90 protein-coding genes and 1 tRNA gene (1 of these 91 running past the window's edge) are annotated in these 115,343 nt (G+C 29.7%); 56 read left to right on the top strand and 35 right to left on the bottom strand.

Features of this window, described 5'->3' with window-relative positions:
- Nucleotides 1-291 carry the 5' portion of an exosortase F system-associated membrane protein gene (locus ACY2RW_RS09975; RefSeq protein ID WP_490122579.1) on the bottom strand. The gene continues 141 nt to the left of window position 1, outside the view, so 291 of the gene's 432 nt are visible here — the first part of the coding sequence; the start codon lies at nucleotides 289-291; its stop codon lies off the left edge, out of view.
- Complete coding sequence (xrtF, locus tag ACY2RW_RS09970; RefSeq protein WP_490122578.1) at nucleotides 288-824, bottom strand: exosortase family protein XrtF; 537 nt, start codon at nucleotides 822-824, stop codon at nucleotides 288-290. The genes ACY2RW_RS09975 and xrtF overlap by 4 nt, the downstream gene beginning before the upstream one ends.
- A 51-nt stretch (nucleotides 825-875) precedes the next feature.
- Here xrtF and ACY2RW_RS09965 point away from each other — a divergent pair, with 51 nt between their 5' ends.
- The 8 genes from ACY2RW_RS09965 to rodA all read left to right on the top strand — a co-directional run bounded on the left by ACY2RW_RS09965 (nucleotide 876) and on the right by rodA (nucleotide 8,927).
- Nucleotides 876-1,331, top strand: coding sequence for a GAF domain-containing protein (locus ACY2RW_RS09965; RefSeq protein ID WP_490122577.1), 456 nt, complete (start codon nucleotides 876-878; stop codon nucleotides 1,329-1,331).
- Nucleotides 1,332-1,418: 87 nt separating this feature from the next.
- Nucleotides 1,419-1,547 carry a hypothetical protein gene (locus tag ACY2RW_RS09960; protein ID WP_490122576.1) on the top strand — a complete coding sequence of 43 codons (129 nt, stop codon included), beginning with the start codon at nucleotides 1,419-1,421 and terminating at the stop codon, nucleotides 1,545-1,547.
- Nucleotides 1,548-1,802: 255 nt separating this feature from the next.
- Nucleotides 1,803-3,329: a bifunctional phosphoribosylaminoimidazolecarboxamide formyltransferase/IMP cyclohydrolase gene (gene purH, locus ACY2RW_RS09955; protein WP_490122575.1), complete on the top strand. Its 1,527-nt coding sequence runs from the start codon at nucleotides 1,803-1,805 to the stop codon at nucleotides 3,327-3,329.
- Between the two features lie 78 nt (nucleotides 3,330-3,407).
- Nucleotides 3,408-4,436, top strand: a complete 1,029-nt coding sequence (locus ACY2RW_RS09950; RefSeq protein ID WP_490122574.1) for a rod shape-determining protein — start codon at nucleotides 3,408-3,410, stop codon at nucleotides 4,434-4,436.
- Nucleotides 4,437-4,456: 20 nt separating this feature from the next.
- The gene (gene mreC / locus ACY2RW_RS09945) at nucleotides 4,457-5,284 is read left to right on the top strand and encodes a rod shape-determining protein MreC (RefSeq protein WP_490122573.1); all 828 of its coding nucleotides are present in this window, start codon (nucleotides 4,457-4,459) and stop codon (nucleotides 5,282-5,284) included.
- Nucleotides 5,277-5,780 carry a rod shape-determining protein MreD gene (gene mreD, locus ACY2RW_RS09940; RefSeq protein WP_490122572.1) on the top strand — a complete coding sequence of 168 codons (504 nt, stop codon included), beginning with the start codon at nucleotides 5,277-5,279 and terminating at the stop codon, nucleotides 5,778-5,780. Before mreC ends, mreD begins: the two co-directional genes overlap by 8 nt.
- The gene (gene mrdA / locus ACY2RW_RS09935) at nucleotides 5,780-7,666 is read left to right on the top strand and encodes a penicillin-binding protein 2 (protein WP_490122571.1); all 1,887 of its coding nucleotides are present in this window, start codon (nucleotides 5,780-5,782) and stop codon (nucleotides 7,664-7,666) included. Before mreD ends, mrdA begins: the two co-directional genes overlap by 1 nt.
- Nucleotides 7,647-8,927, top strand: a complete 1,281-nt coding sequence (gene rodA / locus ACY2RW_RS09930) for a rod shape-determining protein RodA (protein ID WP_490122570.1) — start codon at nucleotides 7,647-7,649, stop codon at nucleotides 8,925-8,927. The genes mrdA and rodA overlap by 20 nt, the downstream gene beginning before the upstream one ends.
- Before the next feature lie 101 nt (nucleotides 8,928-9,028).
- On the opposite strand, the gene rpsT is transcribed toward rodA, so the two are convergent.
- From rpsT to proS, 3 genes are all read right to left on the bottom strand, one after another.
- Nucleotides 9,029-9,280, bottom strand: a complete 252-nt coding sequence (gene rpsT, locus ACY2RW_RS09925) for a 30S ribosomal protein S20 (RefSeq protein ID WP_490122569.1) — start codon at nucleotides 9,278-9,280, stop codon at nucleotides 9,029-9,031.
- A gap of 36 nt (nucleotides 9,281-9,316) precedes the next feature.
- A tRNA-Glu gene (locus ACY2RW_RS09920) sits at nucleotides 9,317-9,388 on the bottom strand.
- A gap of 95 nt (nucleotides 9,389-9,483) precedes the next feature.
- Nucleotides 9,484-10,962, bottom strand: coding sequence for a proline--tRNA ligase (gene proS / locus ACY2RW_RS09915; protein WP_490122568.1), 1,479 nt, complete (start codon nucleotides 10,960-10,962; stop codon nucleotides 9,484-9,486).
- Between the two features lie 146 nt (nucleotides 10,963-11,108).
- On the opposite strand from proS, the gene ACY2RW_RS09910 reads away from it, so the two are divergent.
- The 5 genes from ACY2RW_RS09910 to porT all read left to right on the top strand — a co-directional run bounded on the left by ACY2RW_RS09910 (nucleotide 11,109) and on the right by porT (nucleotide 16,248).
- A complete protein-coding gene (locus tag ACY2RW_RS09910) occupies nucleotides 11,109-12,359 on the top strand; it encodes a hypothetical protein (RefSeq protein WP_490122567.1) in 1,251 nt (416 codons plus the stop codon).
- 23 nt (nucleotides 12,360-12,382) lie between these two features.
- Nucleotides 12,383-13,765, top strand: a complete 1,383-nt coding sequence (locus tag ACY2RW_RS09905) for an OmpP1/FadL family transporter (RefSeq protein WP_490122566.1) — start codon at nucleotides 12,383-12,385, stop codon at nucleotides 13,763-13,765.
- A 135-nt stretch (nucleotides 13,766-13,900) separates the two neighbouring features.
- On the top strand, nucleotides 13,901-14,806 hold the full coding sequence (locus tag ACY2RW_RS09900) for a NifU family protein (RefSeq protein WP_490122637.1): 906 nt from the start codon (nucleotides 13,901-13,903) through the stop codon (nucleotides 14,804-14,806).
- 6 nt (nucleotides 14,807-14,812) lie between these two features.
- Nucleotides 14,813-15,544: a bifunctional demethylmenaquinone methyltransferase/2-methoxy-6-polyprenyl-1,4-benzoquinol methylase UbiE gene (ubiE, locus tag ACY2RW_RS09895; RefSeq protein ID WP_490122565.1), complete on the top strand. Its 732-nt coding sequence runs from the start codon at nucleotides 14,813-14,815 to the stop codon at nucleotides 15,542-15,544.
- 2 nt (nucleotides 15,545-15,546) lie between these two features.
- Entirely contained in the window at nucleotides 15,547-16,248 is a 702-nt protein-coding gene (gene porT, locus ACY2RW_RS09890) for a type IX secretion/gliding motility protein PorT/SprT (RefSeq protein ID WP_490122636.1), read from the top strand.
- Between the two features lie 55 nt (nucleotides 16,249-16,303).
- On the opposite strand, the gene ACY2RW_RS09885 is transcribed toward porT, so the two are convergent.
- Nucleotides 16,304-17,035, bottom strand: coding sequence for a TrmH family RNA methyltransferase (locus ACY2RW_RS09885; protein WP_490122564.1), 732 nt, complete (start codon nucleotides 17,033-17,035; stop codon nucleotides 16,304-16,306).
- A 69-nt stretch (nucleotides 17,036-17,104) separates the two neighbouring features.
- Here ACY2RW_RS09885 and tamL point away from each other — a divergent pair, with 69 nt between their 5' ends.
- The 7 genes from tamL (at nucleotide 17,105) to ACY2RW_RS09850 (ending at nucleotide 27,547) form a co-directional block, all read left to right on the top strand.
- Nucleotides 17,105-19,606 carry a translocation and assembly module lipoprotein TamL gene (gene tamL, locus ACY2RW_RS09880; RefSeq protein ID WP_490122563.1) on the top strand — a complete coding sequence of 834 codons (2,502 nt, stop codon included), beginning with the start codon at nucleotides 17,105-17,107 and terminating at the stop codon, nucleotides 19,604-19,606.
- A 96-nt stretch (nucleotides 19,607-19,702) separates the two neighbouring features.
- Nucleotides 19,703-20,770: a class II fructose-bisphosphate aldolase gene (fbaA, locus tag ACY2RW_RS09875; RefSeq protein WP_490122562.1), complete on the top strand. Its 1,068-nt coding sequence runs from the start codon at nucleotides 19,703-19,705 to the stop codon at nucleotides 20,768-20,770.
- A gap of 155 nt (nucleotides 20,771-20,925) precedes the next feature.
- On the top strand, nucleotides 20,926-21,798 hold the full coding sequence (gene accD / locus ACY2RW_RS09870; protein WP_490122561.1) for an acetyl-CoA carboxylase, carboxyltransferase subunit beta: 873 nt from the start codon (nucleotides 20,926-20,928) through the stop codon (nucleotides 21,796-21,798).
- A 149-nt stretch (nucleotides 21,799-21,947) separates the two neighbouring features.
- Nucleotides 21,948-22,217 (top strand): 30S ribosomal protein S15, encoded by a 270-nt coding sequence (gene rpsO / locus ACY2RW_RS09865; RefSeq protein WP_490122560.1) that lies wholly within the window; start codon nucleotides 21,948-21,950, stop codon nucleotides 22,215-22,217.
- A gap of 282 nt (nucleotides 22,218-22,499) precedes the next feature.
- Nucleotides 22,500-24,746 (top strand): polyribonucleotide nucleotidyltransferase, encoded by a 2,247-nt coding sequence (locus tag ACY2RW_RS09860; protein WP_490122559.1) that lies wholly within the window; start codon nucleotides 22,500-22,502, stop codon nucleotides 24,744-24,746.
- Nucleotides 24,747-24,871: 125 nt separating this feature from the next.
- A complete protein-coding gene (gene folK, locus ACY2RW_RS09855; protein WP_490122558.1) occupies nucleotides 24,872-25,996 on the top strand; it encodes a 2-amino-4-hydroxy-6-hydroxymethyldihydropteridine diphosphokinase in 1,125 nt (374 codons plus the stop codon).
- A 69-nt stretch (nucleotides 25,997-26,065) separates the two neighbouring features.
- Nucleotides 26,066-27,547: an OmpA family protein gene (locus ACY2RW_RS09850; protein ID WP_490122557.1), complete on the top strand. Its 1,482-nt coding sequence runs from the start codon at nucleotides 26,066-26,068 to the stop codon at nucleotides 27,545-27,547.
- A 148-nt stretch (nucleotides 27,548-27,695) separates the two neighbouring features.
- Here ACY2RW_RS09850 and gldC read toward each other — a convergent pair whose 3' ends face one another.
- Together gldC and gldB are read right to left on the bottom strand one after the other, a co-directional pair.
- Nucleotides 27,696-28,031 (bottom strand): gliding motility protein GldC, encoded by a 336-nt coding sequence (gene gldC, locus ACY2RW_RS09845; protein ID WP_490122556.1) that lies wholly within the window; start codon nucleotides 28,029-28,031, stop codon nucleotides 27,696-27,698.
- On the bottom strand, nucleotides 28,031-28,984 hold the full coding sequence (gene gldB, locus ACY2RW_RS09840) for a gliding motility lipoprotein GldB (RefSeq protein ID WP_490122555.1): 954 nt from the start codon (nucleotides 28,982-28,984) through the stop codon (nucleotides 28,031-28,033). The genes gldC and gldB overlap by 1 nt, the downstream gene beginning before the upstream one ends.
- A 59-nt stretch (nucleotides 28,985-29,043) precedes the next feature.
- Here gldB and nadE point away from each other — a divergent pair, with 59 nt between their 5' ends.
- Entirely contained in the window at nucleotides 29,044-29,832 is a 789-nt protein-coding gene (gene nadE, locus ACY2RW_RS09835) for an NAD(+) synthase (protein WP_490122554.1), read from the top strand.
- A 59-nt stretch (nucleotides 29,833-29,891) separates the two neighbouring features.
- Here the strand turns inward: nadE and ACY2RW_RS09830 are convergent, their stop codons facing one another.
- The 6 genes from ACY2RW_RS09830 to ACY2RW_RS09805 all read right to left on the bottom strand — a co-directional run bounded on the left by ACY2RW_RS09830 (nucleotide 29,892) and on the right by ACY2RW_RS09805 (nucleotide 36,321).
- The gene (locus ACY2RW_RS09830; protein WP_490122553.1) at nucleotides 29,892-30,023 is read right to left on the bottom strand and encodes a hypothetical protein; all 132 of its coding nucleotides are present in this window, start codon (nucleotides 30,021-30,023) and stop codon (nucleotides 29,892-29,894) included.
- A 103-nt stretch (nucleotides 30,024-30,126) separates the two neighbouring features.
- Nucleotides 30,127-32,139: a DNA primase gene (dnaG, locus tag ACY2RW_RS09825; protein ID WP_490122552.1), complete on the bottom strand. Its 2,013-nt coding sequence runs from the start codon at nucleotides 32,137-32,139 to the stop codon at nucleotides 30,127-30,129.
- A 278-nt stretch (nucleotides 32,140-32,417) separates the two neighbouring features.
- Nucleotides 32,418-33,656 (bottom strand): ATP-dependent Clp protease ATP-binding subunit ClpX, encoded by a 1,239-nt coding sequence (gene clpX, locus ACY2RW_RS09820; RefSeq protein ID WP_490122551.1) that lies wholly within the window; start codon nucleotides 33,654-33,656, stop codon nucleotides 32,418-32,420.
- Nucleotides 33,657-33,734: 78 nt separating this feature from the next.
- Nucleotides 33,735-34,394 (bottom strand): ATP-dependent Clp endopeptidase proteolytic subunit ClpP, encoded by a 660-nt coding sequence (gene clpP / locus ACY2RW_RS09815; protein ID WP_109405454.1) that lies wholly within the window; start codon nucleotides 34,392-34,394, stop codon nucleotides 33,735-33,737.
- Between the two features lie 169 nt (nucleotides 34,395-34,563).
- A complete protein-coding gene (gene tig, locus ACY2RW_RS09810; RefSeq protein WP_490122550.1) occupies nucleotides 34,564-35,886 on the bottom strand; it encodes a trigger factor in 1,323 nt (440 codons plus the stop codon).
- 78 nt (nucleotides 35,887-35,964) lie between these two features.
- Nucleotides 35,965-36,321, bottom strand: coding sequence for a phage holin family protein (locus ACY2RW_RS09805; protein ID WP_490122549.1), 357 nt, complete (start codon nucleotides 36,319-36,321; stop codon nucleotides 35,965-35,967).
- A 178-nt stretch (nucleotides 36,322-36,499) separates the two neighbouring features.
- On the opposite strand from ACY2RW_RS09805, the gene ACY2RW_RS09800 reads away from it, so the two are divergent.
- Nucleotides 36,500-37,393: a DUF6882 domain-containing protein gene (locus ACY2RW_RS09800; protein WP_490122548.1), complete on the top strand. Its 894-nt coding sequence runs from the start codon at nucleotides 36,500-36,502 to the stop codon at nucleotides 37,391-37,393.
- Nucleotides 37,394-37,535: 142 nt separating this feature from the next.
- Here ACY2RW_RS09800 and ACY2RW_RS09795 read toward each other — a convergent pair whose 3' ends face one another.
- The 5 genes from ACY2RW_RS09795 to ACY2RW_RS09775 all read right to left on the bottom strand — a co-directional run bounded on the left by ACY2RW_RS09795 (nucleotide 37,536) and on the right by ACY2RW_RS09775 (nucleotide 42,418).
- The gene (locus tag ACY2RW_RS09795) at nucleotides 37,536-38,054 is read right to left on the bottom strand and encodes a hypothetical protein (RefSeq protein ID WP_490122547.1); all 519 of its coding nucleotides are present in this window, start codon (nucleotides 38,052-38,054) and stop codon (nucleotides 37,536-37,538) included.
- Nucleotides 38,055-38,189: 135 nt separating this feature from the next.
- Complete coding sequence (locus ACY2RW_RS09790; RefSeq protein WP_490122546.1) at nucleotides 38,190-38,483, bottom strand: hypothetical protein; 294 nt, start codon at nucleotides 38,481-38,483, stop codon at nucleotides 38,190-38,192.
- 258 nt (nucleotides 38,484-38,741) lie between these two features.
- Nucleotides 38,742-40,550: a GNAT family N-acyltransferase gene (locus ACY2RW_RS09785; protein WP_490122545.1), complete on the bottom strand. Its 1,809-nt coding sequence runs from the start codon at nucleotides 40,548-40,550 to the stop codon at nucleotides 38,742-38,744.
- Nucleotides 40,551-40,603: 53 nt separating this feature from the next.
- Nucleotides 40,604-41,857, bottom strand: a complete 1,254-nt coding sequence (locus ACY2RW_RS09780; RefSeq protein WP_490122544.1) for an aspartate kinase — start codon at nucleotides 41,855-41,857, stop codon at nucleotides 40,604-40,606.
- Nucleotides 41,858-41,938: 81 nt separating this feature from the next.
- Nucleotides 41,939-42,418 (bottom strand): GNAT family N-acetyltransferase, encoded by a 480-nt coding sequence (locus ACY2RW_RS09775; RefSeq protein ID WP_490122543.1) that lies wholly within the window; start codon nucleotides 42,416-42,418, stop codon nucleotides 41,939-41,941.
- A 191-nt stretch (nucleotides 42,419-42,609) separates the two neighbouring features.
- Between ACY2RW_RS09775 and fbp the strand changes: the two genes are divergently transcribed.
- Together fbp and ACY2RW_RS09765 are read left to right on the top strand one after the other, a co-directional pair.
- Entirely contained in the window at nucleotides 42,610-43,620 is a 1,011-nt protein-coding gene (gene fbp, locus ACY2RW_RS09770; RefSeq protein WP_490122542.1) for a class 1 fructose-bisphosphatase, read from the top strand.
- 111 nt (nucleotides 43,621-43,731) lie between these two features.
- Nucleotides 43,732-44,340, top strand: coding sequence for a superoxide dismutase (locus tag ACY2RW_RS09765; RefSeq protein ID WP_490122541.1), 609 nt, complete (start codon nucleotides 43,732-43,734; stop codon nucleotides 44,338-44,340).
- 207 nt (nucleotides 44,341-44,547) lie between these two features.
- Here the strand turns inward: ACY2RW_RS09765 and ACY2RW_RS09760 are convergent, their stop codons facing one another.
- The 7 genes from ACY2RW_RS09760 to ACY2RW_RS09730 all read right to left on the bottom strand — a co-directional run bounded on the left by ACY2RW_RS09760 (nucleotide 44,548) and on the right by ACY2RW_RS09730 (nucleotide 57,342).
- Entirely contained in the window at nucleotides 44,548-47,508 is a 2,961-nt protein-coding gene (locus tag ACY2RW_RS09760; protein ID WP_490122540.1) for a DUF8693 domain-containing protein, read from the bottom strand.
- 190 nt (nucleotides 47,509-47,698) lie between these two features.
- On the bottom strand, nucleotides 47,699-49,477 hold the full coding sequence (locus ACY2RW_RS09755; protein ID WP_490122539.1) for a hypothetical protein: 1,779 nt from the start codon (nucleotides 49,475-49,477) through the stop codon (nucleotides 47,699-47,701).
- Nucleotides 49,478-49,549: 72 nt separating this feature from the next.
- On the bottom strand, nucleotides 49,550-51,712 hold the full coding sequence (locus ACY2RW_RS09750; RefSeq protein ID WP_490122538.1) for a T9SS type A sorting domain-containing protein: 2,163 nt from the start codon (nucleotides 51,710-51,712) through the stop codon (nucleotides 49,550-49,552).
- A 193-nt stretch (nucleotides 51,713-51,905) separates the two neighbouring features.
- On the bottom strand, nucleotides 51,906-52,556 hold the full coding sequence (locus tag ACY2RW_RS09745) for a response regulator (RefSeq protein WP_490122537.1): 651 nt from the start codon (nucleotides 52,554-52,556) through the stop codon (nucleotides 51,906-51,908).
- The gene (locus tag ACY2RW_RS09740; RefSeq protein WP_490122536.1) at nucleotides 52,556-54,421 is read right to left on the bottom strand and encodes a sensor histidine kinase; all 1,866 of its coding nucleotides are present in this window, start codon (nucleotides 54,419-54,421) and stop codon (nucleotides 52,556-52,558) included. Before ACY2RW_RS09740 ends, ACY2RW_RS09745 begins: the two co-directional genes overlap by 1 nt.
- Before the next feature lie 26 nt (nucleotides 54,422-54,447).
- Entirely contained in the window at nucleotides 54,448-56,346 is a 1,899-nt protein-coding gene (locus ACY2RW_RS09735; protein ID WP_490122535.1) for an amidophosphoribosyltransferase, read from the bottom strand.
- Between the two features lie 69 nt (nucleotides 56,347-56,415).
- Entirely contained in the window at nucleotides 56,416-57,342 is a 927-nt protein-coding gene (locus ACY2RW_RS09730; protein WP_490122534.1) for a PfkB family carbohydrate kinase, read from the bottom strand.
- A gap of 75 nt (nucleotides 57,343-57,417) precedes the next feature.
- Here ACY2RW_RS09730 and ACY2RW_RS09725 point away from each other — a divergent pair, with 75 nt between their 5' ends.
- From ACY2RW_RS09725 to ACY2RW_RS09695, 7 genes are all read left to right on the top strand, one after another.
- Nucleotides 57,418-57,843, top strand: a complete 426-nt coding sequence (locus ACY2RW_RS09725) for a SufE family protein (protein ID WP_490122533.1) — start codon at nucleotides 57,418-57,420, stop codon at nucleotides 57,841-57,843.
- A gap of 10 nt (nucleotides 57,844-57,853) precedes the next feature.
- Complete coding sequence (locus ACY2RW_RS09720) at nucleotides 57,854-58,174, top strand: SUF system Fe-S cluster assembly protein (protein ID WP_490122532.1); 321 nt, start codon at nucleotides 57,854-57,856, stop codon at nucleotides 58,172-58,174.
- Between the two features lie 105 nt (nucleotides 58,175-58,279).
- Entirely contained in the window at nucleotides 58,280-58,789 is a 510-nt protein-coding gene (locus ACY2RW_RS09715; protein WP_490122531.1) for a DUF2480 family protein, read from the top strand.
- 47 nt (nucleotides 58,790-58,836) lie between these two features.
- The gene (locus ACY2RW_RS09710) at nucleotides 58,837-59,700 is read left to right on the top strand and encodes a DUF3078 domain-containing protein (protein WP_490122530.1); all 864 of its coding nucleotides are present in this window, start codon (nucleotides 58,837-58,839) and stop codon (nucleotides 59,698-59,700) included.
- A 62-nt stretch (nucleotides 59,701-59,762) separates the two neighbouring features.
- Nucleotides 59,763-60,665: a DUF3078 domain-containing protein gene (locus ACY2RW_RS09705; RefSeq protein WP_490122529.1), complete on the top strand. Its 903-nt coding sequence runs from the start codon at nucleotides 59,763-59,765 to the stop codon at nucleotides 60,663-60,665.
- A gap of 285 nt (nucleotides 60,666-60,950) precedes the next feature.
- On the top strand, nucleotides 60,951-63,323 hold the full coding sequence (locus ACY2RW_RS09700; protein ID WP_490122528.1) for a polysaccharide lyase 6 family protein: 2,373 nt from the start codon (nucleotides 60,951-60,953) through the stop codon (nucleotides 63,321-63,323).
- Nucleotides 63,324-63,691: 368 nt separating this feature from the next.
- Nucleotides 63,692-64,027, top strand: a complete 336-nt coding sequence (locus tag ACY2RW_RS09695) for a hypothetical protein (RefSeq protein ID WP_490122527.1) — start codon at nucleotides 63,692-63,694, stop codon at nucleotides 64,025-64,027.
- Between the two features lie 131 nt (nucleotides 64,028-64,158).
- Here the strand turns inward: ACY2RW_RS09695 and ACY2RW_RS09690 are convergent, their stop codons facing one another.
- The 6 genes from ACY2RW_RS09690 to ACY2RW_RS09665 all read right to left on the bottom strand — a co-directional run bounded on the left by ACY2RW_RS09690 (nucleotide 64,159) and on the right by ACY2RW_RS09665 (nucleotide 76,300).
- Nucleotides 64,159-65,052 (bottom strand): polysaccharide lyase family 7 protein, encoded by an 894-nt coding sequence (locus ACY2RW_RS09690; RefSeq protein WP_490122526.1) that lies wholly within the window; start codon nucleotides 65,050-65,052, stop codon nucleotides 64,159-64,161.
- 271 nt (nucleotides 65,053-65,323) lie between these two features.
- Nucleotides 65,324-66,481 carry an alginate lyase family protein gene (locus ACY2RW_RS09685; protein ID WP_490122525.1) on the bottom strand — a complete coding sequence of 386 codons (1,158 nt, stop codon included), beginning with the start codon at nucleotides 66,479-66,481 and terminating at the stop codon, nucleotides 65,324-65,326.
- Between the two features lie 121 nt (nucleotides 66,482-66,602).
- Complete coding sequence (locus ACY2RW_RS09680) at nucleotides 66,603-69,038, bottom strand: glycoside hydrolase family 2 protein (protein WP_490122524.1); 2,436 nt, start codon at nucleotides 69,036-69,038, stop codon at nucleotides 66,603-66,605.
- Between the two features lie 121 nt (nucleotides 69,039-69,159).
- Nucleotides 69,160-70,335 (bottom strand): glycoside hydrolase family 88 protein, encoded by a 1,176-nt coding sequence (locus ACY2RW_RS09675; protein ID WP_490122523.1) that lies wholly within the window; start codon nucleotides 70,333-70,335, stop codon nucleotides 69,160-69,162.
- Between the two features lie 206 nt (nucleotides 70,336-70,541).
- A complete protein-coding gene (locus ACY2RW_RS09670; RefSeq protein WP_490122522.1) occupies nucleotides 70,542-74,612 on the bottom strand; it encodes a hybrid sensor histidine kinase/response regulator in 4,071 nt (1,356 codons plus the stop codon).
- 29 nt (nucleotides 74,613-74,641) lie between these two features.
- Nucleotides 74,642-76,300 carry a hypothetical protein gene (locus ACY2RW_RS09665; protein ID WP_490122521.1) on the bottom strand — a complete coding sequence of 553 codons (1,659 nt, stop codon included), beginning with the start codon at nucleotides 76,298-76,300 and terminating at the stop codon, nucleotides 74,642-74,644.
- Between the two features lie 248 nt (nucleotides 76,301-76,548).
- Here ACY2RW_RS09665 and ACY2RW_RS09660 point away from each other — a divergent pair, with 248 nt between their 5' ends.
- From ACY2RW_RS09660 to ACY2RW_RS09635, 6 genes are all read left to right on the top strand, one after another.
- A complete protein-coding gene (locus tag ACY2RW_RS09660; protein ID WP_490122520.1) occupies nucleotides 76,549-77,376 on the top strand; it encodes an SDR family oxidoreductase in 828 nt (275 codons plus the stop codon).
- A 136-nt stretch (nucleotides 77,377-77,512) separates the two neighbouring features.
- Complete coding sequence (gene uxuA, locus ACY2RW_RS09655; RefSeq protein WP_490122519.1) at nucleotides 77,513-78,700, top strand: mannonate dehydratase; 1,188 nt, start codon at nucleotides 77,513-77,515, stop codon at nucleotides 78,698-78,700.
- Between the two features lie 48 nt (nucleotides 78,701-78,748).
- Nucleotides 78,749-79,735, top strand: coding sequence for a TRAP transporter substrate-binding protein (locus tag ACY2RW_RS09650; RefSeq protein ID WP_490122518.1), 987 nt, complete (start codon nucleotides 78,749-78,751; stop codon nucleotides 79,733-79,735).
- Nucleotides 79,735-80,205, top strand: coding sequence for a TRAP transporter small permease (locus tag ACY2RW_RS09645; RefSeq protein ID WP_490122517.1), 471 nt, complete (start codon nucleotides 79,735-79,737; stop codon nucleotides 80,203-80,205). Before ACY2RW_RS09650 ends, ACY2RW_RS09645 begins: the two co-directional genes overlap by 1 nt.
- A gap of 4 nt (nucleotides 80,206-80,209) precedes the next feature.
- A complete protein-coding gene (locus ACY2RW_RS09640) occupies nucleotides 80,210-81,508 on the top strand; it encodes a TRAP transporter large permease (protein ID WP_490122516.1) in 1,299 nt (432 codons plus the stop codon).
- Between the two features lie 64 nt (nucleotides 81,509-81,572).
- Entirely contained in the window at nucleotides 81,573-82,664 is a 1,092-nt protein-coding gene (locus ACY2RW_RS09635; RefSeq protein WP_490122515.1) for a T9SS type A sorting domain-containing protein, read from the top strand.
- A 108-nt stretch (nucleotides 82,665-82,772) separates the two neighbouring features.
- Here ACY2RW_RS09635 and uxaC read toward each other — a convergent pair whose 3' ends face one another.
- Nucleotides 82,773-84,176, bottom strand: coding sequence for a glucuronate isomerase (uxaC, locus tag ACY2RW_RS09630; RefSeq protein WP_490122514.1), 1,404 nt, complete (start codon nucleotides 84,174-84,176; stop codon nucleotides 82,773-82,775).
- A gap of 228 nt (nucleotides 84,177-84,404) precedes the next feature.
- On the opposite strand from uxaC, the gene ACY2RW_RS09625 reads away from it, so the two are divergent.
- The 12 genes from ACY2RW_RS09625 (at nucleotide 84,405) to ACY2RW_RS09570 (ending at nucleotide 101,722) form a co-directional block, all read left to right on the top strand.
- Nucleotides 84,405-86,714 (top strand): chondroitinase-B domain-containing protein, encoded by a 2,310-nt coding sequence (locus ACY2RW_RS09625; protein ID WP_490122513.1) that lies wholly within the window; start codon nucleotides 84,405-84,407, stop codon nucleotides 86,712-86,714.
- Nucleotide 86,715: 1 nt separating this feature from the next.
- Nucleotides 86,716-87,735, top strand: a complete 1,020-nt coding sequence (locus ACY2RW_RS09620; RefSeq protein WP_490122512.1) for a polysaccharide lyase family 7 protein — start codon at nucleotides 86,716-86,718, stop codon at nucleotides 87,733-87,735.
- A gap of 199 nt (nucleotides 87,736-87,934) precedes the next feature.
- Entirely contained in the window at nucleotides 87,935-89,170 is a 1,236-nt protein-coding gene (locus ACY2RW_RS09615) for a T9SS type A sorting domain-containing protein (RefSeq protein ID WP_490122511.1), read from the top strand.
- Between the two features lie 68 nt (nucleotides 89,171-89,238).
- Nucleotides 89,239-91,500, top strand: a complete 2,262-nt coding sequence (locus ACY2RW_RS09610; RefSeq protein WP_490122510.1) for an alginate lyase family protein — start codon at nucleotides 89,239-89,241, stop codon at nucleotides 91,498-91,500.
- 24 nt (nucleotides 91,501-91,524) lie between these two features.
- Entirely contained in the window at nucleotides 91,525-91,899 is a 375-nt protein-coding gene (locus tag ACY2RW_RS09605) for a cupin domain-containing protein (protein ID WP_490122509.1), read from the top strand.
- 260 nt (nucleotides 91,900-92,159) lie between these two features.
- Nucleotides 92,160-95,270: a SusC/RagA family TonB-linked outer membrane protein gene (locus tag ACY2RW_RS09600; RefSeq protein WP_490122508.1), complete on the top strand. Its 3,111-nt coding sequence runs from the start codon at nucleotides 92,160-92,162 to the stop codon at nucleotides 95,268-95,270.
- A 15-nt stretch (nucleotides 95,271-95,285) separates the two neighbouring features.
- Complete coding sequence (locus ACY2RW_RS09595; RefSeq protein ID WP_490122507.1) at nucleotides 95,286-96,734, top strand: RagB/SusD family nutrient uptake outer membrane protein; 1,449 nt, start codon at nucleotides 95,286-95,288, stop codon at nucleotides 96,732-96,734.
- Between the two features lie 34 nt (nucleotides 96,735-96,768).
- On the top strand, nucleotides 96,769-97,755 hold the full coding sequence (locus ACY2RW_RS09590) for a PKD domain-containing protein (RefSeq protein ID WP_490122506.1): 987 nt from the start codon (nucleotides 96,769-96,771) through the stop codon (nucleotides 97,753-97,755).
- A 139-nt stretch (nucleotides 97,756-97,894) separates the two neighbouring features.
- Nucleotides 97,895-98,593, top strand: a complete 699-nt coding sequence (locus tag ACY2RW_RS09585; protein ID WP_490122505.1) for a FadR/GntR family transcriptional regulator — start codon at nucleotides 97,895-97,897, stop codon at nucleotides 98,591-98,593.
- Between the two features lie 139 nt (nucleotides 98,594-98,732).
- Nucleotides 98,733-100,007 (top strand): MFS transporter, encoded by a 1,275-nt coding sequence (locus ACY2RW_RS09580; protein ID WP_490122504.1) that lies wholly within the window; start codon nucleotides 98,733-98,735, stop codon nucleotides 100,005-100,007.
- Between the two features lie 25 nt (nucleotides 100,008-100,032).
- Nucleotides 100,033-100,797: an SDR family NAD(P)-dependent oxidoreductase gene (locus ACY2RW_RS09575; protein ID WP_490122503.1), complete on the top strand. Its 765-nt coding sequence runs from the start codon at nucleotides 100,033-100,035 to the stop codon at nucleotides 100,795-100,797.
- 46 nt (nucleotides 100,798-100,843) lie between these two features.
- On the top strand, nucleotides 100,844-101,722 hold the full coding sequence (locus tag ACY2RW_RS09570; RefSeq protein WP_490122502.1) for a DMT family transporter: 879 nt from the start codon (nucleotides 100,844-100,846) through the stop codon (nucleotides 101,720-101,722).
- Between the two features lie 28 nt (nucleotides 101,723-101,750).
- Here the strand turns inward: ACY2RW_RS09570 and acs are convergent, their stop codons facing one another.
- Nucleotides 101,751-103,658 carry an acetate--CoA ligase gene (acs, locus tag ACY2RW_RS09565; protein WP_490122501.1) on the bottom strand — a complete coding sequence of 636 codons (1,908 nt, stop codon included), beginning with the start codon at nucleotides 103,656-103,658 and terminating at the stop codon, nucleotides 101,751-101,753.
- A gap of 555 nt (nucleotides 103,659-104,213) precedes the next feature.
- A complete protein-coding gene (locus tag ACY2RW_RS09560) occupies nucleotides 104,214-105,242 on the bottom strand; it encodes a LacI family DNA-binding transcriptional regulator (RefSeq protein WP_490122500.1) in 1,029 nt (342 codons plus the stop codon).
- 181 nt (nucleotides 105,243-105,423) lie between these two features.
- Between ACY2RW_RS09560 and kduI the strand changes: the two genes are divergently transcribed.
- The 7 genes from kduI to ACY2RW_RS09525 form a co-directional block, all read left to right on the top strand.
- Entirely contained in the window at nucleotides 105,424-106,266 is an 843-nt protein-coding gene (gene kduI, locus ACY2RW_RS09555) for a 5-dehydro-4-deoxy-D-glucuronate isomerase (protein WP_490122499.1), read from the top strand.
- 18 nt (nucleotides 106,267-106,284) lie between these two features.
- Nucleotides 106,285-107,079, top strand: coding sequence for a gluconate 5-dehydrogenase (locus tag ACY2RW_RS09550; RefSeq protein WP_490122498.1), 795 nt, complete (start codon nucleotides 106,285-106,287; stop codon nucleotides 107,077-107,079).
- Nucleotides 107,080-107,248: 169 nt separating this feature from the next.
- Complete coding sequence (locus ACY2RW_RS09545; RefSeq protein ID WP_490122497.1) at nucleotides 107,249-108,421, top strand: BT3233 family polysaccharide utilization protein; 1,173 nt, start codon at nucleotides 107,249-107,251, stop codon at nucleotides 108,419-108,421.
- 258 nt (nucleotides 108,422-108,679) lie between these two features.
- Complete coding sequence (locus ACY2RW_RS09540) at nucleotides 108,680-109,594, top strand: nucleotidyltransferase family protein (protein WP_490122496.1); 915 nt, start codon at nucleotides 108,680-108,682, stop codon at nucleotides 109,592-109,594.
- Nucleotide 109,595: 1 nt separating this feature from the next.
- Nucleotides 109,596-110,663, top strand: a complete 1,068-nt coding sequence (locus tag ACY2RW_RS09535) for a phosphotransferase (RefSeq protein ID WP_490122495.1) — start codon at nucleotides 109,596-109,598, stop codon at nucleotides 110,661-110,663.
- 11 nt (nucleotides 110,664-110,674) lie between these two features.
- The gene (locus ACY2RW_RS09530; protein WP_490122494.1) at nucleotides 110,675-111,979 is read left to right on the top strand and encodes a sugar MFS transporter; all 1,305 of its coding nucleotides are present in this window, start codon (nucleotides 110,675-110,677) and stop codon (nucleotides 111,977-111,979) included.
- Between the two features lie 801 nt (nucleotides 111,980-112,780).
- Nucleotides 112,781-115,343 (top strand): hypothetical protein (locus ACY2RW_RS09525; RefSeq protein WP_490122493.1); only part of this gene is annotated, 2,563 nt, incomplete at its 3' end.

The raw sequence follows: 115,343 nt of genomic DNA, 5'->3' as shown, positions 1-115,343 counted from the left end.
TATTAAAATAATAAACGCTATCAAATAAAATATTGCAGAAAATTTTAAATACTCCTTTTTTTGGAAAAACAACCAAATAATTGCCAAAGAAATTATTGAGTTTAGAGCATATCTATAAAATAAATTGATAATTAGCTTCCAAAAATTAGTTTCTGGTATTTGAGAATATAAATAATCATTTTGAAAATAAAGAACTAAAGGGTCGTAAAATAAATCTTTAGAAAACCCTCTAATTAAAATTAGTGCTACAAAAAGACATAAAATTAATATTATTTTTAGGTAGATTTTCATTTTTTAAAGTAAGAAAATTTATTAACCCATACAATCCATAATAACAATACACAGCCATAAATTATAGCTGGAAATAATAAATTGTGTAAAAACTCTTGTTTTTCAGGATACTTAAACATCAAAACTGTTAAAATTGCAATTCTTATAATATTTATAAGATAAATAAATAGACTGCCAAAAAAAGCATAAAGTATAGTGGCTTTTAAAGAACCAGAAAAAGCAACTATAAATGCAATAAACAAAATAATAACACTTATAGAATTACAGCCTTCTATAACACGAGCCATATAATTGTTTTCTACTAAAATTTTAACTGATAGTTCTTTTTTATGTTGTACTATATCTATTGGATAATCAAAAAAACTTAATAATTCTTGTGTTTGTTCTGCAACCAATTGGGTTATAGTAGCAACTTTAAAAGTTGGTTCTTTTTGTTGCGATTTTTGTAAGTAACTATCATAAATAGTAACTAATATAAAATAGGTAGCAAAAAACTTAACCAAAAAAATGATAATATTTTTATGTTTTTTCACAACTATTTTTAAATTAATTTTGCAAACTACTTATTTAACGAAGATACAAAAATGAATATAGAAACTTTAAAAAATCAGATAGATAAGATTATTTCTAATAATACTTCTTTAGAAGATAAATTACAAACAATTTGCGATTATCTAGAAAATGAAATTTCCTATTATGATTGGGTAGGATTTTATTTTAAAAATGGTGATAAAAACGAATTGAAACTAGCCCAATACACAGGAGAAGAAACAGAACATACAATAATACCTTTTGGAAAAGGAATTTGTGGGCAAGTTGCTGTTAGTAATAAAAACTTTGTAGTACAAGACGTTTCTGAACAAGACAATTATATTTCATGTGGTTGGAAGGTTAAATCGGAAATTGTAATACCTATTTTTGTTGATAACCAAAACATTGGGCAAATAGATATAGACTCTCATACTGCAAACATTTTTTCTCAAAAAGATGAAGACCTTTTAGAGTATGTATGTAAAAAAGTAGCAGAAATTTTAAAATAAAAATTGCGTTTTATTTATTTTTTACCTATGTTTGTTTCCATATTATAATAATTTTATTAATTCTATTAATCATTAACCCCCTAAATAATGAGAAAAGAACAACTTACTTCAACAATTGCTTCAAGCAATTTATCCAATAATTATAACGTAAATAACAAATCATTTTTTAGCCAACTTACAGATTGGTTTAGAGATTTTTTAGAAAACGCAGAGTAATTATTTTTTTTAGTTTTTAATTTTTAACCCCCTAATTATGAGAAAACAATCCCAAAGCATTTTGCTTAGAGTGTTGCCATTTCTTCGAAAAAATGAAGAAAAAAAAACACATCGAGATTACACTACTTTAGTAGAAAGTTTTAAAACCAGAATACAAGTAGAGTAATTGTTAATTTTTTACCGTTTTTGTTATTATCTTTTATTGTCTTACAAGATTGCTTTTACTAAATTTGCAAGCTTAACAAGACACACTAAATGAGCACTTCAAAAACAATTAAATCCGCATTAATTTCGGTATTTCACAAAGATGGTTTAGAGCCATTGGTAAAAAAATTAAACGACTTAAATGTAACAATCTACTCTACAGGAGGAACAGAAAAATTCATAAAAGCACTTGGAATTGATGTTGTTCCTGTAGAAGATGTTACTTCTTATCCTTCTATTTTAGGAGGACGAGTTAAAACGCTACACCCTAAAGTTTTTGGAGGTATTTTAAACAGACAAGATCATGAAGGAGATGTTGCTGAAATGGCAGAATATAATATCCCTCAATTAGACTTAGTTATTGTAGATTTATATCCGTTTGAAAAAACAGTTGCTTCTGGTGCATCTGAACAAGATATTGTTGAAAAAATTGATATTGGAGGAATTTCTTTAATTAGAGCTGCTGCAAAAAACTTTAAAGACACTTTTATTGTTTCATCTATGGATCAATATGAAGATTTTTTAAACATAATTTCTGAAAATAATGGTGCAACTACCATTTCTGATAGAAAGAAATTCGCAGCAAAAGCATTTAATATTTCTTCTCATTATGATACTGCAATCTTTAATTACTTTAATACAGATGAAGTAGTATTTAAAGCTAGCGAACAAAATTCTAAAGTTTTACGTTATGGAGAAAATCCGCATCAAAAAGGATATTTCTTTGGAGATTTAGAAGCAATGTTTGATAAAATTCATGGTAAAGAATTAAGTTATAACAACTTACTAGATGTAGATGCTGCTGTAAATTTAATTGAAGAGTTTAAAGGTGAAGCACCAACTTTTGCTATTTTAAAACACAACAATGCATGTGGTTTTGCACAAAGAGAAACTATTAAACAAGCTTATGTAGATGCTTTAGCTGGAGATCCAGTTTCTGCTTTTGGGGGTATTTTAATTGCAAATACAGAAATTGATGCAGAAACTGCTACAGAAATTCATTCTCTATTTTGTGAAGTAGTCATTGCACCTTCTTTTTCTGATGAAGCTTTATCAATTTTAAAAGGAAAGAAAAATAGAATTATCTTAATTCAAAAAGAAGTTGAGCTACCAAAAACAACAGTTAGAACCTGTTTAAACGGTTCTTTAGTTCAAGATAAAGATAATATTACAGACAAATTAGAAGATTTAAAATACGTTACCAACAATAAACCCTCTAAAAGTGAGTTAGATGATTTATTGTTTGCTTCTAAATTGTGTAAAAACACAAAATCTAACACCATTATTTTAGTAAAAAACAAACAATTATTAGCAGGTGGTACTGGACAAACAAGTAGAGTTGACGCTTTAAACCAAGCCATTGAAAAAGCAAATTCTTTTGGATTTGATTTAAATGGTGCTGTTATGGCAAGTGATGCTTTTTTTCCTTTTCCAGACTGTGTAGAAATTGCTGATAAGGCTGGTATAAAAAGTGTGATTCAACCAGGTGGTTCTATCAAAGATCAACTAAGTATTGATTATTGTAATGAGAACAATTTATCTATGGTTATGACTGGAACAAGACATTTTAAACATTAAAAATTTATAGGTTATTTACAATCAGAATTTTAGTAGATTTGTAATCCTATAGTTAAAACATTACAACAAAGATATTTTATGGGTTTTTTTGATTTTATGACGGAAGATATTGCGATTGATTTAGGAACCGCAAATACATTGATAATACACAATGGAAAAGTGGTTATTGATAGCCCTTCTATTGTTGCTAGAAATAGAATTTCTGGACAAATTATTGCTATTGGCAAGGAAGCCAATTTAATGCAAGGAAAAACCCATGAAAACATCAAAACAATTCGTCCTTTAAAAGACGGTGTTATTGCAGATTTTGAAGCTTCAGAACAAATGATTAAAGAATTTGTAAAGCAAATTCCATCTATCAAAAAGAAATTGTTTCCACCAGCTTTAAGAATGGTTATATGTATTCCTTCTGGAATTACAGAAGTAGAAAAACGAGCAGTTCGTGATTCTGCAAAACACATGAATGCCAAAGAAATCTATTTGATTTACGAGCCTATGGCTGCTGCAATTGGGGTTGGTATTGATATTATGGAGCCAAAAGGAAACATGATTATAGACATTGGAGGTGGTACTACAGAAATTGCTGTTATAGCTTTGGGTGGTATTGTTTGCGACCAGTCTGTAAAAGTTGCAGGAGATTTATTTACCAACGATATTATGTACTATATGCGAACTCAGCATAACTTACATGTTGGAGAAACTACAGCAGAGAAAATAAAAATACAAATTGGTGCAGCCACAGAAGATTTAGAAACTCCACCAGATGAAATGTTAGTTCAAGGTAGAGATTTACTAAGTGGTAAACCAAAGCAAGTGCAAGTTTCTTTTAGAGAAATTGCAAAAGCGTTAGATAAATCTATTTTAAGAATAGAAGACGCAGTTATGGAAACATTATCTAAAACTCCACCAGAATTAGCTGCAGACATTTATAATACAGGTATATATTTAGCTGGTGGTGGCTCTATGCTAAGAGGCTTAGACAAACGTTTGTCTAGAAAAACAGATTTACCAGTTTATGTTGCAGAAGACCCTTTAAGAGCGGTAGTTAGAGGAACAGGAATTGCTTTAAAAGAATTAAACAAATACAAAAATGTTTTAATGAAATAAGCAATTAATAAACTCTAAAAATGCAACAGATTGTCTATTTTTTTCAGAAGTTTAAATACTTTCTGTTCTTTTTACTTTTAGAGATTATTGCTCTCTTCTTTACATTTAATAATCTTAATTTTCATAAAAGCAAGTTTGTAAACTCTGCAAACACAATAACTGGTGGTTTATATGCAACATTTTCAAATGCATCTGAATACTTAGATTTAAAAGAACAAAATAAAATTTTAGCAGAAGAAAACAATCGATTAAGAAATTCTTTATATTATCAAAAATCGTTTGTTAAAAACTTAGATTCTACTGTAATAGATACCTTAAAATATAATCAGGAATTTACATTTACATCAGCAAAAATCATCAATAACAATTACTCAAAGGCTTTTAACTTTTTAACAATAAATAAAGGCAAAAAGCACGGATTAGGTAAAGAAATGGCTGTAATAAATAGTAAAGGAATTATTGGAATTATTGATAATCCTTTAACCAACTATGCTAGAATACAATCAATTTTAAACAAAAACAGCAGAATAAATGCGCGCTTAAAAAACAACTTTTATTTTGGTACTTTACGTTGGGATGGTAAAAACTATAATGTTGTTCAACTACATGACATACCAAGACAAGCACCTCTAAAAATTGGAGACACCATAGAAACTGGAGGGAAATCTACCATTTTTCCAGAAGGAATTCCCATTGGTACAATTTCTAAAATAAACCAAGGAAACACTGCAGATAATAAAGTAGATGTAACTTTATTTAATGATATGAGTAACCTTGGTTATGTTTACATTGTTAAAAATTTAAACAAAAAAGAACTCAAAAATTTAGAACTTTCAAAAGATGAATAAGACACTAAATAAAGGATTTCTGTTTGTTTTACTTCTATTAATTCAAGTTTTTGTCTTAAATAATATCAATTTTTTAGGCTTTATAAATCCTTATTTATATATTTCTTTCGTATTCTTATACCCTCTTAAAGAAAAAAGAATTCCTTTTTTGTTTCTTAGTTTTTTATTAGGTCTTTGTGTTGATTTTTTTTCAGATACAGGAGGCATTCACGCATTTTCTATCTTATTTATAGCTTACCTAAGACTCTTTTTTATAAAAGTTTATTTTAGAAAATTACCTGCAGATTTTCCTTTTTTCAACTTAAGAAGCGAAGCTTTTGGTAAAGTTTTTAATTATGTGGTAACTTTAACACTTATTCATCATCTTATCTATTTTTCTTTTATTAATTTTAGTTTTCAAAATCTAACAGCAGTTTTACTAAACACCTTATATTCAAGTGTTTTTACATTGATTTTATTTTTTACAGGAACATATATATTTACTAAAAATCAATAATGCAAAGAAGTTATTTACTCTATATTTTAATCACACTTATTGGAGTTATTTTTATTGGAAGGCTATTTCAGCTTCAAATTATAAGAGGTGCAAATTATGACCCAATTCATAACTCTGCAGTAAAAATTGAATATGACTACCCAGAAAGAGGGTATGTATATGATAGAAATGGAAAATTATTGGTAGCCAATGAGCTTTCTTATGATGTAATGGTGCAACCCAATCAAGTAAAACCATTAGATACTTTAGAGTTTTGTAATCTTTTAAAAATAACAAAAGAAGACTTTTTAAAAAGATATCAAAAAGCAAAAAATTACGCTCCTTATTTACCATCTGTTTTTTTAAAACAACTAGCTAAAGAAGATTTTGCGTTTTTACAAGAAAAACTGCACAAATATCAGGGTTTTTTCATCCAAAAAAGAATTATTAGAGAATACCCAATTAATGCTGCTGCCAATGTTTTAGGTTATATTGGAGAAGTTAATGAAGCTTTAGCAAAAAAAAGCGATTATTATCAGCCAGGAGAATTAATTGGTAAAGATGGTATTGAAAGACAATATGAAAATTATTTAAGAGGTAAAAAAGGAAAAAAATATTTACAAAGAAACAATCTAAACAAAGTAACTGGTTCTTATTTAGAGGGGAAATATGATACACTTCCAGAAAACGGAAAAGACCTAACCCTAACTTTAGATATTGATTTACAAGTATATGCACAAAAATTAATGACTGGCAAAAGAGGTGGTATTGTAGCTATAGAACCTTCATCTGGAGAAATTTTAGCTTTAGTAACTGCACCCACTTACAACCCAAATATGCTTGTAGGTAGAAAAAGATCTAAAAATTCTACATTATTATTTAATGACACTATTAGCAGACCTTCTTATGATAGAGGTTTGCTGGCTGCATATCCTCCTGGTTCTCCATTTAAAATGATGAATGCCTTAGTTGGCTTACAAGAACAAGTTATTAATGAGCAAACTTCTTTTAAATGCTATCATGGCTTTAGATATGGAAAAAGGAAAAACGAATTTATGGGTTGTCATTGTGGTATTGTTGGAAGGCCAATTAAACTAAAAACTGCGATTGCAAAATCTTGTAATAGTTATTTTTCTAATACTTATAAGAGAATCGTAGAAAAAAACAACAAACCCTCAGAAGGTTTAGATAATTGGCACAATCATGTTGCTAGTTTTGGTTTAGGAAACTACTTAGGTTATGACTTACCTGCTGGAAGTCCAGGTCTAATTCCTGATGGTAAATACTATGATAGTAGATATAAATATTCTTGGAATGGATCAACTATTATTTCCAACGCCATTGGTCAAGGAGAAATTTTAACTACACCAATTCAATTGGCAAATTTTACAGCAGCAATTGCAAATAGAGGCTATTTTTATACTCCACATATTTTAAAACAAATTGATAAAAAAGCTATAGAAGAACCAAAATACACAACACCAAAACAAACTACTATAGACAAACAATATTTTACTCCAGTTATAGAAGCTATGCACGAAGTTTTTAAGACAGGAACAGGAAAATGGAGTCAAGTTAAAGGAATTGAAATTTGTGGAAAAACAGGAACTGCAGAAAATTTTATTAGAATTGATGGCCAGAAAATTCAGCTTCCAGATCATTCTATTTTAGTAGCATTCGCTCCAAAAGAAAATCCAAAAATTGCTTTGGCTATTTTTGTTGAAAATGGTGGTTATGGCTCTACAATTGCAGCTCCAGTTACAAGTTTATTGATTGAAAAATACTTAAATGGAGAAATATCTAAAGCAAATAAATATAGAGAACAAAGCATGCTAAATTTAAGTCTGCAAGATATTTATGATAAGCTAAACCAAAAACCAGAAGAAATTGCGTCAGGAACGAAATAACATTTTTGCTGGGATAGACTGGATTCTAGTTTTTCTATTTATCACCTTAATAGGTTTTGGTTGGATGAATATTTATGCAGCATCAAAAGCAGATGAATCATTTGAATTACTGAGTTTTTCTACCAAATATGGAAAACAGTTTATTTTTATCTGCTTAACCATTCCATTAATTATTGTAGTCCTTTTTTTTAATGCAAAGTTTTACGAACAGTTTGCTGGTGTGTTTTATATCATTTCACTACTATCATTAGTAGGACTTTTTGTTTTTGGCAATGAAATTAATGGTGCTAAATCCTGGTATAATTTTGGCTTTTTAGGCTTGCAGCCTTCAGAGTTTGCAAAAGCATTTACTGCTTTAGCTGTAGCCAAGCTTTTAAGTGATAGACAATATAATTTTAAGTTGATAAAAAATCAAGTTAAGGCATTTATCATTATTTTTACTCCCGCATTTTTAATTACACTTCAACCAGATGCAGGTTCTGCTTTAATTTATTTGGCATTCTTTTTTGTTTTAAATAGAGAGGGATTAACACTTAACTATATTATATTAGGCGCTTTGGCAATCCTAATTTTTATATTGACAATTTTTTTTGGTGCAACTTGGGTAATAGTCATCTTACTAAGCATACTTACTCTTGGTGTAATATTTGCTATCAAAAAAGGAGGAAAAAGATTTATTCGTTTTAATTGGCACAAAATAACAGGAATTTATTTAATTGTAATTTTATTCGTTTTTGGAGTCAATTTTACTTACAACAAAGTTTTTAAACAACATCATAGAGATCGTTTTGAAGTTCTATTAGGCTTAAAAACGGATACTAAAAATATTGGATATAACTCTTATCAATCAGAATTAACAATTAGCTCTGGAGGTTGGAATGGTAAAGGTTTTTTAAAAGGAGATATAACCAAAGGAGATTTTGTTCCAGAACAACACACAGATTATATTTTTAGTACGGTTGGAGAAGAATGGGGTTTTTTAGGAAGCTCTTTGGTCATTATCCTATTTATGTTAATGTTATTCAGAATTATCTATTTAGCAGATACACATACTAATAAATTTGGTAGAATATATGGTTATGGTGTGGCTTCTATATTACTCTTTCATATCATTGTAAATATTGGAATGGTAATAGGTCTTTTACCAACAGTAGGAATTCCACTTCCTTTTTTTAGCTATGGAGGCTCTTCTTTGTGGGGCTTTACAATCTTACTTTTTATTTTTATTAGACTAGATGCTCATAAAAACTATGATTGGTAAGTTTACCAATTTTATCTTTTAAATTTCATTATCTAAATTAGGCGCATAAAAAAACTCTGAAAATTAATTCAGAGTTTTTAATACTTTAGTAAAATAAAATCTTACAATGCAGCAACGTGCTTTGTTAATTTAGATTTTAAATTAGCAGCTTTATTTTTATGAATAATATTATTCTTTGCTAACTTATCTAACATAGAAATAACTTTGCTTAACTTACCTTCTGCATCTTTCTTATCCTCTACAGCACGTAAATCTCTTACAGCATTACGTGTTGTTTTATGCTGATATTTATTACGCAGCCTTTTAGCTTCGTTACTTCTAATTCTTTTTAATGCTGACTTATGATTTGCCATAATTTCTTTACTTCTTGTTTTTTATTAAAACTTTTGTAGTCCGTACGGGAATCGAACCCGTGTTACATGGATGAAAACCATGCGTCCTAACCCCTAGACGAACGGACCATAACAATTAAACATTGCTAATTGCGGGTGCAAATATACGAGCTTTTTTAAATTCTGCAATAATTTTTATAAAAAAAATCATTTTTTTTATAAAATTAATATGCCTTTGCAAAAAGCACCCTTTTAGAAGAAGGTTTTCCTGTTAAAACACACACACCTTCTTCTTCAATTGCATCATTAGGAATACACCTAATAGTTGCTTTTGTATATTCTTTTATCCTATCCTCAGTTTCTTCTGTACCATCCCAATGCGCAGAAACAAAGCCTCCTTTATTTTTAATTGCTTTTTTAAATTCTTTAAAATCATCTACAACAGTAGTGTGTTCTTTTCTATAACTTATGGCTTTTGCAAATAAGTTTTCTTGAATTTCTTCTAAAAGATTTTCTACAAAAGAAACTACATCATCTTGATTAATAGTTTGCTTCTCAAATGTATCTCTTCTTGCTACTTCTAAAGTTCCGTTTTCTAAATCACGATTACCCATTGCAATTCTTACAGGAACTCCTTTTAACTCATATTCTGCAAATTTTGCTCCAGGTCTAAACGTATCTCTATTATCAAATTTTACAGAAATCCCTTTTTTACGCAATTCTGTTACAATACTTTTTACTTTTTCTGATATTGCTTCCAATTGCTCTTCTCCTTTATATATAGGTACAATTACAACTTGTATTGGAGCCAATTTTGGAGGAAGCACTAACCCTTTATCATCTGAGTGTGTCATTATAAGACCACCTATTAAACGAGTAGAAACTCCCCAAGAAGTTGCCCAAACATATTCTTGTTTCCCTTCTTTAGAGGTAAATTTTACATCAAAAGCTTCTGCGAAATTTTGTCCTAAAAAATGACTTGTTCCTGCTTGTAATGCTTTTCCATCTTGCATTAAAGCTTCAATTGTATAAGTATCTTCAGCACCTGCAAATCGTTCGCTATCAGATTTTATACCTTTTACAACTGGCATTGCCATAAAATTTTCAGCAAACTCTGCATAGACATCTTGCATTTGTTTAGCTTCAGCTATTGCTTCACTTTTAGTTGCATGGGCTGTATGACCCTCTTGCCATAAAAATTCTGCGGTTCTCAGAAAAAGACGAGTTCTCATTTCCCATCGTACAACATTTGCCCATTGGTTTATTAATAATGGTAAATCTCTGTAAGATTGAATCCATCCTTTATAAGTATTCCAAATAATAGCTTCTGATGTTGGTCTTACAACCAATTCTTCTTCTAATTTTGCTTCTGGATCTACTCTTAGTTTCCCTTCATTATCAGGGTCATTTTGCAGTCTGTAATGTGTTACTACTGCGCATTCTTTAGCAAAACCTTCTGCATTTTTTTCTTCGGCTTCGAACAGACTTTTAGGAACAAAAAGTGGAAAATAAGCATTTTCATGCCCAGTTTCTTTAAACATTCTATCTAATTCTGCCTGCATTTTCTCCCAAATTGCAAAACCATAAGGCTTGATAACCATACAACCTCTAACTGCAGAATTTTCTGCTAAATCAGCTTTTACCACTAATTCATTATACCATTTAGAATAATCGTCTGCTCTTTTTGTTAAATGTTTACTCATAGTCAAAAGTTTGGCACAAATATTGTTACCTTTAAAGTGAAATTTTTGTTAAAACACTATTTTTCTAAAAATCAGTACAAAACTACTATAATTTAAGGTTTTTAAGCAAAAATTATTTAATAAATAAGAATTTAAATTACAATAATATGAAAGCATACTATAGCAAACTAAATCCAAATAAATTCTCTCTACTAATAGTAACTGCTTTATTATTAGTTTCTTGTGGTACATATCAGAGCGTATATAATGATGATGGTATTTATGGTGATGATACTCCAAGAAGAGAAAAAAGAAACTCTGTCGTAATTCAAGACAGAGATAACAGTGATTATGAAGATAATTATTTTACAAAAAGATTAGAGGATTTACAAAATATAGATAATAATCAGATTTTTACAGATGTAGACAATTACAATTCTGTAGATACTTTATATGTTGATGACGAATCTTTAAATTACAATCCTAATCAACCTTGGGGTTATAATGATAATAATGATGTAGTTGTTAATTTAAACTTAGGTGTTAACCCTTATTGGAACAATTTCTATTGGAATGATCCATTTTGGAATGGTGGATTCTATAATAATTGGGGCTGGGGTTATAACAACTGGGCTTGGGTTAACAGATGGGGCTTTAGAGGAAGATTTTGGGGAACAAATCCTTACTGGCATCCTTATCATAATTTTTATGCATGGAATGGTTTTTACAACCCTTATTATGGAAATAATGTTTGGGGCTCTAGATACAACAACTTTAGATATGGAAACAGAAATGTAACTTATGGTAGAAGAACTTTTAACAATTCTACCTACAGCAGAAGAGCAAATACAAGTAGCAGAAGAGCAACTAACAATAGAAGAAGCACTAATAGACAATCTACAACTAGAAGAAGTAGCTCTACGTACCCTAATAGAAGTACAAATACACGAAGAAGTTCTTCATCTACAAGAAGAAGTGGTACTTCTACACGAAGAAGTAGTTCATCTACTAGAAGAAGTGGTTCATCTACTAGAAGAAGTTCTGGAAGCTCATCTACAAGACGTAGTTCTGGTTCTCGAAGAAATAATAGTGCAAGTATAAATAATAGGAATACTAATAACAGACAAGTTGTAGTAGTTAGAAGAAACAATAATAACAATACAACTACTAGAAGGTCTAATACATCCTCTAGAAACACAAACACAACAACTAGAAGATCTGCTAACAGTTATAGAAATAATAGCAGTAGTAGAACTTACAGAAACACTACACCAAGAACAACAAATAGAAGCTCTTCTTCAAGAAATTCATCTACTAGGTCTTCATCAAGAAGCTCATCAACAAGGAGTACTCCTAGTAGAAGCAGTTCTAGAAGTTCATCAACAAGAAGTTCTACTTCTTCAAGAAGAAGAAATTAATAACATTCAGAAAATACTTTAAAATGAAAAGATTTTTAACAATAGCGATACTTTTCGCAGCCACAATTACGTCCTATTCACAATCTTTAGGATACCAAGACTTAGGTGTTTTATTTTCTCAAAATGACGGAAATGGTTCTGCTCGTTTTACAGCAATGAGTGGTGCTTTTGGAGCCTTAGGAGGAGATGTATCTGTCATAAACGTGAACCCTGCAGGTTTAGCTGTATTTAATAACAGTTCTTTTTCTGGTACTTTTAATTCTAGAAATTCTTCAATCATGTCAAATTATTATGCAAATTCTATAACTACAGAAAACGAATTTGTAAACTTATCTCATGCTGGAGCTGTGTTAGTGTTTGATACTGCTTACAATTCTGATTGGAATAAATTTGCAATTGGTTTTAACTATAGAATTACTAAAGATTTTAACGATAGTTTTACAGCAAGAGGAAATAGCGGAGTTGCAACTTTTACGGAATTTCCTTTAGATAATAACACTCCTAAAATAAATTATAATGTTGCAGATGAACAGGTATTTAATACAAATTATGCAGGAGAACTTAGTGAGTTAAATTTTGCATTTTCTTCTGTTCATTTAAACAAACTATATGTTGGTTTAGCTTTAAATTTTTATGACTTAAATTTTAGTCAAAGATCTACATTAACAGAGTTTAATAACGATGGAAATGGAAATACATTAGATGCTAATTTTTACCAAGAAAATATTACAACAGGAACTGGATTTTCTGCAAATGCAGGTTTCATTTACAAAGCCCACCCTAATTTTAGATTTGGAGCTTCTTACCAAACACCAACTTGGTTTACAGAAATATTTGAAAAAACAAATATAGTAGATAATGATGGTTTTAATGGTGATACAAGAATAGTTGTTAGCAATGACAATAGAATTTACGCAAATACTTCTGGAGGTAATTTCCCTTCTAACGAATTTATATATCGATTAAAAACACCAAGTAAATTAACTTCTAGTGCAGCATTTATATTTGGTAAAAATGGACTTTTAAGTTTTGATTATATAATCAAAAATTATAAAAACATGAATTTGTCTAATGGTAATTTTAATCTAGAAAACCAATACTTTCAAAATAATTTAAGAAACACACATTCTTATAATGTAGGAACAGAATGGCGTTTAGATAGATTTAGTGTACGTGGAGGGTATAAATTTGAACAAAATCCAATTGCAGTTGCAGAAGACGCAGAAAATATAAAAGGCTATTCTTTAGGAGCTGGATACAACTTTGGAAGTTTTAAGTTAGACCTTTCTTATAGTGATAATAGTAGAACTAATTTGTATAATTTTTATTCAGGTTTTAATGTAAACGCTGCATCACTAATTACAGATAACAAAATATTTACAGCTACAGTAACTTTAAATCTGTAACTTTAAAAAACAAATATAGAATTCCGCTTAAATAGGTTAAAAATTTTAGTCTTTAAGCGGAATTTTTATTTAAGCCCTTAAAATGAATCCTGTTTCCCTTTTTTGCCTTAATTTTGCAATTCAATTTTTTTTATGATGCAAGACGTAAAAATTACCATTCAAGAAACAACAAACAACACTATTATTAAATTTAATACCAATAAAGTATTAATTAATGGTGGTAGCTATGAATATAGCAATATAGACGAAGCAAAAAACGCTCCATTAGCACAACAATTATTCTATTTACCATTTGTAAAAAAAGTATTTATTACAGCTAATTTTATTGCTGTACAACGTTTTGATATTTTAGAATGGAAAGACGTACAAGAAGAAGTAAGAGACCAAATAGAAAGCTTTTTAAATGATGGTGGTATTGTTGTAAACGAACAACCAACATCAAAAAAAGAAGCCATTGAAGTGTATGCAGAAGTTACTCCAAATCCATCAGTAATGAAATTTGGAACTAATAAATCTTTAACGCAGACAGATGTTGAGTATAAAAATATTGATGAAGCCAGCAAATCATCTCCTTTAGCACAAGCCATTTTTAATTTTCCTTTTGTAAAAGAAGTATTTATTTCAGACAATTACATTTCTATTACCAAATATGATATGGTAGATTGGAATGATGTTTATGGTGAAGTAAGAACATTTGTAAGAGAATATTTAGCAGATGGCAAAACCATTATCAAAGAATTACCGAAAGAAAATATTGAAACAGGTGATGCAAAAAAAGTAATTCCAAAAGTACAATTAGAAGGAATTGCTGCACAAATTGTAGATATTTTAGATGAATATATAAAACCTGCTGTTGCTGGAGATGGAGGTAATATTGCTTTTCGTTCTTATGATGAGCAGAACAAAGTAGTAAGTGTAATTTTGCAAGGTGCTTGTAGTGGTTGCCCATCTTCTACAGCAACTTTAAAAAACGGAATCGAAAATCTATTAAAAGAAATGCTACCTAACCAAATTAATGAAGTTGTAGCCATAAACGGATAGCAGAAAATGTCAGCAGAAAAAATAAATCCATACAAAGATTCTAAATTGGGCAAAAAAGAACAAGTTGCTCAGATGTTTGACAATATTTCTGAAAATTACGATGGCTTAAACAGAGTTATTTCTTTGGGAATTGATGTAAAATGGCGAAAAAAAGTAGTCGAAATTGTTGGACAAAATAATCCAAAACAAATTTTAGACATTGCAACAGGTACAGGAGATTTAGCATTAATGATGGCAAAATTAAACCCTGATAGAATTGTAGGATTAGACATTTCTGAAGGTATGTTAGAGGTTGGTAAACAAAAAATTGCCAAAGTAAATTTATCTGATAAAATAGAGATGATGGTTGGTGACTCTGAAGATATGCCTTTTAAAGACAATACTTTTGATGCAATTACAGTGTCTTTTGGCGTAAGAAACTTTGCCAACTTAAATAAAGGAATTCAAGAAATAGCAAGAGTTTTAAAACCTACAGGAGTTTTGGTTATTTTAGAAACCTCTAACCCAACAAAATTTCCTTTTAAACAAGGCTATAAATTATACACTAATTTATTTTTACCTGTTGTTGGTAAACTATTTTCTAAAGATAAAGTTGCCTATTCCTATCTATCAGAATCTGCAAATTCTTTTCCTTTTGGAGAAGCTTTCAACAATATTTTACAAAAAAATGGGTTTACACATACAGAAGATAAACCTGTAACTTTTGGAGTTGCTACAATTTATACTGCACGTAAATAATGATGAGTAAAAGATTAACAATATTCGGTTTTTTCCTATGCACAACTATAGCATTTTATGCTCAAAAAGAAAGAGTTGATTACTTACCAAGTTTTGACAAAAGAATACTACATTATGGTTTTTATTTAGGTTTAAATCAAAATGATTTTAAAGTAAGTTTAAGAGACAACCCTAATGTACCAAATGCAAACATAACTGTGGCTCCTTCTGCTGGTTTTAATGTAGGTTTGATTGCAGATTTACGTTTGCATAAAAATTTAAATTTACGTTTTGAGCCTGGTTTAATGACCAATTCTAAAAAAATATATTTTAATCATTTACCATTACCAAAAGATAGTGTTAGAGAGGTAAGCTCTACATACTTGCACCTTCCTTTATTATTTAAATTTAGCACAGATAGATATAAAAATATAAGACCTTATGTTTTAGGGGGTGTTTCTTTTAACTATAATTTATCTAGTAATGAAAAAAATCAAGATGATAATTCTGCTGGACAATTTAGAATGAAAACCAACAATTTTATGTACGAAGTTGGTGTTGGAATCGATATTTATTTATATTTCTTTAAATTTTCTCCTTCTATTCGTGGAGTTTTTGCAATAAATAATGAAATAAAATACGATGACGATCCAAATAGCAAATGGACAGCTCCCATAAATTACATGGGCACTCGTGGAGTTTTTCTTTCTTTAGCTTTTGAGTAAAAAAGTACAAAAGTATCAAAACTAAAAGGTTAGAAAGACCGTCAAAAGTTGTTTACTAAACACCTCTCTTAAACTCACTCAACAAAATAGCTGTTGCAGTTGCAACATTTAAACTTTCTGTTTCTTGAGTTTCCCCAAATCTTGGAATGGAAATCTTATTAGAAACTAGCTTTTTAATTTCTTTAGAAACACCATTTGCCTCATTTCCCAAAATTAAAACACCTTCCTTTGGTAATTTTTTTTTATAAACGTTTTCACCATCCATATCAGCAATAAATGTTGCTAAATTTGTTTCAGATAAATATGCTTGTAAATCTAAATAATGAACAGAAACCCTTGTTAAAGAACCCATACTAGCCTGTACAACTTTCTGGTTATAAATATCTACAGTATCTTTAGAACAAACCAACTCATCAATACCAAACCAATCACACAAACGTATAATGGTTCCTAAATTTCCTGGATCATTTATCGTATCTAAAGCAAGAATCAACCCTTTATTTGCTAATTTTTTTTCATCAGGAATTTTAAAAATACCCAACACTTTATTAGGTGTTTTTAGATGGCTTATTTTCTTTAAATCAGTTTCAGAAATCTGAGTAATTTTTTCATCAGGAACAGCATTAAAAAAAGCTTCTGTACAAAAAAGCATTTCAACTTCAAAAGAAGAATTTAGCAATTCATTTACAACTTTTACACCTTCAGCAATAAATAATTTATGCTTTTGTCTATACTTTTTTTGAGATAAACTTGTTATTAATTTAAGTTGATTTTTAGAGATAGTCATTAATTGATTGTAAATAGAAATAAACCGTCTAAAAATACTATTTTTGATTTTGATAGCATTGCTAAATTAATGAAAAAACTTTCTTTTTATTTATTTGCCTTAATTATATTGTCTTCCTGTAACTCTACAAAGCGTGTTGCAGAAGACCAGCACATGTTAACTCAAAATTACATATTTGTAGATAGTGTAAGAAACAAAAGTGCAGATATACAGAAATACATTCTTCAAAAACCCAATCCAAGATTTTTAGATTTACCTTTTGCATTGTATTTTCATAACATAGGCAACCCAAATAAACCAAAAACACCAAGTGAATGGGGTAAAAAAAATCCGAGGTCATATAATTTAATAAAAAAGATATTTTCAGAAAAACAAAGTATTGCTTATGCAAACACCTTTATTGGTATAAATAACTGGTTTTTAAAATATGAAGGCCCAGTAATTTTAAATAAAAGAAAGGTAAAAAGAACTGCAGATAATTTATGGGCTTATTACAAAACACAAGGTTATTTTAAATCTAAAGTAGATACTATTGTAAATGAATATAATGATAAAAAAGCCACAGTAGAATATCACATCACCAAAGGAAACCCTACATTATTAGATACCATCAAATTAAAAATAGAATCTCCTGTTTTAGACTCTATATATAAAGCTTCAAATTCTAAAACTTTGCTACAAACTGGCAATCAATACAATGATAAAACGTTTAGAAATGAAGCTAGCAGAGTACTAAAACTCTATAGAAACAACGGAATTTACCATTTTAACGAATCTGCTTTGGGCTTTTATGTAGATTCTACAAGAACGGATTATAAAACAAATGTAGATTTTATAATCTCTGGAAATCGTTTAAAAGAAGTTAATGGTAGATATGTTAGTAAACCATACCAAGTTCATAGAGTTAAAGAAATTAATGTATATACAGATTACTCATTTTCTAAATCTGATGATATTATTAAAGATTCTATAAAATACAATGGCATTAATTTTTTAGCTCATGATAAAAATAAATACAATCCTAAGTATTTATCTCAATCTATATTTATAAAAAAAGATGGGATTTATAAAGATACTTTAAGAAATCTAACTAGAAGCCACTTAAAATCTTTAAAAAACTTTAAATCTACCAACATTTCTTTTACAACTTTACCTAATTCTGATAATGAATTAAAAATGGATGTGTATTTAGCTCCCATAGAAAAATACACTTTAGGCTTAGAAACAGAGTTAACACACTCTAATATTAGAAGTGTTGGAACATCTGCAAAATTTTCTATTTCTAACAGAAATACATTTAGAGGTGCAGAGCTTTTAAAACTCTCTTTTTTAGGTTCTTATTTTAATTCTATAAATGGCCCAGGTTGGGAAGTAGGTGCAGATACCTCTTTAGAAATACCTAGATTCATGGCTCCTTTTGGTTTAGACAAATTTGTTCCCAAAAGAATGTCTCCAAGAACCTTATTTTCTTTGGGGGCAAGTTTTCAGAAAAACATTGGTTTAGATAGAAAAACATTTACAGTTTTGGCAGATTATAAATGGAATTATAATACTAAAAAAACGATTCAAATTGAAGCTTTAAACGTACAATACATTCAAAACTTAAATGTAAATCGTTATTTTGATATTTATCGTTCAGAATTTAGCACTTTAAACAACATCGCAAAAACGTATGACAATATAAACAATACAAACATTAATCCATTATCAAACGATATTGAAAACCAAGTAACAGAATCGCTCCAATTTATAAATTTAGTTTCTAGTGATAATAATTTTAGAAACTCAAATCCAGAAGAATACAATACTGCTGTTAATATTTTAGATAGATATAAAATTATTACCTCAGATTTCTTAATACCAACTTTGGCTTACACTTATAATTACAATAGCCAATCAGATTTTAAAGACAATAACTTCTCCTTTTTTAGGGTAAGATTTGCAAATTCAGGAAATATTTTAGGTCTATTATCAAAAAAGACAAATAGTAATAATAAAAAAACTTTTTTAGATATTCCTCTGGCTCAATATTTTAAAACAGATATAGAATACAAACAATTTTGGGATGTAGGCTTAAATTCTGTTTTTGGTTTTAGAACTTTTTTAGGTGCCATTATTCCTTATGACAATTCAGACATCCCTTTTACAAAAAGTTATTTTGCAGGTGGTTCTAACGATATTAGAGCTTGGCAAACTTATGAGTTAGGCCCAGGAAGCAGAAATACAGGATTAGAATTTAATGTAGGGAGCTTAAAATTTTTAACAAGTGCAGAATATAGGTTTCCTGTTTTTAGTAAATTAAAAGGCGCTTTATTTATTGATGCTGGAAACATTTGGGACATTACAAATTCTGACTTTGTAGACAATGATGCTAAATTTAACAGTTTAAAATCTTTACAAAACATTGCTATTGGTTCTGGTTTTGGAGCTAGGTTAGATTTTAGCTTTCTTATTCTTCGTTTTGATGTTGGTTTTAAAACTTACGAACCTTATCTGTCTGATAAAAAATGGTTTAAAAACTATAATTTTGCAAGTGCTGTTTACAATATTGGTATCAACTACCCTTTTTAAACTTTCTAAAACCTATAACGTTTTCGTTATTTTATGAGCTAATGCAATCTAATTTTTAGTATTTTTGATATCAAATTTAATGATAAAAATAAAAAAATGAGTCATAATATAAAATCAGGAGTAGCAACAGGTAAAGAAGTACAAAATATCTTTAATTTTGCTAAAGAAAAAGGATTCGCATTACCAGCAGTAAACGTTGTTGGTTCTAACACAATTAACGGAGTTTTAGAAACTGCAAGAGATTTAAATGCTCCTGTTATTATCCAATTTTCTAATGGTGGAGCTCAATTTAATGCTGGTAAAGGCTTGTCTAACGAAGGTCAAAGAGCAGCTATTGCTGGAGGTATTGCTGGCGCAAAACACATTCATGAATTAGCAGAAGCTTATGGTGTTCCAGTAATTTTACATACAGACCACTGTGCAAAAAAATTATTACCTTGGATAGATGGTTTATTAGATGCATCAGAAAAACATTTTGCAGAAACTGGCAAACCTTTATATAGCTCTCACATGATAGATTTATCTGAAGAGCCATTAGAAGAAAATATCGAAATTTGTAAAGAATACCTAGCTAGAATGAGCAAAATGGGTATGACTTTAGAAATTGAATTAGGTATTACTGGTGGAGAAGAAGATGGTGTAGATAATTCTGATGTAGATGTATCTAAATTATACACACAACCAGAAGAAGTTGCTTACGCTTATGAAGAGTTATTAAAAGTATCTCCTCAATTTACAATTGCAGCTGCATTTGGTAATGTTCACGGAGTTTATAAACCTGGTAATGTAAAATTAACACCAAAAATCTTAAAAAATTCTCAAGAATTTATCACTAAAAAATATGGTGTAGAAGAAAATCATATCGATTTTGTATTTCATGGAGGATCTGGTTCTACTTTAGAAGAAATTAGAGAATCTATAGGTTATGGAGTTGTAAAAATGAATATTGATACCGATTTACAATTTGCTTTTACAGAAGGAATTAGAGATTACATGCAAGATAATGCAGATTATTTAGCTACACAAATTGGAAATCCTGATGGAGCAGACCAACCAAACAAAAAATACTATGACCCAAGAAAATGGTTACGTTTAGGAGAAGAAACTTTTAAAGAACGTTTAAAGAAAGCTTTTGCAGATTTAAATAATATAGATACTTTATAACAAACAACTATTATATATAAAGCACTTTGATTGTATCAAAGTGCTTTTTTTATGATATTAATTTATCTAAAAGAACACTTTAAAGAAAAAACTTTTACATTTGTATTACATTTATTCTTAATAAATAAGACAACCTAAAAAACATAACAACAACTATGGCTTGGTTTAAAAGAACAGACAAAGGTATTCAAACCTCTACAGAGGATAAAAAAGACACTCCAAAAGGCTTATGGTATAAAACACCAAGTGGAAAAATAATAGATACAGAAGAGTTAAAAAGAAACCTATATGTTAGTCCTGAAGATGGTTACCATGTAAGAATTGGTAGTAAACATTATTTCGAATTATTTTTTGATGATAATAAATTTACAGAATTAGATAAAAATCTTACTTCTAAAGATCCATTAAAATTCGAAGACACAAAAAAATACACAGATCGTGTAAAAGCTGCACAAGAAAAAACCAAATTAAAAGACGCTGTAAGAACTGCAGTTGGTAAATCTTTAGGCAAAGATTTAGTTATTGCTGCTATGGATTTTGCTTTTATTGGAGGTTCTATGGGATCTGTAGTTGGTGAAAAAATTGCAAGAGCAATTAACTATGCTATAGAAAATAAATTACCTTTTTTAATGATTTCAAAATCAGGTGGAGCAAGAATGATGGAAGCATCACTCTCTTTAATGCAATTGGTAAAAACATCTGCAAAATTAGCACAATTGGCAGAAGCTAAATTACCTTATATTTCTTTATGTACAGACCCAACAACTGGTGGTACTACAGCTTCTTATGCAATGTTAGGAGATATTAATATTGCAGAACCTAACGCATTAATAGCTTTTGCAGGACCTAGAGTTGTAAAAGACACCACAGGTAAAGACTTACCAGAAGGATTTCAAAAATCTGAATTTGTTTTAGAACACGGTTTTTTAGATGCTATTTACGAACGTAAAGACTTAAAAAAACAGGTAAATCTGTATATAGATTTAATCCAGAATTTACCAATTAGAAAACCAGAGACAGTATCATAAAATAAAGCCAGCAATTGCTGGCTTTATCATTTATATAAGTTTCTAAAAAGATTTTTTTTGCAGGAGTTTATTACAAAAAATAATTCTATATTTGCAGCTTCAATGAAAACATCATTGATATACATAAAAATCATTTAAATAATATTGGCATGTACTTAACAAAAGAAGTAAAAGAAAGCATTTTCGAAAAACACGGTAAAGGTAAAAACGATACTGGTTCTTCAGAAGGTCAAATTGCATTATTTACGCACAGAATCAACCATTTAACTGAACACTTAAAAAACAATCGTAAAGATTATAATACAGAGCGTTCTTTAGTAATGATGGTAGGTAAGCGTAGAAGTTTATTAGATTACCTAAAGAAAACAGATATTACTAGATATCGTGCAATAATCAAAGAATTAGGAATTAGAAAATAATTCTCACAAAAAGAGGTGCTATAAACGCGCCTCTTTTATGTTTAAATACATTCCTTGTCATTTCGAGTGTAATGAAATGAAACCGAGAAATCTAAATTTAATTATTAGAGATTTCTCCACAAGGTCGAAATGACAATAAATATTCAATTCTGCTTAACAAACAGAATCTTAATAAAAAAATCAAGAATAGTAACAGCATTCTTGTATTTCCATTGCAACAACAAACAACAACACAACAACAACACAACAACAAACAAATTAAAAATTTAGAATTAAAATTTTATGATTCCAAAAGTATTTAGAGAGGTTATAGACCTTGGAGATGGAAGAACCATCTCATTAGAAACCGGTAAATTAGCGAAACAAGCGCACGGTTCTGTAGTTGTTCAAATGGGAAAAGCAATGTTGTTATGTACAGTAGTTTCTAACTACAAACAATCTGACGTAGATTTCTTACCACTTACAGTAGATTACAGAGAAAAATTTGCTGCTGCAGGACGTTATCCTGGAGGCTTCTTTAAAAGAGAAGCAAGACCAAGTGATGGAGAAGTATTAACAATGCGTTTAGTAGACCGTGTTTTACGTCCATTATTTCCAAAAGATTACCATGCAGAAACACAAGTTATGATACAATTAATGTCTCATGATGATGATGTTATGCCAGATGCATTAGCTGGTTTAGCAGCTTCTACAGTAATACAATTATCAGATATTCCTTTCGAGACTCCTATTTCTGAAGTACGTGTTGCACGTGTTAATGGAGAGTTTGTAATCAACCCAACAAGAACACAACTAGCAGAGTCTGACATTGATATGATGATTGGTGCTTCTGCAGATTCTGTAATGATGGTAGAAGGTGAAATGGATGAGATTTCTGAAGAAGAAATGGCAGATGCCATTAAGTTTGCTCACGAAGCTATTAAAGTACAATGTGCTGCACAAGTTCGTTTAGCAGAAGCTTTTGGTAAAAAAGAAACACGCGAATATGAGCCAGAAAGAGAAGATGAAGAATTGGCTAAAAAAATAAACGATTTAGCTTACGACAAATGTTATGCAATTGCAAAACAAGGAACTTCTAAAGCAGAACGTTCTACTGCTTTCGCAGAAGTAAAAGAAGAAATTACTGCTACTTTTACAGAAGAAGAATTGGCAGATTTTGGTGGGTTAATTGGAAAATATTTTAATAAAGCTCAAAAAAATGCTGTTAGAGAATTAACCTTGGCAGAAGGTTTGCGTTTAGATGGACGTAAAACTACAGATATTAGACCAATTTGGTGTGAAGTAGATTACTTACCATCAACACATGGTTCTTCAATTTTTACTCGTGGAGAAACACAAGCACTAGCTACAGTAACTTTAGGAACTTCTAGAGAAGCAAACCAAATAGATATGCCATCTTATGAAGGTGAAGAAACGTTCTATTTACACTATAACTTCCCTCCTTTTTGTACAGGAGAAGCACGCCCATTAAGAGGAACTTCTCGTAGAGAAGTTGGTCATGGTAATTTAGCTCAAAGAGCTTTAAAAGGAATGATTCCTGCAGATTGTCCTTATACAGTTAGAGTTGTAAGTGAAGTTTTAGAATCTAATGGTTCTTCTTCTATGGCAACAGTTTGTTCTGGTACAATGGCTTTAATGGATGCTGGAGTTCAATTAAAGAAACCCGTTTCTGGTATTGCTATGGGATTAATTTCTGATGGAGATAGATATGCAGTATTATCTGATATTTTAGGTGATGAAGATCATTTAGGAGATATGGACTTTAAAGTAACAGGTACAGAAGATGGTATTACTGCCTGCCAAATGGACATTAAAGTAAAAGGACTTTCTTACGAAATTTTAGTAAATGCTTTAAAACAAGCAAGAGATGGTCGTTTACACATTTTAGAAAAGCTAACAGATACAATTGCAGCACCTAACAGTGATGTAAAAGCTCACGCACCAAAAATGATAACTAGACGTATTCCTAATGATATGATTGGTGCATTTATTGGTCCTGGAGGTAAACATATTCAAGAATTACAAAAAGAAACAGAAACTACAATTGTAATTACAGAAGATCCTGTTACAGAAGAAGGTATCATAGAAATTTTAGGAACAAAACCAGAAGGTATAGAGCAAGTTATTGCAAAAATAGAATCTATGTTATTCAAACCTCAAGTTGGTAGCGTTTATGAAGTTAAAGTAATTAAAATGCTAGATTTTGGTGCAGTTGTAGAGTATACAGAAGCTCCAGGAAATGAGGTTTTATTACATGTTAGTGAATTGGCTTGGGAACGTACAGACAACGTTTCTGATGTTGTTAAACTTGGTGATGTTTTAGATGTAAAATACTTTGGTATAGACCCAAGAACTCGTAAGGAAAAAGTTTCTAGAAAGGCTATTTTACCTAAACCAGAAGGCTATGTAGCTAGACCACCAAGAGATAATAATCGTTCAGGTGGACGTGATAACAGAGGTAGAGATAATCGTGGACGTGACAACAGACGTGATGATAGAAAACCTAGAGAACCAAGAAAAGAAGAGTAATTATTTATGCTGAACTTATTTCAGTATCTTATAATAATGAGATTGAAAATCGCTAATTAATTTTAGCGATTTTTTTTGTTTATAGGGTATTTATAAAATGCTTTTATTTTCTTTGTAAACATTTTATGAAAATTCAAAGAATTACATATTTATCTTTAGGAACTAATCAAGGAAATAAACTTGAAAACTTACAAAACGCAATTTATCTAATTGATGCTAAAGTTGGTGATATTCAAAAAATATCATCTATCTACAAAACCGAAGCATGGGGTTTTGAAGGAGATGATTTTTATAATATATGTCTTCAAGTATCTACAAGTCAAAATCCAGAAACATTAATTGGCTCTCTTTTACAAATTGAAAAAGATTTAGGTAGGCAAAGAAATGATACAGCAGTATATCAAAATAGGAATATAGATATCGATATTTTATTGTTTGATACCGAAATTATCTTATCTAAAAACTTAACTATACCTCATCCAAAAATGCTATTGCGTAAGTTTGTAATGATTCCTTTAGCAGAAATTGCTCCAAACGCGATTCATCCAATAGAAAAAAAACAAATTGGTATTTGCTTACAAAAAATTGATGATAGTTTAGAAATAATCAAGATTGATAAAAAACTTGAAAGGCCCATTCCTATTTCAGAAAAATACAATTACATAGCAATAGAAGGTAATATTGGCGCAGGTAAAACATCATTAGCAAAAATGATTTCTAATGAATTTAACGCGAAAACAGTTTTAGAGCGTTTTGCAGACAATCCATTTCTTCCAAAATTTTATCAAGACAAAGAAAGGTATGCCTTTCCTCTAGAAATGAGTTTTCTAGCAGATAGATACCAACAATTAACCGATGATTTAGCGCAGTTCGACTTATTTAAGAACTTTATTGTTTCTGATTACTATATCTTTAAATCGCTAATATTTGCACAAGTAACCCTACAAAAAGAAGAATATTTATTATACCGAAAAATGTTTAACTTAATGTATAAAGAAATTACAAAACCAGATTTATACATTTATTTATATCAAAACACAGAAAGGTTACTAAAAAATATAAAAAAAAGAGGAAGAGCTTATGAGCAAAGCATACAAGCCTCTTATTTAGAAGAAATACAGAATGGTTATAAAAACTTTATCAATACAGAAACAAATTTAAATATATTAATTATTGATGTTTCTAAAATAGATTTTGTAAATAATATTAAAGATTACAATTACATTATCAATAAAATAAAGCGTTTTTAAAAAAAAAATTATACTTTTGCGAGAATGAATAATTCCCCCAATTGTTTAAACAGAAAATCATATTAAAAAATGAGGAGAATTTTTTTATTTGTTCTATTTAGCACTTTTATAGTTGCTGAATCTTTCAGTCAATTTACCACAGACGAAATTACCTACGGAAATAGAATCGATTTAGAAAACAGTAACAGTTGGGCAGTTGGTGCAGGTTTGAGTAACTTTATCATGCATGGAGATATGCGTTCTATTGGCACAAGTGATGATACAAATTATTATAATTTTGGTGCTTATGCTTACGTAAATAAAATGTTTAATCCATTATTAGGATTAGAATTTAAAGCTTCATTTTCAAAAATATCTGGAGGTGCTCAATATTTTTCTACTGTTTACGAGCTCTTATACGTTAATAACGCTGTTATTAGGGATGATATGAAGTTTGAAGGTAGAGCCTATGGTGCAGAATTAAACTTAATTTTTAGTTTTACAAATTTATATAAAACTACAGCTACTAAATGGCATGCTGCAGGTTATTTTGGTGTTGGTTATCACTTATATAATTCAGCATTATTTGAAAGGTTAGCAGATGGTTCTTTTAAAAAAATTCCAGGAGCAGATTTTGGTAATAATCCAGCAAGAAACAGTGTAAATCAAGCGAGTTCTATTTATTTATCTGGTCAATTTGGCTTAAAAAGAAGAATTAGTAAACGTGTTGACTTGGAGTTTAGAACAGGTATGTATTTTAATTATGAAGACCATTTAGATGCTGCAATTTCTAATAAACAAGATTGGGAAACCTTCTTTGTTTCTAGTATTGGTGTTGCTGTTAAATTGGGTAAGAAAAAAATATTTACTATTTGGGGTGATGAAGGTAGAGATGGTACAAATGGTAGTGATTTTAAAATTGTAGATACAGATAATGATGGTGTTATGGATCAATTAGATATTGAACCAAATACTCCAGCAGGTGTTATGGTTTATGGTAATGGTAAAGCTGTAGATTCTGACAAAGATGGTTTACCTGATTACAAAGATAAATGTCCTCTTAAATATGGACCTATTTCTAACCAAGGTTGCCCATTAAACAAAGATACAGATGGAGATGGTATTATGGATGCAGAAGATTTATGTCCTAACACTCCTGGTGTTGCAGAAAACAGAGGTTGTCCAGTTCAAGACAAAGAACAACCTCAAAATGTTACACAACAAATTGGGTTACTTGCTGCAAGTATTTATTTTGACACAAATAGCGATAAAATAAAGAGTATTTCTTTTGCTACGATTGATAAAATCATCAACTTAATGAAAAAAGTACCAGATGTTAAATTCGTAATTGAAGGGCATACAGATGATAGAAATAGCGATAGATATAATTTATATTTATCTCAAAGAAGAGCAAATTCTGTTAGAAAGTATATGATCCAACAAGGTATACCAAATACCAGCTTAGAAGCAAAAGGATATGGAGAATCTAGACCTAAATTCTCTAACGACAATGCAGGTGGTAGACAATTAAATAGAAGGGTAGAGATAAAACCAGTAGGTTCTATCGATTAAAAATATAACACACCATAAACTAAAAAAGAGACTATTTAAAAAAATAGTCTCTTTTTTTATAGATTAATTTCTTTTACATAAATAAAAAAAGCCTTTTTAAAGGCTTTTATAAATTCTATGAATTATTTATTGTAAAAAGAAATTCAATTTACTTTTTCAGCTCAAGCTTTTCAGCAAAATAATCACAGAAATCACGCATGGTTGCACTCATTTTTTGATCATCTGTAGCTCTTTCAAAAGTATCTGCCATAGAAACTAAAGTTTGATGATAAAACTGCTTCATTTCGTCTACTGGCATATCTTTAGTCCACAAATCCATTCTTAAAGTATCTTTCTGTTTATGATCCCACACAGAAATCATAATTGCTTTAGATGATTCGTTATTTATCCCTCCATCTTTAGCTGTCCAAGAAATTTCTTCTGGAACTTTATTTTCGTCTAAACCAACTTTAAATTTTATTTCTGAATTGTGCTTTATTGACATTATTTTCTAGGTTTGTATTTGGATTTTTTTAATAATTCTTCTGATCCAATTTTTAATAATTCCTGCAAAGATACATCATTATGTTTCATATAAGACTTTACAATTTGCCAACCTACCCAAACCCCAATTTTTCCAGGAGATAGGTTGTCTTGCTCTAAATAAAATTTTGAAAAAGGTGCATTTTCTAAAAATCTTTTATTCAGCTTAGTATCTGTACTAAAAAGTAGTTTTTTTTCTATAAAATACTTCCAAATTTGTTCTTCATTTTCAATTGCCCAATCCAATTTCTGTTGTTCATATCCCATTTTATATTTGTCATAAACATCTGGTAAATACAGGTCTAGCAAATACATTTTTTTTCCTTCAAAAATCATTTTACCAATAAAAGTTCTATCAGTAAAATTTGTTATTTGCTTTTCTATAATTGATTTTGCAACATCTACAACAATATTTTCTTTGGTGTTGTTTTCTTTAATATACTTAGGGTAGTCTGCGTAAAATGGATGTTTTTTACCCAAATAAACATCTAAAGAAATTAACAATAGGCTATCTGCATAAATTACTCTTCTATCATAATCTATATTACTAATAATTGTTGTTACATTAGGCTCCTTAAATTTTGGATTGTAATATTTTATATGGGCAAATAAGTTTTTAAGCTGTAGATTAACATCAGAAAAATCTTTATAAATTTTTTGAGTTTCTAAAAACAATTCTTGTTCATCTTTATCTTTCATTTTAACAAAAGCCAAACTGTCTGTAAATTGCTTTGGAAACAAATAAGGATATTTTTTTTTTATTTGTGGGAGTTTTTGAGGAGATGTTGTATAAAAATCTACTTCATATCTATTTAAGTTATAATCTATTTTTAAATTAGATACATCTATTTTCTTGCTATTTTTACAAGAAAAAAATGATATTAAAACAATAAAAACCTTTAGAAAAAACCTCATAAACTTTGTATCTTGCTATTAGAAATTTAAAACGATAAAAATACTAAAATAGTTTATCTATGAACACCAAAAAAGTTTCAGAATATATTATTAATTGGTTAAAAGAATATGCAGAAAACGCAAAAGTTAAAGGTTTTGTTGTTGGGGTTTCTGGAGGTATTGATTCTGCCTTGACTTCTACTTTATGCGCAAAAACGGGTTTCCCTACACTATGTGTAGAAATGCCAATTCATCAAGCACAAAGTCAAGTTACTAGAGCAGAAGAGCATATAAAACAATTAAAAAACAAATTTCCGAACGTTTCTGAAGTAAGAGTTAATTTAACCTCTACTTTTGAAGATTTTAAAAATGTAGTTCCTGATATAGATGACTCTGCAAAAGTAGCTTTGTCATTAGCCAATACAAGAGCAAGGTTAAGAATGACAACCTTATATTATTTTGCAGGTTTGCATGGTTATTTAGTTGCAGGAACTGGAAATAAAGTAGAAGATTTTGGAGTTGGATTTTACACAAAATATGGTGATGGAGGTGTAGACTTAAGTCCGATTGCAGATTTGATGAAATCTGAAGTTTATAAATTAGCTGCATATTTAGATGTACCAAACTCTATACAAAAAGCAGCACCTACAGATGGATTGTTTGGAGATAGTAGAACAGACGAAGATCAAATTGGTGCGTCTTATGATGAGTTAGAATGGGCCATGAAAATGCAAGAAAACGGTAAATCTGAAAATGATTTTTCTGGAAGAAAAAAAGAAGTATATAAGATTTATGAAAGATTAAATAGAATTAACCAACACAAAATGCTACCCATACCAATTTGTGAGATTCCAATAGCATTGAAATAATAAAAAAAGCCAAAATCATAGATTTTGGCTTTTTATAAGTTTTTAGTTTGGGGAGCAAATTACAACAAATTAGCTGCAATCATCATTTTTTTAATTCTCATATAAGCTCTTTTTTTAGATCCTTTAGATATTTCGAAAGGTAAAAAAATAAGAAGCTGAAGAATTTTTAATAATTGTAAAAATCTTTTCATAGTTATATATGTTTTTCTTTTAGCGAGGGCAATATACAAAAAATGTATTAAATCTATAATTATTTCTATAGGTGAAAACACCTGTTTTTTAAATTTAACAGTATTACACTACTCTATTTAATTTATCAAACAGTCTAATTCTTAAAGAATTATAATTCATAATCTCTTCTTTCTCTTCATTTGTGTATTCTTTTTTTGCCACCATTTGGTCTTTTACAAGTAGGTCTATCAAAGTTCTTCTAAGGTTATAAATGGCATCATTTACTGCTTTTTCTAAAACTTCTAAATCGCTAGTAACAAATATATTTTGTCCTTCCCAATTACTTAATTGTCTATTTGGGTTTTCTTTGTCCATTAGTATAGAAGTAATTATGTTGGCAATTTCTACATTTTCATGATTGATAAAATCATTTATATTTAATGTCTCAATTTGATTTAATTGATGAATCATCTCTTCATAAATTTCTTGAAATATTTTATTAGAAAATTCTATTTCATCATCTTGTAAATGCACATATATTTCTGCAGAGACAGTATTTTTATATTTTCTTGTTGTAATTGTTTCCTTTCCATCTTCATCTACATTGGTAATTTCTTCAGTAAAATCTACTTCTTCATTACCATAAAGCACCAAAAGTCTAATAATTTCTTTTTCTAAAATTGATAGCTGATCTATTTTTTGAGTAGCTGTGTTACCTCCTTTTACCAAACCCATTTGAGCTTGCTCTTGCTCCATAAAATATTCTGGAGGAGGTTGATTTGGGTCTTGCTGAGGTTGGTTTTGTTTCTTAGCTGCTCTACTTTTTTCTTGAACACCTTTTTTTAACAACTGAGCTAACTCACTAAATAAAACACGTTCAGAAATATCCATAATCCTAGCACATTCTTGTACATAAACTTCACGTTGAATGCCATCAGGAATTTTAGAAATACTCGTTACAATATCTCTAATCACCCCTGCTTTTTTTATAGGGTCGTTATCAGAATCTTTTAATAAAAGTGACACTTTAAAGTTGATAAAATCTTGTGCAGAATTTTCTAAATATGCTTTTAACTCAGTATCTGAATGTGATTTTGCAAAACTATCTGGATCTTCTCCATCAGGAAACTGAACCACTTTTACATTCATTCCTTGTTCTAGAATTAAATCTATTCCACGAATGGAAGCTCTTATTCCTGCTGCATCTCCATCAAATAAAACTGTAATGTTTTTTGTTAACCTATTTACCAATCTAATTTGATCAGAAGTCAATGCTGTTCCTGAAGAAGCCACCACATTCTCAACTCCAGATTGATTGAAAGAAATAACATCTGTATAACCCTCTACCAAAAAACAATTGTCTTGTTTGGCAATTTCTTTTTTTGCTTGGTAAATTCCGTAGAGAATTTTACTTTTATGATAAATATCGCTTTCTGGCGAATTTAAGTACTTGGCTGCTTTTTTATCTGCAGTTAAAATTCTGCCTCCAAAACCTAAAATACGACCAGACATGGAATGAATAGGAAACATTACACGACCTTTAAAACGATCGAATTGTTTGTTTTCTTTTACAATTGTGAGTCCTGTTGCTGCTAAATATTTTAAATCGTAACCTTTTGCTAAAGCTGCTTTTGTAAAATTATCCCACTCATCTATACAATATCCTAACTCGAACTTTTTAATGGTTTCTTCTCTAAAACCACGCTCTTTAAAGTAACTTAAACCTATTGCTTTTCCTTTATTAGAGTTTAGCATGATATCATGAAAGTAATCTTTGGCAAATTTAGATACCAAAAACATACTTTCTCGCTCATTCATCTGCGCTTTTTCTTCATTGGTTTGCTCAGTTTCTTCAATTTCTATATTGTATTTTTTAGCCAACCATCTTAAGGCTTCTGGATATGAATAATGCTCGTGTTCCATTAAAAAAGAAACCGCATTTCCTCCTTTTCCTGTAGAGAAATCTTTCCAGATTTGTTTTACTGGAGATACCATAAAAGAGGGTGACTTTTCATCTGTAAACGGACTTAAACCTTTAAAGTTACTTCCTGCTTTTTTCAATTGTACAAATTCACCAATAACCTCTTCTACTCTCGCAGATTCGAAAACTCGGTCTATGGTACTTCTTGAAATCATTTGTTATTTGTTTGGAAAAGTGATGACAAATATAAGAATTAGAAGTTTCATTTTTTTAAATTTCTAAAATGAAAAACCTCAAAGGTTTTAAAAACCTTTGAGGTTTGTATTAATTCTAAAAGCTGTTTTCACAAACTTCCTCTTTTTAGTTTGCAATACGCGTTAAGGATTGAGCAATTGTTTGAGCTCTTTTTTGTTTTTCACAAAAAAAGCGAGTGCCTTTCGACTACGCTCAAGATAAACTTCAGCCTGACCTGAAAGGGAACGTCCAAAAAATATTAAGAAGCTGCTCTTAATTTCTTTAAAGTTGTATTTGTTAATTTAGATTCTGCATATTCTTTGGTTACGTTAAATTCTTTTTGATCTGAACTTGGTAAATCGAACATGGCATCTGTAAAAATAGCTTCGCATAAAGAACGTAAACCTCTTGCACCCAACTTGTATTCTACAGCTTTTTCTACGATATAATTTAACGCTTCTTCTTCTATAGTAAAAGCAACGTCATCCATTACAAATAACTTTGCATATTGCTTAATAATAGAGTTTTTAGGCTCTGTTAAAATAGCACGTAAGGTTTTCGCATCTAAAGGATTCATATAACTTAACACTGGCAAACGTCCAATAATTTCTGGAATTAGTCCAAATGCTTTTAAATCTGAAGGGATAATGTATTGCAACAGGTTTTCTTCATCTACTTTGTCTTCATCTAAAGAAGCACTAAAACCTACAGCTTGCATGTTTAAACGCTTACTGATGATTCTTTCGATTCCAGAAAAAGCACCACCTGCAATAAATAAAATTTCTTTGGTATTTACTTCAACAAATTTTTGCTCAGGGTGTTTTCTACCTCCTTTTGGTGCCACATTTACAACTGTACCTTCTAATAATTTTAACAAGGCTTGCTGAACTCCTTCTCCTGAAACATCTCTTGTAATGGATGGATTGTCTCCTTTTCTGGCAATTTTATCGATTTCATCTATAAAAACAATACCTCTTTCTGCTTTTTCTACATCATAATCTGCTGCTTGTAATAGCCTACTTAAAATACTTTCTACATCTTCACCTACATAACCTGCTTGTGTTAAAACAGTAGCATCTACAATAGAAAAAGGAACATTTAACATTTTTGCAATTGTTTTTGCAACTAAGGTTTTTCCTGTTCCTGTTTCTCCAACCAAAACAATGTTAGATTTTTCTATTTCTACATCGTCTTCATCATTTTTATCTTGTAACAAACGTTTGTAATGATTGTAAACAGCCACAGACATAGAACGTTTTGTTTCATCTTGCCCAATAATGTATTGGTCTAAAAATTCTTTGATTTCGAGCGGTTTTTTTAGTGTTAAATCTTTAGACAAACTGCTTGATTTTGCATCAGAAATTTCTTCTTCTACAATACCATGTGCTTGTTCTATACATTTATCACATATATGGGCATCCATACCTGCAATTAGCAAATCTGTTTCCGCTTTTTTTCGTCCGCAAAACGAACATTCTAAGTTTTCTTCTTTCGACATTTTCTTTGGTTTTTGGTTGGTAGTTTATGGTTATTGGTAAAAAGTAACCAACAACTAAAAGCCAGCAACTAACAACTACTACTTTCTTGCTAAAACTTCATCAATCATTCCATAGGCTTTTGCCTCTTCTGCTTTCATCCAATAATCTCTATCAGAATCATTGTGTACTTTCTCTATTGTTTGACCTGAGTGATTTGCAATAATTGCATACAATTCATCTTTTAACTTTAAGATTTCTCTTGCAGTAATCTCAATATCTGAAGCTTGACCTTGAGCACCACCTAAAGGTTGATGAATCATAATTCTAGAATGTGGTAATGCAGAACGTTTTCCTTTTTCTCCTGCACACATTAAAACGGCTCCCATAGAAGCTGCCATTCCTGTACAAATTGTTGCTACATCTGGTTTTATAAACTGCATAGTATCGTAAATACCCAAACCTGCATACACACCTCCTCCTGGAGAATTGATGTAAATTGAAATGTCTTTATTCGCATCTACACTTTCTAAAAACAACAATTGTGCTTGTATAATATTTGCTACTTGATCGTTAATCCCTGTTCCAAGAAAGATAATTCTGTCCATCATTAAACGTGAGAAAACATCCATTTGTGTGATGTTCATCTGACGCTCTTCCATAATATATGGTGTTAAACTACTTGTTATTTTAGTATAACTAGTACTGCTAATTCCATGATGTTTGGTTGCGTATTTTTCGAACTCTTTTCCGTAATCCATTTCTGTGATTCTTTTTGTGTTTAATATTGTAAAGATAAGAACTATTTCTTACTATTTTGTTAGTGTTTGTCGCTAAAAAAACCTGAATTTTACAATTCAGGTTTTATTTATATTATTTTAGAAAGCAACTTCTCGACTGCGCTCGAAGTGACATTTCTAAATAAAACTTTTATTTGTATACTTCCTTAATAAAGTCTTCGTAAGAAACTTCTTTCGTTTTAAATTTCATATTCTCTTTAAAGAAAGTCAATAATTTTTGACTAATTAATTGAGATTGTAATTTTTGAGCTTCTTCTTGGTTTTGTAAGATTCTACCAGCAATATCATCCAATTCTTTTTCTTCTGGATTCATGTTACCAAATTGCGCCATTTGCGTGCGGATAAAGCCTTTTGCATAATCTACCAATTCTTGATACTCTAATTTGATATCGTTATCTTTCATAATCTTACCTTCGATTAATTGATAACGTAAACCTTTTTCTGATTTTTTATACTCTGCAGCAGCTTCATCTGCAGATAATTCTTTTTCTCCTGCAGTTGCTAACCATTTTTGTAAAAATTCTGCTGGTAAATCAAACTTTGTATTTTCTATTAAATGCTCTGTAATTGCGTTTAATAATTGTTGATCTCCTTGTTGTTGGAATTGCTTTTCTGCATCTTCCTTAATTTTTTCTCTTAATTCTGTTACAGTAGAAACGCTACCATCAGCAAATAATTTATCGAACAATTCTTTGTCTAAATCTGCTGGTTCTGTTTTTGTAATTTCTTCTACTGTTAAAGTAACTGTAATGTCTAAATCGTGAATTACATCATGAGAAACCCCTAAAATGTGTTGTAATTTATGGTCGTCTTCAAATAATTTCTTAGTCTCTAACTCAATTACATCACCTACTTTAGCACCAATTACTTTTTTCTCGTTTTTCTTTCCTTTTAAGTCGTTTACTAAGAAAGTAGATTTTTTGTTGATGCCATTTTCTTCGTTTACAAAAGTACCTGTAACATTAGAGTGCTCAGTAGCTTCCTCTAAAGAAGACATTTTTCCATAACGAGTTTGAATATTCTTTACTTCTTCATCAATCAACTCATCAGTAGCAACAATGTTATATTGTTTTACTTTGTTTTTTGCGTTTAAATCAACCTCAAATTCTGGTACTAAACCCAATTCGAATTCAAAAGAAAATGTTTCTGCATCCCAATTAAATTCATCTTGAACTCTTGGAATAGGATTTCCTAAAATATCTAATTTTTCTTCTGTGATAAATTTATTTAAAGAATCTTGTAAAAGCTTGTTAACCTCATCTATCATTATAGATTTACCATATTGCTTTTTTACCATTCCCATTGGCACATGTCCTTTTCTAAAACCAGGAATGTCTGCTTTTTTACGATAATCTGTTAATACTTTTGTTACTTTTTCTTGATAGTCATCTGCAACAATATCTACTTTTACAACTGCGTTTAACGCATCTATGTTTTCTTTTGTAATATTCATTTCTTATTCTTTAAAAAATCGAGTGCAAAATTAAGCTTTTTAATTGATTGCACAAATGTTTAAGTACTTCTATTTCAGTTATTTTAACGATTTCTTATCTTCTTTTAATAAAGAAAATAGTGCTAATCTAAAAATGGACAGTAATATACTGAATAACAATGCCCACCAAAAATTAGAAACTGCAAAGCCATCTACTAATTTATCTGCCAACATTATAATAATTGCATTAATTACAAAAATAAATAAGCCAAAAGTAACTAGAGTTGCTGGAAGTGTAAAAAAGATTAATAAGGGTCTTACAATCATATTAAGTATAGCAATTACTGCTGCAACAATTATCGCAGACAAATAACCAGACACTGCTACTCCATTTAAAATATTAGCTAAAACAATAACTGCTAAAGCCGTTAATAAGATTTTTAAAAATGTTTTCATAAGTTTAATTTATATCTTTTTAAAAGCGAAAACTATACCAAATGAAAAAGACTGAAGTTTTGGCAGGTTAATAAATATTTAAGTTTGTTTCTAAACTTTAAAAAATATAAATTAGCTACCTCATCACATACTGAATTAAAATTTACCTCATATTTAAATTTGTAGTTAATTAAACCAAATGAATAGATTAACTTTTACAATAATATTGATCATGTTTTCATTGATTTCTAAAGGTCAATCCGAATTGGAAAATAAATTTCTAGAAGCAAACTCTGAAATGAGCTTAAGAAATATGTATCAAAGAATCGTTTGGAATATGCAACCTACAAATGAATATTTGTTTGACCAAACAGCAGGAAAAATTAAATACACTGTTAAGGAAAATGGTTATGACGTAATTGTGACACCCCAAATTTTAGGAACATTTAATCTTAATGACGAGACATTTTTATGGGCAGACAAAAATCCTTCAATTAACAAAAACCTGAATGACAAAGTAGATTCTTTTAAAAAAACTCTACCAAAAAAATATCAAAAGAATAAGTTTAAGTCTTCAACTAAATTTAATACAAATTTGTTATCTCTTTTTAGTTATCAATTAAATTCAAATGGTTTTGACTCGAAGCGTCAAGAAAATACAATTATATATTATTCTCTTTTAGAAATAAAAATATTTGAAAATGGAAATGAAATTTTAATGATTGAACCTAAACAACACACTGTTGAATTAGAAACTCTAGAAAATATAAATCTTATAAAAAAATTCCACAAAGAAAAACTAAAAATCAATAAACAGTATAAAGAAAAAAAGATTAACAGTAAGAAGGCTTTTAATAAAATAAAAAGAATTCATTTAAAATACTGGCTAAACGAAGATGACTATTTTTCTTCTTCATTATGCTGGCCTTGTAATTTTGATGAAAAATTAATACTTGAATGGAAAGAATTTAAAATCGATGGCAACAGACTTTTTGTAATGTACACAACTGATTTAGGGTGGACAACTGAATCATACGCATACGAAATTGATTTAAATGCTAATGGTAATAAAAAAATATTAAAAGAATATTAAAACATCGTTTTTGTGTATGTTTCAGTTGCGTGGAATAAGCACTAAAATTACCAAATAATTACTGAATGGAAAATCCTCGCGGATTTTTTCGTAAGTAGTTTAGAACCAAATAATTAATTATAGACGTTGTTGGCTGTAGTTTTTAGGAGTTCTTTTTATCATATAAATCAGCATAACCGTTATAATTCAAAACTCTTTTAGCATGAATAGCAACCAAGTCATATTTGTGGTGAACAAATTTTTCAATCCGTTTATTTATTCTTTGGCTGTTGAACTTTATTAAGTCCATAAAAATACAACCTTGTACAGAATAAATGAATTCCAATTTTTCAAATTCTTCAAAAGCTATTTTTTCCATTTCGGAATCTCCTTTTTTAAAGTCATTTATTAGTGCAGCCCATTTGATTTTTTCAAAATGAGAATCTTTTACCTTAAGTTGCTTTAAAAGAACTGGCAGAGCATTTTCGGATTTCATTTCGACTAATGTTTGTGCAATTATAAGGTCTTCATTTTCTTCAAGCTCCTGAATTAGTCTTTTTTCAACTGCCAAAAACTCTTTTTTATTAAGTCCTGCAATGATTTTATCATTAGTAAACCATTCACGTTCTTTGCCAGTTGATGGCGGAATAATTTCCTTTATTAAGTCTTCAATATTTCTCATTAGTGAAATTGGGCACAACGTTTTTGTGAATGTTTCAGTTACGTGGAATAAGTACTAAAATTAGCAAATAATTACTGAATAGAAAATCTTCGCGGATTTACCCAAGTAAGCTATAAGAGAAATTTAGCATACACGTTATTGTAGTACGTAGTTTTTTATTTTCTTTTTGATTTTAAATTCATAAATTGTATCAATCCCAAAGTTATAAGGCATTCTTCCACTCTGTGAACCAACATTTCTCAAATTATAAAGTATCTCATTTTCCACACATATAAAAACTATTTTATGTGTTTTTCCAAAAATAGTTTTCAACCAACCTGAATGATAATTTTCACTACTATAAGTCAACTCAATAAGTTCTTTAGAATTCAATTTTTCAATGAATTTAATATTCTGTCTAATTCCTTTCTTTGTGTTGATTTTTTTCAATATTTTCTCATTCTTTTTACTGAAAAAAGTAAAAACAAGAATATAAATTCCAAATAAAAACAGCATTATTTGAGAAGATTCTAATTTTCCTATTGAACTACTTTTATAAATTCCATAAGTAGTTATAATAAAGAATAAAATCAGTAAAAAGAAATAAATAAAATTACTCCAAAATTCGTCTAATTCATCTTTTGGTAATTCCCCTTTTTTGATAATATTTTCCAGTTCTTTTTTTTGTCATTCAGTAATTACGCACAACTACTTACTATGCTGTAACTCTGTTGCTCTTTTTTCTAACTCTGCTTGAAATTCTTCCATCACAGGTTTTACAGTACTGTCTGGTATATCTGCTACTTTTATATACATTAATCCATCAACAGCATTGTTAAATTTAGGATCTACATTAAATGCTACCAAACGTGCATTCTGCTTCACATATTTCTTGATTAAAACTGGAATTCTTAGTGCTCCAGGTTCAATTTCGTCAATAATTTTGTCAAACTTTTGCATATCTGCTTTTGTTGCATCAAAAACAAAATCTTTATCTCCGTCTTTTAATTTTACCTTGTATTCTTTTTTAGGATAAATGTATTGTGCAATGTAAGGGTCGTAATAATGAGACTTCATAAACTCAATCATTAACGATTTTGAAAACTCAGAAAATTGGTTGCTAATAGAAACACCTCCCATTAAATATTTGTATTCTGGATAACGCAAAGTAACATGTACAATTCCTTTCCACAATAAGAATAAAGGCATTGGTTTTTGTTGATATTCATTAATAATGAAAGCTCTACCCATTTCTATAGTATTTTCCATCATTTGATGCAACTCTGGCTCAATTCTAAACAAGGTTTGAATGTAAAAACCATTGATTCCATATTTTTTATAGATTTCTTTACCCAACCCCATTCTATAAGCTCCAACTAAACTATTGGCTTCTCTATCCCATAAAATAAGATGGTAATAGTACTTGTCATATTTATCTAAATCTATGGCTTTGTTTGTGCCTTCTCCAACATCTCTAAATGTTATTTCTCTTAGCCTCCCAATTTCATGCAATAAATTGGGGATATCTTTTGCATTCGCAAAAAAAACTTCATAATTTTTGCTTTCTAATAGCCTACCTTCTGCCTCTCTTAAAGCATTAATTTCTTTAATAAAAGTATCTACATTTTTTTGTGAAGTAATTTTTTTTGCTGGCTTTTTTATTTTAATATTTTTAGCAGAAATTAATTTATGTGCCTTCTCAAAAGGATTTGCCAACATGTATGTTTTCTTTCTAATAAACTCGTAAAATTCAGGGATTTTTTTAAACTCGTTTTGATCTTTTACAGAAATTGGTTTTCCTATTCTAACTTTAACTACTCTACCTCCTTGAGAAATAACTTCTGATGGTAATTTTGCAGTTCTTAACGTATCTGAAATCTTAGATAAAAAGTAAAAAAGACGACTGTTTTTAGCATGAAAGTAAATAGGTATTATAGGTACATTTGCTTTCTTTATCAATCTAACTGCTCCTTCTTCCCAAGGTTTGTCTACATTTAGTGTTCCGTCTTTATAGGTAGATACTTCTCCTGCTGGAAAAATACCCAAAGGTTTCCCCTCTTTTAAATGTAATAATGCACTTTTAATTCCAGCCACACTCGATTTAGCATCCTTTCTGTTTTCAAAAGGATTTACAGGCATCACATAAGGTTTTAAAGGTTCTATTCTGTGAAGTAAAAAGTTAGCAATTATTTTATAATCTGCTCTTTTTTCTATCAATAATTTTAGCAATAAAACGCCATCAATACCTCCTAAAGGATGATTAGAAATAGTTATAAAAGCACCGTCTTTTGGAATTCTTTTTAAGTCTTCTTCTGGAATTTCGAACTTAATCTCACAATCGTCTAAAACACCGTTTAAAAAATCTAGATCTTTTTTATTTTTATTGTGTTCGTAAATTTTATTGATTGCAGAAATGCGTAAAATTCTTAACAGAACCCATCCAACGAAAGTTCCTAAAAAACCAAGTTTTTGTAAACCAATTACTTGTGCAATTTCTTTAGATGTTACTAATGCCATAAAATTAAGTTAGCGCGAATTGCAAAAATACTAAAAAAAGAAATATACAATTATTAATTTGTTGCCAAAACTAGCTGAATTGTTTCTTTGTTTACTTGTGTTAGTAAAGCCTCTCCTTTTGCTTCGATTTCTGCGACAGCCTGATCGTTAAAATGACGCACAGTATATAAATCTACTGCTTTCTGTACATCTATTTTAAACTCTTTTTTTAACTCATCATAAAAAGCATCGAACTTATTAAACTTATTATCAATACAAACTGAAAAACTAATAGCCGAATTTTGAATTAAGTTTACTTTTAATTGATAGTCATGCAGTTTTTGAAAGATATAACTAATGTTATTTTCTACCATAAAAGAAAAATCTAACGCAGAAATTGAAACCAAAATCTGATTTTTCTTTACAATAAAACAAGGTATATAAGGAACTAATCTTGTACCTTTTGTAACTTTAGTTCCTGTTTCTGTAGGATTTATAAAAGAACGAACTAACAAAGGAATTTCTTTTCGTTCTATAGGCTGTAATGTTTTTGGATGAATTACAGAAGCACCGTAAAAAGCCATCTCAATAGCCTCTTCATAAGAAATTTGTTCTAACAAAGTTGTCTTAGAAAATACTCTTGGATCTGCATTTAAAACTCCAGGAACATCTTTCCAAATAGTTACACTTTCTGCATCTAAGCAATAGGCAAAAATACCTGCAGTGTAATCTGAACCTTCTCTACCAAGAGTAGTTGTGTTTTCTGTATCATTTGCTGCAATAAAACCTTGCGTAATGTTTAATTTTGATGCATCTAATTTTTCTGAAATGATAGCTTGTGTAAGCTCCCAATCTACTTTTGCATCTCTATAATTACTATCTGTTTTTATGTAGTTTCTTACATCAAACCAATTATTTTCTAAACCAATTTTAGTTAAATAAGCACTTACAATTTTTGTTGATAGCAATTCTCCAAAACAAATAATTTGATCGTAGACATAATTATATCTTTGTGATGTGTTTCTTGCTAAAAACCAGCTTAATTCTCCTAAAAGAATATCTATTTCTTTATAAATTTCATCGTTTTTATCAAACAAATCATTAATAATTGCTTTATGAAAATCTTCTATAACTCCTAATTTTTCTGATAACTTATCGGTTTTATTATAATAAGCGTCTATAACCTCTTCAAAAGCATTGGTTATTTTACCCATTGCAGAAATTACCACTACTGTATTTTCTGTACCCTCTTTTTGTAAAATATGCGTTACATTTTTCACACTTGCTGCATCTTTTACAGATGCTCCTCCAAACTTAAAAATTTTCATTTCTAATAGTTATTTATTGTAATAAGACTTCTCGATACAATTTTCTTCTAACTTAGAAAATCAATCGAAGTAACAATACTTTTAATTATTTTTAATAAATTTTGCTAAATTTTCTTTGTTCATTTGCACCACAGACCAATCATTTAAATAGGTTGCTCCTGTGCTTTTATAAAAATCGATTGCATTGGTGTTCCAATCTATTACTTCCCAAGCGACTCTATTGTAATTATTATCGTAAGCATATTTTAAAACTGCTGTATACAATGCTTTTCCTGCACCAATTTTTTGTTTGCTTTTGGTAACAATTAAATCTTCTAAATGAATAGTTCTTCCTTTCCATGTAGAAAAACGCTCGTAAAATAAAGCAATACCTATAATGGTATTTTCTTGTTCTGCTACAAAGACTTTAAATTTTGGATTCTTAGAAAAACCATCTCTTACCAAATCATCTACAGTAATTTCTACTGCATTGGGTTCTTTCTCAAAAATTGCCAATTCTGTAATTAAATTAAATACAGATTGCATATCTTTTTCTTGCCCTAAACGTATTGAAAAATTCATATCACTCAAATTTTAGTCAAAGATAGTTTTTTTGATAGTGTCCAAAAATATTTGAGGATTTTACACACTTATTAACGATTTGTTTAAAAATTTTACATATTATACAATTGATTACATAAAAATGGACAGTAAAGGGTAGTAAATAAGTAAAAAAAATAGATATTTGTTAAAAAATACAACATCAGGCAATTATGACAGGTAAAAAACAAACTTTAGGTGAATTTATTATTGAAAATCAACATTCTTTTAAATACAGTTCTGGAGAACTTTCGAGTCTTTTAAACTCTATAAGGTTGGCTGCAAAAGTGGTAAATCATGAAGTAAATAAAGCTGGATTAGTAGATATTATTGGGGCTTTTGGAGACACTAATATTCAAGGTGAAGACCAACAAAAATTAGATGTGTATGCCAATGATAAATTTATTCAAACTTTAACTCGAAGAAATATTGTTTGTGGTATTGCTAGTGAAGAAGAAGATAGTTTTATTTCTATAAATAGTATTGATGAAAATCATCAGAATAAATATGTTGTTTTAATAGACCCTTTAGATGGTTCTTCTAATATTGATGTAAATGTTTCTGTGGGAACTATTTTTTCTATTTACAGACGTGTTACTCCTGTAGGAACGCCTGTACAATTAAAAGATTTTTTACAAAAAGGTGTAGAACAAGTTGCTGCTGGTTATGTGGTTTATGGTACATCTACAATGCTAGTATACACTACTGGTGATGGTGTAAATGGGTTTACTTTAAATCCTGCTATTGGTTCTTTCTACTTATCTCATCCAAATATGCAATTTCCTGAAGATGGTAATATTTACTCTGTAAATGAAGGAAATTATTTCGATTTTCCTGAAGGTGTAAAAAAGTACATAAAATATTGTCAAGAAGAAGAAGGTGAAAGACCTTACACAAGTAGGTATATTGGTTCTTTAGTTTCTGATTTTCATAGAAATATGATAAAAGGTGGTATTTATATGTATCCAAAAGGCTCTAGAAACCCGAATGGAAAATTACGTTTATTGTATGAATGTAATCCTATGGCTTTTTTAGCAGAACAAGCTAATGGAAAATCTTCTGATGGTTATACAAGAACTATGGAAGTTGAACCTACAGAATTACACCAAAGAGTACCTTTTATTTGCGGTAGTAAAAATATGGTAAACAAGTTAGAAGAGTTTATGCAGAAATACGGAGAATAAATCTTCTTTATACTATTATAAGTTAACAAATCCTTAATATTTTGGGAAACTGTTTTATAATAAGTAAATTTACATCAACAAAAATTATACTAACATTTTAAAAAATAAAAAATGGCTTTTCAATTACCAGAATTAGGATACGCTTATGATGCGTTAGAACCAAATATAGATGCAAGAACTATGGAAATTCACCATAGCAAACATCACAATGGATATACAACAAAATTAAACGGAGCAATTGCAGGAACAGATTTAGAAGGAAAATCTATTGAAGATATTCTTACAAATTTAGATATGAGCAATAGCGCTGTTAGAAATAATGGTGGTGGTTTTTACAATCATTCATTATTCTGGACAGTTATGAATCCTGAAGATAGAGGCTATTTATCTGGAGATTTAAAAGATGCTATAGAAGCTGAATTTGGTTCTAAAGATGCTTTTATAGAAGCTTTCTCTAAAGCTGCTGCAACTCAATTTGGTTCAGGTTGGGCATGGTTATGTGTTCATAAAGGAGGAAAAGTAGAAGTTTGTTCTACTCCAAACCAAGACAACCCATTAATGCCAGGCGTTTCTTGTGGTGGAACTCCTATTTTAGGATTAGACGTTTGGGAACATGCATACTACTTAAATTACCAAAATAGAAGACCAGATTATATTGATGCATTTTTTAATGTAATTAACTGGAATGAAGTTGAAAGACGTTATGCTGCTGCAAAATAAGCAACGTAATTGCATTTAGTATCTCTTTCTGAGATAACAATTATTTAAAAAAGACTGTCTGAAAAGTTAATTTAACTGTCATTTTGAGCCTTTCGTCTTCGCTCAAGACAGGCTATGTCGAAAAATCTATTAATTGATTTTGAATTATTAAGATTTCTCCATTACAGTCGAAATGACAAATTTTAATACTTTTCAGACAGTCTCTTTTTATATCCCTATTTTTTTTGTGATGATTCCTTTATCAGATTCTAATTTTAAGATATAAACTCCTGTCGAAAATTCTCTTGGAAGCTGAAACTCAATTTTATTACTTTTACTATTGTTAATTTCTTTAAAAACTTCTCTACCATTTATATCAAAAATTCGAAGTTCACCTATTTCTATTGGATTCGATTTTCTTATAATAATACTATTCTCTTTTTTAGAGTGATACATTTTTACAAAATCGTAATTACTGTCTTCTAACAACTCATATTTAAAAGATAGAAAGAATCTATCTGAATAAACTCCTTGAACCAAATCAATTGTTGCGTCGTTTTTTATCAGGTTGTATTTATTTCCTGTTATTTTATCATTTAAATAAATAGTTGCATCATCAAAGTTTTCTAAAGCATCTATTTTTAATCTAACTTCTCTGTTTTTATCCAACTCTAAAACAACAGGAATTTTGATATTCTCATTAAACTCTTGAATTGTAGAAATAACATAAGCATTCTCTTTTCCTTCGACCTTCAAACTTAAATCACTTGGTTTTTTATCAAACATTTCTCCATCATAACCGTTTTCAAAACCAAAAGTTTTTCCTTTTCTAAATGCTACAGCTATTTGTCTATGGTAGTTAAAACTATCATCTGTTGTTATTTCAAAACCTAAACGTAATATAGGAAAATCTTTATCTGTTTTAATAAATTTAGAAGTTGCTCTTTTTTTCTTTGTTGCACTTTTTGCAACAATTGGGGCAGTGTCTGTTATTGGAATAATTGCTCTTTGCGAGTTTTGAAAAGTAATGGTTCCTGAACCAGCTGCTGTTCTTGTTACAAAAAATGCTTGACCAATAGGTAAATATCTACCTCCACCAATAGTTACTCCAGAAACAATTGTAGAATATGTTCCTGTATAAGCATTTCTAACATGTGTGTTATCACTTGCACTATTATACAAGTACAAAGTACCATTTATAGCAGAAGTATTATCTGTAATAAATGCTTCTGAGTCTAAAGCAGAAGGATATGGGTTACCAACCAGACTAAATTTATCTTGACTTATAGGAATTGAATAATTACCATCATTAGGTCTACCCTTAAAAGTAAAAGTTGCTCCTACACTTTTCATATTCCAACCTTCACCAATATTAAGGCTTGCTCCAGAACCTATTTGACGCGTCCAATCTGAAGCATTTATTAACTTTGCCAACCATCTTGTGCTAATTTCTATGGGAGATGCAGCTGCATTTCCATCAAAGCCAGAAATAAAATTAATATTTGCTGCTTCTCCAGCAGTAGGTGTAGCAGCAGTAGGAACTGAACCATCTTTTAAAACATTAGAAATAGTAAAAACACTACCATCATCTGATACTGGCGAAGTCCAATAACCAGAATGATATACTGATGATGTACTTGCAGTTTGGTCTACAAAAAGATTTCCTGCACCTGTATTTAAGCTTGATCCAGAATGTGTTTGCACTAATTGTGATGAACCTACCAAACGAATTTCTCCAGAATTATTAATTCCGTTGGTAACTTTTAACCTAAAACCACTATTTACTGCTAAAATTGCTCCAGATTCTATTTCTACTTCTCTTACATCTCCATTTTCTGATAATGTTACTGTATTTGTTTTAACTAATAATTTATAGCAGTCGTCTGAGGTATTAGGTTTATTTGCTGTTCCAGAACCATTGTAAGCAGTTGCCCCATCTAAAACAATTACATCTGTATATTGTAAAGTAAAATAATCATTATCAGTAAAACTAACTCCTGTTGCTGTGTAAACACCACCTCCTAAAGTAAAAGTATAGGTAGTGGTTGGTGATGAAAAATCACTATTATTATCAACTACCAACTGTAATTGGTTACACCCATCTGTAGCATTAAAGTTGATGTCAGAAGCATTAATACTTACAGTTACTGTACCTACATCATTTCTTTCGCTAACTCTCCATTTAGTATCAATTCTTGAAATATAATTTGCTGATAAAGATTCAGAAAAATCATAATTGGCATTTTCTACATCTTCTCCCCAGAACAAGAAATCTCCATCTCCTAAACTTGAAGGATTGTTAATTTTTATAATACCAGTTCCTTGAGAATCTGAATGAATGTTTGAAGCATTTGTTCTACCAATTCCTGCTACTTTATAATCAAAATTACCATTAGCAGCATTGTCTTCATTATAATAATTCTGCTGTATAGAAATATTACCATATTTAGCACTTAAATAATTTTGAACAATAATTCTTTGCGCATTGTTTATCCTTGTATTATATAGAATCACTTCAAAAAAATCGCCACTTGCTTCATCTGCAAAAGTATTATTTTTTCCAATAGTATTATAAGGTATTCCTGCTGTTGTTGTACCTATGTTAACATTATTGCTCCCATTGTTTCTTCTAAAATTCATTGTTGTAGAACCACTCGCTTTATGAAAAGATAAAATAGATCTTGTACCAAAAGGTGTTGATAAGCTTGATGAATAATCTGCAACACCATATCTTGTAAAACCGACTCTAAGTGAATTATTCCACTGTTCTGCTCTTAATGATGTTGATGGACCATCAAATAAAGTATGAGAATTGCTAACATTAATTGGTGTTGTAACAAAAAATGCACTTGCTGCATTATATGTTCCTGTACTTGTTGCATTTAAATACTGAGCAGTAGCTGCACTTGCATTAAAATTAACTGCTTTATAAGTGCCTGAAGAATAAGTTGGTCTGTTTGCTCCAGATTGAGTAAAGTTATTACCATTACCACTATAATCTGACCAATTAGATACTAATGAACCTCCTGTTGGATTGTTAGTAATATCATTATCGGCATTTAAATCATCTGCTCTTAACCAAATTTTTAATGTAGAAGAACCATCTATTGTACCTACTCCTCCTGGTCCAGTTTGGGCATAAATTGCACTTATAAAGAGAGTGAAAAATAGAATTAAATATTTTTTCATTTTAAGTGTTTTATCTTTTTCAATATAAATATACTAATAATCGTAAAAACCTAATTGAAATTTAACATTTTATCAATGAATTTGGTACAATGTATAAAAAACTCTACAGCTAAAAATTTAGTATTTAACTAAAAAAAGCATCCTAATTATAGAATGCTTTTTTATAAATAACTTTTCCTTTTTTCTTATTTTACATTCTATCTTTCCAAATAGCATGATATGCAGGATTTGCTTTTTCTCCTCGTTTTAATTCATCCATTGCTAATTTAAAAGCTTTAAAAAACTCATCTCCTTTTATTACTTTATAAACAGCATCTTCTGGTCCACCTGTTAAACTATTATATTTACCAGCTTCATCTAAAGATTTTGCTTTGGTAGAAAAATCCATTTCAAAATATTTACCTCCCATTCTATAAGATACATTAGGAGAGAAAGCAATAATTTTAACAACAGGATTTAAACCAGAGGTTTCTAAATCAAAATCTAAGTCTATTGTAACAGCAATTAACCCATCTAGTTTTAATTCTTGAATAATTTTCTCATTTGTATAATCTGCAGGAAATGTTGTTCTTATATCTTTAATGTAATCAAAAGCTCCTGTTCTTATCAATCTTTTAGTACCATAAGCTCCCTTTTCTATAAATGTGGCAGTTACAGTATCTACTATTGGTTTCATTTCTGAATAAGCTTTTGTATTGATAACATCGTTTACAGAAACAACGTTTACACCCATCTCATTTAAGTTACTTTTAAAATTATCATACAAGTTATTTACAAATGCTTGCCAAGAATTGTCTGTTAACTTTGGAAACCATTTTTTTATGGTTGTTTTTGTGGTAGTTATCGTTTTTGTTTGAAAACCATAGGTAGTTTTTTCTGTGGTTGTAGTCTTTTTCTTAAATAAATTACCTCTTACAACAAATGATGAAATACCAATATTTTTCATTTTAGCAACTGGAGGATGTGTATAAGGATTTGTTTTAACAATTTTTACATTGTACTCTCCTTCCACAGTTTTAAATTCCTCTGAAGCATTTGTATTTTTATCTTTACTAAAAGAGTTTCCGATTAAACTACCACCAGCAATACTTCCTTTTGCTAAAAAAGGAACAAAATCTGAAAAAGTTGCTGTTTTTTGAATTACACCTGCATCTGTATTTCGAATCAATTCACTCTTAACTCTTGTAACTGATAAGGTGTTTTTCTTTATAATTGGTAAAGGTGAGTTTTCAAAATTCTTAAAAGATTCTTTAGGAATTACTATGGTGTTTGTAGCTTTTGATGGATATAAATGCGATTGTACCTTTAAACTCATTGCACTAATTATCATTTCTACATATAACTCAGAATCTGGATCTGCATCTCCTCCTTTTAATTCTATAACCACATCTTTAGTTCCATCAATTATTATGTCTTCTCCTTTAGCTACACCATTTACAGAGATAATTTCTAAAGGTTTAGCTGGTTCTATACTTAAAGTAACTTTATCTCCTGTAGAACTTGTAATTTCTACATTTTGAGTTCCTCTTTTGTCTGCAGAAAAACCTTGAAAATAAGTTCCCAAACCTGCTTTTTCAAGTTTGGTTCCATTTAACTTTACATCTCCATCAGTATCTGTTAAACCAATGCCAGCTTTATTTAAAAAGTATACTGAAACTCCATCTCCACACGTTTCCCAACCTGGAGTTTTGGTTGCAAAATCAAGTTGACTTTTTGGTACTAAACTCGATGCATAAGAAATAGCTAATGCCACATCTTTTAAATCTGATTTTGGTTTTGCTTTTATAAGACCTCCAGTAACTTTAGATATTAGTTTCATTGGTTTTAGCTTACTAAAGAAACTCTCTTTATGAACATAACCACATTTATATGCTTTCTTTTCTTTTTTCTTTAAAAAAGATTGAGAGTTTATAGATATAAATGCAAACAGCATAAATACTAAAACTAAGTTATTTTTTATTGTTTTCATTTTTAGTTGTTTTTCAGGTTTGATAAGACAAAAATATGTTGGATAAGGTTTTCTAGAAATAAGGCATTTGCCTTATTTTTTGACAATTTTTTTGGTAAAAAACCCTATTTCTGTTTTTAGTTTTAATAAATAAACTCCTGTTGATAAATTTGAAACATCAATGTTTTTAATGCCATTTTTACTGGTAAAACGTAATACTTCTTTACCAAATAAAGAGTATATTTTTATGGATTGTATTTGTTGATTATCAACCTTAATATTTAAAATGTCTGAGATTGGATTTGGATACATTTTTACATTTAAAGAAGATATATTATTTTCTACAGACAAGCTTGTACTTTGATTCGCGATATAAATTGAACCAACTGCACCTAAAATTAATTTATCATTAGAGGCTAAAATTTCTATCCAAGGTACTCCTTTACTTCCTCCATTAAATCCATAGCCTTTTACAGTATCTAAACCATCTGCATAAGAACTCCAAGTTACACCATTGTCTTTAGATTCTAATACAGTACCTCCTTTAGAAGCATTATCTTTATGTGCTCTATATAGTACGCCTAAATTTCCTTGAACAGGTTCATCCCATCTTTGATCAAAAGGAATATTAGTTTTATTTGGACCTGTCCAACTCATTAAATCAGTAGAAAAATAAAAACCTGTTTCTGAAAATGTCCCATTGTTAGCAAACGTCCACATACCTCCATTTCCTTTAAAAAAAACGTTTTGAGCTACTGCTGGAGGTGTTCCTTTTGTCCAAGTAATAGCATAATCATCAGAATAATGAGCTTCTCCAGAAACAATTGCATAGATTCTTTTTAGCCCTTCATCAAACCACATTGTCATATCGTTTAAATTATCAAAAGGTGCATTAGCCATTTGTGTAAAGTTCATTCCATCTGTAGATTTGTACAAACCATTTGAATTACTAAGGCAATAGATATTTCCATTATCATCTTCAAACATGCTTCTCATATTCCATACACTACCTACATCTGCAGTAACAGCTTTCATAGAATCATCTGTTTCATCTTGGACAAAAACTCCATTCCAAGTGCCGTTTTTACTACTAGCAGTATAGACTTTACCATTTTTAGCAACATAAGTATTTCCTGCAAAAGCGCCTTCTCCTTTTAATTGTTTCCAACTGTTTCCATTGTCATCTGTATAATGTGCATAGCCATTTAAGCATACTGCAAGACGTGTTCCATTATAAGAAATTCCTTTGGGGCTGGTAAAATCTAATCCTTTTGTTCTTAATACTTTTGTATCATTAGCCATATCTAGTTCAAGAATGGCATTTTCTTTAATATTGGTTGCCAATACTTTTCCTTCTGAAGTTATTAATACTTTTTCTGGGAAATTACCAGATTCAAAAAGGCTCTTCTTATCTATAAAAGTTGCTCCACCATCAGTAGAATAAAGAAAAGTAAAAGAACCGTGAATAATGACAATATCGTTTTTTGCTACAATATTATCTGCACCCCAAATTTTGCTTGAGTTCAATTTTGTCCAAGTTGCTCCATCATCTGTAGATTTTCTCACATCTTTTGCATTAGAACTACCCCACAAAGCATAAAAAGCGTTTTTTTCTTTATCTAAATACAAACTATTATTTTTATTTGTATATGTTATAACTGCACCCATAGCTGTAAAAGTTGCTCCTTTATCTGTAGATTTATATAAATTCTTATCAGCTCCTAAATAAAAAATGTCATCGTTTTTCTTTACCATCAATTCTGCTCGAACATTTGTTTTAAGTAAAATATTTGTAACATTATTATTTTTACTGAAAGTTGCTCCATTATCTATAGAAGTATTCAAAAAATGTTTGCTATTAAAAATGGTTGTTCCTTCTTTAGTAATACTTATAATTTTACCATCACTTAATGCTGCCATAACTGATGGATTGCCAACAATATTACTATCTTGTTGGCCTGAACTAGAGCCATTGTATTTGATGATTCCATCTCCACTAACCCAAACATCTCGATTATTTGTAGCTAATAAAATGCGATTACCCTCCATGTTTCTATCTAACAAAGTCCAGTTTGCTGCTTTATCTACACTTTTAAATAATCCTTGGGTAGTTAAGGCAAATAAATTACCATTTGCATCTTCATAAATATCTTCTACTGCTTTACCAGTTTCTGGCAACTTTAATTTTGTCCAAGTTTGTGCTTGGATTGATAGTGATACTAAATAAACAACTAAGAAATATGTAATTTTCTTCATAATGTAAGTTTTTAACAAAAAAACAGCATCCTATCTGTTGTTAATTCATCCTAAAAAGAATGTGAAAGGATACTGTTTTATAAAATATTTTTACACTTTAGGATATGATGAATTAACACTCCAAAAGTAGGATGAAGTGTTATTTTACAAAATAGAGTGTTGTACGTAAATGACTACGTAGAATACCGTAGTTTTATGAAGTTAATCCGTTTTGAAAAGCAAATCTTATGAGCGAAGCTACATTATTTATATCTAGTTTTCGCATAATATTGGTTCTATGTGTATCTACTGTTCTTGGACTAATAAACAATTTTTCTCCTATTTGAATATTGGTATTACCTTGAGAAATATATTTAATAATCTCTTTTTCTCTTGTAGTTAGTTCTTCTAAAAGTGGAGATTTTTTTTTGTATTTATGAAATGTGGAAGCATCATCAGAAAGTAATGCTTTTGTTACATCTGCATTAAAATATTCTTTACCATTAAAGATATTTTTAATTGCCAATAAAAGTTCTTCACTTGGTATGGTTTTTAGCATATACCCTTTTACACCTATATCTATCAAACTTTTTATGATTGAAGATTCTTGATACATAGACAGCATTGCAACCTTGATATCTTTAAAGTCTGAAGTTATTTTTTTTGCACATTCTATGCCATCTATAATGGGCATATTAATATCTAACAAGGCAATATCTACTAAATGCTGCTCAATAAATTCGATGGCTTCTTTACCATTATTTACAACAGCAACCACTTGAAACTCTTCTTGGTTCTCAAAAGTGTTTTTTATGCCTTCTGCAATTAAAGGATGATCATCTGCTATCAAAATTTTTATTGGCATTATGTTAATGGAATTTTTATTGTTACTAATGTACCACTTTTAGGACTTGGTTCAAAATTTACATCGCCATTTACCATATCTAATCTGCTAGAAATATTTAACAAACCAATTCCTTTTTTGCTTTTATTTGAAGTAAAACCAACTCCATTATCTTCAATTATTAATATAATCGTATTATTAGAATTAAACAATTGTACACTAACTTCTGTTGCTTTACTATGTTTAAGAATATTATTGATTAACTCCTGTACAACTCTGTAAATGGTAATTTCTATTTTTTGAGGAAGCCTTTTTTCTATATTAAAATGTTCTAAAGTATATGCTATTTTAGTAAAACCTAAGCTGTTTTCTAACAAATCGTTTAAAGCCGATAGAATACCTAATTCTTTTAAAGCCCTTGGCATCATTTGATGAGAAATGGTTCTTAAATCTTTATTCGAGTTTTCTAAACTTTCTAATAATTCTTGAGATTCTTTGGTTTGTAGCAAATTCATTTTAGAAAGTATGTTTCTAGATTTTAAAATAACACTCCCAATTTGTTGTACAACACCATCGTGCAATTCTCTTGCTATTCTACTTCTTTCTGTTTCTTGTGCATCTATCATAGCCTGTATTCCTCTTTCTTGCTCTTTGATAATCATTTTTTGATAATCAGAATTTTGTTTCATCATTAAAAAATATCTATGAGCCATTGCTATAGTTAATACTATAATTTCTATAAAAATTACAAACTCCCATTCTAAAGGATTGTAGGAGTTTGTAAGTTTCATAGCTGTTAAAATAAAATGTCCCATAAATAACATTAGTGGAGCATAAGCAATTAAAAAGTAATACCCCATTAAACTTTTTTTACGTGCCAGTTTATAAGCAAAAAAGTATAGGGTTACACTTATAATAAGAAGAAATAGTTTTGAAAAAATATAGGAAAATGAATAAAACCATTCGTATTTTCTTAAAAAAAGTGCTAAGAAAAATATGATTAAAGAAAAGTTAGCTCCATATTTTGTAATCTTAGAGACTTTAGGATAATACTCTTTTAAGGCTAAGAAATTGTCTGTATAGTGCATCACAAAAAAAATGACTAAAAAGCCTAACATCTCTTCAAAATTATTACCAAAAAACAACGTATTTTCTATGATAATAGGAGAAATAAAATATCGAACTCCAGTAATCTGTAAAAAAACCACAACAAGAAATCCTATATAATAAAAATATAATTTTTGCTTTGTAAAAAAAAGCATTGCCAAAGAAAGTAAAATGATTAAAAAAACGATACCTAAGAAAACTACTAAGTATGTAGAGCGTATTTTTATTTCTCTTTCTCTATTTTTATAGTTGTCTTTGCTCCATAAAACATTCATTGTTTTAAAAGAATCATCAAAAACATTTGCTTTTACATATACTATAATAGAGTCTTGTTTTGGAATATGAATATTATATACATAAGCATATCTGTTCTGTAAAAAAGCAGATTTATTATTTTTCTCAAAATGAAGTCCTTTTGGTTTAAATTGCTTTAAAACTCTTTTATTTTTAACCAAATACAGCGTAATAGAATCTATATTGGTTTGGTTAAATTCATAAACAAAATCAGTAATTTTAGAATTATTATAAAGAGGAATTTTAATCCAATGACGTTTGTTATAGATGCCTAAATTAACAAAAGGTTTGTGGTATGATTTAAAAACAGTATCGTTTTTTAAAACAAAATCGATATCAGACAAAAAAGATTTTTCACTAAAAACATATTGCTTATCAATTGTAGATTTATCACTATCAATTTTAAAATACTCTATTTTAGAATTTTGCGCGTAGAAATTTAATCCAAAGATAAAAATGAATAAAATTTGCAAATAAAATCTCATTTGCTAAAGATAAAAAAAAGAGCTTATTAATAAGCTCTTTTGTCATTTCCTTCGTAAAAGTTGATGAATGCTTGGTTTACAACTCGCATTCCTCCTGGTGTTGGATAATTTCCTGTAAAATACCAATCTCCTAAATTATCTGGACATGCTTTGTGCAAGCCTTCTATAGATTGATAAATAACCTCAACCTCTGCTTTAATATCCTCTGTTTTTAACATTTGAGCGATTTTGTCAGAAATTTGCTCAGCAGCAAATGGTTTATAAATCCCTTTTACATAATTTACAATCTCGCTATCTTCTTTAGATTGTTGTGCTTTACACTGTTTGTAAACTTCGTCTACAATATTGTATTGATTGGTTTCTTTTAACAACTCTATTGCAGCTTTAAAAGCAATAAAAGCATCAATTCTTGCCATATCAATTCCGTAACAATCTGGATAGCGAATTTGAGGAGCAGAAGAAACCACCACTATTTTTTTAGGGTTTAATCTATCTAAAATTCTGATGATACTTTTCTTTAAAGTAGTACCTCTTACAATACTATCATCAATAATAACAAGGTTATCAGTAGGTTTTACAACACCATAAGTAATATCGTAAACGTGTTCTACCAAATCGTCTCTACTATTATCATCTGCAATAAAAGTTCTTAGTTTTGCGTCTTTAATCGCAATTTTTTCAAAACGAGGTCTTTCAGACAAAATTTCTGTAACCTTTTCTGCTGATAAATTTTTCCCTCCAGCTAATATTTTTTCAGTTTTTTGCTGATTAAGAAGATCTTCTGCAGCTTCTGTCATTCCATAAAATGAGGTTTCTGCTGTATTGGGTATGTAAGAAAATACTGTGTTAGAAATATCGGAATCTATCGATTTTAAGATTTGAGGAAACACATATTTTCCTAAATTTTTACGCTCTTCATAAATGGAAGCATCACTACCTCTTGAGAAATAAATACGCTCAAAAGAACAAGATAATTTTTCTTGTGGTTCGTTTACTAATTTAATAGAGGTTTGCCCATTTTTTTTAATGATTAAAGCATGCCCTCTATCTAATTCTTTCACTTTTTCGATAGGCACATTAAACACAGTTTGAATTACTGGTCTTTCTGATGCAACTACTACAACCTCATCATCTTCGTAAAAATAGGTAGGTCTAATTCCATTAGGATCACGTAATACAAAAGCATCTCCATGACCAACTAAACCAGCCATAGCATAACCACCATCCCAATTTTTAGAAGATCTTTTTAATACTTTTTTTAAGCTTAATTTTTCTTCTATGTAAGGTGATGCATCTTTTTTATTAAATCCTTTTTTCTTTGCTTTTTGATACAATTTACCAACTTCATCTTCTAAAAAATGGCCAATTTTTTCCATAACAGTTACAGTATCTGTAAACTCTTTTGGATGCTGACCCAACTCTACCAATTCTTGTAACATTTGGTTAGAGTTTGTCATATTAAAATTACCAGCAACAATTAAATTTTTATGTTTCCAGTTACTTTGACGCAAAAACGGATGCACACTTTCTATACTATTTTTACCAAAAGTTCCATAACGTACATGACCTAAAAATAGATTTCCAATGTATGGCATATTTTCTTCTTGCCATTTTACATCGTCTTTTTTATCAGGATTTTGCTCTAAAACACCATTTAAACGTTCGTTTATTTGTGCAAAAATATCTTGAATTGGCTGTGATTGGTTAGAGCGAACTCTACTTACATATCTTGTACCTGGTTCTACATTAAATTTTACACTTGCAAAACCAGCTCCATCTTGACCACGATTGTGCTGTTTTTCCATTAATAAATACATTTTATTAATTCCGTAAAAAGCAGAACCGTATTTATCTTTATAAAATTGTAGAGGTTTTTTTAATCGAACAAGTGCAATTCCACATTCGTGTTTAATAGCGTCACTCATTGGTATTTTGTATTTATTGTTGTGTTGTTGTAAAAAAAAAAATCCGCAGCAAAAAACCGCGGATTAAAATTAAGACATTTTTATGTCAAATTGTGTTAATTCTTTAAAAGCTTGTAATCGCTTTTTAACTTCTTCTTTTGTAAGCTCTTGCATGCGTTCTGTACCAAACTTTTCTACACAAAACGATGCTAAATTAGAACCGTAAATAATGGCATTTTTCATATTCTCAAAAGAAATATCTTCTGTTTTTGCTAAATAGCCGCAAAAACCTCCTGCAAATGTATCTCCTGCTCCTGTTGGATCAAAAACCTCTGCCAATGGTAAAGCTGGTGCAAAAAACATATTTCCTTCATTAAACAATAAAGCTCCATGTTCTCCTTTTTTAATCACCACATATTTTGGCCCCATTTCATGAATTTTCTTAGCTGCATTTACCAAAGAATATTCTCCTGATAATTGGCGCGCTTCTTCATCATTAATGGTAATTACATCTACTCTTTTTAAAACAGTATGCAAATCTGCTAAAGCAATGTCCATCCAAAAATTCATTGTATCTAAAACAACTAATTTTGGTCTTTTGTTCATTTGATCTAAAACAGATGCTTGTGTTAACGGATGTAAATTACCCAACATAACAATGCCTGCATCTTTAAAACTTTCTGGCACAACTGGTGTAAAGGTTTCTAACACATTTAATTCTGTTATTAAAGTGTCTCTCGAATTCATATCATTATGATATTTTCCGCTCCAGAAAAATGTTTTTCCGTTTTTATCAACTTCAATTCCATCAGTATTAATCCCTTTAGAATTCATCATTTTTAAATAAGACTCTGGAAAATCTCCTCCAACCACAGAAACAACTCCTGTTTCTACTCCAAATTGAGATGCTGCTAAACCAACAAAAGTTCCAGAACCACCTAATATTTTATCAGTTTTACCAAATGGAGTTTCAATAGCATCAAAAGCTACTGTACCAACTGCTAATAATTTACTCATTTCTTATATTTTATGCGTAATTTTGCACGATAATTGCAAAAAGCTTTTTGTAAACCGCAAAAATAAGTTTTAAAAATGACTATCAAAGAAATACAAGAAGAAATTATTGACGAGTTTTCTATGTTTGATGATTGGATGGAACGTTATGAATACATTATAGAACTTGGAAAATCTTTACCTATTATTGATGATAAAAACAAATTGGATGAAAATTTAATTAAAGGTTGCCAATCTAAAGTTTGGTTATTTTCTGAATTAGATAATGATAAGGTAAAATTTTCTGCAGATAGTGATGCCATTTTAACAAAAGGAATTGTGGCATTGTTGTTGCGCGTTTATTCGAATCAAAAACCAGGAGATATATTAACTGCCAATACAGATTTTATTGATGAAATTGGATTGAAAGAACATTTATCGCCAACAAGAGCAAATGGTTTGGTGTCTATGATTAAGCATATTAAAATGTATGCCATTGCACAACAAACTAGGTTAACAAATTAAGATTTTAAAAATGACAGATAAAGAATTAGAAGAAATAGGAGATAAAATTGTAAGGGTTTTAAAAACCATTTACGATCCAGAAATTCCAGTAGATATTTACGAATTGGGTTTAATTTACGATGTTTTTGTTTCTGATGAAAACAACGCAAAAATATTAATGACTTTAACATCTCCTAACTGTCCAGTTGCAGAAAGTTTGCCAAGAGATGTAGAAGATAAAGTAAAATCTTTGAAAGAAATTAATGAGTGTGAAGTAGAAATTACTTTCGACCCAACTTGGACTCAAGAAATGATGAGTGAAGAAGCGAAGTTAGAATTAGGAATGCTTTAAAGTTAGTTGGCAGTATTCAGTATTCAAAACTAAAAAATTCTAATGACTGTCATTTCGACGATAGGAGAAATCTCAACTTTGAAACTTTGAAACTAATTATAAAAAATGGCAGAAGAAATTATAAATAGAGTATCAAGTAGCAAACTAAAAACCTTTGATCTTGAGGAAATTTATCCTGAAGGAGAAAGAGTATTGTTTGATATTAAAGACTGGTTGTTTCAAGAACTTATTTTAAAAGAAAGAGATTTTAGAGTGTTGGTTAAAAACCATGACTGGTCCCAATACAAAAATAAATTTGTAGCAATTACTTGTTCTGTAGATGCTATTATTCCTTCTTGGGCATTTATGTTGGTGGCTTCAGAGTTAACTCCTTTCGCAAACAAAGTTGTTATCGGAAATTTAGAATTGTTAGAAACTGTTTTGTATCAAGAATTGTTAGAATTTGTAGATTTTAGAGATTTTACAGACGCTCCAGTAATTATAAAAGGTTGTGCTAATAAACCTATACCAAATGCTGCTTTTTCTTTTTTAATAGCAAAATTACAACCTATTGTAAAGTCTATTATGTTTGGAGAAGCTTGTTCTACTGTACCTCTTTACAAATCTAAAAAATAGTTTTATTACTTTGTAGATATGATTACTTTTGTCTGATAATTTTAAAGATGAGAAGACTTTTACTTCTTTTATTATTTTTTTCTACTACGCTCTTTTATTCTCAAAAAAAGAAAAAAGATACATTACCTACCCCTAAATGGAAAATTCACGGAAGATTTGCATTTATTTTTAACCAATCTTCTTTTTCTAATTGGGCTTCTGGTGGACAAAATACAGTTGCAGGAAACATCAATATTAATTATGATTTTAATTACAAAAAAGAAAATGTTAACTGGGATAGTAGAATAATAACTGGTTATGGTTTAAGTCATATTGGTGACAAAGGTTTTAGAAAAACAGATGATCGATTTGAATTTAATACCTTATTAGGTATAAAAACAACTACGTATTGGTTTTTCTCTTTTATTGGTAACTTTAGAACTCAGTATACAAAAGGTTTTAATTATAAAACGGAACCTAAAACATTAGTTTCAGAATTTTTCTCTCCAGCTTATTTAACTTTTGGTCCTGGAATGTTATGGAAAAAATCGGATAATTTAAATATAAACATAGCTCCTGCAACTGCTAGATACACTTTTGTTAATGATTTCTTTTCAGGTAAATTTGGTGTAGAGGAAGGAAGAAATACTGCCTTTGGTTTGGGTTTTAATTTATCTGGCTACTATAAATTATCTTTAATGGAAAATGTAGAAATGGAAAATATTTTAACCCTTTATTCTGATTATTTAGCCAATGTTGGCAATGTAGATATCGATTATCAAACCAATATTAGATTTAAAGTAAATAAGCATATAAAAATGCAAATGACCTTTCATACTATTATGGATGATAATTCTTCAAGTAGAATCCAATTTAGACAGCTATTTGGTTTAGGTGTTAATTATAGTTTTCATCAAAAAGTGACTTATTAAAACTTTTATTGTCTAAGAAAGAAAAGTGTATTTTTGCACGCTTAAAACAAAATTATATTAAAATGAAAAAATTATCAATCTTATTTTTATTGGTATGTATTAGTTTTTCTGTAAACGCACAAACATCAGAAGAACTAAAAAAAGAATTAAAAGAAAAAAAAGGAGAAATTTCTAAATTAGAAGGAGAAGCTAAAAGCTTACAAGCAAAAATAGATGCACTTCCTGGTTGGAGAAAAGGGGCTTTTGGTACAATTGGAGCTAGTTTATCTGGTTTTAATAATTGGTATTCTAGAAACGCACCAAATGCTTCTGCAGGTAATATTGGTATTACAGTTAATGGTTTTGCCAATTTAATTGAAGATGATTTTTTCTGGAGAAACTCTGCAGCAATTAATTTAGGTTGGGTTAAATTAGATGATAAATCTGTTTCTGGAGATGAAGATTTTGAAACTGCATCAGATGTTTTTACAATTTCTTCTTTATATGGTAAAAGATTAAACAAAAAATGGGCTTTATCTGCTTTAGGAGAATATAGAACCACGATTATAGATAATTTTAATAACCCTGGATTTTTAGATCTTGGTATTGGTTTTACTTGGACACCAACAGAAAGATTAGTTGTAGTTATACACCCAGCCAACTATAATGTTGTTTTTGCAAAAGGAGAAAATATTTTTAGTTCTTCTCCTGGTGCTAAAGTTGTGGCAGATTATACTGCTAGCTACAACAAAATTAGTGTAAAATCTAACTTATCTGTTTTCCAAAGTTATAAAGATTCTAATTTATCTAATTGGACTTGGACAAACTCTTTTGGGTACACAATTTGGAAAGGTATAGGTTTAGGTTTCGAATTTGGTTTAAGAGACAATAAACAAGAGGCTGCAAATTCTCAGGGAGTAGCTTTAGATGCTGCTGATAACAAATTACAATCTTTTTGGCTATTTGGTTTGAATTACAATTTTTAAATCAAACAAAAATTTAAAATTTTTTAAAACCTCGAAATTGTAATTTCGAGGTTTTTTATTTCTATTAATTCTTTACATCTATTCTTAAATTTAAAATAACTTTTATATATTTGGTTTACCAAATTGGTAAACCAATTTTTTAATTGTAAATTATTCCTTTTACATCTTAAAAAGTACTTTTTAGGTTCAAAATAATTTATAATTAAACTTTCAGAAATTGGAAATGACACAATTGGTTCGCTTTTTGATTAAATTAGTAATATCATAATATATAAAATCATTTTCATGAAAAAAATAGTTTTCTTATTCATAATAACTCTTTCAATTCTTGCAAATGCCCAAGAGGTTTTAGTTTCCAATATTACAGCTTATAATAGTGCTATAAAAGCTGCAAAACATGGAACAATAATCGTTTTAAAAAACGGAATTTGGAAAGATGTAAAACTAAACGCTTATGGAAATGGAACAGAAGATGCTCCAATTATAGTAAAAGCAGAAACACCAGGAGAAGTAATTATTTCTGGAAATTCTACCTTAAATATTTATGGAGAATATGTAATTGTAAGTGGTTTGTGGTTTAAAGATGGTGATTCTTCTTACAACTCTGTGGTTCAGTTTCGAAAAAATTCTAAAACTTTTGCAAATCATTGTCGTTTTACAAATTCTACCATTTCTTATTACAATGTAAAAGACGGAATTAAAGATCATTGGGTAGATATTTGGGGAAAAAATAACAGAGTAGATCATAATAATTTTACAGGAAAATTAAGTCCTGGAACTACTTTAGTAGTTTGGCTAAAAGGCGAAGAACATATAGAAAATAATCATAAAATAGATAATAATTTATTTGGTGCAAGACCAGAATTAGGTATTAATGGTGGAGAAACCATAAGAATAGGAACCAGTACAAACTCTAAAAAATCTTCTAAAACTTTAGTAGAAAGAAATGTTTTTGCAGGTTGTGATGGAGAAATAGAAATTATTTCTAACAAATCTGGAGATAATATTTTTAGAGACAATTTATTTGTAGGTAGCAAAGGTGCTTTGACCTTAAGACATGGAGATAATGCTTTGGTAGAAAGAAACGTTTTTTTAGGAAATAATGTTGCCAAAACTGGTGGAATTAGAGTTATAAATTCTGGGCATATCATTAGAAATAACTTAATGATTGGTTTAAAAGGAGATGGTTACAGAGGTCCAATTGTGTTAATGAATGGAGTACCAAATTCACCACTTAATAGATACGAACAGGTTAAAAATGTAGATATCCAGAACAATACTATTATCAATTCTGGTCCTATTTCTTTTGGAGAAGGTAAAGATGATGAGAAAAGTTTAGCGCCTAAGAACGTAAATTTTTCGAACAACTTAGTATATCATAATACATCTACAGAAAATGTAATTTTTGTTGATGAATCTTCTGATATCAACTTTAAAAATAATTATATAGATGCAAAAGGGAGTAGCGAAAAAGGTTTTAAAACCGCCAAAATAAACTGGAAAGAAATTCAAAGTTTTCCAATACCTACTGCCAACAATGCTGATTTATTAATTGCTTCTAAAAACGATAAAAGTCCACAAGAAGATATTACCAAAACTATTAGAAGTACTTATAATGTTGGTGCATTTAATTTAGATGCAAAAAAACTACCAAAAGCTCTATTATTAAGAGCAGGTCCAGGTTGGAAACCAAAAATTGTTACACCTGCTATAAAACCTAAAGAAATTACTGTAGAACCAGGTCTAGAAACATTAAGAAAAGCAGTAAGTAAAGCTACACCAGGCTCTATTATTCGCTTAAAAACAGGAGAATATATTTTAGAAAAAAGTATTAAAATTTCTAATAAAATTTCTATAATTGGAGACAAAGGTGGTGCTTCTATCCTATCCGTAAAAAAAGATTTGAATAAATCCTTTACCTATTTATTTCGTTTAAACGAAGGCGCCCATTTAAATTTAAGTAATGTAATTATAGATGGCGAAAATTCTAGTCCTAAATACGCAATTGTATCTCCAGACAAAAAAGAAAGTGGTCTCTATAATTTATTTGTAGACAATGTAGTTTTTATAAACTTTACAAATAAAGATGGAGGGTCAATATTTAAAGCGTATAATGGCACAAAAGCAGATACTTTAAGTTTTAAAAATTCTCGATTTGAGAATAGTTACAGAGGCTTAAACTTATCTTATGATAAAGATATTATGGGTTTTTATAATGCTAATGTTATTCTTTTAGAAAATACTGTTTTTAAAAATATTGAAGAAGCAGCTGTAAATTATATTAGAAAAACGCCTGCAGAAGATATTCCTGGAGGAAAATTAGTTATCAAAAACTGTGTTTTTAGTGAAGTTTTTAATCAAGAAAAAGGTAAAATTTTAAAAACAAACGGAATTCATGCAGTAGAAATTACAAATACAGTTTTTGACAATAGTTATCGTATAAAAACGCCTGTAGAATTAAAAGGGAGATTCAACTTTATAAAAAATTGTTTATTACATGATAGTGGTTTTGTAAAAGTTAGTAAAGGTGCAAAAAAGGAAAATGTCTTATACAAAAACCCAAAATGGGATGATGATACATTGTTTATACCGAGTAAAAAATCGCCATTATTAAAAGAAAATAATGAGATTGGTAGCATTGGGTTGAAAAAAGAGTAAACTTTTTATTTAAAATTATAAACCCTTTACGTTCTTATGTTAGATTTATTTCTATTTAAAAACTTAAAAGGTTTTTTTTTATAATTACTTTAAACTTTTTTTTATAGTTTTTGTATTTTTGGTTATTTAGTTGTTATAATATGAGTTAGCAACTAATTACTCACTCAAAATTTGAAAAGCTGAAAAAAATCGGTATTAAAAAATATTCTTCAATCATATTTTACAAAACCAAAATAAAAAATTGGAATAAAATAGGAAAAATCAAAAGTTTTCTAATTTTACTGACAAGCATTTTACCTTTAATTCTGTTTAAAGTTAGAGAAGATTTAGATTTTTTAAGTAACTCTGAAATATTAGGTATGAGTATTATGATTCTTGTCTTTGTAATTTTATTTTTAGTATTTATAACTAAATTTTGGGGTTGGTTCGGAATTGAATTCAAAAAACCTAATTGGAATGAAAATCCTCTTTCTTTAAATTCATCAAAAATCTTGAATTTTTTCCAATTTATAGGGTATTGGTTTATAATTTCTGGAATTATTAATATTCTTTTTACTGGAGTTTTTCATCAGAAGTTTGACAAAGAAAGTATTTTATTATTTATTTATGGAATTGGTTTATTAATTGGAATAAAATTGAGTTTGAAAATATCAAATAAAAACGAAAATAAACAACAGTTGTCAACACCTAATAGAAAACACTAAATTAGTGTTTAATTAAAATAAGTTATTTTTTTTGCATTTCAGAGTTTAGTCAAAAAAAACTTTAACTAAAAAGCTAAACAATTAAATTTAAAAGCCTAAACACAAAATAAAAGTGTCTAGGCTCTTTTTAATTAATAACTCTCGTATTTATTTAATTTTAGATCATAAAATTCAACTTTACCCTGTTCATTATTATTTGCACTAAGTAAATAAGTTCCTGCTTTAAAATATGTGGTAGATGTTCTATAAGCAGACTGTATAGATTTCCCATTGTTTTTCCAAGTACCATTATGTTTTACTCTAACCTTATTACTCCAAACACGCATTGTAATATTAAAAATTTCACTATTAATTTTTAAATCAGAATCTAAAGTAACATCACCAGAAATACCCCCACCAGAAAGTAATAATTTAAATTTTCCGTTAGATTTTTTAACTTTTATAACTGCTGTATCACTTCCTCCTTTTCCACCAGAATGAACTTGTGCAATTACTAAACTAGATCCACTGCTAGAAGGTGCAGCAGTTACTTTTGCTTTAAAAATTAGCTCTTTATAGTCGCTTCTATTAGTGTTCCAACCTGCATCTTTATCAGCGTTTGAACCTGATTTCTTTTTGGTACGCTCTCTTAGTTCACATCTTGGATTTGGCGAATTTCCTGAAGTAGGATCATCTCCATCAACTCTAAAACGCAATCTATTACAAGAACTTCCTACCATTTCAAATCTACTTGAAGAAATATCTTTAAAATATGGAGATGGAGATTTCCATCTGTAAGCTGTTTTTGCAGAAGAACCACTTGGGTATTGCACTTTCCAGTTAACATTGTTTGTGCCATATTTACCTTGTAACCAAGCATAAGGTTTTTTGGAACATTTGCTTAAAATTTCATTCTCTTGTAATTCGTTGGTATTTATAACATCAGTATCTATTTCATTTAATTCTTCTGTTGTACATGAAGAGAAAGAGAATACAATTAAAAATAATGTGGCCATCAAAGCTGTAAATTTTGTGTTTGTTTTCATTTTAAAAAAGTTTTAAGGTTATAAAAAAAATGCCTGACGTAAAATTTAATTACGTTTTGCTTTTTCAAAATAGGTAGAATTAGGCAATTAAAAGTTCAGCAAAAGTATTTGTAAAGTGTTGATTTTATAGTGATAAAAGCTAAAGTTACTAGATACAATAATGGTTAACCAGATTTTTAACTAGAAAAAAATATTTACAATTTTAGAACAATTATTCTACAGGATTTGTACAATTACAGTTTTTTAAAAATTAAACTTTGTACAATTAAAATTATTTTACCCACAAAACAGGATTCTTAACAATGGTATTTCTTACAATTTCTGGAGTATTTTCATCATATTTTAATGATTTCCAGAGTTCTAAGTACTTTTCTTCATTAGAGTTTAAACCTATAAACAATAGTGAGGCTTGTTTTATAGGCCAATTGTTCCAATACATTACATCTTTTTGATAAGGCCAATCTTCTTTATTTTTAATAAATGGATATAAAAATTTCATTCCTAATTGAATGCTTTTTCCATCTTTGGTTTTGTAATTGAAAAGGTTCTCATTTTCTGTTGATAAAAGCTGCACCAAACTAACCATAGCATCTAAATTGAATAAAGAATATCCATAAGGTTTTGTTCTTGCAGTTTCTTTTGGAAAACTACCATCTAAAGCCATTTGACTGGGTAATAATGTATTTTTATAAAAATTTCTACAATTTTCTAATTGATTTTTATCATCAACCAAATACGCAAAAACAGCCACTTGCAACCCCCAACAAGTACTATGATTATTGCCATTATTTTTTTCTTTTTCGCCAAATTTATGCGTTGTTAGCCAGTTCAAATATTCTGCAAACCAATTTTTAATCGCTATTAAATCATTTGTATCTATTGTTTTTGAGTTTTCAATCGCTTTAATTGCCAAAGCCACTTCTATTAAATGAAGTGTATCAATAATGCCAATTCCACGTCCTGTAACTTTACCTTTTATGGCTTGTGCATATAATAAATTTGGATTCATTTTGGTTTCCTCATTTACAAACCAAGCTTTTAAATGCGGAAGCAAAGCTTCTACATATTTTTCATCATTTGTAATTTTGTAAGCAGATCCCAAACTTCCAGCAATGTTGCACAAACGAATCATTGCTTTTCTATGTGCTGTAAAATTATCAGGATTTGTCAATCCATCTTTTCTGATGTAAGCGCCTTCTAAATCTTTTGGATTTGGCCACCAGTAATCACCTTCAGAATAAAAGTCATGTTGGTTTCCTGCACTTCTTTTAGCAATATTTGCAGTAACTGTTATTGGTTTCGAAGTTAGAAATTGTTCAGCATTTTTTAAAACACGTCCTTTTTCAGCTTCAATTACATTGAATTTATGTTCTTTTTTACAACTGGAAAGTATTATAACAAAACATATAAAGTAGAGTGTTTCTTTCATTTTTAAGAGGGATTTAGGTTTCGACTGCGCTCAACTAGATAATTTTATACACCTAGTTAGAAATTAAAATCCCAAACTTATTTATAAGAATGGGATTTCAACGTTTTAATAATCAATTAAACTACTCAATAGTTAAATACGTTCCTTTAAAACTTTGGTTTAAAACCATCATTACTAAAGGTCTGTCTTTTGAGTTTCTTTTTACTTCTATAGACGCTTTTCCATTAGCCATTTCTATAGATTCACTTCCTGTTGGTGTTCCTAAACTTTTCATGGTTTCTCCTCCAGACATACATTGGAAATACACTCTGTCTTCGTAATCTAAGCAACGTAAACCTTTAGCATCATGTGCAATTGCAGTTACTAAATAGTTTCCGTTTTCTAACTCTTTGTAAGATAGTTTTAAGCCTTTTGCTTTTCCGTTTTTGGTAAATCTGTAATTAATTTTTAATTCGTCTTTTACAGTTTTTCCATCCGAAGTTTTTCCTTTAGAAATTAATATGTTTTCACCTTCTTTAAATTGTAAATTCCAATTTAAACCTGCAGCAGGAAAATCTTTGGTATTTCTCATTTTTGTTCCTAAACTTTTTCCATTTAAAGACAATTCTACTTCTGGGCAATTACTATATACGCTTATATCTCTCGCCAAACCTTTTGGGCCTTGTCTTTCTGTCCACGTATGAGATTCTATGTAGGTAAAAGGCTCTTTACTCCAGTAACTTTTAAACACATAAAAGGCATCTTTTTTGTTTCCAGCTCTGTCTACCAAACCTTTCTGATTCATATAAGGAATCGCATTTTCTGGTCTTAAAGGCGTACCAAAATCTTTAAAAGCCCATTGCACATTACCCACAAAAGTGTCGTCATTTTCCGAAATTCTTAAATGCCAATCAAATAAATCTACAATGTAATTTTCGCTCCAATCTCCTATTTGAGCAATGTTGGCAACATCTGTTTGCACAATAGCTTCTTCCCAACCATCAGCTTGTATTTTTCCTTCTCCAGTAATTGGATTTTCAGTATGCCTACCAACATGACTGGAACCTCCATATTCTGCATGCAAGAAAGATTTGTATTCCTTTTTATATTGATCAATCGCTTTTTGGTAACTTTTATAAGAACCAGAATACCAACCAGACCAAATGGATGGCGAAAAAACATCTACAATATCTGCACCTTCATAATATTTTCTGATAGCTGTTTTTCTTGTTGGATCTAATTTGTGCGCTAAATCGTTAATTTCTGATAAAAAGGCACTCAATTTTGTCTTATTTCCACCATCTTCAAAATCTGGCAACCAATACATTTCGTTACCTAAAGACCAAATTACTATACTTGGTCTGTTGTAATTTTGAGCGATAATTTCTGTTAACATATTTTTAGTGTTTTCTTTCCAATTATCGTTTCCAACACCACCTCTACACCAAGGTAATTCGTCCCAAACCAATAAACCCAACTCGTCACAAGCTTTGTAAATTTCTGGATCTTGTGGATAATGTGCCAAACGTACAAAGTTGGTGCCCATTTCTTTAATGAGTTCCATATCTGCTCTGTGTTGGGCATTTGTCATTGCAGCACCAACTCCAGCATGTTCTTCATGCCTATGAGTTCCTCTTAACAACAAGCGTTTTCCGTTTAAAAAGAAAGCTCCATATTCTTTAAATTCAAACCATCTAAAACCAACTTTATCAGAAATTTTATCTATCGTTTTTTCTTTTGATAAAAGAGCCACTTCAATGGTATATAAATTAGGGTTTTCTGTATCCCATAATTTAGGATTCGAAATATTATCAAAAATTATTTTTGCTGAATTATCAGTAACTGAAAATTCTTTTTCTACAACTGTTTTTCCATCAGCATCTAATAAAGCCACTTTTACTTTTGATGAATCATCTCCATTTACAACAGCAACTGTTCCTTTTAAAGTTGCATTTTCATTAGATACTTTTGGTGTTGTATATTTTAGATTTGCTAGGTGTGCTTTGGGTTTTGTTTGCAACCAAACGTCTCTTGTAATTCCACCAAAAATAAAGAAATCACTTTTTTGTGATGGAATGATTTCTGGATCGTAACTATTATCTGCTCTAACTACAATCTCGTTCTTTCCAGCTTTTATTTCACCAGAAATATCAATGGTAAAACCAATATAACCTCCAATATGACTGCCTACTTTGTTTCCATTTACAAATATTTCTGAAGTAATATTTACGCCTTCAAAATACAATTCGTAAATCTCATTTGAGTTGATGTTAGAAATTTCCACCTCTTTTTTGTACCAACTTCCACTTCTTCTGTAACCAGGCACAACATCTGTAGCATCTAAACTATTCCAAGAATGAGGTAAGTTTATTTCTTGCCAATTGTCCATATTTAACGCATCAGAAATATTTTGAGTATCGTTTTCTAAATACAACCAATTTTTGTTGATGTTGGTTTTTGTTCTTTCTGATGATGTAGTTGTATTTTCATCAGAATTACAAGAAAAAGAAAAGAATATCAAACTAAAAAAGAGAATAAGGTTTGATAATTTTGGTTGGATTAAGTGTTTAGTTTTCATATATTTTGATAATATTTATCTCTGTTATAATCCTGCAAGGTTTCAAAAACCTTGTAGGTGTTTTTTAGTTGTTTATTATATACCTACAAAGTCAAAAAAAAGACCTTGCAGGAGAAACTCTTTATCTATTCAAATTATCCAAACGTAATAAAGTTTCTAAAAAGTAATAATCGCCATAAACGATAGGCTCATCCATTTCGTCTTTTTTAGGCCAATTACCTGTACTGTGTTTTAATATAAATGGGGCTTTAATTGTAGGTTCTAAAATATATTCCTCACTTTTTAACGAGTTGATTACCTTTTTGCTGTAGTCTAAATATTTTTCATTTTTAGTATATTGATACAACTCAACCATTGCAGAAGAAATTACAGTTGCTGCAGAAACATCTCTTGGTGCATTTGGTATTGCAGGATCTTCGAAATCCCAATAAGGAATGCCATCTTTTGGTAAATTTTTATGATTCAAATAGAAATTTGCAGTGGATTCTGCTTGTGCCAAATAGTTCTCGTCTTTTGTATATCTGTAAGTCATTGTGTAACCATAAATGGCCCAACCTTGTCCTCTTGCCCAAACTGAATCATCATTAAAACCTTGGTGTGTCACTTTCATTCTGATTTCGCCATTTGTAGGATTGTAATCTACCACATGAAAACAGCTATTATCTGATCTAAAATGATTTTTTAAAGTAGTATTTGCATGTTTTACAGCAATTTTATGAAACGTGGAATCTTTAGAAATTTTTGTAGCCTCGAAAAGCATTTCTAAATTCATCATATTGTCTATAATTACAGGAAAATCCCATCTTTTTTTGTTAAAATCCCAAGAACGGATGCTCCCAACAGTATCATTATATCTCGAAATTAAGGTTTGCGAACTTTTTACAATGACGTCTTTATAATGCTGATTTTCCTCATGCTTTAAACCTTGCCCAAAACTGCAAAAAATTTTAAAACCCATATCATGAGTTCTATCATTATACTTTTCTTTCTCTATAAAAGCAGTCCATTTTTTTGCTAATTCTTTGTATTGATTATTTTTAGTTAATTCATAAATCTGCCATAAATTTCCAGCATAAAAACCACTTGTCCAATCTTTAGAAGGCACTTTATTAATTTCATTTTTTACCACAGAATAACTTCTTGGAAATGCCAAAGAATCTGGAATGTAGTTTAGTAGTTTTTCATATCTGTTTTCCAACGCTTTTTCTGGATTATAAACATCCTTTTTTTCGGTTTTACAAGATGTAAGAAAACCAAAGAACAAAAGCGATAAAATAAAAGAGTATTTTTTTAACATAAGATTTAAAAATTAAAAAAAATAAATCATCGCCAAACTTCCTAAAACAATAATTGCCATTAGCAACATTTCTTGTAGGGTTAATTTAACGTCGTTTTTTTTCATGCACTAAAATTAGCAGAAATAGAAGTTACAGAAATCCCAAAAAGGGTACTCAAACATCCAAAACCTTATATTTAAAGTAGAAAATGGTGTTTGTTAACTAATTAATAATCTGAAAACTTATTTGCATACTGTGAGGGTGTTTCTCCATATTTCTTTAAAAAACACTTGCTAAAGTACTTTGGGTTTTTAAAACCAACTTTGTAACTCACTTCAGAAATATTTATTTTTCCTTGTTCTAATAATTGTGCTGCACGTTTCATTCTAAAATGTTGAATAAAATCGTTTGGCGTAAAATTGGTCCATGCTTTAATTTTAATGAATAACATGGTTCTACTCACTCCTAATTCTGAACAGAAAAAAGGAATATCAAAAGCTTCGTTAGAAATATTATTTTCTACAATTTCCAACGCTTTTTTGTATAACTTTTCATCTAAAGAAGAAATTATTACTTCACTCGGATTCAGGTTGTTTTCACCAGCATATTTTTCTTTTAATCTGTTAGATGTTTGTAACAAATTTTTAATTCTTATTTGAAACTCATTCACATCAAAAGGCTTGCTAATATAATCGTCTGCGCCACTTTCTAAACCTTCTAATTTGTAAATTAACGAAGATCTTGAGGTTAATAAAATTACTGGAATATGACTCGTTTTTATATTGTTTTTAATTTCTGTACACAATTCTGTACCCACCATAACTGGCATAATTACGTCACTCACAATTAAGTTTGGCAAGTATTTTTGTGCCATTTTTACGGCTATTTTTCCATTTTCTGCTTCTAAAATATTGTAGTTTTCTTTTAAAAGACTTTTCATAAGCTTACGCAAAGGTTTACTGTCTTCTACCAGTAAAATGGTTGGTTTATCTTTATCGTTTATAGCATCTATTAACTCATCTTCAAAAATAATTGGTTTGTTTGGTTGGATTACATATTGAGAAACATCATCACTAAATTTAAAGTCTTTAATAATTTCATCGTCAGAAAGATGTGCTCTTCCTAAAAGCAATGTTACTGAAAAAACAGAGCCTTCTTCGTTTTTATTACTTTTAACAGCAATTTTTCCTCTGTGAAGTTTTACAATGTTTTTGGCTATAGACAAACCAATTCCTGTTCCTTTGTTGTAATTTTTATGTGCTGCAGATTCATTTTTTATTTCGAAAAAACGTTCGAAAATCTTTGCTTGATTTTCTTTTGAAATCCCAATTCCATTATCTTCTACAGAAATTACAATATTGTTTTCTTGTTTTTTTACACGGATAGAAATTTTACCATTTTTTGGTGTATATCTAAAGGCATTCGAAATTAAATTGTAAAAAACACGCTCTAATTTATAACGATCATAATACACCAGAATCTCATCATCTGTAGTATGAAACGTATATTCGTAATCACCATCATTGGCATATTCTGTAAATGATAAATAAATTTCTTGTAAAAACTTAACAATGTTTCCTTCTGCTGTTTCTAGTTGATATAGATTTTTTTCTAATTTTCTAAAATCCATTAATCTATTAATTAATTGTAACAAGTGTTTTCCGCTATTTTCTACAACTAATAATTTTTTATACATTTTACTACTGCCTTTATAATCTTGTAAAATTTGATTTAAAGGACCTAAAATTAAAGTTAAAGGCGTTCTAAATTCATGAGAAATATTGGTAAAAAACTCCAGTTTTGCTTTGTTTGCTTCTTCAATTTTTTCATTCTCTAAAAGCTCTAAATCTAGCTTGTGTTTTAAACGTGTTTTAGATTGCTGAATAGATATTAAAAAGTACAAAGCAGTCGCAATAATAATTGCATATAGCAAAAACGCCCACCAACTTCTCCAAGGAGCAGGTTTTACATTTATGTTGATGGTGGTTGGATTTTTGTTCCAAATACCATCATTATTTGCACCTTTTACCTCAAAAACATACTCTCCAGAATTTTGAATTGTATAAGAAGCTGTATTATTAGAAGTGGTTGTCCATTCTTCTTCCAAACCTTTTAATCGGTATTTATAGCTATTGTTATTAGAACTGATAAAATTAGGAATTGCAAACTGAAGCGTAAAGTTTCCTTGATTATGAGCCAACGTAATTTTATCTGTAAAAAAAGTGGTTTTTTCTAAAACAGTTTCTTTTTTATTGGCATTGTTTTGTTTTACTTTAAAATCTGTAATCAATACTTGTGGCGAATAATTATTCACCATAAAAGAATTGGTATTAAAAGAAGTAACTCCATTTGGACCACCAAAATAGAACTGTGTAGCATTTATTTTTAAACTAGCATTGTCATTAAATTCATTACTAACTACACCATCTTTTTGGTTGTAAACAATACTTGTTTCTGTGTTGATATTGTATTTTAAAATTCCTTCATTGGAAGAAATCCAAAGATTTTTTTTATCGTCTTCTAAAATGCTATGAATGGTTGTTACAAACCCATTTTCTAATTTTAAAGGAACATTAACAAAGGTATTATTAACGTATTTAAAAAGTCCTTTAGATTTTGTACCCACCCAAATTACATTCGAAATATCTTCAAAGATAGAAGTAATATCATCTCCAGATTGCACTTCGTTATTGTAAAAAAAACGTGTAATTTTTTGCGAATTGTCAATTTTATTTAAACCTCTTTGCGTACCAACCCAAGTATTGTATTTAGAGTCTAAAGTTATGGTTCTTACTAAATTATTGCTTAGAGAAGTATCATTTTTTAAATCATTCTTAAAAGAAGTAAACTTTTTAGAATCTAAATTATATTTAAAAATACCTTCTCCAAAAGTTCCAATCCAAATGGAATTATTTACTCCTTTTTTTATGGCATAAACTCCTAAAGGTTTTAATTTTTCCGAAATTTCTTTTGAAATATAATCGTTTTTAAAACGATTATTTTCAATATCATAAACTGCAATTCCACTATCTAAAGTACCAATAAATAAATATTTATCAACTACTAAAAGCGATTTAATATTATTATTAGATAAAGTAGGATATTCTTTTAGTTTGATAAATTTAGTGGTGTTATTGTTTTTATTATAAATGGTAATTCCTCCACCTTCAGTCCCAAAAAACAACAAGTTTTTGTAATGTTGAATGGAACTAACTACATTATAACTCAATTTTTCATTTCTATTATTTTGCGAAAAATTAGTAAAGTTCACATTTGCATCGTCCCAAAAATTAATTCCTCCATAATAAGTTCCAATCCAAATAGAGCCTTTTTTATCTTTAAAAATAGATTTGATGGTATTTTTACTTAGGCTTTTAGAATCGTATTCTTTGTTTTTTAAAACAGATAATTTATTGTTATTATCTAAAACATTTAATCCTTGGTATGTTCCTATCCAAAGTGATTCTTTGTTGTCGAAAACCAAATTCCTAACATCTTTAAAAACAAGTTTGCTGTTTTCTTCTGATAAATAATTCTCAATTTTATTAGTGACAGGATTTAAGAATAAAACGCCATTCTTTTTAGAGGCGATTAGAATTTCTCCCTTCTCATTTTCAACTAAATCCTGAATATATAAAGGAATGTAATCATCTTTAAAATTAATGTAATTTTCAAAAGAAAAATATCCGTTTTTATTTTCAATAAACTTACTTAAACTTGAAGTTGTACCAACCCAAATATCTCCATTTTTTGCTTCTAAAATTGTTCTTATTTCGTTTCCAGAAATACTTTTTAAATTGTTCTTTTGATTGTAAACATTCGTAAATGAATCCGTAGTTTTATTGTAAATAGAGAGTCCGTTTGAAGTTCCAAACCAAATTTCTCCATTTTGCATTTCTGTAATTGTCCAAATGGTATTGTTGCTTAAAGAATTACCATCATTTGTATGAAAATAACGTTTAAAGCTATCTGTTTTTGGGTTGTATCTATTCAATCCATTATACGTTCCAATCCAAATAAAACCATCAGAATCTTCTAAAATCGATAAAATATCGTTGTTATTTATAGAAGTAGGATCGCTTGTATTTCTATATACAGTAAAAGAATTCCCATCATATTTATTCAAACCATCTCTGGTTCCAAACCACATTTGTCCAAACGAATCTTGCTCTATAGCAATTACAGAACTTTGCGATAAACCTTCAAACGTAGATAGGTGCTTAAATTGATATTCATTAGATTGAGAAAATCCAAAAAAGGAATAAAAAAAGAATAAAAGAAAAATATTTTTAGTCATAAATAAAGAACAATATTATTGAAAGATAACTATTTTTTTAATCTTTTGCCCAATTGATATTTATAAAGCGAAGGAATTTTCTCAAGAGTAAAGTTTGTCATTTCTATATAAGAACTTGGCCCATAATTTATAGTAAATTGATGATTGCCATGAACACCTATTAACCGTGCAAAAGGCCCATCTTTCATTCCGTTTAATAAAATAGGAGAAGCATTATTTAAAGTTCCTAAAACATTTACATTTATATTCCAAAAAGTACTAAAAGCACCATGAGAGGGTTTCCAATAACCAGCTCCACCACCAGCAAAAAGCGGATAACTTCTGTCTTCTTTTGGCGTTAAATGCACTGTAATATTATCAAATAAATTTTGATGATTTGCTCCAGAATGTTGGTCTAAAATAGGGTTTACAAAAACTTCGCAATTCAAATACACGTTTTTGGTAGAAAATGTATTAAAACTCAAAGGATGCACAGCATTATTATACACTTTAATATTCTCTGCCAAAACATTATGTACACCAGCCATTGCAACTGTATAATGAGCCATATTTGCTCCTTTTGTAGTGATGTTTTTAATGGTTGTGTTAGCTATTTCTTCCGTTAAAATTCCACTATCTGCATTTTCAATCACTACATTTTTTACCCAACTATTAAAAACTCGGGTTAAATAAATTCCGTTAAAACCAGGTTCTACATGATGTGCAACTCTTGGTGCGTTTGGAAAAGTTAATTTTATATGCTCTATACCCACTTCTTTTAAATGTTTCCATTCAGAAAGTTGTGCTTTGTAGCTTGGTTTAACATCTATGGTCAGAGGTGATTTTATGGTAACTTTATTTCCTTTAATAGACTCAATAACAACTTGTTGATTTACTAAGGGTAAGTCTGGAAACATCCAATGATGTGAACCAACTTTCAATTTTTCATTTTGATATAAATCGGAAATAATACTCCCTTTTTCTCCATCTTTATTAAACAATTGCAACACAAAAACGTCTCCTTTTTTTAGTTTTGAAGCATTTGCAACTGTAAAAGTATGTTCGCCACGTTTTCCTTTTAAAACATTTGCAAAAACGTTGTAAGGTTGTTCATATTTTTGAAGATAAGATTTTACTCTTACTTTTGGTACACGAGTCCAAATAAAACCACCTGTCCAAGCATATTGCGAAAAAGGCAAATCTATATTATTTTGTTTTTCACGTTGTCTTTTATCAAATTTTAATAAATATTCACGTAATTCTTGTAAATCTTCTGGGTCTTTTACATAGATTAAAGGTCTTGGAAAATAAATTTCTGTTCCCATTTCTCCAGTTCCAGCTCCTCTTAAAACAAAGTTGCTTCTTTCTAAATAAATAATTTCACTAATAATAATTCTGCCCACAGGTAGTTGTAAAGTTACTTTACCATCAATTTTATTGGCTTCTTTTATGGCTTTTATCAAGTTTTTAGAATCGTCTAAACCATCATTTGCAGTCACACCAAAATCGCTTGCTAAAATTACTTTTCCTTTAGAAGTTGGAATTTCTTTTTCTCCATTATGATATCCTGCAAAACTAAAATTAGGTAAATAATTTTCTTTTTTAACTTTTTTATTGCTGATAATTTCTGGGATTTTTTGTCCAAAAAAAGTGTTTGAAAATCCAACAAAGAGTATACAAAGAGATAAAATAGTATATTTAGTTTTCATAAAATAATTGTGATTTACTAAGGTAAAAATAGCCATTTTAATATTTGGGTGAGTTCGTAATAGGAATATTATTGTATGTTTTCCAATTTCAAATTGATATTAAAATAACTTTAATTAATGTGAATTCCGAATTCAATTTTTAAATATAAATAACTGGTATTTAGTGGTTTGAATTTTATTATTCCTTTTACGTATCATTATATTTAGAACAAATAGTATCATTATATTACATTTAAAAAAAACAAAAAATGGGTAAAACAATTGTATTAACTGGTGCTGGAGGCGTTTTATGTAGCACTTTAGCAAAAGCATTGGCAAGAGAAGGAAACAACATTGCTGTTTTAGATTTAAGAAAAGAAGCTGCAGATAAAGTTGCAGATGAAATTAATACAAATGGAGGAAAAGCAATTGGAGTTGCAGCCAATGTTTTAGAAAAAGATTCTTTAGTAAATGCAAAACAAGAAGTAAATGACGCTTTTGGCAAAATAGACATTCTAGTAAATGGTGCTGGAGGAAATCATCCTTTAGGCACGACCTCTAATCCGTTTTTTCAAATGGAAGATTTAAATAATAAAACAGAAGGTTTTAAAACTTTTTTTGATTTAGATCCAAAAGGAATTGAATTTACATTTAATTTAAATTTTTTAGGAACGTTAATTCCTACACAAGTTTTTGCAACAGATATGGTTGGACGTGAAGGTTGTTCAATTTTGAATATTTCTTCAATGAACGCTTTTACTCCATTAACAAAAATACCTGCTTACAGTGGTGCAAAAGCAGCCATTTCTAATTTTACACAATGGTTGGCTGTTCATTTTTCTAAAGTAGGTATTCGCGTAAATGCTTTGGCTCCAGGATTTTTCTTAACAGACCAAAACAGGAGTTTACTAACAAATGAAGATGGAAGTTTAACGCAAAGAGGACAACAAATTATCGATCAAACACCTATGGAACGTTATGGAACTCCTGATGATTTAATCAGTTCAACTAAGTTTTTATGTGATGATGCATCAGCCTTTGTAACTGGAATTGTAATTCCTATTGATGGTGGATTTGCAGCTTATAGTGGGGTTTAGAATCCCATCTTATTCTTCCCAAAGGGAAGAAGCACTGTTGTGAAATTTTTGTGATAATAGAATTAGGTAATTTTTTAATTCGTGAATTCGTGGCAAAATATTTAGAACTTTAAAATCATTAATATTAAAATATAAAATGAGAAATAATTTAGAACAAACTTGGAGATGGTATGGACCAAATGACCCAGTTTCTTTGTCGGATATAAAACAAAGTGGTGCAACAGGAATTGTTTCTGCATTACATCATATACCAAATGGAGAAATTTGGACTATTAAAGAAATTAACAAAAGAAAAGATTTAATAGAGAGTGTTGGCTTGACTTGGTCTGTTGTAGAATCTGTGCCAATTCACGAAAACATTAAAACCAAATCTGGTGATTATAAAAAATATATTGAAAACTACAAACAAACGCTTTTGAATTTAGGTGCTTGTGGAGTTGACATTGTATGTTACAACTTTATGCCTGTTTTAGATTGGACAAGAACCAATTTAGATTATGAAGTTGCAGATAATTCTACAGCTTTACGTTTTGAAGCAGCTGCTTTTGCTGCATTCGAATTGTATCTATTAAAAAGACCAGGAGCAGAAAACGAATATACTGATGCTCAAAAACAAAAAGCAGCTGAATTTTTGAAAAATGCATCTGAAGAAGATCAAAAAAGATTAATTAGAAACATTATTGCTGGTCTACCAGGAGCAGAAGAAGGATATTCTTTGGAGGAATTCAATACCATTTTAGCAACTTATAACAGTATAGGGCCCAAAGAATTAAAAGCAAATTTGTTTTCATTTTTATCAGAAATTATTCCTACAGCAGAACAAGCTGGTGTTTTAATGTGCATTCATCCAGATGATCCTCCTTTTCCAATTTTAGGGTTACCAAGAGTAGTTTCTACAGAACAAGATATTGTAGATATTTATAATGCAGTAAAATCACCAAATAATGGGTTAACCTTTTGTACAGGGTCTTTTGGAGTAAGAGCAGATAACGATTTAGCAGGAATGGTAGAACGTTTAGGAGATAGAATTCATTTTATTCATTTACGTGCCACAAAAAGAGATAATGAAGGTAATTTTCATGAAGCAGACCACTTAGAGGGCGATGTAGATATGTATGAAGTAATGAAAGCACTAATTTTGGAACAACAAAAAAGAATTGCAGCTGGCAGACAAGATGTAAGAATGCCTTTTAGACCCGATCATGGACATAAAATGTTAGACGACTTAAAGAAAAAAACAAATCCTGGTTACTCTGGAATTGGGCGTTTAAGAGGTTTGGCAGAGTTACGAGGTTTAGAAATTGGAATTAGACGTTCCTTGTAAAATGCACAAATTTTCTATACTAATTGTAAATAATTAAGACATCAATAAATGAAAAAAAATACGCTTTTTTTATCACTTTTTTTTATCATTTTTTCAATAGTACTTATTGGATGCAAATCTAAAAATGAGGTTAAAATTTTACGTTTAGCTCATGCTTTAGATACCAAACATCCTGTGCATGAAGCTATGGTTATTTTAGGCAAAAAACTTAAAGAAAAATCCAATGGAAAATTTATTGTAAATATTTATCCAAGTAGTCAATTAGGAGGAGAAAGAGAATGTTTAGAGTTGTTGCAAATTGGTAGTCTAGATATTACCAAGGTTTCAGCAGCTGTTTTAGAAAATTTTATTCCAGAATACAAGGTGTTTAGTGTACCTTATATGTTTAGAGACAAAGCACATACTTTTAGTGTTTTTGATAGTGAAATTGGTGAAAGTTTATTATTGAAAGGAGAAAAATTTAGATTAAGAGGATTGACTTTTTATGATGCTGGAAGTAGAAGTTTTTATATGAAAGAAAACCCTATTAAATCACCAAATGATTTAATAGGAAAAAAGATTAGAGTGCAAAAAAGTAACATGGCAGTTGCAATGGTAAATGATTTAGGAGGTTCTCCAACACCCATTTCTTGGGGAGAATTATATACAGCTTTACAACAAGGTGTTGTAGATGGTGCAGAAAATAACCCACCAAGTTTTTTTACTTCTAAACATTACGAAGTTTGTAAATTTTATTCTTTAGACGAACATACTTCTGTACCTGACGTTTTATTAATTGGAACTGATACTTGGAAAAGGTTAAGTGCCCAAGAAAAAACTTGGTTAGAAGAATCTGTTGCAGAGAGCACCATAGCACAAAGAAGATTGTGGGCAGCTTCTGAAAAAGCATCTTTAGAAGCCGTTAAAAAAGCAGGTGTTACTGTAATTTATCCAGATAAAACACCATTTGAAACACAAACCAAAGGAATTTTAGAGTTGTTTAAAGATAATGCAGAAATGAAAACTTTAATTTCATCCATTAAAAATAAACAGTAATGAGAGCAAAAATTGATAGTATTTTAGAAAAATTAGTGCTTTTTATATTAGCCTTAATGTTGTTTAGTGTGATTTGGCAAGTATTTTCGAGATTTATTTTGAAAAATCCGAGTACCATAACCGATGAAATTTCGAGCTTTTCTTTAATTTGGCTAGGATTGTTAGGAGCAGCGTATGCAACAGGAAAACATTTGCACTTGGCAATTGATTTAATTCCAGAAAAAGTAGTCGCAAAAAAGCAAAACCTATTTGATGGAATTGTCTATTTATCTACTTTCTTTTTCGCTTTTACAGTAATGGTTATTGGCGGAATTCGTTTATGTCAGTTAAGTTTTCAATTCGGACAAACCTCTGCAACTTTAGAAATTCCTCTTGGATTTATTTATATGGTAGTCCCAATTTCTGGACTCTTAATTTGTTACTATAGTTTGCACACATTTATCAATAATAGAAAATTAAAAAAAGCATAAAATTATGAATTTAGTAGAAGTCCTTATTTTAGTTTGCAGTTTTTTAGTTTTCCTATCTTTAAGAGTACCTATTGCTTATGCCATTGGTTTAGCAGCATTATTTACCTTATTAAGTGCGATGCCTTTTTTGCCATCTGTTACAACTTTGGCACAAAGAATGGCAACTTCGTTAGATAGTTTTACATTATCTGCCATTCCATTTTTTATACTCGCAGGACAAATTATGAATCGTGGAGGAATCGCAGTCCGACTCATAAACTTTGCCAAAGCTATTGTAGGCCCATTGCCTGGAGGTTTGGCTTTTGTTAATATTATTTCTTGTATGCTTTTTGGTGCAATTTCTGGTTCTGCTGTTGCTGCAGCATCAGCCATTGGTGGATTTATGAATCCAATGATGGAAAAAGATGGTTATGATAAATCTTTTAGTGCTGCTGTAAACATTACAAGTGCAACTACAGGTTTAATTATTCCACCAAGTAATGTATTGATTGTGTATTCTTTAGCAAGTGGTGGGGTTTCTATTGCTGCCTTATTTATTGCAGGTTATGTGCCAGGTTTATTAATTGGTTTATCATTAATGATTGTGGCCTTAATCTATTCAATCATCAAAAAATATCCTACAGATAAGCTAGTCAGTTTTAAAGAATTTTTTAAAAGATTTATTGCGGCTTTTCCAAGTTTAATGCTGTTAGTAGTAGTTATTGGAGGTATTGTAGCAGGAATTTTTACAGCAACAGAAGCTTCTGCAATTGCAGTAATTTACACGCTTGTTTTAGGTTTTGTTTACAAAGAAATTTCTATGAAAGATATTTCTCCTATTTTGTTAGAAACTGTAAAAACTTCGGCAATAGTTTTACTCTTAATTGCAACTTCAATTGCGATGTCTTGGGTAATGAGTTATGAAAATATTCCGCAAGAAATTAGTAATACATTATTGGCTATTAGTGATAATCCTATTGTAATTCTAATCATTATTAATTTAATATTATTATTTGTTGGGGTTTTTATGGATATGACTCCTGCAGTATTAATTTTTACTCCCATCTTTTTACCAATTGTAACTAGTTTAGGAATGGATCCAATTCATTTCGGAATTATTATGATTATGAATTTATGTATTGGATTGTGTACACCTCCTGTTGGTTCTGTGCTCTTTGTTGGGTGTAGTGTGGCTAATTTAAAAATTCAGCAAGTAGTAAGGCCACTTCTACCCTTATTTTTAGTGATGATTGTTGTACTTTTGGTAATTACTTATTTTCCAGAATTAACACTTTGGTTACCAAGACAGTTTGATTTGATATAATTAACATTTCATTATATATTTTTAATGTATCTTTGGAAAACCAAATTGGTTAACCAATTTAAGTATGAATAAATATTATTACATTTCTCTTATATGCGTATTCTTTTATACAGCAATTTCGGCTCAAGTTGTTTTAGAAGCAAATGGCGCAGGAAATACGTATGAATTGATAAATTCAGTTTTTGCTAATCCCAATAGAGATGTTGTTGAAGTTCCAGATTGCAATCATTCAGCCTTTGGCAGACACATTACAGAAAGCTTTGACAACCAGTTAGATAAAAATGTATTTCTATTTCATTTGCATGTTTCTCCAGATAATGATCGATGCAAAGTTGGGGTAAATGACAGACAAAGAAATGAAATAAAAACCTATGGTGGATCTCCAGAAAATTTAATTGCAAGAAATGGAGAAACTGTGCAATATAAATGGAAATTTAAACTTTCTGATACTTTTAAGCCTACTTCAAGTTTTACGCATATTCATCAAATAAAATCTGTTGGAGGTCCTTATGCTTCCATTCCAATGATTTCTTTTACATTAAGAAAATCGAATCCAGATAGATTGGAATTAAGACATACTTCTACAACCAACCAAACTACTTTAAAATCGGCAAATTTAGATTTATTTAGAGGCAATTGGGTTTCTGTTGTTGAAACGATAAAGTTTAGCAATTCTGGTAGTTATCATTTAGAAATTAAAAATATAGCTACAGGTCAAGTTATATTAAGTTATGCAGATAATAATAAAGATATGTGGCAAGATGGAGCCGATTTTGCAAGACCAAAATGGGGCATTTATAGAAGCTTAAACAATGCACAAGATTTACAGGATGAAATTGTAAAATTTGCAGATTTTAGTATTGAAGAAAACCCGACTACACTTTCTGTTGATATAGACATAAAAATTTTAAAAGAAAAAGCAGAGAATATTTTGTTATATCCAAACCCCTCATCCAAAGAAGTAGAGTTTAAAAATTCCAATTCAGACAATTACAATGCCATAGAAATGTATGATTATTCTGGACGAAAAATTGACACAAAAAAAAGATTCAAAAATGAAAAGCTAGACGTCTCTCAACTACCTAGTGGCTTGTATTTTATTGTATTTAAAAAAGATACACTTACAACTAAAGTTTTAAAATGTTATGTAAAGTAACTTTGCATACTTTATTATCAACAATAATTAAAAAATCTCACAAACTTAAAACTATGTGATTTAACAGTATAAATTAAGAAATTAACTTTATTAAATTTTTTAAAAAAGTTATTCGAAATTAAAGTAATTTTTAGCATTATAATAACAAATATCACTTACAATTTTTCCAAGGAAATCCATATCATTTGGCAATTCTCCATTGGCTACATCTGTTCCAATAACATTGCATAAAATTCGTCTAAAATACTCATGCCTAGGAAAAGATAAAAAACTTCTAGAATCTGTTAACATACCTACAAAACAACTTAATAAACCTTGGTTAGAAAGTGTGTTAATTTGTTTTTCCATACCATCTTTCTGATCTAGAAACCACCAAGCTGCACCAAATTGAACTTTCCCTTTTATAGTACCATCATTAAAATTACCAACCATAGTTGCAAAAACCTCATTATCTGATGGGTTTAAGTTATAAACAATGGTTTTTGTCAACTCATTTGTACTATCTAAAATATTTAAAAAACCGCTTAAAGCTTCAGCCTGAGAAAAATCTCCAATAGAATCAAATCCAGTATCTGGTCCTAATTTATTTAACAGGCGTTTGTTATTATTTCTAATAGCACCTAAATGTAGTTGCATTGTCCAACCTTTTTTATGGTACATTTTACCTAAAGCAATCATTGTTTTTGCTTTAAAAAAAGCAACTTCATCACAAGTTAAGTTTTGTTGTGATTTTATTTTTTTAAAAAGTTGATTGATATCAAATTTTTCAGTTTCAAAAAAATACAATTGTCCTAAACCATGGTCAGATAATTTACAACCATTTTCATTAAAAAAATTAACTCTGTTTTCTAAAGCAATTAGTAATTCTTCATAATTATTGATGGATACTTGAGTAGCTGTTTCTAATTTTAAGAGATAATTGTTATAATTTTTTACATCTTCTACTGCAAAAGCTTTATCTGGCCTAAAAGTTGGGAAAGTTTTTACTTTAGAAGCATCTTTTTGAATAGCAATATGATGTGTTAAAGAATCTATAGGATCATCTGTAGTGCATAAAGATTCTACATTCATTAATTGTAATAAACCGTTAGCAGAATGTGTTTTTTGCTGTAACATTTTTGAGGTTTTCTCATAAATTTCTTCAGCATTTTTGGGTGATAAGATTTCTTCAATTCCAAAATGGACTTTTAACTCTAAATGCGTCCAATGAAACAATGGATTTCGAATTGTAAAAGGCACTACTTCTGCCCATTTTAAAAATTTTTCTTTATCAGAAGCATTTCCAGTAATGTATTTTTCATCTATGCCAAAAGCACGCATTGCTCGCCATTTGTAATGGTCTCCATGCAACCAAACTTGAGTAATATTTTCAAATTGTCTGTCTGCTGCAATTTCATTGGGTGGTAAGTGATTGTGATAATCTATAATTGGTAGTTTTTTTGCAAAATTATGGTACAGTTCTTTTGCAAAATCATTTTGTAATAAAAATTCTTCTGTTAAAAAAGTCTTCATCTTATATTATAATTCTAAACAATAAAGATAAAAACATTATGGCCATTTAAAGTGCGATTATAGGATATAATAATACCGTTTCTAATAATTTGCAAAGTAAATTCTTATTATTACAATGTAGTTTCTAGAGTTAAAATTTTTTAAATCCAGATTAACTACATATATTTGGTAAACCAAATTGGTAAACCAATTTTTATTTCTATATTTTTTAATATTAAAAGACTATTTATGTTTAAAAATTTCACTTTTATAATCTTCTTATTGTTACTAATTTCCTGTAATGAAAAAGCTGAAAATACAATTTTAGTTAATAATACATCTGCTTTGAAAGAAGCTTTAAAAAATAGTAAAGCCGGAGATAACATTGTATTAAAAAATGGTATTTATAAAGATGTAGCTATAAAATTTGTAGGAGAAGGAACTCTTCAAAACCCAATTACTTTAAAGGCAGAAAATCCAGGAAAAGTATTTATAGAAGGAACTTCTAGCTTAGAAATGAGTGGAAATTATTTAAAAGTAGAAGGTTTATTTTTTAGAAACGGACATTCTCCTAAAAAAAATGTAATTGCCTTTAGAACCAGCCCTAAAGAAGTTGCAAACAATAGCAAAGTTACCAATTGCGTTATTTTAGATTTTAATAATTTAGAGAGAGATCAAGACAATCTTTGGGTACAACTTTATGGCAAACATAACGAATTTAGTAATTGTTATTTAGCAGGAAAAACAAATGGAGGACCAACTCTTAGAGTAGATTTAAAAGGAAATCAAAGTATTAGAAATTACCACAAAATCATAAACAATCATTTTGGACCAAGACCAAGAAAAGGTGGTGCAAGAGGAGAAACAATTCAGTTAGGAAGTAGCTTTACATCAATGTCACCAAGCAATACACTAATTGCAAATAATTTGTTTGAAGAATGTAATGGAGAAGTAGAAATTATATCAAGTAAAACCAATTTTAACATTATTAAAAACAATGTGTTTTACAAAAGTGAAGGATCTGTTGTTACAAGACATGGTAATTATGTTTCTGTTGATGGTAATTATTTTATTGGTGATGGAGAAAACGAAAATTATGGAGGAATTAGAATTATTAATACAGGTCATTGGGTTACAAATAATCTTTTTTACAAAATAAAAGGAAAGAATTTTAGAAGTCCGATTGCTATAATGAATGGAATTCCAAAATCTCCTTTAAACAGATACAATCAAGTAACAGATGTTGTTGTGGCTTACAATACGTTTGTAGATTCAGACTCGCCTTTTCAATTTGGAGTTGGGCAAAATTTAGCACAAAAAGATGTGTTACCAAAATCTGAAATTAGATCTGCAAGACCTTTAAGAACAGAGGTTGTAAATAATGTAATTTATAACTCAACAGGTGATAAAAATCCCATAATTGAACACGATAAAGCAGATGGTGTTACTTTTAAAAGTAATGTTATTGATAATAATGGTGTAGAAATTAAAAATGCTCATGGCCTAATATCAAAAAAACTAACCTTAACTGATATTGGTTCAAATATATCTGTACCTATTACTGGTTTTAGTGATGTAAAACCTTATAGTGGTTTCGATTTTGATATAATTAAAAATGACTTATTGGGAACATCTAGAGAAAAGTCAAATCAAATTGGTGCAATTTTATCCACAGAAAACATAACTATAGATATTTTAGACAAAACAAAATATGGTGCTTCTTGGTATTCTGATGAGAAAATAGAGAGAGAACCTAAAACACATAAAGTTTTAAATGGTGGGGATATTCAAGAAAAAATTGATGCAGCTCAAAATGGAGATATTATAGACTTAGGAATTGGTTTATTTGAAATTAACAAACCATTAGTTATCAAAAAGTCTATTACTATTACAAGTTCTGGAGATGGAAAAGCTAATATAATTTACAATGGAGAAAAAGACACACCATTATTCTCCTTAGAACCTTTTGGGAAACTTAAAATTGAAAGCTTAATTTTAAAAGGAAACAATACCAACTATCTTTTTGCAACATTAAAAAATAATATGTCAAATCACTTTAGATTAAAAGTTAATTATTGTGAAATCAGTAATTTTAATTATGTCTTAAAAGTCTATAAACAAGCATTTGCTGAGGAAATTACATTTGAAGGTTCTTCAATTAGCAATTGTGAAAACGGACTAGAATTATCTGAAGAAACAAATGATAGAGGAGATTACAATACAGAATATTTAACCATAAATGGTTGTAACTTTAAAAGTGTAAATCAAAACGTTATCGATTATTACAGAGGTGGTTATGATGAATCTACTATTGGTGGAAACCTTTTGGTAACTAATTCTACTTTTACAAACTGTGGTGCAAAAGAAAAGAATAAAATATTGCTAAATCATAGAGGAATTGTAAATGTAAATATCAATAACAATACGTTTAAAAATAATAACGTAGAATTTGTTTCTATTTTATGGGGAGCAAAAAATAATATAGAATCAAATAACACTTTTATCAATTCAGGGAATATAAAAACTGAAGAAAATTTGAAACAAAAATTAATGTATTAATATGAAAAAAATCAGTTTTTTTAGTATTGTTTTCCTTACGTTTTTTGCTTGTCAAAAAAGCAGTAAAGCTAAAGTTGATTCAAATAATCAAGATAAAAAAGCGATTAAATATCCAAGTGATGTAATTCCGTTTATGCATAAATGGAAAATTCTTTTGGGTGATGGAACAAAGTCTAATGATTTAGTTGGTTTTCAAAAAGAAGGTTTTTTCTACGTTCAAAATGATGGAGAAACAGATTGGGTAGTATATAAAACACCAAATTCTGGAATCACATCAAAAACATCAAGCAACACCAGAACAGAATTACATCAAAAAAAATACTGGACACCAGAAACTGGAGGTAAATTAACAGGAACCTTAAAAGTAATGCACGTTTCTACAACTGGTAATGCTACTAAAGCTTCTGCATATTCTGTGGTTGTTGGTCAAATTCATAGTGATGAGGGTCATGAAAATGAACCTTTAAAAATTTATTACAAAAAATTTCCAAATCATACAAAAGGTTCTGTTTTTTGGAACTATGAAATTAATACAAAAGGCGATAATATTGGAAGGTTTGATTATTCTACAGCAGTTTGGGGATATGATTTTTCCGTAGTTGGAGATTCAGCAAATTCCTACCCAAAAGAACCAGAAAATGGGATTGCTTTAGGTGAAGAATTTAGTTATGAAGTTAACGTATATAAAGGAATTATGTATTTAACTTTTACAAGTAAAAACCATAAAACTGTAACATTTACAAAAAGTTTAATAAAAACAGAATTTGGAACAAGAGCAGATGTGCCTGAACAAGTAAAAAAAACATATGCTAATAGAGAAAAAGGTGGTGGAGTTGAACGCAAAATAGCTTATGCTGGCGAAATCAATTATTTCAAACAAGGAGCATACAATCAGGCGAATGTTAAAACTGGATCTAAGGTTTATGAAGGTGATATCGCAAAACAATATGCAAATGGAAGTTATGCAGAAGTTTGGTTTAAAAAAGCATCTGTGGGTTCTAGTGCTCTTCAACAAAAATAATAAAGAATAGATATTGTGTAACTTCTGTACAATTTTACCCTCAATTTAAACTATTAAGAGTTTAACAATTAGGTTTTTAAAGTAATTTTAACTTATACTTTGAAAATTGAATTTTATTTGTATATTTGGTTTACCAAATTGGTTTACCAGTTTTAAATAAAAGTTTTAATCTAATTTATTAACTTCTTAAAATCATTTTATGAAAACAACATTACTTTTTAAAAAAAATTCTAAAACACTATTTACATTCTTGGCAGTTTGTTTTTGCATGAACTATACTTGGAGCCAGCAAGTTATTGGAGAGTTTCCAATTATGGATGGAGGATTAGAAAACCAAACAGCTGGTAATTTAAAAAGCCAAGGGTCTTCTGCTAAAGGAACAGCTTCTACAACATGGTCTATTTCAAGTACTGGAGGAACAACTGATGAGAAAATTTTAGATACACCAGCAGATGCAAGAACAGGTAATTTTTCTGCACAAGCACAACTTAATAATGATAAAGACAATGCTCGTCTTCAAACGCCTTCAACAGCATCTCCAAACGCATTAAGTGCAAACACAACTTACACAATTCAATTTTTCTATAAATCTCCAACTGCCTTAGATGATGCTAATTTAAAACCAGGAATTTATTTAAATAATACTTCTAGTGGTAAAACAAAAAACAAAACAGATGCAACTACTTTTGCAGCTAATACTTGGACAAAAGCGTATGCAAAAGTTACAACAGGTGCAGATTTTGACGCTTCCAATTGGGCTGTAGCAAGAATTGGTGGAGATAAAGGTGTAGATAAACCTTTAATTTCTTTTGATGATTTTGTAGTATATGCAGGAGATTATGATAATACTGCTCCAGATGCTGCTTCTGGTGGAACTTACGTAAACAATTCTGGAACTGGAACCATAAGTTGGACTGCACCTGCAACAGGTATAGATGGAGGTGGTTATGTAGTAATTAAATATGCTACAGACCCAAATGCAGACAATGACCCAAACCAAAATGGTATCTATAATGTTGGCAACACCACTACCAATGGAACTGGAAATTTAACAGGGACTGTTGTTTATATTGGCACAAACACATCATTTACAGAAACACACGTTGCAGGAACTTACTATAAGATATATTCTGTTGATAAGGCATTTAACTATTCTAATGAAATAAAAGTGTCTTCAGATTCTACAGCTTCTATAGATGATGTTTTCGCATCTAAAGTTTCACTGTATCCAAATCCAGCAAATCAATTTATAAGCATTTCTTCTACTGTAGAAATTAATAAAGTAGAGATTTACAATTTATTAGGTAAGAAAGTTTTAAGTACCTCAAAATTAAATAATAACAGTTTAAATATTTCTTCTTTATCTAAAGGAGTTTACATGATGAAACTTACAAGTGGAGAATCTATAGCTTCTAAAAGATTAATTAAGAATTAATAAAACATCATATTAAAATAAGAAAGAACTCATTTTTATGGGTTCTTTTTTTTCAAATTTTTAAAATAATGAAGAGTTTTCAAACATTTTTATTGGTTTTAATGATCTTTTTTTCTTGCAATGAGAAAAAAAATTCAACAGTTTCTGGTGATGAAAACCAGCATCCAAATTTAATATTAACTACTAGAAGTGTTTCAGAAATTAAAGAAAAATTAGGTAATATTCCTGTTTTTGATGCAACTTTAAAAGCAACAAAAGAAACAGTAGATGCAGCAATCAAAAAAGGAATAGATGTACCAATTCCAAAAGATATGGCTGGTGGTTACACACATACCCAACACAAAGCTAATTATGCAAACATGCAAAAAGCTGGTGTACTATTTCAGCTTTTAGGAGACGAAAAATATGCCATTTTTATTAGAGATATGTTGTTGGAATATGCAAAAATGTTTCCAACATTACCAAGACACCCTCAAACAAGAAGTTATGCAAGAGGTAAAATTTTCTGGCAGTGTTTAAATGATTCTAATTGGTTGGTTTTTACGAGTCAAGCTTATGATTGTATTTATAATTGGCTGCCAAAAGAACAAACAGACTATTTAAACAAAACATTATTTAGACCTTATGCAGATTTTTTATCCATAGAAACACCACAATATTTTAACAGAGTTCACAACCATTCCACTTGGGGAAATGTGGCTGTAGGTATGATTGGTTTGGTTATGGATGATGAAGAATTGGTAAAAAGAGCTTTGTATGGCTTGAATAAAGAAGACGTAGATTTAACAGCAAAAGACAATGATGGTGGTTTTATTTTTGATAAAGATGGCAAAGCAGGTTTTTTAGCAAATGTAGATTCTCCTTTTTCTCCTGACGGATTTTATACAGAAGGTCCCTACTATCAAAGATATGCCATGTATCCTTTTTTAATTTTTGCAGAAGCACTTCAAAATAAAAAACCAGCATTAAAGATTTTCGAATATAAAAACGGCGTTTTAATAAAAGCAGTAGATGCTTTGTTGAATCTTACTGACGCAGATGGGGAGTTTTTCCCATTAAATGATGGGCAGAAAGGAATGTCTTATTACACATCTTCTCTGGTTTCTGCTGTCGATATTGCATATTATTATGGAAACCAAGACCCAAGATTATTATCAGTAGCAAAAAAACAAGGAGCAGTTCAATTAGATGCAACAGGTTTAAAAGTTGCAATAGCACTAAAAGAAGGAAAAGAAAAGCCATTTGTAAAACAATCTATGGAATTATCTGATGGTTCTAAAGGTGATGAAGGTGGTATAGGAATTTTACGTTATAATAACGAAGAAGAAACTATGGCTTTGGTTTACAAATATGCAGCACAAGGTTTAAGTCATGGTCATTATGACAAGTTATCTTTTTCTATGTATGAAAATGGAGATGAGGTTTTACAAGATTATGGATTGTCTCGTTTTGTAAATGTTGAGCAAAAAAACGGAGGAGGTTATTTAAAAGAGAACAAAACCTTTGCAAAACAAACCATTGCACATAATACAGTTGTACAAAACGAAATTTCTCATTTTGAAAATAAATATAGTAAAGCAAGTAAAAACCATTCAGAAAAATATGTTTTTGATGTTTCTAATCCAAGTTTTCAGATTGTAAGTGCAAAAGAAGAAAATGCTTATGCTGGAACACAGTTTCATAGAACTATGATTATGGTTAAAGATACAAGTTTAACAAAACCATTTATCATCGATATTTTCAAGATTAATGCCGATAAAAAAAATCAATACGATTTACCTTTCTATTATTTCGGACAAATAATTTCTACAACTTTTGATTATAATACTCCAAAAACTTTATCCCCTTTAGGAGATAAATATGGCTATAATCATTTATGGAAAGAAGGTAATGGAATTGCAAACCAAGAAAGCATTCAGTTTACTTGGTTAGATAACAGAAGGTTTTACACAATTACCTCAGCTACAGATAAAAAAGACGAACTTATTATGGCAAGAATTGGTGCAAACGATCCTGAATTTAATTTACGAAGAGATCCATCAATCATCATTAGAAAAAAGAACACTAAAAATACAGTATATGCTACTATTATAGAATCTCATGGAGATTACGACCCTGTAAAAGAGGTTGCCAATAATGCCTACAGTAATTTTTCTAACATAATAGTTTTAAGTGATAATGTTAATTATACTGCAATAAAAATTCAATTTAAAAAAGGAAAAGAAAAAATAGTGATTTTATCTAATAGAAATAATGATAGTAAAAAAGAACACTCAACAACCATTAATGGAAAAACTTTTTCCTGGACAGGTTGTTACTATTACCAATAAATAATCAAAAAAAACATATAAATAATGAAACGATTTAGCGAAAAATACATCATCACAAAAGACATGGAATGGGAAGAACTTGGTGGAGGAGTATCTAGAAAATTCTTGGGTTATGACAATCAAATAATGATGGTGCAAGTAAAATTTGAAGAAGGAGCTTTAGGTTCTCCACATCAACATTTTCATACACAAGCTACCTATTGTGTTTCAGGAAAATTTGAGTTTGAAATAGATGGAGTAAAAAAAATTGTTGAAGCTGGAGATGGCGTTTACATAGAACCTAATTTAATGCACAGTGCAATCTGCCTAGAAGAAGGAATGTTAATTGACACATTTAGTCCTGTAAGAGAAGATTTTTTAAGTGGTAATAAAGTTTCTTATTTTGGAGACAATACTTAAGATACACATTTATTTTAAAAATTATTAAGAAATAATTAACAAAACATTTTTTTATTAAAATAAAAACTATATATTTGGGTAACCAAACTGGTAAACCAATTTGGTTACCCAGTTCAAGTTCTTTTTAAGTAGTAAAATCGTACTTATTAAATTTTAAGGCATACAGTTAGTAAAATTTATTCTTAAAATTGTTAAAGTATATATCTTCTTAAAAAGGATTAAGTTAAAAATTTAAACAAAATAATTCAAACCAATTAACTATGAATTTAAAAATCAAATCAGTATTTATTGTAATGCTTTTATTTTGCAGTGTTCTGTACGCTCAAGAAGAAGTAACAATAAAAGGAACTGTAACTTCACAATCAGATGGTGAACCAATTTTAGGTGCTAACATAATTATTGTAGGCACTCAAAAAGGGACTAGTACAGATTTTGATGGTAACTATCAAATTAAGGTAAAACAAGGAGAAATAATTCAATTCTCTTATCTTGGTTTTAAAACAAAGCAAGTACCTTATGTAAATCAAAAATCGATTAATGTAAGTTTGGTAGAAGATGCTAGTGTGTTAGACGAAATTGTTATTGTTGGTTATGGAACTCAGAAAAAAAGCCATTTAACAGGTGCAATTTCTAAAGTTAAAGCAGAAAAACTAGAGCAAATTGCTGTAGCCAGAGTAGATGATGCTTTAGTTGGGCAAGTTTCTGGTGTAAATATTCAGGCTACAGAAGGAGAAGCTGGTTCTGCTCCAACTATTAGAATTAGAGGTACTGGTTCAATTTCTGGTAGTTCAGATCCTGCAGTTGTTGTAGATGGCGTTGTTGTAGATAGTGATTTCCTTACAAACATAGATATGAACGATGTAGAATCTTTCGAAGTTTTAAAAGATGCAGCATCTGGAGCTATTTACGGTTCTAGAGGTGGTAATGGTGTTGTAATTATAACAACTAAAAGTGGTAAAGAAGGAAAAACAAAATTTTCATATAATACTTTTACTGGTTTTAAAGAAGCAAGACAAAGTAGTAAATACTATTTTTCTGTGGCAGAAACCGCTCAAAAAGAAATTGCTTATAGAGAAGCACAACTAATTGCTCAAAATCTTCCAGTTCCTACAAACAAAAATTCTTTATTGTCAGACAGAACAAGATATAAACAATTAATTGGTATTGATAGAGATTGGCAAGATGTAATCTTTAATGGAGGTATTATAGAGAGTCATTCTTTTGGTGCACGAGGTGGATCAGAAAACACAAAATTTAGTGTTGCTTTAGGATATCAAAAAGATGAAGGTGTATTACTTACAGATGAGTTTACAAAATACACAATGAGATTAAAAGTAGACACAAAATTGGGTAAAAAACTATCTTTTGGTGCAAGCATTGCCCCTTCTTACTCAGACAGAAGACGTTTTGATGGTTCTACGCATGATATTTTAAGACAAACACCATGGTTACCAGTTTATCATGATGAAAATACAATAAGATTTGTAAACACATTTAAATATCCAAATGTAAAAATTGGTGATTATGCTGTGCAACGTCATTTTGATGATTTTGATTTAACAACAATGCAACCAGTTGCATCTGGAGGTACAGATATTAGTAATACATCTAACACTAACCCAGCAGCTAAAGTATTAGAAAGAGATAGAAATGATTACAAATTTAAATTATTAGGTAGTTTTAATGCTAGATATAAAATTGCAAAAGGCTTAAGTTTTAAAACAAGTCTTTCTGTAGATTTTTCAAATACTAGAAGAGATCGTTGGCAAGGTGTTAAAGCCAGTAGAAATGGTGCAGCAGCTGCACAGTTAGATTTGTCTCAAGAAAATAGAATACACTATGTTTTAGATAATTTACTAACATATAATAAAGAATTTGGAGATCATGAAATTAATGCAGTTGCAGGTATTTCTAGAGAAAAATGGGATTGGGATTTTGAAAGCTCTAGAGGAACTGGTTACGAGTCAGATCTAATTAAAACCATTTCTGGAGCCACACTTATTGCAGATGCACAATCATACAAATATGAAAGATCATTACAATCTTATTTAGGTAGACTAAATTATGCTTTTGCAGATAAATACTTAGTATCATTAAGTTTTAGACGAGATGGATACTCTTCTTTTGGGCCAAATCAAAAATACGGTAACTTCCCTGCTGCATCTGTTGGTTGGACAGTTAGTAAAGAAGATTTCTTTAAAGACATCGATTTTTTTAACTTCTTAAAAGTAAGATTTAGCTATGGTACAACAGGAAATCCAAACTTAAGAACAGGAGACCCAGTTATAGATAGTTATCCTTATTTATCTTTAATCCAAGCGTCTACAGCAGTAATAGATAATAATGTAGTTGGTGGGTTCAATCCTATTAATATTGAAAACCCTAACTTAAAATGGGAAAGATCTATTGAAATAAATCCTGCAATCGATTTTGGTTTTTTTAACAACAGAATTAGTGGTTCTATAGATTATTATGAAAGAACTAGTGATGATTTATTACTATTTAACCCAGTATCTGCAACAACAGGTTTTGTAGAGGCTGTATCTAACTTAGGTAAAGTAAAAAACAGTGGTTGGGAATTAGAAATTAGAACAAAAAATATTTCTCAAGAAAACTTTAAATGGGGTACTACATTAATCGCATCAAGAAATAAAAATGAATTATTAGATTTTGCAGACTCAAATGGACAAATTCAAAATGTAGATACAAAAAGAGCAGCAGAATGGATTAACCAAGTTGGTAACCCAATATCTTCTTTTTATGGTTGGGTTGTAGATAGAGATATTCCTTTAGAATTTATTTCAAATCCATTTCATCCTGTTGGTGCAGAAGCACAAGATGTATATGTAAAAGATTTAAATGGAGATGGTGTTATAGATAATGATGATAAAACCATCTTAGGAGATCCATATCCAGACTTAGTTTGGAGTATTACCAATGAATTTAAATTAGGTAGTTTTGATGGTAGCTTTATGTTTCAAGGAAGTCATGGTGCAGAAGTAAGAAATATGGGAGATCAGTATCTATTTAATCAGTTTGGTTCTGCTCAAGATTTTATTTCATCAACACCAGATCAACAATTTATTAAACAAAAAATATTTACAAATGATATTATACAAGATGCTTCTTATATTGCATTAAGAACTGTAAATATTGGATATACTTTTAATGCTGATTTATTAGCAAAGTTAAAAATATCTAAACTTAGATTGTTTGCTTCAGGACAAAATCTTATGTATTTAACTGCAAGTGATTATACAGGTTTTAATCCAGAATCTATCAATACAACATCAGCAACTACTTATGGTTATCAAAGAGCAGGTTCTCCTATTAACAGAACAATCTCTTTTGGTTTAAATGTAGAATTTTAAAAAAAATCAATACAAATGAAAAATATAAAAAAACAAATAAAAATTGTAGCATTACTAGGAGTTTTGTTCAGTACATTTTCTTGTAGTGATGACTTTTTAAGCCCAGTACCAACAGCAGCAGTAAGTGATGCAAACTATTACACTACAGAGGATCAGGTTTTTTCTGGAATTATTAATATGTATGATGGTATACAAGGGGTTAATGATACAAGATCAGATTCTAATCATGGAATTCAAATGGAGTTCTATGTTACAGAAATGAGAAGCGATAATACAAGAACTAAAAGTGGAGAGGGAGAAGCATCTGACTTCGATTTCTTTAGAGTACAACCAGAAAATGGTTTGGTTGCAGATCATTACAGAAGTTTTTTTAATGTAATTTTTAGAGCAAACAAAGTATTAGAAAATTTAGACGTAGTTTCTGCTGCAAATAAAAATAAATTCGAAGCAGAAGCAAGATTTGTTAGAGCCTATGTATATTTTAACATGGTACGTTTGTATGGAGATTTACCATTAGTAGACAAGGTATTAACTCCTACAGATACAGATATTCAATTTACAAGAGTTCCTGTTGCACAAATTTATGATTTTATTGTTAAAGACTTTGAATTTGCAATTCAGCATTTAGACAATTCTGGTTCAAAAAATAGAGCTTCTAAAGCTGCAGCTCAAGGTCTGTTAGCAAAAGCTTATTTAACAGCACCTACAAAAGAATATGTAAAAGCACAACAACTTTTAGAAGATGTAATGAAAGCTGGTTTTATATTAGAACCAGATTTCAAAGATGTTTTTTACAACGAAGACAATAAAGAAGTAATATTTTCTATTGGTTTTATTGCTGGAATAACACAAGACAGTCAAAACTTTTCTGCAGAATTTTTAAATGGAGTTGGAAGAACTGTAGGTGTAAATTATGTAACAAACGATGCTAAAGAAGCTTTGGATATGCATGGAGGAACAAGAACAGCAGTATCCTACAGACAAGACCGTTTACAGATAACACAAAATCAAGTTGCTAAATATTTACCAAATGGAGTAGATGGTGGTGCAGATGGTAAAACATTTACAGGTTTTGATCCAAGGTTAGCAGGTAATGATTGGATTGTTTTAAGGTACTCAGATATTTTATTAATGCATGTAGAAGCTATCTTAGCAGGTGGTTCATCAACAAATGCAGTAGCAGCATTAAATTCTTTTCAAAAAGTTAGAGACAGAGCAGGTTTAACAACTGCAGTTACAGACATTACTTTAGATGATTTATTATTAGAAAGAAGAGTAGAATTGGCTTTTGAAAATCATAGATTATTCGATTTAATTAGACTAGGTAAAGCACAAGATATACTTTCTACATTTTCTTCTACAATAGGAGGTAGCTTTAGTACTACAGATTTATTACTTCCAATTCCTCAAAATGAAGTTGGCTTAAGTAAAGGAAAATTATCTCAGAACCCTGGATACAATTAAAATAAAAAATAGAATAATTTAAAATATTATAATTATGACATTAAAAAATAAATCAATTTACATAGTAGCCTTACTAGCGCTATTTACTTTTCATTCTTGTGACGAGTTTGGCAAGTTTGAACTACCTGAAGCAGGCTCTATACCAGATGCAACACCTCCACAAGCTAAATTTACATTTAAGCAAGGAGAAGGGTTAGGAGATATTTGGAAAAAATACTCTTTTTCTAACCAATCTATAAGTGCAACAAGTTACGCTTGGGATTTTGGAGATGGGAACACCTCTACAGATTTAGAACCTACAAACACTTATCCAGGAGAAGGTACTTGGACAGTATCTTTAACTGCCAAAGATAATCTTGGTGTTACAAACACTTTTACTCAAGAAATTACAGTAAAAGAACCAGCTGCACCACCTGTTACAGATCCAATTTTAGTAAATAACAATTTTGATAAACAAGCAAAATCTTCTGGTTCTGATTGTGCATGCTCAGGTTGGATAAATAGAAGTTTGGGAGATCAAGGAGAATCTAGTTCTGGTAATGGTAGTGATGTACTTAAATTTGATAATAATGAACCAGATCATATTTATCAAGAATTTGAAGTTCAAGCCAATGCAGATTATACCATAACAATTGTTACACAATTTAAAAGTTTAACTCCAGGAGGGTCTTTTCCTAGTAAGTTAGAATTAAGAGTCTTAGCAGGTACAGGTTACACAAGCGGTTATACACCAACTTATTTTGCAACAGGCGCAGAATATCCTCAAGATGGTTTTGGATATACTTCTGTATCTCAAGCTGAAGATGCTGCAAATAATCTTTTCGTAACGGTTTTAAATAATCCAAACGATTCAGGTTATTTAACAACCCAATACGCATTTAACTCAGGAGCAAACACAAGCGTAGCTTTATTTATGAGAGGAATTGGAGGACCAGCAACAGGTGGTGGTGGTGGAAGTTTTGGATATAATAGTGGTGATGAAGAAATTAGAATTGATTCTGTTGTTATTGAAGCTCAATAATTACAAAAAAACTGTTTTAATTATTAAGCAAAAAAAATCTAATATTATTTAATATATTTACACACGTTACTATACGTTATAAATAACGTGTGTAAATTTATCTAAAAAAACTCTTCAAGTATTAAGATTAACTTAAATTATGAAATTAGAGATACTTACAAAAACTGAAAATTCTAATAATCAAAAAGAGATTATCTCTAAAATTGGAGATCTAATCAATTTTAAAAATTTAGAACCAGGAGAAAAACTTCCTTCAGAAAGAATGCTTTCTGAAAAGTTTGGAGTATCTAGGAGTAATATAAGAGAAGCCATACAAAAATTAGAGTACTATGGTATTTTAAAATCGATACCACAAAGTGGAACCTTTGTTGCAAACATAGGTGTAATTGCCATGAATGGTATGATTGAAGATATTTTAAGATTAGATGAACCAGATTTTAAATCTTTAGTAGAAACAAGAATTTTATTAGAATTAAAAACTGTAAGATTAGCTGCAATAAGAAGAACGCAAGAAGATTTAGAAAAGTTAGAAGAAGCACTTAAAGCATACAAAGAAAAAGTAATAAATGGCGAAGATGCTGTGCAAGAAGATTTATTATTTCATTTAGCAATTGCTAAAGCAAGTGGTAATAGCACAATGAATACTTTTATGTTAAGTATAACTCCAGAAATAATTACAAATTTTCAAAAACACCATGTTTGTGACGCTGGTTTATCTCAAAGAGGTATTACAGATCATCAATCTATCTTTGATGCTATTAAGAATCAAAATCCACAATTGGCAAAACAAAAAATGAAAGAGCATTTTAAAGAGCTCTATACTTATTGTTATAGCTAAACAGTATTAAACACTTTTTTATAATTTATAAAATAGCATCTTTTCTAAAAAAGAAAAGACTAGAATTTCAATATAAAAAACTATATTTGGTTTACCAAATTGGTTTACCAAGAAACAAACAAAGCACAAATCTAAAAACATGAAAATAAAAGGATTACGTTGGTGGATTATAACTCTAATTTTTATTGCAACTGTTATAAACTACATAGATAGAACTGCTTTTGCCCTTTTATGGCCAGAAATGGGAGCAGATTTAGGCATGGATAAAGCAGACTATGCAATAATGCTTAATGTATTTATGGCTTGTTACGCAATTGGTAAATTTGCTTCTGGTAAATTGTATGACAAAATAGGTACACGTTTAGGTTTTACTGTCTCTATAATTATTTGGTCTGTAGCTTCTGCTTTTCATGCATTTGCAAGAGGTATTATTACACTCTCTATTTTTAGAGGTTTACTTGGTTTGGGAGAAGCAGGTAACTGGCCTGGAGCAGTAAAAAGTAATGGAGAATGGTTTCCTATTAAAGAAAGAGCAACAGCACAAGGTATTTTTAATGCTGGTGCTTCTATTGGAAATGTTATTGCACCTTTTGTAATTGTTTTCTTATACACAAAATTTGGTTGGAAAACAACCTATATCATCTTAGGAGCTGTTGGTTTACTATGGGTAATTCCTTGGTTATTTTTAAATAAATCAACACCAGAAAAACACCCATGGGTTACTCAAGAGGAAAGAGATTTAATTATTTCGGATAGAATAGATAAAGAAGAAAATATTTCTGAAGAAAAATCTAAAAGCTTACCTGTTGGTAAAATATTAAGTCATAAAGAATCTTGGGGAGTATTATTATGTAGATTTTTTATAGAACCAATTTGGTGGTTTTTTGCAGGTTGGATGCCAATTTATTTAAATAGTAAGTATGATTTAAGTATAGAGCAAATTGCAAACACAATGTGGATTTCTTATTTAATGGCTGCTGCAGGTAGTATTTTAGGAGGAATCTTTACAGGAAAATTAATGAAAAAATTATCTGTAGATGTTTCTAGAAAATTTACAATTTCGCTTGGTGGTTTAATGATATTAATAGCATTTGTTTGTATTATTACCTTGGTAAAAGCAGATGATTTTATGATGTTTATCTACTTTGCAGGTTTAGCATTGTTTGGCTTTCAATTTGCTATTGGAAATATACAAACAATCTCAAGTGACTTATTTAAAGGACCTTCAGTAGGAACATTAGCAGGTTTGGCAGGTACAGTAGCAGCTGTATCTCCAATGATTATGAACTGGTTTGTAGGTCAAATTACAACAAACTCTTATACACCTGCTTTTATTGCAATATGTGTATCAGTAATCTTAGGTGTTGTCTCAATATTTTTATTTATTAAAAATATTGGCCCCGTAAAAGAATAAAAATAAAAAAAATAAAATTTTAAATATGAGTAAATCAAACGAAAAAGTAGCAATAATAACAGGAGCTACAGGTGGTATAGGATTTGAAGTAGCAAAAAGATTAGGGCAAGATGGCTTTATAGTTATTTTAAATGGTATAGATGATAAAGCTGGAGCAGAAAGATTAGCAGAACTCACAGAAAGTAATATTACTGCAGAATATTATGGTTTTGATGTTACAGATGAACATGCTGTAAATGCAAACATTAATAAAATAGGCGAAAAATATGGAAAAATAGATGTACTTGTAAATAATGCAGGAGGATTGGGAGGTAGATCTCGTTTTGAAGAAATGACTACTGAATTTTACAAATTTGTAATGGCTCTTAATTTAGATTCTACTTTCTATGCGTCTAGAGCAGCCATTCCTTTTTTAAAGAAAAGCGATTATGCCTCAATAATAAATTACACTTCTAATGCTGGTTGGAATGCAGGTGGACCTGGAGCTGGTATTTATGGTACGTCTAAAGCTGGAGTTCATGCAATAACTAGAGCTTTAGCAAAAGATTTAGCAGAATATGGTATTCGTGTAAATGCAGTTTCTCCTGGTACAATAGATACCCCATTTCATGCACAAATAAAATCTACCAAACCAGAAGTTTTTGCTTCTTGGGCAAACAATATTATGTTAGGTAGATTAGGTAAACCAGAAGATGTTGCTGGTGTTGTTTCATTTTTGGCTGGTAAAGACGCAGCTTTTATAACAGCAGAAACTATACAAGTTGGTGGTGGACAAGCTTTAGGAATTTAATTTTTTTTATACTTTGTTTTAAGAAGTCATTTTGTATTTATGCAAAATGACTTCTTTACTTTTTAAACTTCAGTTTTTGAATAAAAATAAGGCAATAATATATATGATTTTTAGCGTAACAGCTTTTGCTGTTATGAATGCTTTTGTCAAAGAGCTAAACATTTTTAGTGTGTACCAAATTGTTTTTTTTAGATGTCTTGGTACGTTGGCAATAACAATTCCATTAACCTTAAAAAAAGAAATATCATTTTTTGGAAAAAACAAAAAATTACTATCATTAAGAGGGATTTTAGGAGTAATTTCATTGACTTGTTTTTTTCAATCTCTAAACTATTTATCTATTGGTACAGCAGTATCTTTAAGGTACACCTCTCCTATTTTTGCAGCTATATTTTCTTTATTTTTTTTAAAAGAAAAAATAAAACCTATACAATGGTTTCTCTTCTTTATTGCTTTTTTAGGGGTATTGATTATTAAAGGTTTTGGAATAGATGTAGACTCTATAGGTCTACTACTTGTTTTTATATCAGCAATTTCTTTAGGGCTTATTTTTATTGTGATTAGAAAAATTGGAAACTCTGAAAACTCTTTAGTAATTATCAATTATTTTATGATAATGGCATTGTTGTTTGGTGGTATTATGTCTGTAAACAACTGGAAAAATCCAACTGTAAATGAATGGATTCTATTACTTAGTTTAGGTCTTTTTGGTTTTATAGGACAATTGTATATGACCAAAGCTTTCCAACTATATAAAACAACAGTAATTGCTCCTCTAAAATATTTAGAAGTTGTTTTTGTAATAATAATTGGAGCCACTTGGTTTAAAGAAATTTATAACTTATGGACACTTTTGGGTATTTCTTTAATTTTTCTGGGCTTATTATTTAATATTTATATAAGCAAAACTATAAAACAAAAATAAAAATACATTTACATTTTATATCTACTACTTATAATTTATTGTCTATAATACTTTGTACAACTTCTGGATTTAAAAGAGTACTCGTATCTCCTAAATTGTCTAATTCGTTTGAAGCTATTTTACGTAAAATTCTCCTCATAATTTTACCTGAACGTGTTTTGGGTAGACCTTCTGAAAACTGAATTTTATCCAACTTTGCAATAGGGCCAATATGTTCTGTAATAATTTGATTAATTTCTTTTCGTAAGTTGTTTTGATCTCTACTTTCTCCAGTTTCTTTTAAAATCACATATCCATACAATGCACTTCCTTTAATATCATGAGGAAAACCTACAATTGCACTTTCTGCAACTGCTGGATGCTCATTAATTGCATCTTCAATTGGGGCAGTTCCTAAATTATGACCAGAAACTATAATGACATCATCTACTCTACCTGTAATTCTATAGTAACCTACTTCATCTCTTAAGGCTCCATCACCAGTAAAATAGTTGTTTTTAAAAGCAGAAAAATAGGTCTCTTTGTAACGTAAATGATTGCCCCAAATAGTTCTTGCCATAGATGGCCAAGGAAATTTTATACACAATCTTCCATCTACTTGGTTTCCTTTTAATTCTTCTCCATTTTCATCCATTAAACAAGGTTGAATTCCTATAAATGGCAAAGTAGCATACGTTGGTTTGGTTGGTGTTACATAAGGGATTGGAGTTATCATCATCCCTCCAGTTTCTGTTTGCCACCAAGTATCTATAATCGGACTTTTTTTCTTCCCAACATTGTCATTATACCAATGCCAAGCTTCTTCATTGATGGGTTCTCCAACAGATCCTAATACTTTTAATGATGACAAATCGTATTTATCTACCAATTCTGTTCCGTGTTTTGCAAGCGCTCTAATTGCAGTTGGTGCTGTATAAAATTGATTTACTTTGTGCTTTTCTACAATTTCCCAAAAGCGTCCAAAATCTGGATAACTTGGTACACCTTCAAACAAAACTGTAGTTGCTCCATTGGCTAGAGGTCCGTAAACAATGTAAGAATGTCCAGTAATCCAACCAATATCTGCTGTACACCAATACACATCATTTTCTGTATATTGAAATGCATTTTTAAACGTATAAGCAGTATACACCATATACCCTGCAGTTGTGTGTACCATTCCTTTTGGCTTTCCTGTAGATCCAGAAGTATATAAAATAAAGAGAGGGTCTTCTGCATCCATAATTTCTGCTTTATATGATGTTGATGCTTGGTCTAATAATGGTTGCAACCATTTATCACGACCTTCTTTCATATCGATGTCTGAATTGATTCTTTTTGCTACCAAAACTGTTTCTACACATGAACAGCTTTCTAGAGCTTCATCTACAATTCCTTTTAAATCTATTGTTTTTTTTCCTCTGTATGAACCATCAGAAGTAATGACCATTTTACAATCTGCATCATTAATTCTTGTTGATAAAGCTGTGGATGAAAATCCTGCAAAAACAACTGAATGAATGGCACCAATTCTTGCACATGCCAATGTAGCAATTGCTAATTCAGGAATCATTGGTACATAAATACAAACTCTATCTCCTTTTTTTATTCCTTGTTCTTTTAAAACATTTGCAAACTGATTTACTCTTTTGTATAACTCTTTATAGCTGATATGTTCTGCTGGTTCATTTGGATTATTAGGCTCAAATAGAATGGCAGTTTTGTCTCCACGAGTTGCTAAATGTCTATCTATACAATTTTCTGTAATATTTAATTTTGCTCCTTGAAACCACTTAATTTCTGGTTTTGAGAAATCCCACTCTAAAACTTTGTCCCATTTTTTTCGCCAAATAAAATGCTCTTCTGCTATTTCTTCCCAAAAGTTTTCAGGTTCGCGAACAGATTTTCTATATACTTGATAATATTCTTCTAAATGCTTGATGTGGTAATTACTCATTGCCTAAGTGCTAATTTTTATTCTAAATATTAAATATTTATGTTACTTCCTGTAAAGAACTTTAAATTTATAAAAAACTATTCATAAGAAACAATAAAAATCTAAAAACTAAAAAAATATCTTAAAATATGTAGGAAAGTTAATTTAAAAAAGGAGGCTGTCTTAAAAGTATTAAAATTTGGCATTTCAACTGTAATGGAGTAATCTTATTTATTTAAAATAATTACATAGATTTTTAGACAAAGCCTGTATTGAGCAAAGACGAAAGGCTCAAAATAGCAGCTAAATTAACTTTTCAGGTAGCCTCTTTAAATTGTTAGCTACTTTTTGTGTGTAAATAAAAACCATCAATATCATTTAATCCCCAAGAAAAAAGCATTTTCTTTTCAGTTATGAAGGACTTTATATTTATTTTTTTTGATGAGTCCTTTATCTCATAGAGAAGAAAAATCTGTTAAGCTTTCTGATTTTTTCCCAAATAGAATAATTTCCTTTTCCTGAAAGGATAATTTTCTTTTTTTGAATCAGATTTACTTTATAACTTTTCAAGTATATTTATTTTTTAGTTCTCAAAGAAGAAGTACGTTCTATTAAATTTGTTTTTACAATAATAGTTTCGTGAATACTTTTTTTACTTTTGTTAGAAATTTTATCCAATAACAATTTTGTTGCTGTATTTCCTATTTCTGTTCCAGATTGGTTTATAGTTGTTAAAGCTGGTTCTATAACAGAAGAAATAGATTCATTGCTAAAGCCAACAATAGCAATCTCTTCTGGAATTTTTATCTTGAGTTTTTTTAAATGTTGTATTGCTCCTATAGCAACAACATCATTAGCACAAAATATACCATCTACTTTGTAAGAAGTTGACAGTATTTTTTTTATATTTTTAGCACCATCTTTATCCATTAGTTTAGATACAATAACTAAGTCCTCTCTAAAAGGAATGTTATATTTTTTTAAAGCAGCTTTATATCCTTTATACCTATTCTTATAAATTTCTAAATTTTGTGGGCCTGCAAAATGAGCAATTTCTTTACATCCTTGTTTTATTAAATGTGCTACAGCAGTAAATGCAGCTTCAAAATCGTCTATAACAACTTTACTATTTTCAGTTATATTACAATGTCTATCAAAAAAAACAAAGGGTATATTTCTTTGTTGTAAACCTTTAAAATGATTGTAGTTTACAGTTTCCATAGAAATAGAAACTAAAACTCCATCCACTCTATTTGCCAATAAAGTGTTTATAATACTTTGCTCTCTTTCTAAACTTTCTAAAGACTGACAAATAATAACATTATAACCTGCTTTAAAAGCGGTTTCTTCTATTCCAGCAATTGCTGAAGAGAAAAAATGACGAGAAATTCTTGGTACAATTACACCAATCGTAAAGGTTTTACTTTTTCGTAAATTAGAAGCTAAATGATTTCGTTGATAGCCTAATTCATTCGCTTTTGCAAGAATTTTATCTTTGGTTTTTTTAGCAACTCTAGAACTGTTATTTAACGCTCTAGAAACTGTAGAACTATCAATATTTAAAATATTAGCAATATCATGTATGGTTACCTCGTTATTCTCCATTTTTAAAAATGCAAGCTTAAGATTTGTCTATAAATTATGGTGTGAAATTAAACATATTATTCATTTAACTCTTCAGCAAATATAAATATATTAAAATACAATCGATTGTATTTTAATATATTTTCATTACTTTTGTATCAAAGTTGAAAGAAATTATTCATTATAAATAGAAAACATACTTATGAAAACTAACTACAGTACAAGATATGCAGCATCTCCACAAGATGTAAAAAACTATGATACAGCAAGAATTAGAAAAGAATTTCTAATTGATAATTTAATGGAGAAGAACATTATAAATTTAACCTATTCTCATTATGATCGTTTTATTACAGGAAGTGCAGTACCCACAAATTCAACTTTAAAATTAGAAACAATAGATGCTTTAAAAGCAGAAAACTTTTTAGATAGAAGAGAATTAGGAATTATAAATGTTGGACAAGCAGGAAAAGTTACTGTAGATGGCACTGAATATGCTTTAGAACATAAAGAAGCATTGTATGTTGGACAAGGAAACAAAAATGTAGAATTTTCTAGTGATAATGCAGACAATCCTGCAATGTTCTACTTGAACTCTACACCAGCTCATAAAGCTTTTCCAAATAAGAAAATTGGTAGAGATGATGTAGAAACGATAGAGTTAGGTTCTCCAGAGACTGCAAATGCTAGAACATTAAGAAAATACATTGTAAATTCTGTAGTTGACGTTTGCCAATTACAGATGGGGATGACAACCATTAAAGAAGGAAGTTCTTGGAACACAATGCCTGCTCATGTACATGACAGAAGAATGGAAATTTATTTTTATTTTGAAGTTGCTGCAGACCAAGCTGTTAGTCATTTTATGGGAGAACCAACAGAAACAAGACATATTTGGATGGGAAATAACCAAGCCGTAATTTCTCCTCCTTGGTCTATTCATTCAGGATCAGGAACAAGTAGTTATTCTTTTATTTGGGGAATGGCTGGAGAGAATTTAGATTATGGTGATATGGATCATTGTAAAATTAACGAATTAAGATAACCATCAAAAAATAAAAATATGTCAATTAACTTATTTGATTTATCAGGTAAAGTAGCTTTAATTACAGGAGCTACACATGGTCTTGGAATGGCAATGGCTAAAGGAATTGGAAATGCAGGAGCCAAAATTATAGTGAATGGAAATTCTTCTCAAGAAAAGTTAGACAAAGCTATAGCAGAATACAAAGCTGCTGGAATTGATGCTTATGGTTATCTTTTTAATGTGACTGATGAAGTTGCTGTAAAAGAAAATATCACAAAAATTGAAGCTGAAGTTGGTAATATAGATATTTTAGTAAACAATGCAGGGATCATTAAAAGAACGCCTTTAGTAGAAATGGAAGTTGCAGATTTTAAACAAGTGATAGATGTAGATTTAGTAGCACCTTTTATCGTTTCTAAACATGTTGTAAAAGGAATGATTACCAGAAAAAATGGAAAAATCATCAATATTTGTTCTATGATGAGCGAATTAGGTAGAAATTCTGTGGGTGCTTATGCTGCTGCAAAAGGTGGTTTAAAAATGCTAACTCAAAATATGGCAACTGAATGGGCAAAATATAATATTCAAACAAACGGAATTGGACCTGGCTATTTTTCAACCAGTCAAACTGAACCTATTAGAATAGATGGACATCCATTTAACGATTTTATTGTAGGAAGAACACCTGCAGGAAAATGGGGAGATCCAGACGATTTACAAGGAGCTGCCATTTTTTTAAGTTCAAAAGCCAGTGATTTCGTAAACGGACAAGTCGTTTATGTAGATGGTGGAATTTTAGCGACTATTGGTAAGCCAGCAAATGAAGAGTAGGTTTAGTAAGCAGTTGCCAGTAATTCAGTAAGCAGTCTCAGTTTACAGTTACAATTTTCTGTTAGACCTCAAAGATTTTAAAAACCTTTGATGTTTTTTAAGGCTAAAAATTAGAAAACTTTGCGTTTCTGTGTTTAAATATCAACTATTTAAAAAAAATCAATACACAATGAAAACTTTTAAAACACTTTCATATTTATTAATTGGTATGATTTTATTTTCTTGTAATCAAGAGAAAAAAAACACAAGTATTACAGTAAAAAATACACTTGATTTCGAAAGAAATTTTGAAATAATTGAAATTCAAAAATCAGATTTAATTGTTGATGATTTTTCTACAGTCGGAATAAAAGATGTAAAAACAGGAGAATTACAAGTTACACAACTAGTAGATGTTGATGGAGATGGAACTATGGACGAAATTTTATTTCAACCAAAAATAGGGGCAAATTCTACAGCAAATTTTGAAATTGTTACAATTACTGATGCTGAAAGACCAAAAGCTAAAGATTTATGTTATTCTCGTTTTGTACCAGAAAGAACAGACGATTATACTTGGGAAAATGATAGAGTAGCTTTTAGAGTTTTTGGACCAAATGCCCAATATAGAGCAGAAAATGGATTGCCACAACCTACATTGTCTAGTGGTGTAGATGCTTGGTTAAAAAAAGTTGATTACCCTATTATTAATAAATGGTATAAAAAATACACAGAAAAAACAGGTTCTTATCACAAAGATACTGGAGAAGGTTTAGATAATTTTCATGTTGGTGTAAGTAGAGGAATTGGTGGAATTGCTGTTAAAGTTGATGACACTTACTATTTCTCAAAAAATTACACAAAATGGAGAACTATTACTAATGGACCATTAAGAACTAGCTTTTATTTAGAATATGAAAGTTGGGATGCAAATGGTAAAAAAATTAAAGAATCTAAAGTGATTAGTTTAGATTTAGGTAGCAATCTATCTAAATTCTCTACAAATATAGAAGGAACTAACACTATTGCTGCAGGTTTAACTTTACACGAAAAAGATGGAGGAGTTTCTGGAAGTACTCAAAATGGTTGGGTTAGTTATTGGCAACCTCATGGAGATTCTGAATTAGGAACTGCAATTGTAGCTGACACAAACACTTTTAAAGCTTTTGAAAAATATGATGTTGAAACTAAAGATTTAAGTAATGCTTATGCACATTTAAATGTAAACAATAATAAAGTTGTTTATTATGCTGGTTTTGGATGGAAAGTTAGAGGTAAATTCAATTCTAAAAAAGAATGGGAAAGCTATTTAAACAAATTTTCTAAACAGATAAATACTCCTTTAGAGTTAAATATAAAATAGAACTTATCACATTTTAGCATGCTAAATTGTATAAGTTAAAAGAGGCTGTCTGAAAAATTAATTTATCTGTCATTTTGAGCCTTTCGTCTTCGCTCAAGACAGACTTTGTCAAAAAATATATGTAATTGATTTTGAATAAATAAGATTTCTCCATTACAGTCGAAATGACAAATTTTAATACTTTTAAGACAGCCTCTTTTTGATTTAAAACGGTACTTTTCAAATCAATTTTATATATTTAAAATTATTTATAAAATCATGGGTAAAACTAACAAACCTACATTAGTCATTTTAGCAGCAGGGATGGGTAGCAGATATGGAGGCTTAAAACAAATGGACACTTTTACTCCAGAAGGAGATACTATTATAGATTTTTCTTTGTATGATGCAATACAAGCAGGCTTTGGTAAAGTAGTTTTTATTATTAGAAAAAGTATACAAGCACAATTTAAATTAAAGTTCGGTAGCAAACTAAAAGATAAAATACAAGTTGAATATGTCAATCAAGAAATAGAGAATGTACCCCAAAAATATCTAAATTTAAAAAGAATAAAACCTTGGGGAACTGGGCATGCTCTTTTGACGGTAAAAGATGTTGTAAAGGAAAATTTTGCGATAATAAATGCAGATGATTTTTACAGCAGACATGCTTTTAAAGTGATTGCAAAACAATTAAAAAATACAGATAAAAATAGCTCTAATTTTAATATGGTTGCGTATTCTCTAAAAAACACACTTTCAGAAAATGGTTATGTTTCTAGAGGAGAATGTGCTATAGATGAAAAAGGTTTTTTAACAGAAGTAACTGAGAGAGAAAGAATCGAAAAAGTAGATGGAATCCTTAAATTTGAAGATAAAAAAGGTAAAATGTTACCTATTAAACAGAGTGCTATCGTTTCTATGAATTTTTGGGGTTTTACTCCAAAAATTTTTGAGTTTGGAGAGGAATTATTTTTAGAGTTTTTAGAAAAAAATCAAGAAAATTTAAAATCAGAATTTTACATTCCATTGATTGTAAATGAAATGCTAACTTCAAAAAAAGCAACTGTAAAAGTCTTAGAATCAGATTCTAAATGGTTTGGTGTAACTTATAGTGAAGACAAAGAAAAAGTTCAAAAAGAGATTAATACTTTGAAAGAAAACGGAGTATATCCAACTATTTTATGGAACTAACATGAAAGCTGCGTCTATACAATCTATATTTAACGAGTTCAACCATCAATCTAATTATGTCAGTCATTCAGAATTAAACTCTGGTCATATAAACGATACTTTTTTAGTAAAAACAGATGGAACAAAAAACTTTATTCTACAGAAAATAAATCACACTATATTTAAAAATGTTCCTGGACTAGTAAATAACAAAGTGTTAATAAGCCAACACTTAAAGAGTAAATACCCTAACATATCCAAAGAAGATTTAAGTAAAAAAGTGTTGAGTTTTATAAAAACAAAAAACACAGGTTTTTACTACTTTAAAAAAGGAAGAGATTTTTGGAACGTGATGATTTTTATTGATAATAGTGTAACACACGAAATTATAAAAAACAAAGAAATTGCTTACGAAGGAGGTAAACTCTTAGGCGAATTTTTAAACAACACTGCAGATTTTGATAGTAGCAAACTAATAGATGTAATTCCTAATTTTCATGACATGTCTTTTCGTTATAAGCAATATGCTGCATCACTTCAAAGTGCGACTAAAGACAGGTTATTTAAATCAGCTAAATACACAGAAATTATAGCAGATTTAAAAGAGGAAATGCATATTCTCCAAAATTTAAAAGAGTCAAGAGAAATTCCTGTAAGAGTAACTCATAATGATACTAAAATTTCTAACTCACTTTTCACAAAAGATAATAAAGGTATTTGTATGATAGATACAGATACTGTTATGCCAGGAATTATTCACTATGATTTTGGTGATGCTATAAGAACCATTTGCAACACAGCAGCAGAAGACGAAAAAGATTTATCCAAAGTAGAATTCAACTTAGAATATTACAAAGCCTATGAAAAAGGGTTTTTAGAGAAAACTAAAAACTCTTTATCTACTACAGAGTTAAAATATTTATCCTTAGCAGCAAAAACCATGATTTTTATAATGGCACTTCGTTTTTTAACAGATTATCTAAATAACGATGTGTATTACAAAACAAATTATCAAGAACATAATTTAGACAGAGCAAAAAACCAATTTAAATTGATAGAAAGTTTTACTAAAAAAATAACTAATTCCTAAAAATAAAAAAAATGCAACAAAAAAATAACACCACAGCAATTGTAATTATTGCAAGTTTATTTTTCATTTTCGGCTTTGTAACTTGGATTAATGGAGCGTTAATTCCATTTATGAAAACCATTAATGAACTTACTGAATCACAATCTTACTTAGTAGCAACAGCCTCTTATATTTCTTTTGTGGTAATGGCATTACCAGCTTCTTATATTTTAAATAAAATTGGCTACAAAAAAGGAATGTCTTTAGGGTTGATAATTATGGCAATTGGTGCTTTGGTTTTTATTCCAGCAGCAGAAGCAAGAACATATTGGGTGTTTTTGGCAGGTATTTTTATACAAGGAATTGGAATGACTATTTTACAAACAGCAGCAAATCCATACATCACAATTTTAGGACCTATTGAAAGTGGCGCAAAACGTATTGCTATTATGGGTATTGCCAATAAAACAGCTGGTGCATTGGGTTCATTAATTTTTGGGGCTTTATTATTATCAGGAATAGATGAAACCAAAGAAAAATTAGCTGGCGTAAGTTTAGATGAAAAAAGTATATTGTTAAATTCAATGGCAGATAGTGTTTTTATGCCATACTTAGTCATGGCAATTGTATTATTTTTATTAGGAATTTTAATCAGAAAAGCACCTTTACCTCATGTAGAAGCAGTTGAATCTGAAGAGTTAGAAGAAGGAAAAACTACCAAAACAAGCATTTTTCAATTCCCAAATTTATGGTTGGGTGTAATTGCACTTTTTGTTTATGTAGGTGCAGAAGTTATTGCTGGAGATACTATTATTGCTTACGGAATTTCACTTGGTTTTACAGGAGAAGAAGCCAAATACTTTACCACCTATACTTTATTAGCAATGGTAGCTACTTATGCTTTAGGCGTTTTGTTAATACCAAAATACCTAAAACAAAAAACCGCCCTAATTGCAAGTGCTATTTTAGGAATCATATTTAGTTTCTGCATTTTAAACACCACTGGTTTTACATCTATATTATTTGTAGCAGCTTTAGGAATTGCAAACGCTTTAGTTTGGCCAGCAATTTGGCCTCTAACTTTAGATGGTTTGGGTAAATTCACAAAAACAGGTTCTGCACTTTTAATTATGGCAATTTCTGGAGGTGCCATAATTCCACCTTTGTATGGTAGAATTGTAGATGCTCACAAACACGAATTAATTACCAATGGTTTACAAGAAGCAAATGCAATAGCAACAGCTTCTACAGAGAGTTATTGGATTTTGATTCCTTGTTATGCCATCATTCTATTTTTTGCAATTTGGGGTCACAAAATAAAAAATTGGAGTAAATAATAAATTTAACTTTTATAGTAACAAACAACACATCATGTTAAAAAGTAAATTAGACAAATCAACAGGATTCAAAAAAGGTTTGAAAATGTTGGGACTGTAGTATATGAAAATTCAACATCAGTCTCAAAAGCCATCTCAAAACAAATAGCAGACCAAATTAGAGTAAAACAATCTCAAAAACAACCTTGTATTTTAGGCTTGGCTACAGGTTTTTCACCTAATTTATTTCATGCAGAATTGATGCATTTACGTAAAATAAATTATATTTTAAAAAAGAAGTATCCTTTAAATTAGTTGACTACTAGCTATATAGCCAGGTTTTGTAAATAGTTATGTGCGTTTTATACTAAAACAATTATTTAATCAAGTAGAGTACGTTTCTTTCTAGATTTTCTAATGAACTCTTAAATAAATCGATTTTATGTCAACTTATTTTAGGACAGGATAAAGGCAATAAAAAAGCCTTATCAATATTGATAAGGCTTTTTTGCTCCCCCTTCTACTCTACTATCGAACCAAATGTATTTAATTATCAAAGAGTTAATTAATTTTGATAAAATTAACTAGCTAATATTCAGCAACTTATATAAGAAAATTTTATCATAACTTTTTTTTAACATTAAATTAATATTTGTTGAAATTTTAAAATATAATTTTAATGCAGAAAAAGGAAAGAATTGCTAACCAACGAACTACCTAAATCAATATTTTCAAATTAATATTATTTCAAATAATTTTAATTTTCTTATTAGTCATTCTCCTCTTATTTTTCGAAATACATTTATTAATAAAAAATAATCTATGAAAAAGACTTTTCTTAGTTTACTTATTACATGTTTTTTGTGTATAGGTAAAACTGCAAAATCACAAGAATTACCAAAAATTATTCCTCCCTCACCAAATGCAGCTGCATTCCACGTTTCTGGAAATACCCAAGTAAATAATTACACGGGTTCTATAAATGTCTCTATTCCAATCTTTACAATACAAGAAGGTGACTTGTCTTTACCTATCTACTTAAAATATACAGGCGGAAATGGAATAAAAGTAGAAGAAATTGCAAGTTGGGTAGGTCTAGGTTGGACTCTAAATACAGGAGGCGCTATTTCTAGAACCATAAGAACAGTTGCAGATGAAGACATATATTATGGACATTTCAGTTTGAACAATATTCCAGTACCAAATTCTTCAAATTCCAATTTTTTTTATGATATGGGCGATAATAAAAAAGATGGAGAACCCGATAAATTCTTTTATAACTATCCTGGAGGATCTGGAAGTTTCTTTTATGATTATAATAAAAATTTGTATTTAAAAGAAAGAAAAAACATCAATATAACTCACAATATTGGCGTTGAAAATGAACAGAATGAGCCACTTAATTGCAGAACTTATAATAGTGTTATAACTGACTTTACAATTAAAGACGAATATGGAAATAGCTATTTTTTTAAAGACAAAGAAAGATCAAACACCAGAACATTGGGTGGACTTTATTCAAATCACCTAAGTTTTCCCTCTTCATGGTTTTTAAACAAAATAGAAAACAGAACAAAAACAAGAGAAATCAATTTAAACTATAATTATTATTCTTATTCTTTAATAAGGCGTCAAGGTAGTATACCTATAAATGCTACTTCTCCTTCCGCAGACATGGAGACAGATACTCAGATGGAAACAACCTATATAGCAAAACGTTTAAATACAATAAGTTTTAGTAACGGAAGTATTGAATTTGTTCCATCAACTATTAATAGAAAAGATTTTGCAGGGAATAAATATTTAGATAAAATCAATATTAAAAATAAAAGTGGGTTTGTAGTAAAATCATTTAAATTCAATTATAAATACTTAACTCCTACAGGCTTAGTAGACGTAAACACTAATCCATCAGGAGATAATGAACAGTTTCGATTAATATTGGTTTCTTTGAAAGAATGTAATAGCTCAGGAAATTGCAAACCAGAAACAAAATTCACATATGATACCAACTACAAACTTCCTCGAAGAGATTCTAAAGCTCAAGATCACTGGGGGTATTATAATGGAGAAAATTCCAATACAGAATATATTTCAAGACAATACATTACATATAAACAAATTAATAATTGGAAAACAATTGTTAAAGGAACTTCGGATAAAGAGCCAAATTTTAATTATGGGAAATCTGGCGTTTTAACAACTATAGAACATCCTACTGGCGGAAGAACAGAATTTGAGTATGAGGCACATACTGCCAAAACATCTAAAGTATCTGGAGTTATTTCAGCTAAATCTACGTCAATGAACTGGAATGGATATAACAATAGGGTTCCTTTAAATATTAACGTGCATTCAGAACCTTATACCTATAGTAGGGTTAGGATAGGAGGAGTCACATCTAACCCTGTTAATTGTGATGTTGTTATTAATATCAGAAACAATAATAATGCAAATGATACATATCAATTTACGATGACCAATAATGGAGGGGCTGGAAATTATTCTACTTATCCCAAAGAACATTTTCTAAAACCCGGATCCTATGAAATATGGTTTACATATGTAAATAATTGCACACAAACAGACCCAGCTATAATTTCTATAGTGAATGACGAAGAAAACACTAGCTTAAACAAAACATTAGGAGGTTTAAGAATAAAAAGCATTTATGATTATGACAATAATAAGTTAACAAATAAAAAAAACTACAAATACATAGATGATTCTGGATATAGTTCTGGAAGAGTGGCTTATGGACCTAAATATTATGGTTTAACTTATGACTTTGCATCTAGTCCTCCTGCATTATTAGGCTATGTAAGATATGTTAATTCTGTAAACCCATTAATTGCGACACAAGGAAGTAATGTTGGCTACGGAAAAATAACCGTATCTTCTTTAAATGAAAAAACAGGGAAAACAGAATACTATTATTCAACAACGGAAGATTATAAAGATGGAAATAATGCAATAACCCCTTATGGTAGTCCTTTAAGTGAAACTGTAGATGGTGTAAAATTATACCCATTCCCAAAAGTAGAACCAAGTAGTAATGATTATTTAAGAGGTTCATTGAAAAAACAAATTTCCTATAAGAAAAATGGAAACACTTTCAGTAAAGTTTCCGAAACTATAAATAATTATACTTTTATGGCTTATTTTCCTGACTCGATACCACCTCCAAATACTAATAATGTCGTTAATTCAGGATATTCAAGAATATTTAAAGCCGTAAAAGCTGTAAATATTATTGATCATAATAATAGTAATTCAATAGTAACTTATCTCTCTTTTTATAATATTTATAATGGTTACAACCTTTTAAAAGAAACTATAACGAATTCCTATAATGATTCTGGTATACTAACAAATACTAAAACCA

The sequence above is a fragment of the Polaribacter sp. 2305UL8-11 genome (assembly GCF_058147165.1).
The sequence above is the reverse complement of the archived record's forward strand: the minus strand, read 5'-3'. Positions and strand labels throughout refer to the sequence as shown.

What these genes read in the sequence shown, in the direction of transcription:
- ACY2RW_RS09795 (WP_490122547.1), bottom strand. Translation starts at nt 38,054, where the DNA reads ATGAGAAATATTGAAGACTTAATAAAGGAAATTATTCCGCCATCAACT.
- ACY2RW_RS09660 (WP_490122520.1), top strand. Translation starts at nt 76,549, where the DNA reads ATGGGTAAAACAATTGTATTAACTGGTGCTGGAGGCGTTTTATGTAGC.
- gldB (WP_490122555.1), bottom strand. Translation starts at nt 28,984, where the DNA reads ATGAGGTTTTTTCTAAAGGTTTTTATTGTTTTAATATCATTTTTTTCT.
- ACY2RW_RS09595 (WP_490122507.1), top strand. Translation starts at nt 95,286, where the DNA reads ATGAAAAATATAAAAAAACAAATAAAAATTGTAGCATTACTAGGAGTT.
- nadE (WP_490122554.1), top strand. Translation starts at nt 29,044, where the DNA reads ATGAACACCAAAAAAGTTTCAGAATATATTATTAATTGGTTAAAAGAA.
- ACY2RW_RS09705 (WP_490122529.1), top strand. Translation starts at nt 59,763, where the DNA reads ATGAAAAAATTATCAATCTTATTTTTATTGGTATGTATTAGTTTTTCT.
- ACY2RW_RS09755 (WP_490122539.1), bottom strand. Translation starts at nt 49,477, where the DNA reads ATGAAAACAATAAAAAATAACTTAGTTTTAGTATTTATGCTGTTTGCA.
- ACY2RW_RS09685 (WP_490122525.1), bottom strand. Translation starts at nt 66,481, where the DNA reads ATGAAAGAAACACTCTACTTTATATGTTTTGTTATAATACTTTCCAGT.
- fbp (WP_490122542.1), top strand. Translation starts at nt 42,610, where the DNA reads ATGACAGGTAAAAAACAAACTTTAGGTGAATTTATTATTGAAAATCAA.
- ACY2RW_RS09615 (WP_490122511.1), top strand. Translation starts at nt 87,935, where the DNA reads ATGAAAACAACATTACTTTTTAAAAAAAATTCTAAAACACTATTTACA.
- mreD (WP_490122572.1), top strand. Translation starts at nt 5,277, where the DNA reads ATGAATAAGACACTAAATAAAGGATTTCTGTTTGTTTTACTTCTATTA.
- ACY2RW_RS09580 (WP_490122504.1), top strand. Translation starts at nt 98,733, where the DNA reads ATGAAAATAAAAGGATTACGTTGGTGGATTATAACTCTAATTTTTATT.
- ACY2RW_RS09775 (WP_490122543.1), bottom strand. Translation starts at nt 42,418, where the DNA reads ATGAATTTTTCAATACGTTTAGGGCAAGAAAAAGATATGCAATCTGTA.
- proS (WP_490122568.1), bottom strand. Translation starts at nt 10,962, where the DNA reads ATGAGTAAACATTTAACAAAAAGAGCAGACGATTATTCTAAATGGTAT.
- ACY2RW_RS09640 (WP_490122516.1), top strand. Translation starts at nt 80,210, where the DNA reads ATGAATTTAGTAGAAGTCCTTATTTTAGTTTGCAGTTTTTTAGTTTTC.
- ACY2RW_RS09560 (WP_490122500.1), bottom strand. Translation starts at nt 105,242, where the DNA reads ATGGAGAATAACGAGGTAACCATACATGATATTGCTAATATTTTAAAT.
- ACY2RW_RS09590 (WP_490122506.1), top strand. Translation starts at nt 96,769, where the DNA reads ATGACATTAAAAAATAAATCAATTTACATAGTAGCCTTACTAGCGCTA.
- acs (WP_490122501.1), bottom strand. Translation starts at nt 103,658, where the DNA reads ATGAGTAATTACCACATCAAGCATTTAGAAGAATATTATCAAGTATAT.
- ACY2RW_RS09800 (WP_490122548.1), top strand. Translation starts at nt 36,500, where the DNA reads ATGAATAGATTAACTTTTACAATAATATTGATCATGTTTTCATTGATT.
- ACY2RW_RS09695 (WP_490122527.1), top strand. Translation starts at nt 63,692, where the DNA reads ATGATTCTTGTCTTTGTAATTTTATTTTTAGTATTTATAACTAAATTT.
- ACY2RW_RS09665 (WP_490122521.1), bottom strand. Translation starts at nt 76,300, where the DNA reads ATGAAAACTAAATATACTATTTTATCTCTTTGTATACTCTTTGTTGGA.
- ACY2RW_RS09610 (WP_490122510.1), top strand. Translation starts at nt 89,239, where the DNA reads ATGAAGAGTTTTCAAACATTTTTATTGGTTTTAATGATCTTTTTTTCT.
- ACY2RW_RS09805 (WP_490122549.1), bottom strand. Translation starts at nt 36,321, where the DNA reads ATGAAAACATTTTTAAAAATCTTATTAACGGCTTTAGCAGTTATTGTT.
- ACY2RW_RS09750 (WP_490122538.1), bottom strand. Translation starts at nt 51,712, where the DNA reads ATGAAGAAAATTACATATTTCTTAGTTGTTTATTTAGTATCACTATCA.
- ACY2RW_RS09720 (WP_490122532.1), top strand. Translation starts at nt 57,854, where the DNA reads ATGACAGATAAAGAATTAGAAGAAATAGGAGATAAAATTGTAAGGGTT.
- ACY2RW_RS09535 (WP_490122495.1), top strand. Translation starts at nt 109,596, where the DNA reads ATGAAAGCTGCGTCTATACAATCTATATTTAACGAGTTCAACCATCAA.
- ACY2RW_RS09735 (WP_490122535.1), bottom strand. Translation starts at nt 56,346, where the DNA reads ATGAGTGACGCTATTAAACACGAATGTGGAATTGCACTTGTTCGATTA.
- ubiE (WP_490122565.1), top strand. Translation starts at nt 14,813, where the DNA reads ATGTCAGCAGAAAAAATAAATCCATACAAAGATTCTAAATTGGGCAAA.
- rpsT (WP_490122569.1), bottom strand. Translation starts at nt 9,280, where the DNA reads ATGGCAAATCATAAGTCAGCATTAAAAAGAATTAGAAGTAACGAAGCT.
- ACY2RW_RS09585 (WP_490122505.1), top strand. Translation starts at nt 97,895, where the DNA reads ATGAAATTAGAGATACTTACAAAAACTGAAAATTCTAATAATCAAAAA.
- tamL (WP_490122563.1), top strand. Translation starts at nt 17,105, where the DNA reads ATGAAAAAACTTTCTTTTTATTTATTTGCCTTAATTATATTGTCTTCC.
- ACY2RW_RS09910 (WP_490122567.1), top strand. Translation starts at nt 11,109, where the DNA reads ATGAAAGCATACTATAGCAAACTAAATCCAAATAAATTCTCTCTACTA.
- ACY2RW_RS09830 (WP_490122553.1), bottom strand. Translation starts at nt 30,023, where the DNA reads ATGAAAAGATTTTTACAATTATTAAAAATTCTTCAGCTTCTTATTTTT.
- purH (WP_490122575.1), top strand. Translation starts at nt 1,803, where the DNA reads ATGAGCACTTCAAAAACAATTAAATCCGCATTAATTTCGGTATTTCAC.
- rpsO (WP_490122560.1), top strand. Translation starts at nt 21,948, where the DNA reads ATGTACTTAACAAAAGAAGTAAAAGAAAGCATTTTCGAAAAACACGGT.
- tig (WP_490122550.1), bottom strand. Translation starts at nt 35,886, where the DNA reads ATGAATATTACAAAAGAAAACATAGATGCGTTAAACGCAGTTGTAAAA.
- ACY2RW_RS09760 (WP_490122540.1), bottom strand. Translation starts at nt 47,508, where the DNA reads ATGAAAAAATATTTAATTCTATTTTTCACTCTCTTTATAAGTGCAATT.
- ACY2RW_RS09670 (WP_490122522.1), bottom strand. Translation starts at nt 74,612, where the DNA reads ATGACTAAAAATATTTTTCTTTTATTCTTTTTTTATTCCTTTTTTGGA.
- ACY2RW_RS09965 (WP_490122577.1), top strand. Translation starts at nt 876, where the DNA reads ATGAATATAGAAACTTTAAAAAATCAGATAGATAAGATTATTTCTAAT.
- ACY2RW_RS09675 (WP_490122523.1), bottom strand. Translation starts at nt 70,335, where the DNA reads ATGTTAAAAAAATACTCTTTTATTTTATCGCTTTTGTTCTTTGGTTTT.
- gldC (WP_490122556.1), bottom strand. Translation starts at nt 28,031, where the DNA reads ATGTCAATAAAGCACAATTCAGAAATAAAATTTAAAGTTGGTTTAGAC.
- ACY2RW_RS09765 (WP_490122541.1), top strand. Translation starts at nt 43,732, where the DNA reads ATGGCTTTTCAATTACCAGAATTAGGATACGCTTATGATGCGTTAGAA.
- ACY2RW_RS09960 (WP_490122576.1), top strand. Translation starts at nt 1,419, where the DNA reads ATGAGAAAAGAACAACTTACTTCAACAATTGCTTCAAGCAATTTATCC.
- mreC (WP_490122573.1), top strand. Translation starts at nt 4,457, where the DNA reads ATGCAACAGATTGTCTATTTTTTTCAGAAGTTTAAATACTTTCTGTTC.
- ACY2RW_RS09645 (WP_490122517.1), top strand. Translation starts at nt 79,735, where the DNA reads ATGAGAGCAAAAATTGATAGTATTTTAGAAAAATTAGTGCTTTTTATA.
- ACY2RW_RS09730 (WP_490122534.1), bottom strand. Translation starts at nt 57,342, where the DNA reads ATGAGTAAATTATTAGCAGTTGGTACAGTAGCTTTTGATGCTATTGAA.
- mrdA (WP_490122571.1), top strand. Translation starts at nt 5,780, where the DNA reads ATGCAAAGAAGTTATTTACTCTATATTTTAATCACACTTATTGGAGTT.
- ACY2RW_RS09570 (WP_490122502.1), top strand. Translation starts at nt 100,844, where the DNA reads ATGACTTCTTTACTTTTTAAACTTCAGTTTTTGAATAAAAATAAGGCA.
- kduI (WP_490122499.1), top strand. Translation starts at nt 105,424, where the DNA reads ATGAAAACTAACTACAGTACAAGATATGCAGCATCTCCACAAGATGTA.
- dnaG (WP_490122552.1), bottom strand. Translation starts at nt 32,139, where the DNA reads ATGATTTCAAGAAGTACCATAGACCGAGTTTTCGAATCTGCGAGAGTA.
- ACY2RW_RS09700 (WP_490122528.1), top strand. Translation starts at nt 60,951, where the DNA reads ATGAAAAAAATAGTTTTCTTATTCATAATAACTCTTTCAATTCTTGCA.
- ACY2RW_RS09530 (WP_490122494.1), top strand. Translation starts at nt 110,675, where the DNA reads ATGCAACAAAAAAATAACACCACAGCAATTGTAATTATTGCAAGTTTA.
- ACY2RW_RS09860 (WP_490122559.1), top strand. Translation starts at nt 22,500, where the DNA reads ATGATTCCAAAAGTATTTAGAGAGGTTATAGACCTTGGAGATGGAAGA.
- ACY2RW_RS09715 (WP_490122531.1), top strand. Translation starts at nt 58,280, where the DNA reads ATGGCAGAAGAAATTATAAATAGAGTATCAAGTAGCAAACTAAAAACC.
- clpX (WP_490122551.1), bottom strand. Translation starts at nt 33,656, where the DNA reads ATGTCGAAAGAAGAAAACTTAGAATGTTCGTTTTGCGGACGAAAAAAA.
- ACY2RW_RS09740 (WP_490122536.1), bottom strand. Translation starts at nt 54,421, where the DNA reads ATGAGATTTTATTTGCAAATTTTATTCATTTTTATCTTTGGATTAAAT.
- ACY2RW_RS09905 (WP_490122566.1), top strand. Translation starts at nt 12,383, where the DNA reads ATGAAAAGATTTTTAACAATAGCGATACTTTTCGCAGCCACAATTACG.
- ACY2RW_RS09680 (WP_490122524.1), bottom strand. Translation starts at nt 69,038, where the DNA reads ATGAAAACTAAACACTTAATCCAACCAAAATTATCAAACCTTATTCTC.
- uxaC (WP_490122514.1), bottom strand. Translation starts at nt 84,176, where the DNA reads ATGAAGACTTTTTTAACAGAAGAATTTTTATTACAAAATGATTTTGCA.
- ACY2RW_RS09950 (WP_490122574.1), top strand. Translation starts at nt 3,408, where the DNA reads ATGGGTTTTTTTGATTTTATGACGGAAGATATTGCGATTGATTTAGGA.
- ACY2RW_RS09650 (WP_490122518.1), top strand. Translation starts at nt 78,749, where the DNA reads ATGAAAAAAAATACGCTTTTTTTATCACTTTTTTTTATCATTTTTTCA.
- ACY2RW_RS09600 (WP_490122508.1), top strand. Translation starts at nt 92,160, where the DNA reads ATGAATTTAAAAATCAAATCAGTATTTATTGTAATGCTTTTATTTTGC.
- ACY2RW_RS09540 (WP_490122496.1), top strand. Translation starts at nt 108,680, where the DNA reads ATGGGTAAAACTAACAAACCTACATTAGTCATTTTAGCAGCAGGGATG.
- ACY2RW_RS09690 (WP_490122526.1), bottom strand. Translation starts at nt 65,052, where the DNA reads ATGAAAACAAACACAAAATTTACAGCTTTGATGGCCACATTATTTTTA.
- accD (WP_490122561.1), top strand. Translation starts at nt 20,926, where the DNA reads ATGGCTTGGTTTAAAAGAACAGACAAAGGTATTCAAACCTCTACAGAG.
- ACY2RW_RS09550 (WP_490122498.1), top strand. Translation starts at nt 106,285, where the DNA reads ATGTCAATTAACTTATTTGATTTATCAGGTAAAGTAGCTTTAATTACA.
- clpP (WP_109405454.1), bottom strand. Translation starts at nt 34,394, where the DNA reads ATGGATTACGGAAAAGAGTTCGAAAAATACGCAACCAAACATCATGGA.
- fbaA (WP_490122562.1), top strand. Translation starts at nt 19,703, where the DNA reads ATGAGTCATAATATAAAATCAGGAGTAGCAACAGGTAAAGAAGTACAA.
- ACY2RW_RS09745 (WP_490122537.1), bottom strand. Translation starts at nt 52,556, where the DNA reads ATGCCAATAAAAATTTTGATAGCAGATGATCATCCTTTAATTGCAGAA.
- ACY2RW_RS09780 (WP_490122544.1), bottom strand. Translation starts at nt 41,857, where the DNA reads ATGAAAATTTTTAAGTTTGGAGGAGCATCTGTAAAAGATGCAGCAAGT.
- ACY2RW_RS09900 (WP_490122637.1), top strand. Translation starts at nt 13,901, where the DNA reads ATGCAAGACGTAAAAATTACCATTCAAGAAACAACAAACAACACTATT.
- ACY2RW_RS09625 (WP_490122513.1), top strand. Translation starts at nt 84,405, where the DNA reads ATGTTTAAAAATTTCACTTTTATAATCTTCTTATTGTTACTAATTTCC.
- ACY2RW_RS09710 (WP_490122530.1), top strand. Translation starts at nt 58,837, where the DNA reads ATGAGAAGACTTTTACTTCTTTTATTATTTTTTTCTACTACGCTCTTT.
- ACY2RW_RS09605 (WP_490122509.1), top strand. Translation starts at nt 91,525, where the DNA reads ATGAAACGATTTAGCGAAAAATACATCATCACAAAAGACATGGAATGG.
- folK (WP_490122558.1), top strand. Translation starts at nt 24,872, where the DNA reads ATGAAAATTCAAAGAATTACATATTTATCTTTAGGAACTAATCAAGGA.
- porT (WP_490122636.1), top strand. Translation starts at nt 15,547, where the DNA reads ATGAGTAAAAGATTAACAATATTCGGTTTTTTCCTATGCACAACTATA.
- ACY2RW_RS09885 (WP_490122564.1), bottom strand. Translation starts at nt 17,035, where the DNA reads ATGACTATCTCTAAAAATCAACTTAAATTAATAACAAGTTTATCTCAA.
- ACY2RW_RS09725 (WP_490122533.1), top strand. Translation starts at nt 57,418, where the DNA reads ATGACTATCAAAGAAATACAAGAAGAAATTATTGACGAGTTTTCTATG.
- ACY2RW_RS09785 (WP_490122545.1), bottom strand. Translation starts at nt 40,550, where the DNA reads ATGGCATTAGTAACATCTAAAGAAATTGCACAAGTAATTGGTTTACAA.
- ACY2RW_RS09575 (WP_490122503.1), top strand. Translation starts at nt 100,033, where the DNA reads ATGAGTAAATCAAACGAAAAAGTAGCAATAATAACAGGAGCTACAGGT.
- ACY2RW_RS09850 (WP_490122557.1), top strand. Translation starts at nt 26,066, where the DNA reads ATGAGGAGAATTTTTTTATTTGTTCTATTTAGCACTTTTATAGTTGCT.
- ACY2RW_RS09620 (WP_490122512.1), top strand. Translation starts at nt 86,716, where the DNA reads ATGAAAAAAATCAGTTTTTTTAGTATTGTTTTCCTTACGTTTTTTGCT.
- ACY2RW_RS09545 (WP_490122497.1), top strand. Translation starts at nt 107,249, where the DNA reads ATGAAAACTTTTAAAACACTTTCATATTTATTAATTGGTATGATTTTA.
- ACY2RW_RS09635 (WP_490122515.1), top strand. Translation starts at nt 81,573, where the DNA reads ATGAATAAATATTATTACATTTCTCTTATATGCGTATTCTTTTATACA.
- uxuA (WP_490122519.1), top strand. Translation starts at nt 77,513, where the DNA reads ATGAGAAATAATTTAGAACAAACTTGGAGATGGTATGGACCAAATGAC.